This is a genomic window from Arthrobacter sp. PAMC25284 (assembly GCF_019443425.1).
GTDB classification, from domain to species: Bacteria; Actinomycetota; Actinomycetes; order Actinomycetales; family Micrococcaceae; genus Arthrobacter; species Arthrobacter oryzae_A.
The window spans coordinates 3,730,331-3,845,337 of sequence record NZ_CP080382.1; the positions used below are offsets into that span (position 1 = coordinate 3,730,331).

The 115,007-nt window shown below is 66.6% G+C and carries 104 protein-coding genes, 1 tRNA gene and 4 pseudogenes (2 of these 109 running past the window's edge); 71 read left to right on the forward strand and 38 right to left on the reverse strand.

The genetic code is table 11. The features are described 5' to 3' along the window. Both aroA and KY499_RS17260 read right to left on the reverse strand, forming a co-directional pair. On the reverse strand, positions 1–969 hold the 5' portion of the coding sequence (gene aroA, locus KY499_RS17255; RefSeq protein ID WP_219885928.1) for a 3-phosphoshikimate 1-carboxyvinyltransferase. 465 nt of this gene lie to the left of the window's left edge; 969 of the gene's 1,434 nt are visible here — the first part of the coding sequence; the start codon lies at positions 967–969; the stop codon falls past the left edge of the window. Positions 970–976: 7 nt separating this feature from the next. Next, positions 977–1,526 (reverse strand): annotated as a pseudogene (locus KY499_RS17260) (DoxX family protein). A 399-nt stretch (positions 1,527–1,925) separates the two neighbouring features. On the opposite strand from KY499_RS17260, the gene KY499_RS17265 reads away from it, so the two are divergent. After that, positions 1,926–2,696, forward strand: a complete 771-nt coding sequence (locus KY499_RS17265) for a sigma-70 family RNA polymerase sigma factor (RefSeq protein WP_123254991.1) — start codon at positions 1,926–1,928, stop codon at positions 2,694–2,696. Continuing rightward, positions 2,693–2,953, forward strand: coding sequence for a mycothiol system anti-sigma-R factor (rsrA, locus tag KY499_RS17270; RefSeq protein WP_123254975.1), 261 nt, complete (start codon positions 2,693–2,695; stop codon positions 2,951–2,953). Before KY499_RS17265 ends, rsrA begins: the two co-directional genes overlap by 4 nt. 92 nt (positions 2,954–3,045) lie before the next feature. Here the strand turns inward: rsrA and KY499_RS18850 are convergent, their stop codons facing one another. The 5 genes and pseudogenes from KY499_RS18850 to KY499_RS17290 all read right to left on the reverse strand — a co-directional run bounded on the left by KY499_RS18850 (position 3,046) and on the right by KY499_RS17290 (position 9,358). After that, on the reverse strand, positions 3,046–3,120 hold the full coding sequence (locus KY499_RS18850) for a 50S ribosomal protein bL37 (protein ID WP_104061284.1): 75 nt from the start codon (positions 3,118–3,120) through the stop codon (positions 3,046–3,048). Positions 3,121–3,204: 84 nt separating this feature from the next. Beyond that, a complete protein-coding gene (locus KY499_RS17275; protein ID WP_219885929.1) occupies positions 3,205–3,837 on the reverse strand; it encodes a PadR family transcriptional regulator in 633 nt (210 codons plus the stop codon). 8 nt (positions 3,838–3,845) lie between these two features. Beyond that, positions 3,846–4,664, reverse strand: a complete 819-nt coding sequence (locus KY499_RS17280) for a DUF4097 family beta strand repeat-containing protein (protein WP_123254973.1) — start codon at positions 4,662–4,664, stop codon at positions 3,846–3,848. A 107-nt stretch (positions 4,665–4,771) separates the two neighbouring features. Continuing rightward, entirely contained in the window at positions 4,772–5,371 is a 600-nt protein-coding gene (locus KY499_RS17285; protein WP_123254972.1) for a GDSL-type esterase/lipase family protein, read from the reverse strand. Positions 5,372–5,528: 157 nt separating this feature from the next. Further along, positions 5,529–9,358: pseudogene (locus KY499_RS17290) on the reverse strand (multifunctional oxoglutarate decarboxylase/oxoglutarate dehydrogenase thiamine pyrophosphate-binding subunit/dihydrolipoyllysine-residue succinyltransferase subunit). A gap of 303 nt (positions 9,359–9,661) precedes the next feature. On the opposite strand from KY499_RS17290, the gene KY499_RS17295 reads away from it, so the two are divergent. From KY499_RS17295 to KY499_RS17320, 6 genes are all read left to right on the forward strand, one after another. After that, entirely contained in the window at positions 9,662–11,113 is a 1,452-nt protein-coding gene (locus KY499_RS17295; RefSeq protein ID WP_123254990.1) for a GuaB1 family IMP dehydrogenase-related protein, read from the forward strand. Between the two features lie 353 nt (positions 11,114–11,466). Beyond that, positions 11,467–12,810: a hemolysin family protein gene (locus KY499_RS17300; protein ID WP_123254970.1), complete on the forward strand. Its 1,344-nt coding sequence runs from the start codon at positions 11,467–11,469 to the stop codon at positions 12,808–12,810. Then, positions 12,807–13,871 carry a hemolysin family protein gene (locus KY499_RS17305; protein ID WP_123254969.1) on the forward strand — a complete coding sequence of 355 codons (1,065 nt, stop codon included), beginning with the start codon at positions 12,807–12,809 and terminating at the stop codon, positions 13,869–13,871. The genes KY499_RS17300 and KY499_RS17305 overlap by 4 nt, the downstream gene beginning before the upstream one ends. A gap of 120 nt (positions 13,872–13,991) precedes the next feature. Further along, positions 13,992–14,933, forward strand: coding sequence for a metal ABC transporter solute-binding protein, Zn/Mn family (locus KY499_RS17310; RefSeq protein ID WP_123254968.1), 942 nt, complete (start codon positions 13,992–13,994; stop codon positions 14,931–14,933). Positions 14,934–15,035: 102 nt separating this feature from the next. After that, the gene (locus KY499_RS17315; RefSeq protein ID WP_183164468.1) at positions 15,036–15,851 is read left to right on the forward strand and encodes a metal ABC transporter ATP-binding protein; all 816 of its coding nucleotides are present in this window, start codon (positions 15,036–15,038) and stop codon (positions 15,849–15,851) included. After that, positions 15,852–16,742, forward strand: coding sequence for a metal ABC transporter permease (locus KY499_RS17320; protein ID WP_123254966.1), 891 nt, complete (start codon positions 15,852–15,854; stop codon positions 16,740–16,742). A 42-nt stretch (positions 16,743–16,784) separates the two neighbouring features. Here KY499_RS17320 and KY499_RS17325 read toward each other — a convergent pair whose 3' ends face one another. Beyond that, a complete protein-coding gene (locus KY499_RS17325; protein WP_123254989.1) occupies positions 16,785–17,237 on the reverse strand; it encodes a Fur family transcriptional regulator in 453 nt (150 codons plus the stop codon). 104 nt (positions 17,238–17,341) lie between these two features. Here KY499_RS17325 and KY499_RS17330 point away from each other — a divergent pair, with 104 nt between their 5' ends. Then, positions 17,342–17,998: an MBL fold metallo-hydrolase gene (locus tag KY499_RS17330; RefSeq protein WP_123254965.1), complete on the forward strand. Its 657-nt coding sequence runs from the start codon at positions 17,342–17,344 to the stop codon at positions 17,996–17,998. A 52-nt stretch (positions 17,999–18,050) separates the two neighbouring features. Here the strand turns inward: KY499_RS17330 and KY499_RS17335 are convergent, their stop codons facing one another. Continuing rightward, on the reverse strand, positions 18,051–19,145 hold the full coding sequence (locus tag KY499_RS17335) for a PLP-dependent cysteine synthase family protein (RefSeq protein WP_123254964.1): 1,095 nt from the start codon (positions 19,143–19,145) through the stop codon (positions 18,051–18,053). A gap of 56 nt (positions 19,146–19,201) precedes the next feature. Here KY499_RS17335 and KY499_RS17340 point away from each other — a divergent pair, with 56 nt between their 5' ends. Then, positions 19,202–20,038 (forward strand): sulfurtransferase, encoded by an 837-nt coding sequence (locus tag KY499_RS17340; protein WP_123254963.1) that lies wholly within the window; start codon positions 19,202–19,204, stop codon positions 20,036–20,038. Positions 20,039–20,105: 67 nt separating this feature from the next. Here the strand turns inward: KY499_RS17340 and KY499_RS17345 are convergent, their stop codons facing one another. Both KY499_RS17345 and KY499_RS17350 read right to left on the reverse strand, forming a co-directional pair. Then, positions 20,106–20,765 (reverse strand): response regulator transcription factor, encoded by a 660-nt coding sequence (locus tag KY499_RS17345; protein ID WP_123254962.1) that lies wholly within the window; start codon positions 20,763–20,765, stop codon positions 20,106–20,108. Further along, positions 20,762–22,099, reverse strand: a complete 1,338-nt coding sequence (locus KY499_RS17350) for a sensor histidine kinase (protein ID WP_219885930.1) — start codon at positions 22,097–22,099, stop codon at positions 20,762–20,764. The genes KY499_RS17345 and KY499_RS17350 overlap by 4 nt, the downstream gene beginning before the upstream one ends. A 176-nt stretch (positions 22,100–22,275) precedes the next feature. Between KY499_RS17350 and KY499_RS17355 the strand changes: the two genes are divergently transcribed. From KY499_RS17355 to KY499_RS17370, 4 genes are all read left to right on the forward strand, one after another. Continuing rightward, a complete protein-coding gene (locus tag KY499_RS17355; RefSeq protein WP_219885931.1) occupies positions 22,276–23,409 on the forward strand; it encodes an ABC transporter permease in 1,134 nt (377 codons plus the stop codon). Between the two features lie 74 nt (positions 23,410–23,483). Beyond that, positions 23,484–24,200 carry an ABC transporter ATP-binding protein gene (locus tag KY499_RS17360; protein WP_123254959.1) on the forward strand — a complete coding sequence of 239 codons (717 nt, stop codon included), beginning with the start codon at positions 23,484–23,486 and terminating at the stop codon, positions 24,198–24,200. 106 nt (positions 24,201–24,306) lie between these two features. Continuing rightward, positions 24,307–25,476 (forward strand): NAD(P)-dependent alcohol dehydrogenase, encoded by a 1,170-nt coding sequence (locus KY499_RS17365; protein ID WP_123254958.1) that lies wholly within the window; start codon positions 24,307–24,309, stop codon positions 25,474–25,476. Beyond that, positions 25,473–25,901: an HIT family protein gene (locus tag KY499_RS17370; RefSeq protein ID WP_219885932.1), complete on the forward strand. Its 429-nt coding sequence runs from the start codon at positions 25,473–25,475 to the stop codon at positions 25,899–25,901. The genes KY499_RS17365 and KY499_RS17370 overlap by 4 nt, the downstream gene beginning before the upstream one ends. A 52-nt stretch (positions 25,902–25,953) precedes the next feature. Here KY499_RS17370 and hrpA read toward each other — a convergent pair whose 3' ends face one another. Continuing rightward, the gene (gene hrpA, locus KY499_RS17375; protein WP_219885933.1) at positions 25,954–29,907 is read right to left on the reverse strand and encodes an ATP-dependent RNA helicase HrpA; all 3,954 of its coding nucleotides are present in this window, start codon (positions 29,905–29,907) and stop codon (positions 25,954–25,956) included. A 156-nt stretch (positions 29,908–30,063) separates the two neighbouring features. Next, the gene (locus KY499_RS17380) at positions 30,064–30,231 is read right to left on the reverse strand and encodes a hypothetical protein (RefSeq protein ID WP_183164467.1); all 168 of its coding nucleotides are present in this window, start codon (positions 30,229–30,231) and stop codon (positions 30,064–30,066) included. Positions 30,232–30,312: 81 nt separating this feature from the next. On the opposite strand from KY499_RS17380, the gene KY499_RS17385 reads away from it, so the two are divergent. Then, a complete protein-coding gene (locus KY499_RS17385) occupies positions 30,313–31,284 on the forward strand; it encodes a helix-turn-helix domain-containing protein (RefSeq protein ID WP_219885934.1) in 972 nt (323 codons plus the stop codon). Here the strand turns inward: KY499_RS17385 and KY499_RS17390 are convergent. Together KY499_RS17390 and KY499_RS17395 are read right to left on the reverse strand one after the other, a co-directional pair. Beyond that, complete coding sequence (locus tag KY499_RS17390) at positions 31,281–31,634, reverse strand: protealysin inhibitor emfourin (protein WP_375141102.1); 354 nt, start codon at positions 31,632–31,634, stop codon at positions 31,281–31,283. The two genes, KY499_RS17385 and KY499_RS17390, sit on opposite strands and share 4 nt — an antisense overlap. Positions 31,635–31,706: 72 nt before the next feature. Further along, positions 31,707–32,759: a M4 family metallopeptidase gene (locus KY499_RS17395; protein ID WP_123254954.1), complete on the reverse strand. Its 1,053-nt coding sequence runs from the start codon at positions 32,757–32,759 to the stop codon at positions 31,707–31,709. A gap of 669 nt (positions 32,760–33,428) precedes the next feature. On the opposite strand from KY499_RS17395, the gene KY499_RS17400 reads away from it, so the two are divergent. Then, positions 33,429–34,016, forward strand: coding sequence for a hypothetical protein (locus tag KY499_RS17400; RefSeq protein WP_219885935.1), 588 nt, complete (start codon positions 33,429–33,431; stop codon positions 34,014–34,016). Between the two features lie 251 nt (positions 34,017–34,267). Further along, the gene (locus KY499_RS17405; protein ID WP_123254953.1) at positions 34,268–35,518 is read left to right on the forward strand and encodes a sodium:proton antiporter; all 1,251 of its coding nucleotides are present in this window, start codon (positions 34,268–34,270) and stop codon (positions 35,516–35,518) included. Positions 35,519–35,776: 258 nt separating this feature from the next. Here KY499_RS17405 and KY499_RS17410 read toward each other — a convergent pair whose 3' ends face one another. From KY499_RS17410 to KY499_RS17430, 5 genes are all read right to left on the reverse strand, one after another. Next, on the reverse strand, positions 35,777–36,769 hold the full coding sequence (locus KY499_RS17410) for a Gfo/Idh/MocA family protein (RefSeq protein ID WP_258190853.1): 993 nt from the start codon (positions 36,767–36,769) through the stop codon (positions 35,777–35,779). A 198-nt stretch (positions 36,770–36,967) separates the two neighbouring features. Continuing rightward, positions 36,968–37,040, reverse strand: a tRNA-Arg gene (locus KY499_RS17415). Between the two features lie 100 nt (positions 37,041–37,140). After that, positions 37,141–38,676, reverse strand: coding sequence for an FAD-dependent oxidoreductase (locus KY499_RS17420; RefSeq protein WP_123254130.1), 1,536 nt, complete (start codon positions 38,674–38,676; stop codon positions 37,141–37,143). Next, on the reverse strand, positions 38,673–39,545 hold the full coding sequence (locus KY499_RS17425; RefSeq protein WP_123254129.1) for an FAD:protein FMN transferase: 873 nt from the start codon (positions 39,543–39,545) through the stop codon (positions 38,673–38,675). Before KY499_RS17425 ends, KY499_RS17420 begins: the two co-directional genes overlap by 4 nt. 36 nt (positions 39,546–39,581) lie before the next feature. Next, the gene (locus tag KY499_RS17430) at positions 39,582–40,040 is read right to left on the reverse strand and encodes a hypothetical protein (RefSeq protein ID WP_123254128.1); all 459 of its coding nucleotides are present in this window, start codon (positions 40,038–40,040) and stop codon (positions 39,582–39,584) included. Between the two features lie 206 nt (positions 40,041–40,246). On the opposite strand from KY499_RS17430, the gene argS reads away from it, so the two are divergent. The 10 genes from argS to KY499_RS17480 all read left to right on the forward strand — a co-directional run bounded on the left by argS (position 40,247) and on the right by KY499_RS17480 (position 53,281). Next, positions 40,247–41,911 carry an arginine--tRNA ligase gene (gene argS / locus KY499_RS17435; protein ID WP_219885936.1) on the forward strand — a complete coding sequence of 555 codons (1,665 nt, stop codon included), beginning with the start codon at positions 40,247–40,249 and terminating at the stop codon, positions 41,909–41,911. 35 nt (positions 41,912–41,946) lie between these two features. Further along, positions 41,947–43,506 carry a diaminopimelate decarboxylase gene (locus KY499_RS17440; RefSeq protein WP_219887061.1) on the forward strand — a complete coding sequence of 520 codons (1,560 nt, stop codon included), beginning with the start codon at positions 41,947–41,949 and terminating at the stop codon, positions 43,504–43,506. Then, the gene (locus KY499_RS17445) at positions 43,507–44,823 is read left to right on the forward strand and encodes a homoserine dehydrogenase (RefSeq protein ID WP_219885937.1); all 1,317 of its coding nucleotides are present in this window, start codon (positions 43,507–43,509) and stop codon (positions 44,821–44,823) included. Beyond that, positions 44,824–45,930 carry a threonine synthase gene (gene thrC / locus KY499_RS17450; protein ID WP_123254125.1) on the forward strand — a complete coding sequence of 369 codons (1,107 nt, stop codon included), beginning with the start codon at positions 44,824–44,826 and terminating at the stop codon, positions 45,928–45,930. 53 nt (positions 45,931–45,983) lie between these two features. Next, on the forward strand, positions 45,984–46,919 hold the full coding sequence (gene thrB / locus KY499_RS17455; RefSeq protein ID WP_123254141.1) for a homoserine kinase: 936 nt from the start codon (positions 45,984–45,986) through the stop codon (positions 46,917–46,919). Between the two features lie 372 nt (positions 46,920–47,291). Continuing rightward, a complete protein-coding gene (rho, locus tag KY499_RS17460; RefSeq protein WP_219885938.1) occupies positions 47,292–49,430 on the forward strand; it encodes a transcription termination factor Rho in 2,139 nt (712 codons plus the stop codon). Positions 49,431–49,616: 186 nt separating this feature from the next. After that, positions 49,617–50,690 carry a peptide chain release factor 1 gene (gene prfA / locus KY499_RS17465; protein ID WP_123254123.1) on the forward strand — a complete coding sequence of 358 codons (1,074 nt, stop codon included), beginning with the start codon at positions 49,617–49,619 and terminating at the stop codon, positions 50,688–50,690. 33 nt (positions 50,691–50,723) lie between these two features. Next, positions 50,724–51,587 (forward strand): peptide chain release factor N(5)-glutamine methyltransferase, encoded by an 864-nt coding sequence (gene prmC, locus KY499_RS17470; protein WP_123254122.1) that lies wholly within the window; start codon positions 50,724–50,726, stop codon positions 51,585–51,587. A gap of 57 nt (positions 51,588–51,644) precedes the next feature. Further along, on the forward strand, positions 51,645–52,523 hold the full coding sequence (locus KY499_RS17475) for an L-threonylcarbamoyladenylate synthase (protein ID WP_219885939.1): 879 nt from the start codon (positions 51,645–51,647) through the stop codon (positions 52,521–52,523). Next, entirely contained in the window at positions 52,520–53,281 is a 762-nt protein-coding gene (locus KY499_RS17480; protein WP_123254120.1) for a WecB/TagA/CpsF family glycosyltransferase, read from the forward strand. Before KY499_RS17475 ends, KY499_RS17480 begins: the two co-directional genes overlap by 4 nt. A gap of 10 nt (positions 53,282–53,291) precedes the next feature. Here the strand turns inward: KY499_RS17480 and KY499_RS17485 are convergent, their stop codons facing one another. Further along, the gene (locus tag KY499_RS17485) at positions 53,292–54,188 is read right to left on the reverse strand and encodes a glycosyltransferase (protein ID WP_123254119.1); all 897 of its coding nucleotides are present in this window, start codon (positions 54,186–54,188) and stop codon (positions 53,292–53,294) included. A gap of 297 nt (positions 54,189–54,485) precedes the next feature. Between KY499_RS17485 and KY499_RS17490 the strand changes: the two genes are divergently transcribed. The 14 genes from KY499_RS17490 to KY499_RS17555 all read left to right on the forward strand — a co-directional run bounded on the left by KY499_RS17490 (position 54,486) and on the right by KY499_RS17555 (position 68,016). Continuing rightward, positions 54,486–55,610, forward strand: coding sequence for an MraY family glycosyltransferase (locus tag KY499_RS17490; protein WP_123254118.1), 1,125 nt, complete (start codon positions 54,486–54,488; stop codon positions 55,608–55,610). 127 nt (positions 55,611–55,737) lie between these two features. Further along, entirely contained in the window at positions 55,738–56,223 is a 486-nt protein-coding gene (locus tag KY499_RS17495; RefSeq protein ID WP_123254117.1) for a hypothetical protein, read from the forward strand. A 22-nt stretch (positions 56,224–56,245) separates the two neighbouring features. Next, positions 56,246–56,542, forward strand: coding sequence for a hypothetical protein (locus tag KY499_RS17500; RefSeq protein ID WP_123254116.1), 297 nt, complete (start codon positions 56,246–56,248; stop codon positions 56,540–56,542). A gap of 91 nt (positions 56,543–56,633) precedes the next feature. Next, entirely contained in the window at positions 56,634–57,434 is an 801-nt protein-coding gene (gene atpB, locus KY499_RS17505; RefSeq protein ID WP_123254115.1) for a F0F1 ATP synthase subunit A, read from the forward strand. A gap of 78 nt (positions 57,435–57,512) precedes the next feature. Further along, on the forward strand, positions 57,513–57,716 hold the full coding sequence (gene atpE / locus KY499_RS17510) for an ATP synthase F0 subunit C (protein ID WP_009356484.1): 204 nt from the start codon (positions 57,513–57,515) through the stop codon (positions 57,714–57,716). Positions 57,717–57,773: 57 nt separating this feature from the next. Then, positions 57,774–58,322 carry a F0F1 ATP synthase subunit B gene (locus tag KY499_RS17515; protein ID WP_123254114.1) on the forward strand — a complete coding sequence of 183 codons (549 nt, stop codon included), beginning with the start codon at positions 57,774–57,776 and terminating at the stop codon, positions 58,320–58,322. Continuing rightward, complete coding sequence (locus KY499_RS17520) at positions 58,322–59,146, forward strand: F0F1 ATP synthase subunit delta (RefSeq protein ID WP_219885940.1); 825 nt, start codon at positions 58,322–58,324, stop codon at positions 59,144–59,146. The genes KY499_RS17515 and KY499_RS17520 overlap by 1 nt, the downstream gene beginning before the upstream one ends. Before the next feature lie 87 nt (positions 59,147–59,233). Continuing rightward, positions 59,234–60,871, forward strand: coding sequence for a F0F1 ATP synthase subunit alpha (gene atpA, locus KY499_RS17525; RefSeq protein ID WP_123254140.1), 1,638 nt, complete (start codon positions 59,234–59,236; stop codon positions 60,869–60,871). A 76-nt stretch (positions 60,872–60,947) separates the two neighbouring features. Further along, positions 60,948–61,841 (forward strand): F0F1 ATP synthase subunit gamma, encoded by an 894-nt coding sequence (locus KY499_RS17530; RefSeq protein WP_123254112.1) that lies wholly within the window; start codon positions 60,948–60,950, stop codon positions 61,839–61,841. Between the two features lie 80 nt (positions 61,842–61,921). Beyond that, on the forward strand, positions 61,922–63,376 hold the full coding sequence (gene atpD, locus KY499_RS17535; RefSeq protein WP_123254111.1) for a F0F1 ATP synthase subunit beta: 1,455 nt from the start codon (positions 61,922–61,924) through the stop codon (positions 63,374–63,376). A 1-nt stretch (position 63,377) separates the two neighbouring features. Next, the gene (locus KY499_RS17540) at positions 63,378–63,662 is read left to right on the forward strand and encodes a F0F1 ATP synthase subunit epsilon (RefSeq protein ID WP_123254110.1); all 285 of its coding nucleotides are present in this window, start codon (positions 63,378–63,380) and stop codon (positions 63,660–63,662) included. 10 nt (positions 63,663–63,672) lie between these two features. Further along, positions 63,673–64,104 (forward strand): DUF2550 domain-containing protein, encoded by a 432-nt coding sequence (locus tag KY499_RS17545; RefSeq protein ID WP_123254109.1) that lies wholly within the window; start codon positions 63,673–63,675, stop codon positions 64,102–64,104. Next, positions 64,104–65,471, forward strand: coding sequence for an alpha/beta hydrolase-fold protein (locus KY499_RS17550; RefSeq protein ID WP_308813062.1), 1,368 nt, complete (start codon positions 64,104–64,106; stop codon positions 65,469–65,471). The genes KY499_RS17545 and KY499_RS17550 overlap by 1 nt, the downstream gene beginning before the upstream one ends. A gap of 34 nt (positions 65,472–65,505) precedes the next feature. Further along, positions 65,506–68,016: a bifunctional lysylphosphatidylglycerol flippase/synthetase MprF gene (locus KY499_RS17555; RefSeq protein WP_219887062.1), complete on the forward strand. Its 2,511-nt coding sequence runs from the start codon at positions 65,506–65,508 to the stop codon at positions 68,014–68,016. A gap of 137 nt (positions 68,017–68,153) precedes the next feature. On the opposite strand, the gene KY499_RS17560 is transcribed toward KY499_RS17555, so the two are convergent. After that, the gene (locus tag KY499_RS17560; RefSeq protein ID WP_123254108.1) at positions 68,154–68,357 is read right to left on the reverse strand and encodes a cold-shock protein; all 204 of its coding nucleotides are present in this window, start codon (positions 68,355–68,357) and stop codon (positions 68,154–68,156) included. A 279-nt stretch (positions 68,358–68,636) separates the two neighbouring features. Next, the gene (gene nucS, locus KY499_RS17565; RefSeq protein WP_123254107.1) at positions 68,637–69,332 is read right to left on the reverse strand and encodes an endonuclease NucS; all 696 of its coding nucleotides are present in this window, start codon (positions 69,330–69,332) and stop codon (positions 68,637–68,639) included. A gap of 59 nt (positions 69,333–69,391) precedes the next feature. Between nucS and KY499_RS17570 the strand changes: the two genes are divergently transcribed. Both KY499_RS17570 and KY499_RS17575 read left to right on the forward strand, forming a co-directional pair. Then, positions 69,392–69,745: an ATP/GTP-binding protein gene (locus KY499_RS17570; protein ID WP_219885941.1), complete on the forward strand. Its 354-nt coding sequence runs from the start codon at positions 69,392–69,394 to the stop codon at positions 69,743–69,745. Between the two features lie 10 nt (positions 69,746–69,755). After that, complete coding sequence (locus KY499_RS17575) at positions 69,756–70,556, forward strand: alpha/beta hydrolase (RefSeq protein WP_123254105.1); 801 nt, start codon at positions 69,756–69,758, stop codon at positions 70,554–70,556. Positions 70,557–70,586: 30 nt separating this feature from the next. On the opposite strand, the gene KY499_RS17580 is transcribed toward KY499_RS17575, so the two are convergent. After that, a complete protein-coding gene (locus KY499_RS17580; RefSeq protein WP_123254137.1) occupies positions 70,587–71,756 on the reverse strand; it encodes an AI-2E family transporter in 1,170 nt (389 codons plus the stop codon). Positions 71,757–72,133: 377 nt separating this feature from the next. On the opposite strand from KY499_RS17580, the gene KY499_RS17585 reads away from it, so the two are divergent. The 8 genes from KY499_RS17585 (at position 72,134) to KY499_RS17620 (ending at position 81,892) form a co-directional block, all read left to right on the forward strand. After that, entirely contained in the window at positions 72,134–73,900 is a 1,767-nt protein-coding gene (locus tag KY499_RS17585; RefSeq protein ID WP_219885942.1) for a hypothetical protein, read from the forward strand. Between the two features lie 55 nt (positions 73,901–73,955). Continuing rightward, positions 73,956–74,957 (forward strand): tetratricopeptide repeat protein, encoded by a 1,002-nt coding sequence (locus KY499_RS17590; RefSeq protein WP_123254103.1) that lies wholly within the window; start codon positions 73,956–73,958, stop codon positions 74,955–74,957. Continuing rightward, on the forward strand, positions 74,957–76,057 hold the full coding sequence (locus KY499_RS17595; RefSeq protein ID WP_219885943.1) for an NADH:flavin oxidoreductase/NADH oxidase: 1,101 nt from the start codon (positions 74,957–74,959) through the stop codon (positions 76,055–76,057). The genes KY499_RS17590 and KY499_RS17595 overlap by 1 nt, the downstream gene beginning before the upstream one ends. 117 nt (positions 76,058–76,174) lie before the next feature. Further along, positions 76,175–76,981: an ABC transporter ATP-binding protein gene (locus tag KY499_RS17600; protein WP_219885944.1), complete on the forward strand. Its 807-nt coding sequence runs from the start codon at positions 76,175–76,177 to the stop codon at positions 76,979–76,981. Continuing rightward, positions 76,963–78,531 carry a transporter gene (locus KY499_RS17605; RefSeq protein WP_219885945.1) on the forward strand — a complete coding sequence of 523 codons (1,569 nt, stop codon included), beginning with the start codon at positions 76,963–76,965 and terminating at the stop codon, positions 78,529–78,531. Before KY499_RS17600 ends, KY499_RS17605 begins: the two co-directional genes overlap by 19 nt. Before the next feature lie 172 nt (positions 78,532–78,703). After that, positions 78,704–79,486, forward strand: coding sequence for a glucosamine-6-phosphate deaminase (locus tag KY499_RS17610; RefSeq protein ID WP_219885946.1), 783 nt, complete (start codon positions 78,704–78,706; stop codon positions 79,484–79,486). 51 nt (positions 79,487–79,537) lie between these two features. Next, positions 79,538–79,867 (forward strand): DUF3039 domain-containing protein, encoded by a 330-nt coding sequence (locus KY499_RS17615; RefSeq protein ID WP_123254098.1) that lies wholly within the window; start codon positions 79,538–79,540, stop codon positions 79,865–79,867. Between the two features lie 234 nt (positions 79,868–80,101). Further along, the gene (locus tag KY499_RS17620; RefSeq protein ID WP_123254097.1) at positions 80,102–81,892 is read left to right on the forward strand and encodes a DEAD/DEAH box helicase; all 1,791 of its coding nucleotides are present in this window, start codon (positions 80,102–80,104) and stop codon (positions 81,890–81,892) included. Positions 81,893–81,919: 27 nt separating this feature from the next. Here KY499_RS17620 and KY499_RS17625 read toward each other — a convergent pair whose 3' ends face one another. Further along, positions 81,920–82,954, reverse strand: a complete 1,035-nt coding sequence (locus tag KY499_RS17625; protein WP_219885947.1) for an Lrp/AsnC family transcriptional regulator — start codon at positions 82,952–82,954, stop codon at positions 81,920–81,922. A gap of 138 nt (positions 82,955–83,092) precedes the next feature. Here KY499_RS17625 and KY499_RS17630 point away from each other — a divergent pair, with 138 nt between their 5' ends. Both KY499_RS17630 and KY499_RS17635 read left to right on the forward strand, forming a co-directional pair. Next, positions 83,093–84,313 (forward strand): M20 family metallopeptidase, encoded by a 1,221-nt coding sequence (locus KY499_RS17630; RefSeq protein WP_123254095.1) that lies wholly within the window; start codon positions 83,093–83,095, stop codon positions 84,311–84,313. Positions 84,314–84,341: 28 nt separating this feature from the next. Beyond that, positions 84,342–85,637 carry an MFS transporter gene (locus KY499_RS17635; RefSeq protein ID WP_219885948.1) on the forward strand — a complete coding sequence of 432 codons (1,296 nt, stop codon included), beginning with the start codon at positions 84,342–84,344 and terminating at the stop codon, positions 85,635–85,637. A 118-nt stretch (positions 85,638–85,755) separates the two neighbouring features. On the opposite strand, the gene KY499_RS17640 is transcribed toward KY499_RS17635, so the two are convergent. From KY499_RS17640 to KY499_RS17650, 3 genes are all read right to left on the reverse strand, one after another. After that, positions 85,756–86,094, reverse strand: a complete 339-nt coding sequence (locus KY499_RS17640) for a hypothetical protein (RefSeq protein WP_219885949.1) — start codon at positions 86,092–86,094, stop codon at positions 85,756–85,758. Positions 86,095–86,217: 123 nt separating this feature from the next. Continuing rightward, positions 86,218–86,853, reverse strand: coding sequence for an isochorismatase family protein (locus tag KY499_RS17645; RefSeq protein ID WP_123254092.1), 636 nt, complete (start codon positions 86,851–86,853; stop codon positions 86,218–86,220). Beyond that, on the reverse strand, positions 86,853–88,181 hold the full coding sequence (locus KY499_RS17650; protein WP_258190854.1) for a nicotinate phosphoribosyltransferase: 1,329 nt from the start codon (positions 88,179–88,181) through the stop codon (positions 86,853–86,855). The genes KY499_RS17645 and KY499_RS17650 overlap by 1 nt, the downstream gene beginning before the upstream one ends. A 155-nt stretch (positions 88,182–88,336) precedes the next feature. On the opposite strand from KY499_RS17650, the gene clpS reads away from it, so the two are divergent. The 6 genes and pseudogenes from clpS (at position 88,337) to rdgB (ending at position 92,633) form a co-directional block, all read left to right on the forward strand. Continuing rightward, entirely contained in the window at positions 88,337–88,705 is a 369-nt protein-coding gene (clpS, locus tag KY499_RS17655; protein ID WP_123254091.1) for an ATP-dependent Clp protease adapter ClpS, read from the forward strand. Next, on the forward strand, positions 88,698–89,264 hold the full coding sequence (locus KY499_RS17660; RefSeq protein WP_123254090.1) for a DUF2017 domain-containing protein: 567 nt from the start codon (positions 88,698–88,700) through the stop codon (positions 89,262–89,264). Before clpS ends, KY499_RS17660 begins: the two co-directional genes overlap by 8 nt. Positions 89,265–89,361: 97 nt before the next feature. Further along, the gene (gene murI, locus KY499_RS17665) at positions 89,362–90,375 is read left to right on the forward strand and encodes a glutamate racemase (RefSeq protein WP_123254089.1); all 1,014 of its coding nucleotides are present in this window, start codon (positions 89,362–89,364) and stop codon (positions 90,373–90,375) included. Then, a complete protein-coding gene (locus tag KY499_RS17670; protein WP_123254088.1) occupies positions 90,372–91,169 on the forward strand; it encodes an MBL fold metallo-hydrolase in 798 nt (265 codons plus the stop codon). The genes murI and KY499_RS17670 overlap by 4 nt, the downstream gene beginning before the upstream one ends. A 60-nt stretch (positions 91,170–91,229) precedes the next feature. Then, entirely contained in the window at positions 91,230–91,988 is a 759-nt protein-coding gene (gene rph, locus KY499_RS17675; protein WP_123254087.1) for a ribonuclease PH, read from the forward strand. Further along, a pseudogene (rdgB, locus tag KY499_RS17680) lies at positions 91,985–92,633 on the forward strand (RdgB/HAM1 family non-canonical purine NTP pyrophosphatase). The gene rph and the pseudogene rdgB overlap by 4 nt, the downstream one beginning before the upstream one ends. 103 nt (positions 92,634–92,736) lie before the next feature. Here the strand turns inward: rdgB and KY499_RS17685 are convergent. After that, a complete protein-coding gene (locus tag KY499_RS17685) occupies positions 92,737–93,504 on the reverse strand; it encodes a VTT domain-containing protein (RefSeq protein WP_123254085.1) in 768 nt (255 codons plus the stop codon). 122 nt (positions 93,505–93,626) lie between these two features. On the opposite strand from KY499_RS17685, the gene KY499_RS17690 reads away from it, so the two are divergent. Beyond that, complete coding sequence (locus tag KY499_RS17690) at positions 93,627–94,652, forward strand: exonuclease domain-containing protein (protein ID WP_219885950.1); 1,026 nt, start codon at positions 93,627–93,629, stop codon at positions 94,650–94,652. A 57-nt stretch (positions 94,653–94,709) separates the two neighbouring features. Further along, positions 94,710–95,240 (forward strand): DUF4395 domain-containing protein, encoded by a 531-nt coding sequence (locus KY499_RS17695; RefSeq protein WP_219885951.1) that lies wholly within the window; start codon positions 94,710–94,712, stop codon positions 95,238–95,240. Positions 95,241–95,261: 21 nt separating this feature from the next. Here the strand turns inward: KY499_RS17695 and KY499_RS17700 are convergent, their stop codons facing one another. Then, entirely contained in the window at positions 95,262–96,455 is a 1,194-nt protein-coding gene (locus KY499_RS17700; protein WP_123254083.1) for an ADP-ribosylglycohydrolase family protein, read from the reverse strand. Between the two features lie 148 nt (positions 96,456–96,603). Here KY499_RS17700 and KY499_RS17705 point away from each other — a divergent pair, with 148 nt between their 5' ends. From KY499_RS17705 to KY499_RS17725, 5 genes are all read left to right on the forward strand, one after another. Further along, the gene (locus KY499_RS17705; protein ID WP_219885952.1) at positions 96,604–96,960 is read left to right on the forward strand and encodes a YidH family protein; all 357 of its coding nucleotides are present in this window, start codon (positions 96,604–96,606) and stop codon (positions 96,958–96,960) included. Between the two features lie 92 nt (positions 96,961–97,052). After that, positions 97,053–97,538, forward strand: a complete 486-nt coding sequence (locus KY499_RS18430; protein WP_258191123.1) for a hypothetical protein — start codon at positions 97,053–97,055, stop codon at positions 97,536–97,538. Beyond that, entirely contained in the window at positions 97,463–98,596 is a 1,134-nt protein-coding gene (locus KY499_RS17715; protein ID WP_258191124.1) for an exonuclease SbcCD subunit D, read from the forward strand. The genes KY499_RS18430 and KY499_RS17715 overlap by 76 nt, the downstream gene beginning before the upstream one ends. Further along, positions 98,593–101,667 carry an AAA family ATPase gene (locus KY499_RS17720; protein WP_219885954.1) on the forward strand — a complete coding sequence of 1,025 codons (3,075 nt, stop codon included), beginning with the start codon at positions 98,593–98,595 and terminating at the stop codon, positions 101,665–101,667. Before KY499_RS17715 ends, KY499_RS17720 begins: the two co-directional genes overlap by 4 nt. Positions 101,668–101,828: 161 nt before the next feature. After that, positions 101,829–103,172, forward strand: a complete 1,344-nt coding sequence (locus KY499_RS17725) for an MFS transporter (protein WP_123254079.1) — start codon at positions 101,829–101,831, stop codon at positions 103,170–103,172. A gap of 13 nt (positions 103,173–103,185) precedes the next feature. Here the strand turns inward: KY499_RS17725 and KY499_RS17730 are convergent, their stop codons facing one another. Continuing rightward, positions 103,186–103,902, reverse strand: coding sequence for an IclR family transcriptional regulator (locus KY499_RS17730; RefSeq protein WP_219885955.1), 717 nt, complete (start codon positions 103,900–103,902; stop codon positions 103,186–103,188). Between the two features lie 270 nt (positions 103,903–104,172). Here KY499_RS17730 and KY499_RS17735 point away from each other — a divergent pair, with 270 nt between their 5' ends. From KY499_RS17735 to KY499_RS17745, 3 genes and pseudogenes are all read left to right on the forward strand, one after another. Further along, positions 104,173–104,712 (forward strand): flavin reductase family protein, encoded by a 540-nt coding sequence (locus KY499_RS17735; RefSeq protein ID WP_123254077.1) that lies wholly within the window; start codon positions 104,173–104,175, stop codon positions 104,710–104,712. Between the two features lie 105 nt (positions 104,713–104,817). Continuing rightward, positions 104,818–106,272, forward strand: coding sequence for a 4-hydroxyphenylacetate 3-monooxygenase, oxygenase component (hpaB, locus tag KY499_RS17740; RefSeq protein WP_219887064.1), 1,455 nt, complete (start codon positions 104,818–104,820; stop codon positions 106,270–106,272). Positions 106,273–106,447: 175 nt separating this feature from the next. Next, positions 106,448–107,783: pseudogene (locus KY499_RS17745) on the forward strand (MFS transporter). A gap of 73 nt (positions 107,784–107,856) precedes the next feature. On the opposite strand, the gene KY499_RS17750 reads toward KY499_RS17745, so the two are convergent. From KY499_RS17750 to KY499_RS17775, 7 genes are all read right to left on the reverse strand, one after another. Then, positions 107,857–108,681, reverse strand: a complete 825-nt coding sequence (locus tag KY499_RS17750) for an alpha/beta fold hydrolase (RefSeq protein WP_123254075.1) — start codon at positions 108,679–108,681, stop codon at positions 107,857–107,859. A 4-nt stretch (positions 108,682–108,685) separates the two neighbouring features. After that, positions 108,686–109,015, reverse strand: coding sequence for a biotin/lipoyl-containing protein (locus KY499_RS17755; RefSeq protein WP_123254074.1), 330 nt, complete (start codon positions 109,013–109,015; stop codon positions 108,686–108,688). After that, on the reverse strand, positions 109,008–110,045 hold the full coding sequence (locus tag KY499_RS17760) for an alpha-ketoacid dehydrogenase subunit beta (protein ID WP_123254073.1): 1,038 nt from the start codon (positions 110,043–110,045) through the stop codon (positions 109,008–109,010). The genes KY499_RS17755 and KY499_RS17760 overlap by 8 nt, the downstream gene beginning before the upstream one ends. Next, positions 110,038–111,096 carry a thiamine pyrophosphate-dependent enzyme gene (locus tag KY499_RS17765; RefSeq protein ID WP_219885956.1) on the reverse strand — a complete coding sequence of 353 codons (1,059 nt, stop codon included), beginning with the start codon at positions 111,094–111,096 and terminating at the stop codon, positions 110,038–110,040. Before KY499_RS17765 ends, KY499_RS17760 begins: the two co-directional genes overlap by 8 nt. Before the next feature lie 159 nt (positions 111,097–111,255). Further along, on the reverse strand, positions 111,256–111,792 hold the full coding sequence (locus tag KY499_RS18435; protein ID WP_258190855.1) for a PhzF family phenazine biosynthesis protein: 537 nt from the start codon (positions 111,790–111,792) through the stop codon (positions 111,256–111,258). Continuing rightward, on the reverse strand, positions 111,737–112,114 hold the full coding sequence (locus KY499_RS18440; protein WP_258190856.1) for a PhzF family phenazine biosynthesis protein: 378 nt from the start codon (positions 112,112–112,114) through the stop codon (positions 111,737–111,739). Before KY499_RS18440 ends, KY499_RS18435 begins: the two co-directional genes overlap by 56 nt. A gap of 30 nt (positions 112,115–112,144) precedes the next feature. Beyond that, positions 112,145–113,506 (reverse strand): amino acid permease, encoded by a 1,362-nt coding sequence (locus KY499_RS17775; protein ID WP_258190857.1) that lies wholly within the window; start codon positions 113,504–113,506, stop codon positions 112,145–112,147. A 243-nt stretch (positions 113,507–113,749) separates the two neighbouring features. Here KY499_RS17775 and KY499_RS17780 point away from each other — a divergent pair, with 243 nt between their 5' ends. Both KY499_RS17780 and KY499_RS17785 read left to right on the forward strand, forming a co-directional pair. Next, complete coding sequence (locus KY499_RS17780) at positions 113,750–114,223, forward strand: Lrp/AsnC family transcriptional regulator (RefSeq protein ID WP_123254069.1); 474 nt, start codon at positions 113,750–113,752, stop codon at positions 114,221–114,223. A gap of 155 nt (positions 114,224–114,378) precedes the next feature. Continuing rightward, positions 114,379–115,007 carry the 5' portion of an NUDIX domain-containing protein gene (locus KY499_RS17785; RefSeq protein ID WP_219885958.1) on the forward strand. Its footprint extends 82 nt past the window's final position, so 629 of the gene's 711 nt are visible here — the first part of the coding sequence; it begins with the start codon at positions 114,379–114,381; its stop codon lies beyond the right edge, outside the window.

The following is a 115,007-nucleotide window of genomic DNA, read 5'->3' on the forward strand; positions in this document are numbered from 1 at the left end:
ACCGCCGGTCACCGTCAGGATGCCGTCCTGCAGGGTCACCGTGGCCCCCATGGTGGTCAGGATGCTGCGCCAGAGGTCGCCGACCTGAGTGGTCTCGGCCGGCCAGTCCGGGATGCGCACGGTGCCGCGGGTTGCCAGCGCGGCCGCCAGGAACGGGCCGGCGTTCGAGAGATCCTGCTCGATCCGGTGGTCAAAGGCCCTGATGCTGCCGGGTGCCACGATCCAATGGTCCGGGCGGGAGTCGTCTACGGACACACCGGCGCCGCGCAGCACGGCGACCGTCATGTTGATGTGGTCCAGGCTGGGGACCGGAGGGCCGGTATGTTCCAGATGCAGTCCATCGGTGAAGCGGGCGCCTGCGAGGAGCAGCGCGGAGACGAACTGTGAGGAGGCACTGGCATCAATGATGAGGTGTCCGCCGCGCACTTCACCCGTTCCGTGGACCGTGAACGGCAGCGCGGCGGCCGGACCTCCGTCCGGTGCCGTGACCCCGACACCCAGCCCGGCGAGGGCCTCGATGATGGTGCCCATCGGGCGCTTCCGGGCGTGGGGGTCGCCGTCGAACAGGGTGGTTCCGTGGCGCAGAGCGGCTACCGGCGGGACGAAGCGCATGACGGTCCCGGCCAGGCCGCAGTCGATGCCGGTGCCGGCGGCCGGCGCGTCCAGGCTGATCGGGCTGATTTCCAGATCGGGTCCGAAGGCGCCGTCGCCCGGGACCTCAGTGATGGCGGCCCCCAACTGGCGCAGTGCCTCGATCATGAGGGCCGAGTCGCGGGAGTGCAACGGAGCGCGCAGCCGGGACGGACCGTCGGCGAGGGCCGCCAATACCAGATATCGGTTGGTCAGGGATTTGGACCCCGGCACGGTGACGGTGGCGTCGACGGGCCGTTCCGCGAATGGTGCCCGCCACTGGGCGCCTCCGGTGGACGGGACGGGAACGGGTGCTGCTGTCGAGGTGGGGCCGGTCATTGCTGCTTTAGGCTCCGGTCGCGTGGTCGACGGCCTTGCGGACTGCCTTGTCGGCCTTGTTCAGCCGCTTGGCGGTGGTCTTTTTGGCATCCGCCGCGAGGTGTCCCGCGCTCTTTTTGGCGTCGGCGGCAAAGTGCTCAGCCCGCCAGGCCAGGCTGGGGCGTCCGGCTGTGTCGACAGAGGCCAGCAGCACGCCACCGGTCAGCGAGACATTTTTCAGCAGTTGTTTGCGGCGGGCGTCGCGGGCCCTGCACTGAGGAGATGTCCGCACTGCGCCATTCCACGTAGCTGTTGAGCACCGAGACGACGGCCAGGATGGTGGCGGCCAGTCGGGCGGACTTGCCGAGGGCAAAAAATACCCCGGCGCCAATCTGGGTGCCGCCGATCACGCGGGCCAGGACTTTCTCATCGGTCTGGAAGGGCAATGATTCCGCCGCCCGGCGTAACAGGGGAGACAGCTGCGTGGCAGTGTCATCCGCGTTCTTTAATTTGTCCATGCCGGCAAGGACGAAGCTGGAAGCGAGCATGGGGCGGGCGAGAAAACGGACAAAGGACATGAATTTCCTCCTGGATGGACGAGCCGCGGACGCTGCGCGCGAGAACCGGTTCCAGTCTCGCACTTTTGCGGAATATTTGCCCGTCGCACGTGGTTGTTGATGACAGGTTCGCACCGCTCTTTGGAGCGGGTTTTTGAGTCGCGTCGGCCCGTGATCACGGGCCTGTGGTCAGTTTCGCCGGCGTTCGGCGGCTAAGGAGGCAAAGGTTTGATACTGGTGAAGGACATTGGAGGACGGACGGGTCCGTCGGACGGCGTCGCGTCGGGGACTGCGACGGCATTGCTGGACGCCCCGGCGCTGGGCGCCGCGCCTGCCGATCCCTGGGGCCGGAGCGCTTCGGGTGCAGCGCCGGCCGGAGTCCGGGCGGGCCGCGGGGCGGTGACAGTAGACTTGAAGGTAATGAGCACCATGGAACCGGCCGGATCGGCCACGCACGAGGCCGCCGGCGACGACGCCCAGCCCGCCACCACCCCGGATGCCGACCCGGCTGCCACGCTTCGGGAGGCCGCCGCCGCACAGGAAACTGTGGTGGACGGGGAGCCGCTGGACGTGGCCTCAGAGACCGTCGAGCAGCGCCGGCTCCGGTTCGAACGCGATGCCATGCAGTACGTGGACCAGCTGTATTCCGCTGCGATGCGGATGGCACGGAACCCTTCGGACGCGGAAGATCTGGTCCAGGAGGCCTACACCAAGGCGTTCTCGGCGTTCCACCAGTACAAGCCGGGAACCAACCTGAAGGCCTGGCTGTACCGCATCCTCACGAACACCTACATCAACCTGTACCGCAAGCGTCAGCGCGAACCGCTCCAGTCCAACTCGGACACCATTGAGGACTGGCAACTGGCGCGCGCGGAGTCGCACACATCGTCGGGGCTTCGTTCCGCCGAGGCGGAAGCGCTCGACCACCTGCCGGACTCGGACGTCAAACGGGCACTGCAGGCGATCCCTGAGGAGTTCCGGCTGGCGGTCTACTTCGCCGACGTCGAGGGCTTCGCCTACAAGGAAATTTCCGAAATTATGAATACCCCCATCGGAACCGTGATGTCCCGGCTGCACCGAGGCCGGCGGATGCTGCGGGACATGCTTGCCGACTACGCCGCCGAGCGGGGTTTCAGCGCCGCGGGGTCAACCGCCGCGGCGAAAAGCATCACAGAGGAGAGCACGAAATGAGCGACTGCCAGGGACTGGGCGACTGCGACGATACCCGGATGCAACGCATCTACGAGTACCTGGATGGGGCGCTGACGCACGACGACATCGCCGACATCAAGAAGCACCTGGACACGTGTCCTGAATGTTTCGAACAGTATGACCTCGAATGCGTTATTCGCACGATCGTCAAGAGGTCCTGTATCGAGGCGGCGCCCGAGAACCTGAAGAACAACATCCTGAACAGGATCCACTCGATGCGGACCGTCGAAGCCTGACCGGTTGCGCAGCCCAGGTACACAGCAAATAACCCCGTACACCGTGAGGTGTCCGGGGTTATTTGCTTAATACTGACAATCCAAGCCGTAGCTTAGGCGTTGGGGCGCTTGCCGTGGTTCGCGCCGCCACGCTTACGGTCACGACGTTTACGTGCACGCTTGCTCATAGCTGGCCTCCTTAAATGTTGGTACTCAAAAGAGCTGCCCTCAAGTCTCCCACATCAGGGCATCCGCCGCGAAACGGCGGACAGTCAGCCCTGCAGTGAATTACGGATGGAAATCCGGGCCTGGTCCAGCACCGCCCTGACCGTTTCCAGCGTCATCGGCGTGATGGGGTGGCCCCCGGCGTGACGCCGCAGCTCCACGCGCATGTCGTCCCGGAATGCCTGCACCAGCTGCTCCGCCTCCTGCCGCAGCCGTTCGCCTTCAGGGGAGAAGCCGGGAGCGGCCGCAGAGCCGGACGCTGAGCCGGCCGCAGTGCCGGCCCGGGCTGCCGCCCGTGCGGCCTCGGCAGTCGCGGCGAGGTCCGCCCGGAGTCCGCGCATGTTGCCCCGGATGTCCTCACGGAGCGTCTCGGCGAGCCGGCGCACCGAGGCGGAGATATCGCTCTCCACGCCGGCGAGTTCGTCGCGGCGTTTGTTGAGTTCGACGAGCCCGGCCGGGGTGATGTTGTAGTTGGTCCGTCGGCCGTCCGCCCGGGTGGCTACCAGCCCCTCGTCCTCCAGCTTGCCAAGGCGGGGGTAGATGGTTCCTGCGCTGGGGGAGTAGGTGCCGCCGAACCGCTCGTTGAGGGCCCTGATCAGCTCATAGCCGTGCTTGGGGCCCTTTTCCAGCAGCGCCAGCAGGTAGAGACGCAGCGCGCCGTGGGCGAAGACCGGGGGCATCGGCGTGCCTAGCCGGCGTCCGGTGCGGGCTGGCGGTGAATGACCGAGGTGGTCCCGGAGACGGAGTTGGTGCGGAGCAGCATCAGCTGGGCGTCAGGCCCGGCAATGGTCTCGACGGCGCCACCGGGATGGGGGTATTTCTGCCCGTCGATGATGACGGTGCCGCTGCCGGAATTGGCGATGATGTCCACGCCGACGTCGTGCGGCACCCGGACAGTGACGTCGCCGGAGACCGAATTCGCGCCCACATCGCGGGTGAAACCGTGCAGGTCGAAGCTCAAGTCGCCGCTGACCGTATTGGAGCGGACATTGCTGATCTCGCCGGAGGCCGTCACTTCGCCCGAGACGCTCCGGGCCGTCAGGACGCCCCGATGATTGCGGGCGATCACGGCGCCACTGACGGTGTTGATGGACAGCTCACCGGACGTGTCATCCGCCAGAATGGACCCGGATACGGTGTTCAGCCGGGTGTGTCCGCCGGTCCCCGAGACCATGCCATCGCCGCTGACGGTTCCGGCCTCCACATCGACGCCGGCCGGCAGCTCCACGCGGAGAATAACGGAGTTGCTGCTGCCGGTGCTGACGGTGCGCATCAGGTTCTTGAACCAGCCCTGCGGACCGTGCAGCTGGTGCCGGATTTCGAGGCGGCCATCGACCTGCGAAACCGCGAGCGGATCGCCGTCAACCGTGGAGACCTCAATCCGGGTGTGGTCTGCCTTGCCCGTTGTAATGTCGAAGCGGCCGCGGATGATGCCAAGCCGGAGGGATCGGACACCCTCCAGCTCAATCGTCTCGGGACCGGTGACGGTCCAGTTGGCCTCTGTCATGATTTCCTCCCGGGTGTCGCGCAGGTGCGCGAAATTCGCGATATATCGCGACACCGGCCACGCTAGCCCGTGGTCACGCCGCGGGTCAAGCCGGGCGCGGGCGCGCGCTATTCCGGGGCATCCATGCCAAGCCACTGGAACCAGCCGCGGTGCAGCACCAGCCACGCCATCAGACCGTAGCCGGCCTGGCCCGGGGTGCCACCGTTCGCGGCCAGGTCCTGGCGCCACTGTTCGTGGTTCAGCAGCGGCGAAAACGTGTCCACGTAGAGGTGTTTCCGGCGCGTTGTGACATCGGCGAACGCAGTGTTGAGCTCGCCCAGCCGCCGGTTCTGCGCCGGATCCAGGGTGGGGGGCGGACCCACCACAAAAACCTCGATCTTGTTCTGTGAAGCGGTATCGAGGATATTGGCCAGGTTCAGCCGGCTGCGGGCGGTGGAGAGGCCGAAAGCGATGTCCCGGCCGGAGAGTCCAATCACGAGGCGATTCTCGTGATGGTCGCCGAAGCGGCGTCCGGCTTCCTCGAGCCAGCGGGCTGCGAGGCCCTCTGTTCCCTCCTCGGGGCACGGCAGGGAGTAGCTTTCGAGCGCCGTCCCGTCCTGTGGGGTCCGGGCCAGCACCCGCCCCAGCCAGCCCAGCGCGCGGGGATCACCGAGCCCGGCCAACAGCTCGTCCCCAACGGCTGCGATCCGCAGCTTCCGATCTTCCACGACTACCTCTTCACTCCACGTTGCCCCGTGACCCTGTCACATTGACCGGATCATCACACGCTGTCCTTCAAAAATTCTGTTCACGCAGTTCTGTTCATTAAACAGAACTGCCCGGCCGGAGTCGCACGTGTGGGTTTCCGGCCGGGCAGCTGTGACACTACTTCCGCGCAAATGCCTGCTTCAGCAGCGCGTCCTGCTCGGCTGCGTGGCGCTTCATCGACCCGGCGGCGGTGGCCGCCGAGGCGGGGCGGGAGATGCGCCGCACCGGCCGGTCGAGCTCCTCCGGCAGGTTGAGGCCGATAAACGGCCACGGACCCTGGTTGGCGGGTTCGTCCTGGACCCAGCACACCTCGGCGTTCGGGTACTTGGCCAACTCGGCCGCGATGTCCTCCGCGGGCAGCGGGTAGAGCTGCTCAACCCGGACGATCGCCGTCGTCTTGTCCTCGGTCTTCTGCCGGGTGGACAGCAGATCGTAGTACAGCCGGCCGGAGACCAGGAGGACGCGTTCGACGGCGTCCGCCTGCAGGTGCTCGTGGTCCGGGATGACCGGACGGAAGGCGCCCGTGGTGAAGTCCTCGACAGAGGACGCAGCGGCCTTGAGGCGCAGCAGCTGCTTCGGGGTGAAGATGATCAGCGGCTTGCGCGGCCGGCTGTACGCCTGGCGGCGCAGCAGGTGGAAGTGCGACGCCGCCGTGGTCGGGTTGGCCACGATCATGTTGTCTTCCGCGCACATCTGCAGGAAGCGCTCGATCCGGGCCGAGGAGTGGTCCGGGCCCTGGCCTTCGTAGCCGTGCGGCAGCATCAGCACGAGCGAGGACCGCTGGCCCCACTTCTGCTCAGCCGAGGAGATGAACTCGTCAATGATGGTCTGGGCGCCGTTGACGAAGTCACCGAACTGCGCCTCCCACAAAACGAGCGCGTCGGGGCGCTCGACGGAGTAGCCGTATTCGAAGCCCATCGCGGCGAATTCAGAGAGCAGCGAGTCATAGATCCACAGTTTGGCCTGGTCATCGGAGAGGTTCGCGAGCGGGAGCCACTCGTCGCCGTTGGCGCGGTCGTGGAAGACGGCGTGGCGCTGGACGAAGGTGCCGCGGCGGGAGTCCTGGCCTGCCAGCCGGACCGGTACGCCTTCCATGATGAGCGAGCCGAAGGCGGCGAGCTCGCCGAAGCCCCAGTCGATGCCGCCCTCACGGGACATCACTTCACGCTTCTCCAGCAATTGCTTGAGTTTGGCGTGGACGGTGAAGCCCTCCGGGATTTCGAGGTGGGCTTTACCGATGCGGGCCAATGTGTCGGCGGAAATCGCCGTCGAGGCAGGGGCATTGATGCCGAAATCGGACTGCTGGGCGATTGGGCGTTCGATGTCCGACACCGCGGCGGAGTCGGCCGTCACGATCGGAATCGGGGACGTCTGGGCCGCGTGGGTCTCCGCAAAAACACGTTCCAGCCGTTCCTGGTAGTCGCGCAGGAGCTGCTCGGCCTCTTCCTCGGTGATGTCACCTCGGCCGATCAGGGATTCCGTGTACAGCTTGCGGACCGAACGCTTGGCTTCGATCAGGTTGTACATCAGCGGCTGCGTCATCGAGGGGTCGTCGCCCTCGTTGTGGCCGCGGCGGCGGTAGCAGACCATGTCGATAACAACGTCCTTGTGGAACCGCTGGCGGAACTCGTAGGCGAGCTGGCCGATCCGGACCACGGCTTCCGGGTCATCGCCATTCACGTGGAACACCGGTGCCTGGATCATCTTGGCGACGTCCGTGGAGTACGTGGAGGAACGCGACGACGACGGGGCGGTGGTGAAGCCGACCTGGTTGTTGACCACGATGTGGATGGTGCCGCCGGTACGGTAGCCGCGCAGCTGGGAGAGGTTAAGCGTCTCCGCCACCACACCCTGGCCGGCGAAGGGCCGCGTCGCCGTGAACCATGATCGGCAGCACGGGGAAGTTCTCGCCCTGGTCGAGGCGGTCCTGCTTGGCGCGGACGATGCCCTCCAGGACGGAGTCCACGGCTTCCAGATGAGAGGGGTTGGCGGCGAGGTAGACCTTGGTCTCGTTACCGTTGTCGGAGGTGAACGTGCCCTCGGTGCCGAGGTGGTACTTCACGTCGCCGGAACCCTGCACTGAACGCGGGTCCTGGGTGCCTTCGAATTCGCGGAAGACCTGGGCGTAGGTCTTGCCGGCGATGTTCGTGAGGACGTTAAGCCGGCCGCGGTGGGCCATGCCGATCGCCACCTCGTCGAGCTGGTCGTCGGCTGCGTCCGAAATGATGGCGTCCAGCAGCGGGATCAGCGACTCGCCGCCTTCCAGGGAGAACCGTTTCTGGCCGACGAACTTGGTCTGCAGGAAGGTCTCGAAGGCCTCGGCGGAGTTGAGCTTGGAGACAATCCGCAGCTGCTCCTCGCGGCTCGGCTTGGAGTACGGGTGCTCCAGCTGGTCCTGAAACCACTTGCGCTCGTCCGGGTCCTGGATGTGCATGTACTCGATGCCGGTCGTGCGGCAGTAGGCGTCGCGGAGGACCCCGAGGATGCTCCGGAACTTCAGCATCGGTTTGCCGCCGAAGCCGCCGGTGGGCCATTCGCGGTCCAGGTCCCAGAGCGTCAGGCCATAGGTGAGGACATCGAGGTCAGGGTGTTTGCGCTGGACGTATTCCAGCGGGTCGGTGTCCGCCATGAGGTGGCCACGGACGCGGTAGGAGTGGATCAGTTGCTGGATCCGGGCGACTTTATTGATCTGGTCGGCCGGGTCCACCTGCAGGTCCGGGCTCCAGCGGACAGGCTCGTAGGGGATGCGCAGCGATTCGAAGATCTCATCGTAGAAATTCTGGCCACCCAGGAGGAGCTGGTGGACCAGTTTCAGGAACTCGCCGCTGCCGGCACCCTGGATGACCCGGTGGTCGTAGGTGGAAGTCAACGTGAGGACCTTGCTGATGGCGTTCTGCGCGAGGATCTTCTCGCTCGCGCCCTGGAACTCCGCGGGGTAGTCGAGGGCGCCGACGCCGATAATGGCGGCCTGGCCCTTGGACAGGCGTGGCACAGAGTGCACGGTGCCGATGCCGCCGGGGTTGGTCAGCGACACGGTGGTGCCGGAGTGGTCATCGGCGGTCAGCTTGCCGCTGCGGGCCCCGTTTGATCAGGTCCTCGTACGTGTGCCAGAACTCGGAGAAGTTGAGTGTCTCGGCCTTCTTGATGTTCGGCACCATCAGCAGGCGGGTGCCGTCCGGCTTGGGCATGTCGATGGCGATGCCGAAGTTCACGTGCGCCGGCTGGACGGCGACGGGCTTGCCGTCGATTTCGTCGTAGTAGACGTTCATGGACGGGAACTGGGAGAGGGCGCGGATGACGGCGTAGCCGATGAAGTGCGTAAAGGAGACCTTGCCGCCGCGGGCGCGGGCCAGGTTGGAGTTGATGACCACGCGGTTGTCGATCAGCAGCTTGGCCGGGATCGCCCGGACGCTGGTGGCCGTCGGGACCTCAAGGCTGGACACCATGTTGGTGGCGATGGCCTTGGCCGGGCCGCGCAGGATCGAAACGACGTCTTCTTCGGGAGCCGTGGGCGCCTTGATGTTCTTGGGCAGCTGGGCCGGAATCGGCGTGGTGGCCGTGCCCGGTTCGGTGTTCTTGGAGCCGTCGCGGGCGACGGTGGCAGGGGCCTTGGGTGCTGCTGTAATGGGTGCGGCCGCGGCGGGTGCAGCCGTTGCCGGAGCCGTTGCGGGCTGGGTGGGAGCCTGAGTCGGTGCTGCAGGGGCCGTCGCTGCCGCAGGACGGGTTACGGCGGGCAGTTCACGGGTTTCGGGGCGCGCGGCGTTTCCTGCCGTGCCTGTCGTTCCATTGGTCGAGGAACCGTCGCCGGCGTCGTAGGACTCGAACAAGGGCCACCACTTGGCGTCAACCGTGTTCTTGTCCTGCTGGTAACGCTCGTACAGTTCGTCAACGAGCCACTCGTTTCCGCCAAATTCCTCGGGTAGACGGTGGCTAGGCTGCTCTGGCACTTGAAATACGCCTCTTCCATGAGTTTGATTCCCGCTGATTCCACGGCGCGTCGGCACGACGGATGAACCAGTTTGTACGTCCAGTGGACCCAGACCCATGCCAGTCTAATGACGATCCTCGCGAAACCGCCAATAAGGGTGACGCAATTCATGATGTCGCCCGGAACCGGCTGCCGGAGGGCTCCGGATCGCGTGGGCAGAAGCCGTGCCGCTGACCCGCCCCTCGCCTAGAATCGCAGGAGCCGCGCCGATGCGACACCGGGGATGTCCGGTAAAAGCCAGCCCGCCGACAAAGGAGCCACCGTGCGTTTCCTGAATGAGCCCAGCACCGACCTCACCTATTCCGATGTCTTCCTGGTCCCGTCCCGTTCGGACGTCATCTCGCGGCTGGACGTGGACCTGGCCGCGGACGACGGTACGGGCTCGACGATTCCGCTGGTGGCGTCCAACATGACGGCAGTGACGGGCAAGCGGATGGCCGAAACCATGGCCCGCCGCGGCGGCCTGGCAGTCCTGCCCCAGGACGTGCCGATAGGGGTCATCCGGGACGTCACGGGGTGGCTCAAGACCCGGCATCCGGTGCTGGAAACTCCCGTCCGGCTGGCGCCCTCCGATACCGTCATCGATGCCCTGCACCTGATGGGCAAACGGCCGCACGGTGCCGTTGTGGTGGCGGACGACGCCGGAACGGTGACCGGCGTGATCCGCGCCGCCGACTGCGAAGGGCAGGACCGCTTCGCCTCGCTGGCTTCCGTGATCCGGCACCAGCCCCTCGTTCTGGCCGCCGGGACGCTCGATGGCGGATCGGGACAAGCGCTCCAGAACGCGTTCGCCGCGATGGACGCAGCCGGGACCGATTACGCCCCGGTCCAGCACGACGGCGCCCTGATTGGTGTCCTCACCCGGAAGGGGGCCCTGCGCTCCACCCTGTACCGACCCTCCCTGGACACCGACGGGAACCTCAAGGTGGCTGCCGCGGTAGGGATCAACGGCGACGTTGCCGGCCGGGCGGCCGAGCTGCTGGCCGCCGGCGTCAATGTGCTGGTCCTTGATACGGCGCACGGCCATCAGCAGAAGATGTTCGATGCGCTGGCCGCCGTCAAACGTCTCAGCCCCGGTGTGCCGGTCGTCGCCGGCAACGTGGTCACGGCGGAAGCCACCCGCGAGCTGATCAGCGCCGGTGCGGACATCGTGAAGGTCGGCGTCGGCCCCGGCGCGATGTGTACCACCCGGATGATGACGGCGGTTGGCCGTCCGCAGTTCTCGGCCGTCCTCGAATGCTCCGCCGCGGCGCGCGCCGCCGGAGGCCGGGTCTGGGCTGACGGCGGGGTCCGGTATCCGCGCGATGTGGCCCTGGCCCTGGCCGCCGGAGCCAGCCAGGTCATGATTGGTTCCTGGTTCGCCGGCACACACGAAAGTCCTGGCGACCTCCAGACTGATGCCGGTGGACGCCAGTACAAGGAAAGCTTCGGGATGGCCTCGGCCCGCGCGGTGCAGCACCGCAACCAGCGGGAGGGGGCCTTCGAGAAGGACCGGAAGGCGCTGTTCGAGGAGGGCATCTCCACGTCGCGGATGTACGTGGATGCGGCGAGGCCCGGCGTCGAGGACCTACTGGACATGATCACCGCGGGCGTGCGGAGCTCGATGAGCTACGCCGGCGCCGCAGACCTGGCCGAATTCCGCGAACGCGCCGTCGCCGGAATCCAGTCCGCGGCAGGCTACGAAGAGGGCCGGCCACTGGCGCAGAGCTGGTGACCCGGCGGCCGGACGCCCGCCGACGTCGTCCGTACCGTGCACGGCGCACGGCTCGAGCGCGACGGGGAGGCGGCCGCTCCCTGTAGACTGGAACTCTTATGGACAGTAAATCTAGGTGCCGGCCTGGGGGCTGTCAGCGGGTAACGGAAACCGTTCCCGCGCAGTCCACCCGCAGAGCCGGCAAACCCCGTTCACGCGCCCATCATTCTCCGGCGGCACATCACCCCGGAGCCTTCCAGGAAACAGCGTCAGCCTCCGCTGACCATCCTCCGCCGGGCAGCTTGCCCGCGCGCGGCCTCCCGTCCGGACCGCGGCACCACGGGCCTGCAGGCCCGCCGGAAGCAGGCCGCTAGATGGAATGGCTACTCCTCGCGGCCGGCCTGCTGCTCATCCTCGGCACCGGTTTCTTCGTTGCCGTGGAATTCTCTTTGGTGGCCCTTGACCAGTCCACGGTGCAGCGTGCCGTGGACAACGGCGATACGGCCGCCGAGCCACTGCTGAAGTGCCTCAAATCCCTGTCCACGCAGCTGTCGAGCTGTCAGTTGGGCATCACCATGACCACCCTGCTGACCGGCTACGTCATGGAGCCCTCCGTCGGCAAGTTGCTCGAGGGGCCTCTGGCCGCGGTCGGGGTCCCGTCCGCAGCCGCCGGCTCGGTGTCACTGGTCCTTGCCATGACGCTGGCGACGCTGCTTTCCATGCTGATCGGCGAACTGGTGCCGAAGAATATGGCCATTGCGCTGTCGTTTCCGGTCGGTAGGGCCCTGGCCCGCCCGCAACTGGTCTTCACCGCCGTCTTCAAGCCCGCCATAGTGGTCCTGAACGGCTTCTCCAACAAGGTCCTGAACGTCTTTGGGCTTGAGGCCAAGGAAGAGATCTCGGGAGCCCGCACCCCGGCCGAGCTGGCTTCGCTCGTGCGCCGGTCCGCCGCGATGGGCACCCTGGACGCCGGCACGGCAAACTTCATCTCGCGGACGCTGAAGTTCTCCGGCCGGACCGCTGCGGACGTTATGACGCCCCGGATCCGGGTGGAGACCATCGACGCCGACCAGCCGGTCTCGGACATCGTGGAGGCGGCCAAACGCACCGGCTACTCCCGGTTCCCGGTCATCGGGGAGTCCTCCGACGACATCCGCGGCGTGGTCCACATCAAAAAAGCCATTGCCGTGCCTGCGGACCGGCGCGCGAACCTGGAGGCGGGCGCCATCATGACCGATGTGCTCCGCGTGCCGGAAACGATCCACCTCGATGCGCTGCTCGCCGAATTGCGCGAGGGTACCGGCAATCTCCAGCTCGCCGTGGTCCTCGACGAATACGGCGGAACCGCAGGAATCGCCACACTCGAGGACCTCGTTGAGGAAATCGTTGGGGAAGTCGCCGACGAGCACGACAGGGTCCGGCCCGGACTGCTGCAGAGCGCCGCGGGCGACTGGTACTTCCCCGGGCTGCTGCGTCCCGATGAGCTCTCCGAGCAGGTTCCCGGCCTGACTGTCCCTGACGAGGCCAGCTATGAAACGGTGGGAGGCTACGTCATGAGCCAGCTTGGCAGGATTGCGGCCGAGGGGGACACCGTCGACGTCGGTGGCGGAACCCTCAGCGTGACCCGGATGGATGGCCGGCGGATCGACCGGATCTGCTTCCGCCCCGTCAGGAATACCGGCGGGGAAAAGTCCGACATCCAGGCAGGTGCCGCATGAGTGACTGGGCCGGAATTCTTTGGCTTGTCGTCCTGCTGATCGGCAACGCCTTCTTCGTGGCCGCCGAGTTCGCCGTGATGTCGGCCCGGCGCAGCCAGATCGAACCGCTGGCCGAGGCCGGCTCCAAACGCGCGCAGACCACCCTGCGCGCCATGGAAAACGTTTCGCTGATGCTCGCGTGCGCACAGTTGGGCATTACCGTGTGCTCGCTGCTGATCCTGCAGGTTGCCGAACCGGCGATCCACCACCTGCTGGCGGTGCCGTTGCACGCCGTCGGCGTTCCGGTGGAGATCGCGGACGTCGCGGCCTTCGCCATAGCCCTCCTGGCGGTCACCTTCCTGCACGTCACCTTCGGCGAAATGGTCCCCAAGAACATTTCGGTGTCCGTCGCGGATAAGGCGGCGCTGCTGCTGGCCCCGCCGCTGATGTTCATTGCCCGGATGGTCCGACCTGTCATCGTCGCCCTGAACTGGTCCGCGAACCACATCCTCCGGTTGATGCGGATCGAACCCAAGGACGAAGTCAACTCCTCGTTCACCCTCGAGGAGGTCCAGTCGATCGTGCAGGAATCCACCCGGCACGGCCTGGTGGACGACGACGCCGGACTGATCACCGGTGCGCTCGAATTCTCGGAGCACACCGCGGCCCGGGTCATGGTTCCGCTGGACAAGCTGGTCATGCTCAAAACGGCGACGACGCCCGCGGAATTCGAAAAAGCGGTCAGCCGGACAGGCTTTTCGCGGTTCCCGATGCTTGACGACGACGGGATGCTCTACGGATACCTCCACATCAAGGATGTGCTGTCCATCCCCGAGTCCGCCTATCACCAGCCGGTCGCGGACAGCCGGATCCGTTCGCTCGCCAATCTGGCCATGGACGACGAGGTAGAGAAGGCCATGTCTGTGATGCAGCGGACCGGTTCGCATCTGGCCCGGGTGATCGGCCCGGACGGTAATACGAGGGGCGTGCTCTTCCTGGAAGACGTCATCGAAGAGCTTGTCGGTGAGATCAGGGACGCTACCCAGGCCACCGGCTACCGCCGGCTGGGCCAGGACAAATAGTCACGGCCGTGTATCCCTAGATAGGAATGATTCCTATTTAGGGATACACTCGTGCTATTGCTCCTGATTCTCAATAACAGATCCGAGGTTCCCTTGCGTCGTCCTGCTCCCCGTGCCCTGATGACCGCCGTCGCCGGTATCACGCTCGTGCTGACCGCGTGCGGAACGCCCGCCGGCAGCGGCGGCGGAGAGACCGGCGACGGCACCGTCGATGTGGTCGCGTCGACCAGCGTCTACGGGGACATTGTCAGCATCATCGGCGGGGATAAGGTCCGCGTCACCGCACTTATCTCGCGGGTCAGCCAGGATCCGCACTCGTATGAGGCCACGACCCAGGACAAGCTGGCTGTCTCGAAGGCGGAACTGATCGTGGAGAACGGTGGCGGCTACGACGACTTCATCCACAAACTGGCCGACGACACCGGCCTGGACCACGGCAGCCTCATCAGCGCCGTGGATGTTTCCGGGCTTGCCCCGGCGGCCGCTGATGCCGGGTCCTCAGCTGCCCCGGATGGGGCCGGCCACAGCCACGGCTACGGTTCGTTCAACGAGCACGTCTGGTACAGCCTGCCGGCCATGGGCCGGCTTGCCGACGCAGTCGCCGCCAGACTCGCGGACCTGGAACCTGCCAACGCGGAGACTTTCCGGATCAACGCTGTGTCCTTCAAAGAGTCGCTCGGCCAGCTTGAAGCCCGGCTCGCCGCCCTCAAATCGACGTCCGATCAGGTCCCGATGGCAGTGACCGAGCCGGTCCCGCTGTACCTGCTGGAGGATGCGGGACTGGAAAACAAAATGCCCATGGCGTATCTGGCCGCCATCGAAGATGACGCCGATGTGCCGCCCGTTGTGCTCAAAGACGCCGTCGACCTGATGGGATCCGGCGCCGTCAGGCTGCTCGCGTACAACACGCAGACGGAAGGCCCGCAGACCCAGGCCGTGAAAAAAGCGGCCGAGGACGCGGGCGTCACGGTGCTGGACTTCCGCGAGACCCTGCCGGAGGGGCAGTCCTACGTGCAGTGGATGACCGCCAACGTGGACAGCATCAGCGCAGCCCTGGGCTGAACGGCCGGCGGCCGCCGCGGAGCCCCGGCTAGAGGCTGACCAGCCTAAGATGATCGGAAAAGCGGAAGCATCTGACGACGCAGGAAATCGAGGAAATTTCAGTTGACACCGGTAGTGAGCCTGCGGGGTGCCACCCTCTCCTTTGGGCAGCGGACCCTGTGGGAGGGCCTGGACCTGGATATCAACCCGGGCGAATTTTTCGCTGTGCTGGGTCCCAACGGCAGCGGCAAGACCACGTTCCTGAAAGTCCTGCTCGGCCTGGTGGAACTGAGCGCAGGCACGGCGGAACTCGGCGGGCGGCCGGTGGAACGCGGCAGCCGCCGGATCGGCTATGTCCCGCAGCAGAAGTCCTTCGACCCCGACACCCCGCTGCGCGCCCGGGATCTCGTGGGTCTCGGCGTCGACGGCCACCGCTGGGGCATCCGCACCGGCGTCGCAAAAACCAGCCGCCGGATCGATGAGCTCCTCGGGTTCGTCGGCGCCACGGACTACGCGAACGTCCCGGTCGGCCAGCTCTCCGGCGGCGAGCAGCAGCGGCTGCGCGTGGCGCAGGCCCTGGCGGCCGACCCGGCGGTACTGCTTTGCGATGAGCCTTTGCTGTCCCTGGACCTCCAGCACCAGCAGGCCGTCAGCGCGCTCATCAACAGGCAGTGTCACGAGCGGGACAGCGCCGTCGTCTTCGTGACCCATGAGATCAACCCGATCATGGACTATGTGGACCGCGTGCTGTACCTCGCCGACGGCCGGTTCCGCGTGGGCACCCCCGCCGAAGTCATGACCACCGAGGTCCTCTCCGAGCTGTACTGCAGCCATGTGGAGGTCATCCAGGCGAACGGCCGGCTGATCGTCGTGGGGCTGCCGGAAGCGGCTACCCACCATCATGAAGACTCCCACGCCGTAGCCGGGGAGGTGGGCTGAGTGGATCCGGATGCTTTGCTGAACGCTGTTTTCAACTTCGAGAACTATGGCGAACTGCTGGTCCTCGTCCAGAATTCCCTGTGGGCCGGAGCGGTCCTTGGGCTCCTCGGCGGACTGATGGGCACGTTCGTGATGAAACGGGACCTCGCGTTCGCTGTCCACGGGATCTCCGAACTCTCCTTCGCCGGGGCTGCTCTGGCGCTGCTGATCGGGGCGGACGTCATCCTGGGCTCGCTGGCCGGCTCGGTTACCGCGGCGCTGGTCCTCGGCGTGATGGGCATCAGGGCTCGGGACAAGAACTCGATCATCGGTGTCATCATGCCGTTCGGACTGGGCCTGGGCATTCTCTTCCTGTCCCTCTATGAGGGCCGCGCCGCCAATAAGTTTGGCCTGCTCACCGGCCAGATCGTGTCGGTGGGCACAGTCCAGCTTCAGGTGCTGGCCGGTGCCGCCGTTGTGGTGATGCTCGCGCTCGTTGCCATCTGGCGGCCGCTGACGTTTGCCAGCGTGGACCCGGATGTCGCGACGGCCCGCGGCGTGCCGGTCCGCGCCCTCGGTATCGGGTTTATGGTGCTGCTGGGTATCAGCGTGGCGCTGTCCATCCAGATCGTGGGCGCACTGCTGGTGCTGGCGTTGCTGATCACGCCGGCGGCTGCCGCACTGCGGGTGACGTCCTCGCCGCGGCTTGTGGTGACGCTCAGTGTGGTGTTCGCCATGACGGCGACGGTGGGCGGCATCATGCTGGCCCTTGGCGGGCGCCTCCCGATCAGCCCCTACGTGACCACGCTGTCGTTCCTGATCTACGTGGTGTGCCGGCTGGTGGGGAACTACCGGATGAAACAGGGCATCAACGGACGCGTACTGCGGACTTCCCCGGTTCCGGCCGCCTGAACGACGCCGGGGAGATGCAGCCGGCGGGTGGCGCCACCCTTTCTAGCTGCCGGACGCGATGGTGCACGCCGGGCACAGCCCGAAGATTTCCACCGTGTGTTCCACCTGGGTGAAGCCGTGTTCCGTGGCGATCCGCGCGGTCCAGGCTTCGACCGCGGGGGCTTCCACCTCGACAGCCTTGCCGCAGGTACGGCACAGGAGATGGTGGTGGTGTCCGGTCACGGCGCAGCGCCGGTATACGGCTTCGCCGTCGGCGTTCCGGAGCACATCCACGAGGCCGTCGTCGGCGAGTGACTGCAGGATCCGGTAGGTAGTCGCCAGGGACACGGCGGTGTCCCGGTCCTGGAGGATGCGGTGCAACTCCTGCGTGCTGACAAAGTCCGCCAGATCATCCAGGGCGGCGCTGACGGCGAGGCGCTGCTTGGTGACGCGTTGTTCCTTGCCGGCCGCCGGGGCCGCGGCGGATGTCCGGCCGGTGCTGGCGCCCTGGGTCATGGTGGAACTCGCCTCGCTGACGCTGGTGTTTCGGGTGGTGGAAAAGTTCAAGATTACCAGTCGGGTCCGTGGACACTGCGACGGGGGATGCCTAGGCTGGCCCGATGAAGCTCACGAAATTCACCCATGCCTGCGTCCGCCTCGAAAAGGACGGCCGGGTCCTGGTGCTGGATCCGGGGACCTTTTCCGAAACGGACCAGGCCTTGGCCGGGGCTGACGCCGTGCTGATCACCCACGAGCATCCTGACCACATAGACGTCGAGGCCGTGGTGTCGGCGCTGCTCGGGAGCAACGTCCTGCAGCTCTTCGCCCCGGAAGGGGTCGCGGCCCAACTGAGGGGAAAGTCCGACGGTGCCGCGGAGCGGATCCACACCGTGGCCCCGGGGGAGGACTTCGACGCGGCGGGATTCGCGGTGAAGAGCTTCGGCGGCCAGCACGCCCTGATCCACCCGCAGATTCCGGTGGTGGCCAATATCGGCTACCTCGTGGATTCCAATCTGTACCACCCCGGGGATTCCTTCATCATTCCCGACGGCGTCGAGGTCCGGACCCTGCTCGTGCCGATCCACGCGCCATGGAACAAGGTCGGTGACGTTGTGGACTTCGTGATCGGGATCCGCGCGCCGCGGGCCTTCCAGATCCACGACGCGCTGCTCAACGCCAGCGGACTGGGGCTCGTCGAGGGGCATGTCACCCGGTTCGGCGCCAAGTACGGGACCGATTTCCGGCACCTGGACAGCGGCGAGTCGGTGGAGCTGTAGCGATCCCGGACGGACCCGGGGCAGGAGCCTGCCGGCGGGATTCGGCCGGTTCCTAGGACGGCCAGGCCCCGGTCGCGAAGAAACGGGCGATGGCCGCCTCGTACGGTTCCGGATCGAGGTCCTGGCTGCGCAGCCAGTCCTGGTTGTAGTAGTTCCCGGCGTACCGTTCCCCGCCGTCGCACATGAGGGAGACGATGCTGCCGCGGCGGCCGTCGGCGATCATGCCGGCGATGAGCTGCCACACACCCCACAGATTGGTCCCGGTCGAGGGGCCTGCGTGCAGCCCGGCGTGCTCCTGCAAATGCCGCATCGCAGCCACCGACGCGGCATCGGGAACCTCGATCATGTGGTCAATGACCGCGGGGACGAAGCTGGGTTCGAGCCGGGGGCGGCCGATGCCCTCGATCCGGGACGGCAGTGCTGTTCCCGGCGTGGCAGAGGCGCCGCCATGACCGCCGCGGGCTGCCAGCCAGCCTGGGCGAAAAGCGGAGTTCTGCGGGTCCACGACGCACAACTGCGTGTTGTGGCTCTGGTAGCGGAGGTAGCGGCCGATCGTGGCGGAGGTGCCGCCGGTCCCGGCGCCGACAACGATCCAGTCCGGAACGGGATGTTCCTCCAGCGCCAGCTGGCCGAAGATCGACTCCGCGATGTTGTTGTTGCCCCGCCAGTCGGTGGCGCGCTCGGCGTAGGTGAACTGGTCCATATAGTGGCCGTTGGTGCTGCGGGCCAGCTCACCGGCGACATCGTAAACTTCCGAGGCATGGTCCACCAGCACACAGGACCCGCCGAACTGCTCGATCAGGGCGATCTTCTCGCGGCTCGTGGTGCGGGCCATCACGGCCATAAACGGCAGGCCCAGCAATTGGGCGAAATAGGCTTCCGAGACCGCGGTGCTTCCGCTCGAGGCTTCCACGATCGTGGTGCCTTCCCTGATCCAGCCGTTGACCAGGCCGAAGAGGAAAAGGGAACGGGCCAGCCGGTGTTTGAGGCTGCCCGTGCGGTGGGTGGACTCGTCCTTAAGGTACAGCCGGACGCCCCACTGTTCCGGAAGCGGGACCGAATACAAATGAGTGTCGGCGGACCGGTTATTCTCTGCATTGATTCTGCGGATGGCCTCGTCGGCCCACGCACGGTCCTGGTTACGCATACTAATCACCGCACCAGACTACCTGCGGCCCTGATCCGCGTGGATATAGTGGGCAGATGCAGACCCTGATGGATGTGGCCGAACTCAACGACCGGCGGCACTCCGGCCGGCGGACCGTCCTGCTGGACGTGCGCTGGGCGCTGGGAGACCCGCATGGCCGCGACCATTACCTCGGCGGACACCTGCCCGGGGCGGTCTTTGTTGATCTCGCGGGCGAACTCGCCGGCCCCGCGGATCCCCGGCGGGGCCGGCACCCGCTTCCGCCGCGTGACCGGTTCGAGGAATCGGTGCGCCGCTGGGGTGTCCGCGACAACGACGTGGTGGTGGTCTACGACGACAGCGGCAATACGGCCGCCGCACGGCTCTGGTGGATGCTGCGGCATGCCGGTTTCCAGACTGTGTACCTGCTCGACGGCGGCCTCGCCGCCTGGCGCGCGGCAGGCTACGGACTGGCCACGGGGCCGGAATCGCCGGCTCGCGGCGACGTCACGCTCTCCGACGGCGCGATGCCGATCATCGACGCCGGACAGGCTGCGGCCTGGGCAGGGGCGGGACTGCTGCTCGACGCCCGCGCGGTGGAGCGGTACCGCGGCGAAATCGAACCGGTCGATCCCCGGGCCGGCCACATTCCGGGCGCCGTCAGCGCCCCCACCGCCGCGAACCTCGGCAACGACGGTCGTTTTCTGCCCGCTGCGGAACTGCGGCAGCGTTTCGCCGCGCTGGGGATGAGCGATGATGTCCCCGCCGCCGTCTATTGCGGCTCCGGTGTCACCGCGGCCCACGAAATCGCGGCGCTGGAAATCGCAGGCTTTCCGGCTGCACTATATCCGGGCTCCTTCTCCGAATGGTCCAACAACCCGGCGAACCCGGTGGTGACCGGACCGGGGCAGTAGCCGCAGCGCCGGACCAGTCACGGTCCGGAACCCGCGCCGTGATCGGGTCCGGCCCCGGCACCGCAGCTTATCCCTGCTGCCCCGGGATCCGGATAAGCCGGCGCCGGGTCGCAGCGGCGATGGCCGCGGTGCGGTTCTCCACCCCGAGTTTTCCGTAGATGTGCACCAGATGGGTCTTGACGGTTGCCTCGGAAATGAAGATCTGTTTGGCGATGGCGCGGTTGGACAGCCCGGTCGCGAGCAATTCGAGCAATTGGGCTTCCCTCGGGGTGAGCGCGGTGGCGGGATTGCTGATCCGGTTCATCAGCAATGCCGCGATTTTTGGAGCCAGGGCAGTCTGGCCGGCGGCGGCCGCCAGCACGGCCTGCCGGATCTCTTCCGGTGCCGCATCCTTGAGCATGTAGCCGCTGGCCCCTGCCTCCACGGCGGCCAGGATGTCCGCATCCGAGTCGTACGTGGTCAGGATCAGGACCGGCGGGGCTGCCTCCAACAGCCTGATCCGTGAAGTCGCGGTGACTCCGTCCATGCCTGCGCCCATTTGCAGGTCCATCAGCACCACATCGACCGGGTCGTCCAGGGTTTGCAGCCGGTGCAGTTCCCTGAGCGCGGCGTCGCCGTCGGCGGCTTCGGCTGCGACGGCGATGCCCTCGAATCCGGTGAGCATGGCCCGCAGTCCTGCCCTGACGACGGGATGGTCATCAACGAGCAGAATACGGATGTCGTTCATTGTGTTGGCCTTCCGGGCGTGCCGCCCAATGGCAGGCGTATGGCCACCACCGTACCTTCCCCGGGAGCGGATTCGATGTCGAGTGAGCCGTGGAGGGCTGTGACCCGTTCCTGCAGTGACCGCAGCCCGAACCCACTCCCGTCCGTTGGGGCCTGCATTCGGGCGGCCAATCCGGCGGGGTTAAAGCCGATACCGTCATCAAAGATATCCAGGGTGACTTCACTGCCCAGAAAGGCGACGGTCACCACGGCATTGCCGGCGGCGGCGTGGTCCCTGACGTTGGCGAGGCTCGCCTGGGCGGCGCGCAGCAGGGTCACCCGGTACTGTTGCGGCAGCTCCGTAGGGTCGCCGTCGAGTTCGAACCGGCAGCGCAGCCCGGCGCCCCGGGCCGCGGAACTGGTTTCCGTGTTGATGCAGAGTCTGCGCAGGCTGTCCACGAGGGAGGACTCCTGCAGTTCCGGGGAGGAGAGGCCCCGGACAAAATTCCGGGCCTCAGCCAGGTTCTCCGAGGCGGTCTGCTGCACGAGTGCCAAGCGTGCGGTGGCGGTGGCGGTGTCGCCGTCGGCGATTGACTTTTCCGCCGCGCGGGCCACCAGGACAATGCTGGAGAGCCCCTGGGCGAGGGTGTCGTGGATTTCCCGGGCGAGCCGCTCGCGTTCGGCGACCACGCCCGCGTCGTGCTGGGTTGCGGCCAGTTCCGCCCGGGTGCTGCGGAGTACATCGGCGGCACGGCGCTGGTTCTCGGCCTCGCGGTAAAGGGCCCGGTATGCCAGACCCGTAACGACGGAAAAAGCCGCGCCAAACAGCGGGCCCAGCACCACGGCCAGATGGGGGAGCGGGAGTCCGCTGGCCGCCCACTGCGCCGCAACCACCGCAGCCGTCATCAGCGCGATTGCCGGCAGGGCGACCCGTCGCGGCAACAGGTGCACGTGCAGGAAGAAGAGCGGGAAGGCCAGCCAGGCGAAATCGGCGCTTCCGGCCAGCAGAACGAACCACAACACCGTGATGATTCCCAGCCACAGGACCCCGTAGCGGCGCGGATCGAAGTCCGTGCTGCCGGCGGCGAAGCGCTTTTCCATGATGGTGCCGAAGAGGTAGACGCCGGCCAGAACAGCCGCGGTCCCGGTCAGGGCATAGTGCAGGGGGTCCCCGCCGCCTGATATCAGCAGCCTCAGCACGGCCACGCCCAGCAGGGCGGCGAAGCCGACGTGCAGCGTCACTCTCAGCGCGCGCAGGACCGCGGCTAACGGAGCGGCATCCAGGCCGCTGAGCAGATCGATGGATCCCTGGACACCGGCCCCGTCCGGGGTGTGGCGTGATTCCGTGACAGGCATTGGATCAGCTTATGCCGGTCCTGTCAGGGCGGGATCAACCAAATGGTTGAGCCGGGGATCAGCCATTCGTCCGCCGCGTATCAACCAGCTGCGCGATGGCGCCGGGGGCCGGCCCGCAGGAGAGTGGAGGTAAGAGCCTTTTGGTTGCCGCGCCACCCACTGAAAGAAGAACCAACGTGTTTCTTGCTATCCGCGATATTCGCTTTGCCAAGGGCCGGTTTGCCCTGATGGGCGGCGTCGTTGCCCTGATCACCCTGCTGCTGGTTATGCTCTCGGGTTTGACGGCCGGCCTGGCCGACCAGTCGACGTCGGCGATCGCCAAACTCGGAGCCGGCAACACCGGCCCGGGCACCTCCGGGCCGGTGGACCGCATCGTCTTCGGCGCCCCCGGCACCAGTGAGCCCAAGGCTTCCTTCACTGAAAGTGAAGTCACCGCTGCGCAGATTGAGAGCTGGAAGAACCAGCCCGGGGTCGGCAACGCCGAGGCAGTGGGCATCAGCCAGACCCGGTTCCAGTCCGTCGCAGGCGGCAGCGGCGCGGCCGCAGGCACCACCAACGTCGCGGTCTTCGGCGTCTCACAGGACGGCCAGCTGGCACCGTCGCCGGTCACATCCGACACGGTGGTGATCGGCAAAACCGTCGCCGCGGCCCTGTCCCTGAACACCGGGGACCGGGCCAGCGTCGGGGGAACCGAACTGACCGTCAGCGCCGTGGTCGAGGACCAGTGGTACTCCCACACCAGTGTCGTCTGGACCGCGCTTCCCACCTGGTCCAGGCTGTCCCACCTGACCGACCCGGAGCAGCTCGGAACCGTCGGCACCATCACCTACAACGATGGCGCCACCGTTGACGAGGCTGCCGCCAACGCCGCAGCCCGGACCGTGAGCGATTCGCGAACCGGGTCCTTTCAGGCGCTGGGCTCCTTCAAGAGCGAGAACGGCTCTCTGGCCCTGATGCAGGCATTTCTCTACGGCATCTCCGCCCTGGTCATCGTGGCCTTCCTGACCGTATGGACCGTCCAGCGGACCCGCGACATTGCGGTGCTGAAGGCAATGGGGGCAGCCGGCAGCTATATCCTGCGCGACGCCATCACCCAGGCTGCGATCGTCCTGCTCGCCGGTGCCGGAATCGGCGGTGCACTCGGCATCCTCGGCGGCTTCTTCGCAGCCCAGGCAGCACCCTTTTTGGTCAACCCTGCAACAACACTCCTCCCTATCCTCGGGATCGTTGTCCTCGGCCTGGCCGGTGCGGCACTGGCGGTCCGCCGCGTCACCAAGGTCGACGCCCTGATCGCGCTCGGCGGGAACTGAGGCACTTCGCCGCCCGCCGGCCCTGTCCGCGCAACAGTCCCCAGCCCAGCAGTTTCGGAAAGGAAACACCCCCCATGTCTTTCACCCCCAGCACCGCCGTCCGCGGGCCCCTGAACCTCGTCAACGTCACCCTCGAGTACCCGGACGGGGAGGGAACCATCAAGGCATTGGACGCCGTGGACCTCACGGTGCAGGCCGGCCAGATGATTTCGCTCGTCGGACCGTCCGGCTCCGGAAAATCCAGTCTCCTCGCGGCCGCCGCCACCCTCATCCGGCCCACCCACGGACTGGTCATGATCGACGGCACCGACGCGACCGGCCTCGCCGACAAGGACCTCACCGCGCTGCGGCGGGAGAAAATCGGCATCATCTTCCAGCAGCCCAACCTGCTCGCGTCGCTCACCGCCGCCGAACAACTCATCATCGGCGACCACCTGCGCGGCAAGGCCGTCAAAGCCGCCCGGGCCAGGGCAGCTGAACTCCTCGACATTGTCGGACTCTCGTCCTGCGCGGACAAACGCCCGCACCAGCTCTCCGGCGGCCAGCGCCAACGGGTCAACATCGCCCGCGCATTGATGGGAGATCCCAGAATCCTGCTGGTCGACGAACCCACGGCGGCCCTGGACCACGAACGCAGCGACTCCATCGTCCGGCTCCTGCGCCGCGTCACCGACGACTTTATGGTCGCCACCGTGATGGTCACCCACGACACCGAATTCGTCCCGCTGACCGACGCCGTGGCGACTATGCGCGACGGGAAACTCACTGCCCCTGTGCTGACGGCGGCCTGAGACCCTGCCAGCCCGGCGGGACCCGGTTCCGGAGAAACCTACTGGCGGGTATCGCTGTGAGCGGACGAATTAGATAACGGAACGGCAACGGGCGTAACGTCAGAATATGACTCCAGGACGCCCCGTACCCCCGCCCCTCGCCACTGCCCTGCCCGAGCTGGGCGACGCCCAGCTGATCGACAACGTTCAGGCTGACGGCAGCACCCTCGTTGCAGCCTACGGCTCCACGTCCGCCGACAGCGGCCTGGTTCCGCTGACCGTTGCACGCCGCGCACCCAAGGCCGACGACGTCGAGATTTCCATCGACTTCGTCGGCCTGTGCCACTCGGATGTTCACGCCACCCGCGGTGAATGGGGCGGCGACAAGTACCCGCTCGTTCCGGGCCACGAAATCGTCGGCCGCGTCAGCCGCGTCGGCTCCGACGTCGATGACTTCGCGGTCGGTGACCGCGTCGGCGTCGGCTGCATGGTCGATTCCTGCCGCGAATGTGAGGCCTGCCTCGACGGCCTCGAGCAGTACTGCGAAAAGGGCATGATCGGCACCTACGGCGCTCATGATCCGCGCAACGCCGACGCCGTCACCCAGGGCGGCTACTCCACCTCCATCGTGGTGGACCGCAACTACGTTCTCACCATCCCGGAAGGTCTGGACCCGGCCGCCGCGGCGCCGCTGCTCTGCGCCGGTGTGACCACCTACTCGCCGCTGAACCACTTCGAGGTGGAAGCGGGCGACGTCGTCGGTGTCGTTGGACTCGGCGGCCTGGGCCACATGGCCGTGAAGATTGCCAAGGCCATGGGCGCCGAGGTCAAGGTCTTCACCACCTCGGAGAAGAAGTTCGCCGCCGCCCGTGAACTCGGTGCGGACGACGTCATCCTCTCCAAGGACCCGGCCGCGATGGCCGCAGCGGGCCGCAGCATCGACGTCATCATCGACACCGTCGCAGCCCCGCACGACCTCAACCCGTACTTCCGCACGCTCCGCCAGGACGGCGCGCTGTTCCAGCTGGGACTGCCGTCCGAGGCAATGCCGCCGGTCAACCCCGGTGCCCTCATCAGCCGCCGGATCGCGTACGCCGGTTCGCTGATCGGCGGCATCGCCGAGACCCAGGAAATGCTGGACTTCTGCGCCGAGCACGGTGTGGTTTCCGACATCGAAATGGTGTCCGCGGACCAGTTGAACAAGGCCTACGACCGGATGGTGGCCGGCGACGTCAAGTACCGGTTCGTCCTGGACGTGAGCACTCTCCACGCCCCGTCGGGAAGCGCCGACGCATGAGCACCATCTTCACCCGGATCATCAACGGTGAAATCCCCGGACGGTTCGTGTGGCGCGAGGACGATGTGGTGGCATTCCTGACAATGGGTCCGTTGGCCGACGGCCACACCCTGGTGGTGCCCACCGAGGAAGTCGACCGCTGGACCGACGCCCCGCCCGAGCTTCTGGCCCGGGTCATGGAGGTCGCACGCAAGATCGGCGCCGTCCAGGTGGACGTCTTCGACGCCGCCCGCGCGGGTCTGATCGTGGCCGGCTACGAAGTCAACCACCTGCACGTCCACGTGTGGCCCTCCAATTCGATGGCCGACTATGATTTCGGATCGGCGGACCAGAATCCCGACCCGGCACGGCTCGATGCTAATGCGGAAAAACTCCGCGACGGGCTGCGGTCGGCTGGCTACACGGAACAGGTCCCGCTGGCCTGATCCGCGGCACGTACTACGGCGCTGGCGTCGGCCTCCTGCCCCTTCGGGGGCTTCAGGCCGGCGCCAGCACTTTGTTAAGCGCCGCCCGGATCCGCTTTTCGGAGACCGAGTAGGCGGTGCCGAGCTCGACGGCAAACAGGCTCACGCGCAGTTCCTCGATCATCCAGCGGACACGGGTTAACTCGGTCCCGGCCCGGCGGCCGGGCAGCAGCGCCGAGACGGCATCGTCGTAATCGTCCTCGATCGCCTGGACCGCGGCCATGTGCTGGGCGTCGCGCTGGACGTTGCCGGGCAGCTTTTCGAGGCGTTTTTCGATGGCGGCGAGGTATCGGGGCAGCTGGCTGAGCTGGGCGTAGCCCGTGCGCGCCACGAAGCCCGGGAAGACCAGTTGTTCGAGCTGGCTGCGGACATCGTTCAGGGCGCTGATCAGGGCCAGGCTGGTGGTTCCCTTCAGCTGCTTCTCGATCCGGCGCGTGCTGGCGAGGATCCGCTCGACGACGGCGGTCACGGTGAAAACCGTGTCGATCAGTTCCGCCCGGACATTCTCGTAGAGCTCCTGGAACGAAGCCTCGTCCCAGGGCAGGGCAGCCGGCGTGAGCTTGTCAATGGCGGCGAGGGAACAATCCGCGATCAGGGCCGAAACGGAACCGTGGGGGTTCTGGCTGAACGTCAGTTTCTCCGTGTTGTTCAGGTGCTCAAGGACGTAGCGGTCCGGCGGCGGAACCTTCAGGGCAAGGAGCCGGATGACACCGGCGCGCATGGCCTGTTCCTGCTCGGAGCCGGTCTGGAACAGGCGCAGGGCCACGGAGCTGCCCTCGTCTACCAGCGCCGGGAAGCCGGTGACGGTATGTCCCGCGACGATGCCCTGGACCTGGCGCTGGACAGTCCCGAAGGACCAGCCGGTGAGGCCGGACTGCTCAGCGAAACCGCCGGGTCCAGCCGCCGGGCGGGATGCGGTGGCGCCGGCCAGGGAGCCGGCCGCGTCGCGGCTGTCTGCACCGCGGGCCGCTGACTTGCCGGACGTTTTGGACTTCGGCGCCGTCGTTGACGGGGTGGCACCGAGGGATTCCGCGATGGCCCGGCGGGTGGCAGGGGCCAGCCGTTCCTGCAGCCCCCCAAGGTCTTTGCCCTCATCGATCACCTTGCCCAGGGAGTCCACAACGCGGAAGCTGACCCGCAGGTGCGCCGGCACCGCGTCCCAGTTCCATGAACCCGGCGGAATGACCTGCCCGCGGATCCGGCGCAGGACAAGCTCCAGTGAGGGCTCGAGCTCGTCGGCGGCGGGATCGAAGCCTGCGTCGAGGGCTGCCACGGCCTGACGGGCGACGTCCGGGGCGGGAACGAAGTTCTTACGCACCTGCTTTGGCAGGGACTTGATCAGCGCAGTGATGAGTTCAACGCGTTGGCCCGGGATCAGCCAGCGGAACGCTGCGTCCTCGAGCTGGTTCAGGAACAGTACCGGGATCTCGGCGGTGACGCCGTCGGAGGGGTTGGGCGGCGAACCGGGCGCGACCGGATGGAACTCGTAGCTCAGCGGCAGTTCGAAGCCCTTGTGCAGCAGGGTCTTCGGATACGCCGCGTCATCCAGCCCGTCGGCGTCCTCGCTGATCAGCAGGGCCTGGTCGAAATCCAGCAGCGCCGGGTCCTGTTGCCGCGCTTCCTTCCACCACTTGTCGAAGTGCCGTTCGGAGACGACCTCCTTGCCGATCCGGGCGTCGTAGAACTCGAAGAGGGTTTCGTCGTCGACAAGGATATCGCGGCGGCGCATCCGTGCCTCCAGCTCCTCGACTTCGTGGAGCAGGGCACGATTGCGGTGGAAGAACTTGTGGTGCGTCTGCCAGTCGCCCTCCACGAGGGCATGGCGGATGAAAAGCTCCCGGCACAGCTCCGGTTCGACCTTGCCGTAGTTAATGCGGCGGCTGGGGATGATGGGCACGCCGTAGAGCGTGACCTTCTCATGCGCCATCACCGAGCCCATCTTCTTGGACCAGTGCGGCTCGCTGTAGCTGTGCTTGACCAGGTCCGGAGCGACCTGCTCGGCCCAGAATGGATCGAACTTCGCGGCTACGCGGGCCCACAGCCGGCTGGTCTCGACGAGCTCTGCGGCCATTACGAAGGTGGGGGACTTCCTGAACAGCGCCGAACCGGGGAAGATCGCGAAGCGGCTGCCGCGGGCACCGGCGTACTCGCGCTTGCGTTCGTCCAGGATGCCGATGTGGCTCAGCAATCCGGAGAGCAGGCTGATGTGGATGCCCTCGTGGAGGCCCACCGGGTCCGCAAGCCGGCCATTGTCCAGGCTGATGCCCAGCGGCCGGGCGAGCTGGCGGAGCTGGGCGAAGAGGTCCTGCCATTCCCGGACGCGCAGGTAATTGATGAACTCGGCGCGGCAAAGCCGGCGGAACGCGGAGGAAGAGAGCTCCTGCTGCTTCTCCTGCACGTAGTTCCAGAGGTTGAGGAAACCGGTGAAGTCCGAGTTCTCATCCCGGAACCGCGCGTGCTTCTCGGCGGCAAGCTGCTGCTTGTCTGTCGGGCGTTCCCTGGGGTCCTGGATCGTCAACGCCGCCGCGAGGATCATGACCTCCCGGACGCAGCCGCGCCGGCCGGACTCGACGATCATCCGGCCCAGCCGGGGGTCGACCGGCAGCTGGGCGAGTTGCTGCCCGACGGCGGTCAGGCCGCCGGATGCCGGCGGCCTGAGGGCCCCGAGCTCGCGCAGGAGGCTCACGCCGTCGTTGATGGCGCGGGAATCCGGCGGCTCCACAAACGGGAAGTTCTCCACGTCCTTGGGCCCGCGGGCCACCCCCATGGCGGTCATCTGCAGGATCACGGCAGCGAGGTTGGTGCGCAGGATTTCCGGGTCGGTAAACAGCGGGCGGGACTCGAAGTCCTCTTCGGAGTAGAGCCGGATCGCGATGCCGTCGGAGACACGGCCGCAGCGGCCGGACCGTTGGTTGGCGGACGCCTGCGAGACGCGTTCGATCGGGAGGCGCTGGACCTTGGTGCGGTGCGAGTAGCGGGAGATACGCGCGGTGCCGGTGTCAATGACGTACTTGATGCCGGGCACGGTCAGGGAGGTCTCGGCGACGTTGGTGGCCAGGATGATCCGGCGTTTATTGCCGGGGTGGAAGACCTTGTGCTGTTCCTGCAGGCTGAGCCGGGCAAAGAGCGGCAGTACTTCGGTGCCGCTGAGCCGGCGGTTGGACTGGATCCGTGCGTTCAGGGCCTCGGCAGCGTCGCGGATCTCGCGTTCGCCCGAGAAGAAGATCAGGATGTCCCCGGGAGCCTCCAGCGCCAGTTCGTCGACGGCGTCGCAGACGGCATCGAGCGGGTCCCGGTCCTCCTCAAGCTCATCGTCCGAGGCTGCAACAGGATCGTCGCCGGCGGCACCGCCGGCGGGCTGGGAGAGCGGGCGGTACCGGATCTCGACCGGGTAGGTGCGCCCGGAGACCTCGATGATGGGCGAGGGCTCGTCTTCGGAGCCGAAGTGCTTCGCGAAGCGCTGCGGATCGATGGTGGCCGAGGTAATGATGATCTTCAGGTCCGGGCGCTGCGGCAGGATCCGCTTGAGGTAGCCGAGGATGAAGTCGATGTTGAGGCTGCGCTCGTGCGCCTCGTCAATGATGATGGCGTTGTACTTGCGCAGGAGCTTGTCCCGCTGAATTTCCGCCAGCAGGATGCCGTCAGTCATGAGCTTGACCTTGGTGGAGCGGCTGACCTCGCCGGTGAAGCGGACCTGGAAGCCGACCTCCTGGCCGATCTCAACCCCGAGCTCCTCCGCAATGCGCTCGGCAACCGTCCGCGCGGCGAGCCGGCGGGGCTGGGTGTGGCCGATCAGGCCGTTTTCGCCCAGGCCCAGTTCGAGGCACATCTTGGGAATCTGGGTGGTCTTTCCAGAGCCGGTTTCGCCGGCAATGATGGTGACCTGGTTGGCGGCGATGGCTGCCATCAGATCGTCGCGGCGCTCGGAGACCGGCAGCTCGGCAGGGTAGGAAATATGCAGTGTCATGGCTGGAGACAGTCTACTGGGGGAAGCGGCCGGGGGTTGCCGGGGGCTCCCCGTGGCGGACGGCGTCCATCCGGTGCGGAGGGTGTGGGCGGTTGAGGCGGGTAGCGGGTACGGGGTGCTGGGGGTGTCCGGGTGGTGTCCGGTCTGGCGCCGGGCTTAGAGGATCCGGCGAAGGTAGGTGACGCTGGGCAGATCCAGCGCCGTCCAATCGTCGTCGGAGCGGACGGCGGGAGTATGGCCGCGCCCGTCGTCGCGAAGGCTCTTGATGGTGGCGGCAACGGTGCTGAGGATAAGGATGATGAGGGCTGTCCCGAGGAGTTCCATACCTCCATGGTTCTCCGACGGGGACCACAATAACAGTGGCAGTAACGACCAAAATGAACGAATTTCTGCCATAATTGATTCATGCTTAGTTCCGTGGCCGTCATCGTTTTACCGCCTCTTGCGGCGTTCGAATTTGGCGTAGCCGCCGAGGTGTTCGGCATCGACCGCTCGGCCCGGGAACCCGGTCTGCCGCGCTTCGATTTCCGCGTGTGCACGGTGGTTCCAGGCCCGGTCACCCTCAAGGGTGGCGTGTCCCTGCTGGTGGACCGGGGCCTTGAAGCAACCGCCGACGCAGACCTGGTCATCATGGCTCCCTTCGGGGACAACGACGGACAAGTCATCCCGGAACCGGTGCTGGACGCACTGCGGGCGGCCCACGCCCGGGGCGCCTGGGTGATGTCGATCTGTTCCGGAGCTTTCGCGCTGGCCCGGGCAGGACTGCTCGATGGCCGGCGCTGCACGACGCACTGGCATTTCTCCGGGCTGCTGGCAGAACAGTATCCGCAGGCGCTCGTGGACGAGAACGTGCTGTACGTCCAGGACGGCCGGGTCATTACGAGCGCTGGAACGGCTGCAGGGATCGATGCCTGCCTGCATCTGGTCCGGGTCGAGTTCGGCGCCAAAGTTGCTGCCGCGATCGCCCGCGACATGGTGGTTCCGCCACACCGCGACGGCGGCCAGGCCCAATACATCGACCGGCCGATCCCGGCGTGCGGGTCCGAGCCGATGGAGCGGCTGCTGGAATGGATGGTCCGCCACCTGCAGGAGGAACATTCCGTCAACGAGCTTGCCGCCCGGGTCCATATGTCCCCGCGCACCTTTGCCCGACGGTTCCGGGCCGAAACGGGGGCCACGCCCGCGGCATGGCTCAACTCGCAACGGGTCCTGCGGGCGCAGGAACTCCTGGAGACCACGGATTTCAGTATTGACGAGGTGGCCCGGGCGGCGGGCTTCGGCCACTCGGTCTTGCTGCGGCACCATTTCATCAAAGCGCTCGACACCAGCCCGCAGGGCTACCGCCGCGCCTTCCGGGGACAGCTGGCCACAGTCTAGCCGGACGGTGTCTGCCGGCCTTTCCGGGGCGCTGCCGCTTCTGCGGCTTCCCGGGCGAGCTCCACGAGGGTCCGCCACGGCCCGGTCAGGGAGTGCTCCGGCACCGTTGCCCGGTGGCGCCCGGCCCGGATGTTGTAGGTGAAACGGTCCGGCCCTCCGCCGCCCGGGAAGCCCCGGTCCGGCCGGGGAACGGTGTCCCACGGGCACGCCTCGACGACCGGCTGCCAGCGCTGCTCTTCGTCGGCAGACGCCGCCTCGGCGGTCCAGACCCGCTTGATGCCGGCAAAGCCGCCGCTGCGCTCGACGGTGATTTTCAGCCGGCTGGGATTCTCATTAGGCAGAAATTTCATCAGACTGCGATCGTCATGGGACTGCGGTCCTGATCAGGCTGTGGCACTGAAGGGCCGCGGCCCAGGGGAAAGTTAGAGCTTTACCTTCACAGTTTCCCATGCAGACCGCACCGCGTCATGCTCTTTCGAGCCCGTTCCGTAGCGCTCCTTGGCTGTACCGGCCGTCGCCCGGGCGAAAGTCCTGAAGGTGGCCTTGGGCGAGAGAGATCCGCCGGTCAGGGTTTCGTACCAGATCTGCGCGGGCGCGTCCCAGGCATTGCCGCCCAACGCAATGGCAACGAGACAGAACGCCCGGTTCGGAATGCCTGAGTTCAGGTGCACCCCGCCGTTGTCTGCGCTGGTCCGGATGTATGAATCCATCGAGTCGGGCTGCGGGTCCTTGCCGAGAATATCGTCGTCGTAGGCGGTTCCGGGCGCCTTCATGGAGCGCAGGGCAGAACCTTGGACCTGATCCGTGAAGAGGCCTTCCCCGATCAGCCAGCTCGCCTCGGCGCTGGACTGCTGTTTCGCGTACTGCTCCACCAGGGCGCCGAAAACGTCGGACATCGATTCGTTCAGGGCGCCGGCCTGGTACCGGTAGACGAGTCCGGCCGAATACTGCGTCACCCCGTGCGCCAGCTCGTGGCCGATCACGCTCAGTGACTTCGTGAAGCGGTCGAAGATCTGCCCGTCCCCGTCCCCGAAGACCATTTGCCGGCCGTCCCAGAAGGCGTTGTCATAGCGCTCGCCGTAGTGCACGGTGGCGATGAGCGGCAGCCCGCGGCCGTCGATGGAGTCGCGGCCGAAGGCATCCGTGTAAAGCCGGTGGGTGTGCCCCAACCCCTCGTAGGCTTCGTCTGCCGCAGGGTCGCCGGTCGGCGGCGCCCCCTCTTTTCGGACAATGGTGCCGGGGAGTTCCTCGATGGAACCGGCGTTGTAGATGGTTCGCTCCGGCGGACCGGGCTTGGCCCCGTGCAGGCCCGGGGGTGCCGGGGGAGTGGCGGGAGCCAGCTGCTCACGGGTTTCCTGGAAAGTGTGGGCGTGCCGGAGGGCTTTCCGGGCAGCCTCGGCGGCCCCGGTGAGCTGAGGTTCGCGCAGGGACGCCACGCGGCGGAGCAGGTACGGAGGAACGATGGAACAGAACATGCGAGACCTCTTTTCGCTTCTGCGGGTTCCGGGAAGCCGGGCAGCCCTGCGGACGGCGGCCGGATCCCGCTGCCGATGCGAACAGCCTACGTCCGGGCACCGACAATTTGCGTGACCCGGTCCCGGCGGGGTGAAGTTCCGATCCGAGGCCGTGAAGGCTCCCGGGCGGGAAGGATACGTGCCCGTTCCGCCACGTGTGGCGGTCCCGCCGGTCAGGCACCGATGGGCGGGTTCCAGTGTCAAAGGCGTGCATCATGTTGACGCGTCAAGGTAACCATCGCGTCAAGGTCAGCATCGTGCGGGCACCACTGACGACCGGGCGACCGCCCGTAGGCCGATCCTGCCACGCCTCAACAAAACCCCGGCGTTCTTCCAGCTAGAGTCACACCTATCTGGCCGTGATCGGGTGGTCCTGCCAAAGCAAGCAAGAAGGGAATCCATGTCGGCCGTAGGAAACGATGGAGATGGCGTCCCGGCTCTCCGTCAGCAACTCCGGGACGCTGTCGACCCGCCGGGCACGCAATTCGCGTTGATGGAAGGAATCCGGGACTCGTCCGGGGCAGAGTGCCCATGACGGACTCCGGACAAAGCCCCCCTCCCGGCGGCAGCTCCCCGGGAAGCGACCGGCTTCGTACAGCGGAAGAAGTGGCCGGCCGCCTGGATAAGCCCATGGGAATTTTGGGTGTCATTTTCCTTTTTGTGGTGCTCGGCCAGCTGATAGCGACAGAGCCCGTCATGGTGGGTGTTCTCGCCGTCATGGGCTGGGCGTTCTGGGCCGTGTTTGTTGCTGAATTCCTGCTGCGCGCGTACATTGCCGGCTCCAGCAAGGACTTCTGGAAGAAGAGCTGGTGGCAGGTTATTTTCCTCCTCGTACCTTTCCTTAGGTTCTTCCGTGCCCTGCAGGCCTTCAGACTCGTCCGCATCGCCAGGCTGGCCCGCTATGGCTCAATCCTCTCGGCAGGAGTCCGGGGCTCCCGCTCGGCCGGAAGGCTTTTGACCAGCAGGATCGGATGGCTCACCGCCGTAACAGCGGTCGTGATCCTGGCATCAAGCCAACTCCTCTACGCGACTGGCGAGCACGACTCGTACGCCGAATCCCTCTACGAGTCAGCCATGGCCGCCATCACGGGCAGCGGAATCACCGGCGACAGCATCTTCTCCCGCATCATCCAGGTCCTTCTGGCCATCTACTCGGTGGCCGTCTTCGCAACCCTGGCCGGGACCCTGGGCGCCTACTTCCTGAGACGGCAAGATTGAGCGTCGCCACGGGGCGCCAAGTGTGCAAGCGTCGCAGCAGCAATTTCCCGCGGCGAGTCTTTTAGAGGGATGCGTTTGCCTGCCACCTCGCGGTTAGCGGTGCCTGGCGATTCATTCGGTGGAATGATTGTCCCGTGTCCCGCGGCCGGATTCGGCGACCGGGTGTTGGGCCTTGGACTGCTGGACTGCCCGAACCCTGCATGAAAGTGCGCAGTTCGACCGGGATTGTTTGAGAACCAACGGAGGAAGCCATGTCAGAGCTCCTGATCATTTCGGTTGTTGTTTTCGGCTTTGCCATGGTGTCTGGGCGGCTGTCCCTGTCGCCGGTCACGGCACCGATGGTATTTACCGCGGTCGGAGTTCTGCTCGGTGCGGTCGGCGGGCCGTGGTTTCACCTTGATTTGGAGAGCGAGGCGGTCTCCTTGCTGGTGGAGGCCACCCTCGTGCTGGTCCTTTTCACGGATGCCGTGCGCATCGACCTGAGGATGCTGCGACGCCAGATCCTGCTCCCCGCACGTCTGTTGGGTATCGGGCTGCCGCTCACTATCGTGCTTGGGACCCTCGCTGCTGCCGCGCTGTTCGGGCGGCTCACGATCGTCGAGGCGGCGCTCATCGCCGCCATCCTTGCGCCGACCGACGCCGCGCTTGGCCAGGCCGTGGTGAGCGACAAACGGCTGCCGGTGCGCATCCGGCAGGGACTGAATGTGGAGAGCGGCCTCAACGACGGAATAATGGTTCCGATAGTGACGGTGTTCCTTGCGATCGCAGCGACGGAGACGGGTGCGACTGCGGGCAAGTGGGGCCTGTTTGCTGCGCAGCAGGTCGGATTCGGGATCCTCGCCGGGGCTCTGGCTGGGGTGCTCGGCGGGTGGCTGCTCCACCGCTTCGCCTCGGCCGGCTTTGTCGACGGAATCTACCGCCAGCTCGCGACGATCGCGATTGCTGTCGCTGCGTTCACGAGCGCAGGAGTGGTGGGGGGAAACGGGTTCATCGCTGCCTTCGTTGCCGGGCTTGCGTTCAGTCATGTCGCTCGCGAACAATGCAAAAACGTTCAAGACTTCACAGAGGACGAGGGTGAACTCCTGGGGTCCATGACGTTTCTGGTGTTTGGTGCGGTGTTGGCTGCCCCGGTGCTCGGGTCGTTGACCTGGCAGATCGCACTGTACGTTGTGCTTTCATTGACCGTAGTGCGGATGCTGCCGGTGCTGGTCGCGCTCGCCGGGTCCCGCACCCGCTTCGAGACCCGCCTGTTCATCGGGTGGTTCGGGCCGAGAGGGTTGGCGTCAATCCTGTTCGCACTCCTGGTCTTCGAGCAGTTGAGCGGGACCGTGGCCGACGCAGTGTTTTCCGTTGCGGTGTGGACGATTCTGGTGAGTGTGTTTGCTCACGGCATCACGGCGAGCCCGTGGACGTCACGACTCGCCCGTCGCCTGAATGAGGCACCAGCTTCCGCACCTGAAATGGTTGAGGTTGGCGAGATGCTGACCCGCCGCCGCCTGTGACGGGCTGGTGTCGCGTGCCGGCCGCGAACCCGTCGCTGTATCCACCACGAACAGGCGTCACCTGCAGGGGTCCCGGCCGTGTGCATGCGTTTGGGAAGACTTCTCAGCTGGGTCGACGCCGAAAAGTACTGGGACTGCCCCTGCACGGCTGACGCTTTCCGCCTCAAGGGGAAGTTCTCCAGGGCCCAACTGCTTGGGGATGTCGAGCGGCGAAACCTTCAGTTAACGCCTGGGCCAGCGCCAGGATGTGGTGTCGGTTCAGACGCCCCCATCGTGTTCCCGCGCTGCCTTGTCGAGAGCTTCCAACACCCGCGCGTTGTTGGCCGCGTCCGTGAGGTCGTAGCGGAGCGGCGTACCGTTCAGGACGCTGTCGGCGAAGTGTTCGCCCATCCGTACGAAGTGGTTTTCGCCCTTGACCTCGTGATAGATGGTGTCCTGCCCGAAGTGGTGCTCCTCCAGGACCGAGTCCTCCTCCAGGAGCCCAAAAGGATTGTTGAGGTAGAGCCGGCCACCGGTGCCGGTGAGCTCCAGAAAGTTGCGTCGCTCGAGGTTCACTCCGGTGTCAAGAAGCGCCGTGGCGCTGCCGGGAAAGCGCAGCATGCCCGCGATGCTGGTGTCGATTCGACCTCCGTCGTTGGCGTCGCGGTAGTTGCCAAAGGCGGCGACGTGAGCCGGCTCCTGCGCCGTGACCATCCGGCTGACGTTGACGCAGTAGGACCCCGCATCGAAAAGTGCGCCTCCGCCGAGCCCGGTGTACCAGCGGATGTTGTCGTCCCCGCCCGCGTCGAAGGAGTGACCGACGTGGACGAATGTCAGTTGGCCCACTGCATGGGCCGCGAGCAGCTCTTGCAGCTTTTCGAACCGCGGGTGGAAACGGTACATGAAGCCTTCCAGGACTTTGAGCCCGGTCTCGTCGGCCCTGCGCGCAATCTCCTCGCACTCGGCGGCGCTCATCGCCAAGGGTTTTTCACAGAGGACGTGCTTGCCTGCGTCCAGGGATTTTAGAATCCACTCGAGGTGCAGTGCGTTCGGCAACGCAATGTAGACAGCGTCGATGTCCGGGGAAGCGAGCAGCGCCTCATAAGAGCCAAACGACTGTGGGATGCCGTGCTTATCGGCGTACTCCCTGGCCTTTTCCTCGGTGCAACACAATATCCACACGTGGGTCTGCCATGAGCTACTCAATGGCCTCAGTGCGTGCTCCGTCGATACGTCCAGTATCGGGCCCGCAATGTAGTGCTCAAGAGCCATCCCGGAAACAGAAATATAGATCGTCCGGGGGTCTGGGGACGCCGGCTTCGTGTTTTGGATACGCGAATCAACCGACGTCGTGCCTGGCCGCCCCCAGTGCGGACAGGGGAGAGCCGGAGGGGATGCCCGGACCGTACGTCTGCCAAAGTGAGCAGCAAAAACCCCGCCACTTTGTTGAAGTGACGGGGTTTTCTTTTGTGCCCTCGATTGGAATCGAACCAACGACCTTCTGCTCCGGAGGCAGACGCTCTATCCCCTGAGCTACGAGGGCAGTCAGGGATCCTGCCTAAACCGGCGGGACGTCCTAGAGCTTAGCAGGAAGGTGGCCCCCAAGGGAAAATCGACGCGGGCGGGGTGTCGCGACGGGCCGGTCAGTAGCCCGCGAAAGAATCGACATGGATCCGGCGGGCGCCGGCACCGCGGGCAGCGGACCGCAGCGACCGCACACTCGCGGGCGAACCGGACACAAAGACATCCCGTGCGGAAATATCCGGCACAAGCTCACGGAGACGGGCCGCATCGAGCCTGGCGTCCCCGGCGTCCTGTGCGAACCCGGGCGCGGCAGACCCATCAGCGAGCCGGACGATAACGCGCGCTCCGGAGCGTTCGAGTTCGTCCGCGTAGGCCAGCTCGTCGGTGCTCCGGACCAGATACAGCAGGACAACGTCACGGTCCCGGGCTGCGCTGGTGCCCAGCTGGGCAAGGTAAGGAGTGATGCCGATGCCGGCGGCAATCAACAGCACCGGAGCCTGGCGGTTCCGGGGCAGGACAAAGTCGCCGCCCACGGCGGTTCCGGTCAGTTCCTCGCCGGGTTCCAGGGCCAGCAACGAGCGCTTCGCGGAGGACAGCGGTGCGGCGATGCCCACACCGATCCTCAGCTCGGGAGAGCCAGGAGCACTTGTCAGGCTGAAAATCCGCCGCAGCCCCTTTCCATCGGCCCGGGTGTGGGGCAGATGCAGTTCCAGGTACTGCCCGGCCGCATACCGGAGGGGACGGGTCGGGCGGAACCGGAACTCCGTCGTCGTCGGCGTCAGTGGGCGCGAGCCTTCGAAACGGAGCCGGATGCCACCACGCTGTCCGGCGGCAAACGCCAGCAGGTTCCCGACCAGGAGCGCGAGCTCGGGGGAGTTGGCCGCCAACCCCAGATTGAATGGGACGGCGAAGAGCAACGCGACGACGCCGGCGAGCGCGAGCTGCTGCCAGCGCCGCGGCGGCAGGGTGAGCGGCTCAGTAAGCATAAAGCCGACGAAGAACAGGACAGGACGTTGCGCGACGGCCTGCCACAGGGCCGTACCGGTGTCCAGACCTGCACGGAGCAGTTCGAATGTCACGATGCCCACGGTGAGGACCGTGAATACCGCGGCCATCTGCAGTTTCCGGACCCGGTAGAGGACCAGGAGCACCCCTGGCAGGACGAGCCACAGCATGGCCGGGGTCGCAGCCCACCAGGTTGCGATGTTGAGGCCGGTAAGGCCGGTCAGGAACGCGCCGGCAGCAGCAGGGTTGAAGATGTGCCGGCCGCGCCAGGCCAAGGCGTACTTCGAGGCTGACGCCAGCACGCAGGCCAGGGCCACACCCGCGAGGTCCGGCAGCCGCACGCCGTCGGTGAGCTGTGTGGGCCAGAAGAGGAAATACAGCAGCAGGCCCGTGATGAGCGAGGATTCCGCGTGCGGGCGAACATGGAAGACCGCAGCCAGTGCCCGGTTGGAGGCATAGGTCAGGCCGAGACAGAGAACCAGGTGGGCGAGCATCTCCGGCAGCCCGAACGTCAGCCAGCCGAGAAGGTCGAGCAGCAGGCTGTAAACGGCAAGGACCGCGAGAACCAGAAGAACCAGCCGGTACATGGTGAACCGGCCCAGGGCCGTGTCCAGCCGGGCGGCAGCCGGAGCTGCTGAACGTGTTGTCATGAGAAAAGTGTCCCCTCGAAATCGGCGGAGAATTCGGCGTGTCCGTCCGAATACACGGTGAGCCAGGCAAAATCGAACTCGCGCTGCAGCCTGGCACCTTCGACGAAAAAGAGCGCGGTTGCGAGCGCATCGGCGACCATCGCCGTCCCGGCCATCGCCCAGCTGGCGACGACGGACCGGACAGGTGATCCGGTGGTGCCGTCGAGGACATGATGGAGGCCTTCGCCCCAGACCCGACGGTTGGCGGCCGAGGCGCACAAGGCTCCCGGGCCGAGCATCACGGTGCCAATTCCCTGGCCGTGGTCGGCGGGATGCTCCAGGGCGATCCGCACGGGGTCCGGTCCCCGGTTCAGCAGGTCCCCGCTGGCGTCGATGAAATGCTCGCCGTGGCCGCAGGCGTTCAGCTCGGCGGACAGCAAATCAGCCAGTTGACCCTTGCCGGCAGCGCCGACGTCGATGGTGACGGGGGCGGCGGTGGTCACGACGGACCCCTGCCAGTGCAGGACGTCCTCCCACCGCGGCGCGGGCAGCGGCGGACCGGCCGCGCGCAGCGAGTACCGCGCATCGTAGCCAAGCTGCGCCAGGCTTCCGCCGACCAGCGGTGTCATGGCGCCGCCGGTGAGCCGGTAGAGGGTGCCATAGAGCCGGCCCAGGTCCGTCGCCCCGGCGGGGAGTTCATAACGCCCCGGGCAGCGCGCGATGGTGGCTACGAGCGAGTCGATCCGGAACCGGGACCAGGCGGCGTCATAGCCGGTCACGACGTCAAGCAGGCGTTGCCTAATGTCGGCGGACAGCGTGGACGGCGTCGAGATTTCCCAGCCGGTTCCGATTCCATCGAACGTGAACGACACCCAGCCTGGATGCGGCACGCCTGCTCCTCTGCCTCGCCGCCTGTCCCGGTCCGGCTACGAGGCCTGGGTCTTGATCTTGGCCACGGCCTCGTTGAAGCCGCCGCTGGTCAGCGAGGACCCGGCCACCTTCGAGACACTGATCGCGTCCAGTTTCTTCCCCACGATCTGGTCCTGGATCCCGCCGGCGAACTCGCCCTGGAATTTCTTGGTATTGGGGTTGGACGGGTGCGGCGTGATCTGGACACCGGACACCGTGCCGCCGGCCAAGGTCAGTTCAACGCCCACAGTCTCCGTGCCGTTCGGGGAGACATAGTTGCCATCAGCGCTGTAAGTGCCGTCCTTATACGCGGTGGAGCCTCCGCCGGCTGCGGCGGAACCGGGAACCCCGGTCGCTGAAGCTGCGGGAGCGGCCTCAGCTGCGGGGGTTTCTGCCGGGGCGCAACCGGCGGCGCTGCCTGCCAGGGACAAGCCGGCGAGGCCGGCGAGGACACTCTTGCGGATTACGGAATTCATAGTGTGACTCCATTCGTTGCGACGACCGGACAGGCGGGGGCTGCGGACAGCGACACCACTAACAACGTCGACACCAGCGTATCGGTTCACTCTGTTCGGCGGGGGAACCCGGGCGGGCTGGGACCGGACACCGCACGCGGCTGTTACGCCCACAACCGAATGTTGCCGAATTCCGCCACACTCCGGCCCACCGGTAGGCTGGAACTGTGACCCCAGAAGAACTCTCCCTCGCCATATCCGCCTGCCTGAAAGACGCCGTCGCCGGCGGCGACATCGCGCTGTCAGCCTCGGACATTCCGGACGAGGTGCGCGTCGAACGCCCGAAGAACAGGGATCACGGCGATTGGGCCACCAACATCGCCCTGCAGCTGGCCAAGGCAGCGGGCACCAACCCGCGGGAATTGGCCTCCGTGCTCAGCGCCCGGCTGAAGTCCATCGACGGCGTCTCCGCCGTTGACATCGCCGGCCCCGGGTTCCTCAACATCACCGTGGATGCGGCCGCCGCGGGCGCGCTGGCCCGGGCGATCGTGGACGCGGGCCCGGCCTACGGCACCAACTCGGCGCTCGCCGGACACGTGGTCAACATGGAATTTGTCTCAGCCAACCCCACCGGGCCGCTGCACATCGGCCACACCCGCTGGGCGGCGCTGGGCGACTCGGTTGCCCGGGTCCTGCGGGCGTCCGGGGCGGACGTCACCGCGGAGTACTACATCAACGACGCCGGATCGCAGATGAATGTCTTCGCGCATTCTGTCCTCGCCAGGCTGCACGGCCGGGATGTGCCGGAGGGCGGCTACCCCGGCGGATACATCGCAGACCTCGGCCACGAGGTCCTGACCCGCCACCCGGACATCCGTGAACTCACCGACGTCGCGGCGCTCCCGGTGATCCGCGGTGCGGCCTACAAGGCGCAACTGCAGGACATCAAGCAGACGCTGGCGGAGTTCGGCGTCGCCTTCGACGTGTTCTTCTCCGAACAGGAGCTCCACGACGCCGGTGCGATTGCTGACGCCGTCGCACGGCTGCGCGAGCAGGGACATGTCTACGACGACGGCGGTGCGGTCTGGCTGCGCACCACGGACTTCGGTGACGACAAAGACCGCGTGATGATCCGCGCCAACGGCGAGCCCACCTACTTCGCCGCCGATGCCGCGTACTACCTCTCCAAGAAAGACCGTGGCTACACGGAAAAGATCTACCTCCTCGGCGCCGATCACCACGGCTACATCCACCGGCTCAAGGCGATCGCTGCCGCCGCGGGCGATGATCCCGACGTCAACATCGAGGTCCTGATCGGGCAGCTGGTCTCCGTCAACGGCGCCAAACTGTCCAAGCGCGCGGGCAACATCATCGAGCTCAAGGACCTCATCTCCTGGCTGGGCAAGGACGCAGTTCGTTACTCGCTGGCCCGCTTTCCGGCCGATTCGCCGCTGACCCTGGACCCGGAACTGCTCAAGAAGCACAGCAACGAAAACCCGGTCTTCTATGTCCAGTACGCGCATGCCCGATCGCGCGGAACGGCCCGTAACGCCGTGGCAGCAGGCGTCGAGCGCCGTGTTGACGGCAGAGACCGCTTCGAGGCCGCGCTGCTGGACCACGCGACGGAGAATGAACTCCTGTCCTATCTCGGCAGCTACCCCTCGATCGTGGCCAAGGCCGCGGAACTGCGCGAACCGCACCGCGTTGCCCGGCACCTGGAAGTTATTGCCGGCGCCTACCACCGCTGGTACGACGCCTGCCGCGTGGCGCCCCAGGGCGAGGACGTGATCACTGATCTCCACCGCACGCGGCTGTGGCTCAATGACGCCACCAGCCAGGTGCTGGCCAACGGACTGGAACTGCTGGGCGTTTCGGCGCCGGAACGGATGTGACCGCCATGAACGCAACCCCCATGAACGCAACCCCCATGAACGCAACCCCCGGGCACCGGGCCGGGCCGGGTTCGCCGCTGGCACCGGAGTGGCTGCAGGTTCCCGCGGACCTGAATGCCCTCCAGGAACCGCTGTGGGCAGCCGGTGTCGCCCGGAACAACGACGGCGAACTCAGCATCGACGGGCTCTCCGTCAGCGAGCTCCAGCGCCAGTTCGGCACACCGTTATTCGTGATGAGCGAGACGGACTTCCGGGCCAGGGCCCGGGCGTTCAGCGACGCCTTCAACGAGGCCTTCGCGGACATCTGCGGCGGCGTGGACGTCTACTACGCCGGTAAATCGTTCCTGTGCACCTCCGTTGTCCGGTGGGTGGAGGAAGAAGGGCTCCGGCTCGACACCGCCTCCGGCGGGGAACTCGCCGTCGCGGCCCGCGCGGGTATTCCCGGCGCCGACGTCGCGCTGCACGGCAACAACAAATCCGACGCCGAGATCAACCGGGCCCTGGACATGGGACTGGGCCGGATCGTGGTGGACAGCCTGGCCGAGCTGGACCGGGTTGCCGCGATCGCCGCCCACCGGGGTGACACCGCCAAAGTGATGCTCCGGCTGACCCCCGGGGTCCACGCCCACACCCACGAGTTCATCGCCACCGCGCACGAGGACCAAAAGTTTGGTCTCTCAATGGCCGGCGACTCCACCGAGAAGGCCGGGTTGTCCGCGGCCGAGGAAGCCGTGGCCGCAGCCGCCGGCTACGGCAGCATCGAACTGCTGGGCCTGCACTGCCATATCGGCTCCCAGATATTCGAACCCGACGGATTCGCCCTCGCCGCCGTGAAGCTGCTGGAGTTCCTGGCCGCCATGCAGACCAAGTACTCAATTGTGCTGCCGGAGCTGGACCTCGGAGGCGGCTACGGGATTGCCTACACGCCGGTGGACACGCCGCGGCCCGCAGCGGACATCGCGCAGGCGATGGCCGCCGTCGTCCGGTCCAAGTGCGCGGAGCTGGACATTGTCCCGCCCCGGATTTCAATCGAACCGGGCCGCGCCATCGTCGGCAGCAGCACGTTTACGCTCTATGAAGTCGGCACGCTTAAGACCATCCGCGTTGATGCCCCCGTCGCAGACGACGCTGCAGTCGACGCTGCAGACAGCGCCAAAGAGGGTGCTGAAGACGGCACCGCAGGCGCCGTCAGCACCGCACGCGGCGCCGCGGCCGGGAAGAACGTTACGCACCCCCGCCGGTATGTGTCGGTGGACGGCGGGATGAGCGACAACCCCCGGCCGGTGCTGTACGACGCGGATTATTCGGCGATTCTGGCATCACGGACTTCGGACGCGGCTCCGCAGCTGTCCCGCGTGGTGGGCAAACATTGCGAGAGCGGCGACATAGTTGTTAGAGATGTATATCTGCCCGAGGACGTGGCAGCCGGTGATCTGCTCGCTGTACCGGGGACCGGCGCCTACTGCTGGGCCCTGTCAAGCAACTACAACTATCTGGCCCGGCCGGGCGTTGTCGCTGTGCGCGACGGATCTGCCCGGCTCATTGTCCGCGGGGAAACCGAAGAAGATCTGCTCAACCGCGACATGGGAGTCTGAATGACTGAATTGCGAACCCTGAAAGTAGCCCTGCTCGGCTGCGGCAACGTCGGGGCCCAGGTTGCACGAATTCTCCTCGAAGACGCCGAGGCGTTGGCCTCCCGGACGGGGGCACGTCTGGAGCTGACCGGCATTGCCGTCCGGAACCTCGACACCAAGCGCGACGTCGAACTGCCGCAGGAGCTGTTCACCACCGACGCCGAATCGCTGGTCAAGGATGCCGACCTCGTGGTGGAGCTGATGGGCGGGATCGAACCGGCCCGCAGCCTGATCCTCAGCGCCCTGCGGAGCGGTGCTTGCGTCGTCACCGGCAATAAGGCGCTGATTGCGCAGGACGGCGCGACACTGCACGAGGAAGCGGACCGCGCCGGCGTGCAGCTCTCCTACGAGGCAGCCGTTGCCGGGGCCATCCCCATCCTGCGGCCTATCCGGGACAGCCTCTCCGGCGACCGGATCACGCGCGTGCTCGGGATCGTCAACGGCACCACGAACTTCATCCTGGACCAGATGGACTCCACGGGAGCGCAGTTCGCCGACGCACTGGCCGAAGCACAGCGCCTGGGTTACGCCGAAGCCGACCCCACCGCCGACGTCGAAGGCCATGATGCCGCCTCCAAGGCCGCCATCCTTGCCGCTCTTTCCTTCCACACCCGGTTCGCCCTGGATGATGTCTATTGCGAGGGCATCAGTTCGGTCAGCGCTGCCGACATCGCCGCAGCGAAAGACGCCGGGTTCGTCATCAAGCTGCTCGCCATTGCCGAGAAACTCACCGACGAGCAGGGCGCCACGGGCGTCTCCGTCCGGGTCCACCCGACGCTGCTCCCGCGGGACCACCCGCTGGCAGCTGTCCGTGGTGCGTTTAATGCGGTCTTCATCGAAGCCGAGAACGCCGGCGAACTGATGTTCTACGGCCAGGGTGCCGGCGGGACCCCGACAGCCTCGGCCGTGCTGGGCGACCTCGTGTCCGCCGCCCGCCGGATTGTCCTGGGTGGCCCGGCCGGTACGGAAACCACCACCGGCCACGTCGCCGCGCTGCCCATCGACGCTGCTGTCACGAGCTACTACATCGGACTCGACGTCGCGGACCAGCCCGGCGTCCTGGCCCGCATTGCCCAACTCTTTGCAGAGCACGGCGTTTCCATCGAGATCATGCGGCAGACCATCCACCGGGCCGAGGACTCCTCTGTGGAGTCCGCGGAGCTGCGGATTGTGACGCACCGTGCAACCGAGGCTGCCCTGGCAGCAACCGTCGAGGCCGTCAAGCGCCTGGACGTCATCAATACCGTCACATCCGTACTGCGGGTAGAAGGGGTCTAAGTGGCTCACCAATGGCGCGGAGTCATCCGCGAATATGCTGAACGTCTGCCGGTCACCGAGGCTACGAAGGTCATCACCCTCGGCGAGGGCGGCACGCCGCTGGTCCACGCGCAGAAGCTCTCCGAGCTGACGGGTTCGTCGGTGTACCTCAAGGTCGAGGGCATGAACCCGACCGGTTCCTTTAAGGACCGCGGGATGACCATGGCCATGACGGCGGCGGTCGCCGCCGGCGCCAAGGCTGTTGTCTGTGCCTCCACCGGCAACACCTCCGCGTCGGCCGCGGCCTACGCGACGGCGGCCGGGCTGCAGTGCGCAGTCCTCGTCCCCGAGGGGAAGATCTCCATGGGCAAACTGTCCCAGGCGATCGCCCACGGCGCCACGCTGCTGCAGGTCGACGGCAACTTCGACGACTGCCTGGACATCGCCCGCAAGCTCGGCGAGTCCTACCCGGTATTCCTGGTCAACTCCGTCAACCCGGCCCGGATCGAGGGCCAGAAGACCGGTGCTTTCGAAATCGTCGATTCCCTCGGCGACGCGCCGGACTACCATGTGCTTCCGGTCGGCAACGCGGGCAACATCAGCGCGTACTGGAAGGGCTACAAGGAGTACGCGGCACCGTTTGAATCCGCCACGGCCGGCACACTTCCCGCCGTCGCCACGAAAACTCCGATCATGTGGGGCTTCCAGGCCGCCGGTGCGGCCCCGTTCGTTGCCGGGCATCCCATCACCGACCCTGACACCATCGCGACGGCCATCCGGATCGGCAACCCCGCCTCCTGGGAGACCGCCGTGGGTGCCCGCGACGAATCCGGCGGAGTGATTGAAGCCGTGACGGATGAGGAGATCCTGTCCGCGCACCGCTGGTTGTCCGCCCGCGAAGGCGTTTTTGTGGAGCCCGGCTCCGCCGCCGGCGTCGCAGGCCTGATCAAGAAGCACGCCGCAGGGGAGGTGCCCGCCGGGAAGACCATCGTGATCACCGTGACCGGTCACGGACTGAAGGACCCGCAGTGGGCCCTCCGGACCGAAGACGGCAGCGACGTGCAGCCGGTCAAGGTTTCCAACGACGTCGTTACCGTCGCCGCAGAACTGGGACTGGAAGCAAAATAGCCTTGGAAACCACCCTTACCGTCCCCGCCGAGCCGGCTGCCGTCAATCCTGCGGTGCCGGCCGCGCAGGTGGTCACCGTCCGTGTCCCCGCCACGAGCGCCAACCTGGGACCGGGCTACGACAGCCTCGGGCTGGCCCTGTCACTTCACGACACCCTCACGGTGGAAACCCTGGCCAGCGGGGAACTGGAGTTCGAGCTCAGCGGTGAAGGGGCGGATTCGCTGCCGCGCGACGCCACGCATCTGGTCGCCAAAGCCATCACAGAAGCCCTGCACCGCCTCGGATACCGGCACGAAGGGCTGCGGATCACGGCGGACAACGTCAACCCGCACGGCCGCGGCCTCGGCTCCTCGGCGTCGGCCGTCGTGGCGGCAGTGTCCGCAGCCAACGCCCTCGTGCCCGAAGCGGCACGCCGCGGCAAGGACTGGATTCTCCAGCTCACGAGCGAAATGGAAGGCCACCCGGACAACGTTGCCCCGGCCATTTTCGGTGGACTGGCGCTGTCGTGGCAGAACAGTGACCAGTACAGCAGCACTTGCGCAACGGTCGCACCGACGGTCATTCCGGTCGTGGCCGTTCCCGATTACGAACTGTCGACCGAGGCCGCGCGGGCGCTGCTGCCGGCCTCGGTGGGTCACCACGCCGCGGCGATGAATTCCGGCCGGGCCGCGCTGCTGATCCATGCGTTGACCCGGGACCCGGAGTTCCTCCTGCCTGGCACCGAGGACTACTTGCACCAGAGCTACCGGGCCCAGGCGATGCGGCCCAGCGCGGACCTGATTGCCGCACTGCGGCGGGCCGGGCACGCCGCCGTCGTCTCCGGAGCGGGACCCACGGTCCTGGTGCTGGCCGACGGCGAGCAGGACGCCCAGGCGGTACTGGACTTCATCGCAGCCCACACCGCACGCAACACGCCGGAGGTGGGCTGGCGGGTGATGAAACTGGCTGTGGACATCGAAGGTGCTAAAGTGGAAGTGCACCGGCGGTAATCGCGCAACTGTTCACCTTCGCAATTGTTCATCAGCGCAACTGTTCATAAGACCGTGATGTTGGCCCTGTAGCCTTTCTCATCTTTTGACGCGTCTCGTCTTCACTGCGTCTCGTCTTCACTGCGCAATATTTTCCGGTGCCACCTGCTTTCGGTCTGACGCAGGACTTTGCAGAGCTGCTCTGCACTCCCTCCATGTCAGCCCGCCGTTCCACGTGATTTGGAACGTGCAAGGTGACGCAATATCCGGTCCTGCTGGCCAATATCCGTCCGGCATGACCGACAATCGCGTCTGCAGATCTGAACTGCAGCGCAGATCAAATCATCGCGTCCAGCTCCCAGTCTGGACGCCGTCGAGGGGGAAGGATCCTTCGTGACCGAAACCACTGAGCTGTCTTCAGCTGTGGACACATCTTCTGCTGCCGGATCGTCAACGGAAGCACCCGTAAAGAGCAGTGGCCTCGCCGGCCTCAAGCTCGCCCAGCTCCAGGCGCTTGCCAGCCAGCTGGGTATTTCCGGCGGTTCCCGCATGCGCAAGGGCGATCTGGTTTCGGCCATTTCAGCCCACCGCGCGGGCACTCCGGTCAGCAAGGCTCCGGCCCGTAGCGCTGCGAAGACGGCCGAGAACGGTGCCGCTCCGGCTGCTGCGGCGCCGGCCGCCGCCGAGGCTGAAGCCCCGGTAACGGAAAACCCGCGCACCCGGACACGCGGACGCAGCCGCCGCGCCGGCAGCGACGGCATCATTACGGCAGCCGCCGCCGAAGTGCCGGCCGCTGCCCAGGAGTCAGCGCCTGCCGTCGAAGCCGCCCCCGAGGCCGCACCCGCAGAGACCAGCGAACGCCGCCAGCCGCGGACCCGCAACCGCCGGCGCGGCGAAGCTGCCACCCAGTCCGGCCAGGGTTCCGAGACCACGGAAGCACCGGCCGAACAGCCCGCAGGCGAACAGCGCACTGAACAGCGCGGCGAACAGCGCACTGAACTGCGCACTGAACAGCGCACTGAACAGACCACCGAGCAGCGCGGCGAACAGCGCCAGCAGGAAAAGCGGTCCGAACAGGGCAGCGACGACGGCCAGCGCCGCGAAAACACCCGGACCCGCGGTGGCCGCGACAGCGCCGACACCCGCGATAACTCCCGCGACAATGACGACAACGACGGCGGCAGCCGCCGGAACCGCCGGAACCGCCGCGACCGCAACGACCGCTCCGGCGGCCAGGACAACCGGGACAACGCCCGTAACGATCGCAGTGACCGCAACAGCAGCTTCCGCGACCGCAACGACCGCCGTCGCGGACGCGTCCAGGGACCGGACTTCGACGACGTCGAGGTCACCGATGACGACGTGCTGCTGCCCGTCGCCGGCATCCTGGACGTGCTGGAAAACTACGCGTTCATCCGCACCTCCGGCTACTTGCCGGGCCCGAATGACGTTTATGTCTCCCTCGCCCAGGTCAAGAAATACAACCTGCGCAAGGGCGACGCCGTCGTCGGTGCCATCCGCGCACCACGCGAAGGCGAGGCCCAGCAGGGGAATCAGCAGCAGACCGCACGCCAGAAGTTCAACGCACTGGTCCGTGTCACCTCGGTCAACGGCAAAACCCCTGAGGAGCTCAAGGACCGGGTCGAATTCGCGAAACTCGTTCCGCTGTACCCCTCCGAGCGCCTGCGCCTCGAGACGGACCCCAAGAAGATCGGCCCCCGCGTCATCGACCTGGTTGCCCCGATCGGCAAGGGCCAGCGCGGCCTGATCGTTTCGCCGCCCAAGGCCGGCAAGACGCTCATCCTGCAGTCCATCGCGAACGCCATCACCACCAACAACCCTGAGGTTCACCTCATGATGGTGCTCGTTGACGAACGTCCCGAAGAAGTCACGGACATGCAGCGCACCGTCAAGGGCGAGGTCATTGCCTCAACCTTCGACCGTCCCGCCGACGACCACACCACGGTGGCCGAACTGTCCATCGAGCGCGCCAAGCGTCTCGTGGAAATGGGTATGGACGTTGTGGTGCTCCTGGACTCCATGACCCGTCTGGGACGCGCGTACAACCTGGCCGCACCCGCTTCGGGCCGTATCCTCTCCGGTGGCGTCGACTCCGCGGCCCTGTACCCGCCGAAGCGGTTCTTCGGTGCTGCCCGCAACATCGAAAACGGCGGCTCGCTGACCATTCTGGCGACGGCTCTTGTCGAGACCGGCTCCAAGATGGACGAGGTCATTTTCGAAGAGTTCAAGGGCACCGGCAACATGGAACTGCGCCTGTCACGCCAGCTCGCGGACAAGCGCATCTTCCCGGCTGTGGACGTCAACGCGTCCGGTACCCGCCGTGAGGAAAACCTGCTGTCGCCCGAGGAAGTCAAGATCATGTGGAAGCTGCGCCGCGTCCTGTCCGGACTCGAAACGCAGCAGAGCCTTGAACTGCTGACAAACAAGATCCGGGAGACCCAGAGCAACGTCGAGTTCCTGATGCAGGTGCAGAAGACGACGCTGGGTGCGAAGTCCGATAACGACAAATAGCGTCGCGTAACCGCTCGAAAATTGGCGGCCCCGCCCCTACGCCGGGTGGCAGACGATCTGCGATCGTCAGCCACCCGGCTTCGGCAGGCCCGAAGCCACTCCCAGGCCGCCAATTTTTCGAGCGGTTGTTGGTTTAATCGAACGTGCCGCCGTAACTAGACTTGTAAAAGTCGAAAGAGGTTTGAAATGTTTGAGTCCGTACAGGGCCTGCTGGATGAGCACAACGCGATCCAGGCCCAGCTTGGGGATCCTGCTGTTTACGCCGACCAGCGGCTGGCCCGGAAACTGGGGCGCCGTTCAGCTGAACTGAACGGCATCGTCGAGGCGTACCACAAGTGGCATGCCATCCAGGACGACCTCTCAGCGGCCAGGGAAATGGCGGCAGAGGACCCGGAGTTCGCCGCCGAAGTGCCCGAGCTTGAGGCGGCCCTCGAGACCACGGCGGCGCGGCTGCGCCGGTTGCTCATTCCCCGCGACCCCGACGATGCGCGCAATGTGATCCTTGAGGTCAAGGGCGGCGAAGGCGGCGACGAAGCGGCCCTGTTCGCCGGCGACCTGCTGCGGATGTACAGCCGCTATGCTGAATCCCGCGGCTGGAAGACCGAACTGATTTCCGCCACCGAATCGGACCTGGGCGGCTACAAGGACGTACAAATGGCGGTCAAGGGCAGCTCCAACGACCCGGCCGAGGGCGTTTACGCCCGGCTCAAGTTCGAAGGCGGCGTGCACCGCGTGCAGCGCGTGCCCGTGACCGAGTCGCAGGGCCGTATCCACACGTCGGCCGCCGGCGTGCTGGTGCTGCCCGAAGTGGACGAGCCCGAAGAGCTGGACATCAACCAGAACGACCTCAAGATCGACGTCTACCGCTCCTCGGGCCCCGGCGGGCAGTCCGTCAACACCACGGACTCCGCAGTCCGCATCACCCACCTTCCCACCGGGATCGTGGTGGCGATGCAGAACGAGAAATCGCAGCTGCAGAACCGCGAAGCCGGAATGCGCGTGCTCCGCGCCCGCATCCTGGCGCACCAGCAGCAGATTATCGACGCCGAAAACTCCGCCCAGCGCAAGTCGCAGATCCGCACCATGGACCGTTCCGAGCGCATCCGCACGTACAACTACCCGGAAAACCGGATCGCGGACCACCGCACCGGTTATAAGGCCTACAACCTGGACCAGGTCATGAACGGTGACCTGGAGCCGGTGATCCAGTCCGCGATCGAGATGGACGAACAGGCCCGCCTGGACGCCATCGGCGACTAGCCGCGGGTTCCTGCGTTTTATGACAGTGCAATCATGACGGTGCCGGCAGCAGGTCTCGCCGAGGCGGTCCGGGACGCGGCGGCGCTCCTTGCGGCCGCCGGTGTGCCGAGCCCGCGGGTTGACGCCGAGCTTCTGGCCGAGCACCTGCTCGGCGTTGGTCTCGGGCGGCTCCGTGCCCTGATGCTCGGCGATGCCCCCGTGCCGGAAGGCTACGCGGAGCTCGTCGCCGAACGGGCGCGGCGGATCCCGCTGCAGCACATTACCGGCGTCGCGCATTTCCGTTATCTGGAACTCGCCGTGGGCCCCGGCGTCTTCATTCCCCGGCCCGAAACCGAGTCCGTGGTGCAGCTGGTGATCGACCGGCTGCAGGGCATGGCGCATCCCAAGGTGGTGGATCTGGGCACCGGATCCGGAGCGATCGCCGGCTCGATCGCGCACGAGGTGCCAGGCGCAGAGGTCCATGCCGTTGAGTTCAGCGAGTTTGCCCACGCCTGGGCGGCAAAGAACCTGCTGCCGCTCGGCGTCGCACTGGTCCGCGGCGACCTCCGCGATGCGTTGCCGGACCACAATGGCAGCTTTGACGTTGTGGTTTCCAATCCGCCGTACATCCCGGCGGAAGCCATTCCGAACGAACCCGAAGTAGCGCTGCATGATCCGCCGGAGGCTCTGTACGGTGGGGGAGCGGACGGCATGGAACTTCCGACGGCGGCCGCCGCCACCGCGGCCCGGCTGCTGGTCCCCGGCGGCTTCTTCGTGATGGAACACGCCGAGGTGCAGGCCGGCTGGATTGCCACGATGCTGAAACGCACGGGGCACTGGACCGACGTGACGACGCACCGGGACCTCAACTGCAAGGACCGCGCCACGAGCGCGGTGCTCGCTGCGCCGGCGCCCTGACCGGCCCGCACGTCACAAGCGTCGGTGCACCTCACGAAGTGATGAAAGAATAGTCACGTGACGACTAGCTACGATTGCTCGGCCGCAGATCAGCGGGCCGCAGGACTTGAACATGCCCAGCGGGCCATCCGGGAGAACAAGTGCGTGGTGCTTCCCACGGACACGGTGTACGGGATCGGAGCCGACGCGTTTTCGCCCCTCGCCGTGACCTTGCTGCTGGCAGCCAAAGGCCGTGGCCGGAAGATGCCGCCGCCGGTGCTGATTCCGCGGCTCAACGCCCTTGACGGCCTGGCCACCGATGTTCCGGCGGACGCACGGCTGCTGGCCGAGGCCTTTTGGCCGGGCGGCCTGACCCTCATCCTGCATTCCCAGCCCTCGCTGGACTGGGACCTCGGCGACACCAAAGGCACCGTCGCGCTGCGAATCCCCGCCGACGAGCTCGCGCAGGACCTTTTGACGCTCACCGGGCCGCTGGCGGTTTCTTCAGCCAACCGCACGGGCCAGGCCGCCGCGCAGACTGCCGCCGAGGCGGAAGGCCAGTTGGCGGAATCCGTGGAAGTCTACCTCGAGGCCGGACTCCGGCCCGCCGACGGCGCCGAAGCGCTGCCGTCCACCATCGTCGATGCCACCGCCGTGCCGCTGCGCGTGGTCCGGCCGGGGTCGATCAGCCTCGAGCGCCTGCGTGCCGTGGTTCCGGGACTGGTTGACGTCGACGGCAACGGTCCCGACGCCGACGCAGACGCCGTCGGCACGGGTACTGCCGCTGCCCCCGATATCGAAAGCGATGCCAACGCCGGCGCTGACGTCGACAGCGATGCCGACGCCGTCAGCACGGGTGCTGCCGCTGCCCTCGATATCGAAAGCGATGCCGACGCCGGCGCTGACAACGCGGGTGGTGACGGCCCGGACATTCACGCAGGACCCGGCACGGCATGATGCCGGCCCGCCAGCGCGTCCCCGTGCTCGATGTCGACGCGACGCCCCTGACGGTTCCCGAACTGACCGATGTCCTCAACAGCTTCATTGCCGAGGGCGGCACCAGGACCGTGGTGGGGCACAACCTGCACAGCGTTACCCTGCTGCACTCGGATCCGGACTTCCGGTCCTTTTACGAGCAAAGCGATGTTGTCCTGATCGACGGTGCGCCGGTCCTCTGGTTCTGGGCCACGGCGCCGAACAAGGCGACCGGGCGTGCACCCGCCATGGACTACCGGCTGGGTTCGACCGACTGGATCCCGGCACTTGCCGACGTCCGGGGGCTGGAACGCATCGCGGTACTCGGCGCGGGCAGTGCCGCCAACGCCGGAGCCGCCGCCCGGCTCCGGGAGATCGTACCCGGGGCGCAGGTGCACGGAATGCCCGGCGACGACTGGAACCACGAGGTCGAAGAACGGGCTGCGGCCTGGCTCGCAGGACTGCGGCCCCAGCTGGTGCTGCTGGGTCTGGGGATGCCGCTGCAGGAAAAAGTGCTGCTCCGCCGGCTTACCGCACTTCCCCCGGCGGTCTACTGCACCGTGGGCGGCGCGATTGATCAGCTCGCCGGAGTCCAGAAACTGGCGCCGCGCTGGATCGGGCGGCTGGGCCTGGAATGGGCATGGCGGCTCCTTCTGCACCCGCGCCGCGTCGGCTACCGCGTTTTCGGCGAACCGTGGGTCCTGCTCGGGCTGCTGCTGCGCCGTCGCTTCCGCCGCTAGGTTCCGCCAGCTAGAACTTCTGGTCCTTCAGCGGCCCGAAACCCTTGCCCCGGAGCCCGGTGGAAAAGGCCTGGAACCAGCTGGCCAGGCCGCGGAAATCGCCACGGCGCAGGAAATATCCGAGGTAACCGCCGACGTCGGCCACGAAGGACTTAACGCGGAAGTGGCGCCGGATCATGTAGCCGCGGTTCCGGTAGTAGAAGTACCGCTTGAACGCGGAGTCCGGAACAATCACGTGCCACCGGGCCCCGAAGACGTGCTTGGTTTCGGAAAAAGCGTGCGGGTGCGTGATGGCGGCCGTGGTGACAGTCCCGAATCGGATCCCGGCCTTCCGGAGCCTGAGCGTAAAGTCGACCTCGTCGCCGCGGATGAAGAGCCGCATGTCCGGCAGCCCGACCTTAAAGAATACATCGGAGCGGATGAGGGCGCCGTTGAAGAAGTGGCCGTCGTTGGGCAGGAAACCGACCTTCTCCAGCGCGGCCCGCTCGTGCGTGACTTTGCCGTCCAGCCGGAAAAAGAAGGAGAGCCGGTCCGGATGTCCGGGCGCCACAACGAGCGGCACGACTGCGTCCAGGCCGCGGGCTTCAGCCTCGCGGAGCAGCGTGGCGAGGCATTCGGGGTCGGCCGGTTCGGCGTCGTCGTCCATCATCCAGATCCAGTCAGCGCCGCTGGCCACGGCCTTCAGGATCGCCAGCGAAAAACCTCCCGCGCCGCCCAGATTTGCCTCGGACCGGACGTAGTCCACATTGGGGTGCCGGTCGGCGACGTCCTTGGCCGGCACGGTGCCGCTGTCCACGAGGCAAATCGAACGGACTTTTGCGCTCTGGTTGTTGATGGCGTCCAGCAGGACCGCCAGCTCCCTGGGACGGTCAAACGTCACGGCAGCAACTGCAACCGGCAGGGTCATCACGGGGGTCCTTTCAGCACGGCCGGCGGCGCGTTTCCCGCCGACAATGGGCCGTGTGACGCGAAGACAGGTGGCCGTTGGCATTAGTATCTTGACTAGAGTCCACTGTAATACAGCCCTGTCAGGCACTATGCACTGCCTGCCCTGTGCACGGCGACGGAGAAGTTTCATTTATCGAGCGACAGTTCCACAGTCCTTCGCATCACCTCGAAATCCCCACCTGAAGCGCAGCCTGAGGCTGGCCCGGGTGCGGCGGGGTGCTGCCTGCGCTGACGCCGCCGGGACGGTGTTGTCCGCATGATCATGTATTTGCTCATGATGCTGACCGCGGCAATCGTCAGCTACGGGGCGACGTGGGGTGCCCGCTTCGCAGGCAACAGGCTGGGGCTGTTCCAGCCGATCCGCAGCCGCGACATGCATTCGACCCCTGTCTCCAGGCTTGGCGGACTGGGAATCTTCTCCGGAGTCCTCGTCGCGCTGGTCGTTGCCAGTAACTCCTTCTTCGTCAAGGACATCTTCCGCAACAATGATGCCCCGTGGGGGATCCTTGCGGGGGCCGGCGTGATCGTCCTCGTGGGTGTCGCCGATGACTTGGTGGACCTGCGATGGTGGGTCAAACTGATCGGCCAGAGCGTGGCAGCCCTCGTGGTGGCCGTATGGGGTGTGCGGATGACCATCATCCCGTTCGTCACAGAGTCCATCCCGCTCGAGTCCGAGATGCTGCAGATCATCGTGACGGCCGGGCTGATCGTGACCACCATGAACGCATTCAACTTCATCGACGGACTCGATGGGCTGGCCGCCGGCGTGGCCATCATTGGGGGAGTGGCGTTCTTCCTCACCGCCTACTGGGTGCACCGGAACGCTCCGCTGACGGATTTCTCCGACCTGGCGACACTACTGACCGCGGTGCTGGTGGGAAGCTGCGTCGGCTTCCTGCCGCACAACTGGTTCCCGTCCAAGATCTTTATGGGCGATTCCGGGGCCATGCTGATTGGCCTGCTGATGGCATCCGCCGCCGTTGTCTCCACCGGCCAGATCACGTCCGGTCTCTACGACCGCGCCAATGGTATTCCCACGATCATCCCCATCCTTTTGCCCTTCGCAGTGCTCTTCCTGCCGTTGCTCGACCTGGGCCTGTCCGTGATCCGCCGGACGGCCCGCGGACGTTCGCCGTGGTCCGCAGACCGCGGCCACCTGCACCACAAACTCCTGGACATCGGTTACTCGCACCGGGGAGCCGTGGTGCTGATGTACCTCTGGACCTGCATCCTGGCGTTCGGCGGCCTGGCATTCGCGATCTTCCCATGGCCGGTGATCCTCGCCATCGACCTGGCGGCGACGGCGGTGATGGCGGTCGTCACGGCGTGGCCGTACCTGCGCCAGCGCAGGCCCGGGCGGACGGCGGGAATGCCGGAGTGATTGCCGGACCGGACGGTTTCCTTCCGCCCGACACACTTTTCCGTATAGTTTCTATCTGCTGTAGAATTCAGGGGCGGTCTTCAGCCCGCCTTGTCGACCAGCACCCACCCGCGACGATTGGGATCTTATGACCTCCAACGCCGATCCCGGACCCGCGTCCGGCGCCGGACCCGTTGGTGTTTCAGGTCCCACGACGTCATTGTGGCTGCGGTTGCTGGCTTTGAGTTCGGCCGCATCCGGCTGCGCCCTCGTGCTGACCGGCATTGCGGCTTTTGTCATCAACGGCGGCGCCGGCCTGTGGTCGTCCGTCCTCGGCGGAGTCCTCGTGATGGTGTTCTTCGCCATCAGCCTGGCGGTCGGGCATATCGTTGGCCGCAACAACCCCTCCGGTGCGATCGGCGTCTTCGTCGCGACCTATTTCATTAAGGTCGTCGGGTTCGCCGTCGTACTTCTCGTCATCGGGGCTCCGGACTGGCTGCAGCCGCGCTGGTTCGTCATCGGTGCCGTCGTGACCGTAGTGTCATGGCAGGCCGCCGAGATCTATGGCTTCAGCAAAGCCCGCCTTCAGATTTACAACGACCCCCAACCCCCGGAAGACGGCAGCAATGCGTAGCCGCAAAACAGGACGAAAGACCATGCCCGACAACGCCAAAACGACGACTGGCGCCCCCGGTGTATCCGCGGACAGCAACGACGGCGGATACAACGCCGGGATCGCCGTCTTCAGCTATATTGTTGGCGGAATCGTGGTCTGGAGTTTGATAGGGTGGGGTCTGGATAATCTGTGGGGAACCCGCTGGATTGTGCTCGCAGGCGCTCTGCTTGGAGCTGCCGGAGGGTTCTATCTTTCTCATATGCACGGCCTCACCTCAGCTGTATTACGGGGTGGGGATGACTCTGCACGTGGCCCGTCCAAGGACGAGGAACAGTAATGCCGAATAATTTCACACGGGGAGTGCCAGACAGCAATGTCGCCGCTGCCCGACCAACGCCCAATGACGGACACTGCAGAGAGGAAACGCGTTGATCGCGCTTGCGCTCCCGGCCCAAGAATCAGGACCCTTCACGCCTCCTGGAATCGAAGAAATGCACCTGCCGGCTATCCTGCCCTGGGGTGCGGCCGAAGGATTCTCCAAGCAGATGCTGCTGGTAATCCTCTCGGTTGTCATAATCGCCACATTCTTTATCCTGGCTGCGCGTAAGCGCCAGCTCGTTCCCGGCAAGCTGCAGTTCGCAGGCGAAATGGCCTACGGCTTTGTACGGAACAGCATTGCCAAGGACATTATCGGCGGCAAAGACTTTATGAAGTACGTCCCGCTGCTGTTCAGCCTCTTCTTCTTCATCCTGGTGAACAACATCTACGGGGCCATCCCGGTAATCCAGCTCCCGAGCTTCTCCCATGTGGGCGGCGCCTACGTGCTGGCAGGGATTGTCTACTTCACCTGGATTGCCATTGGCATCAAGAAGAACGGCCTCAAATACTTCAAGCTGGCCACCGTGCCCTCCGGAGTTCCGTTCTACATCCTCCCGATCGTTGTTCCGATTGAGATCATCTCGAACTTCCTGGTCCGCCCGGTCACGCACAGCCTCCGTCTGTTCGCCACCATGCTGGCAGGCCACCTGATCGTGATGCTTGCCGGTTCCGGCATCGAGTACCTGATCATGCAGGAAAACATTTTCCTGAAGGGCACCTCGGTGCTCGTCCTGGTCGGCGCCATCGCGATGTACATGCTGGAAGCGCTGATCATGGCGCTGCAGGCGTACGTTTTCACCCTGCTGACCGCCATCTACATTGAAGGCGCTCTGCACGCGGACAGCCACTAGGCTCCCACAATCTTCCCCTAGCGGGGATGAAGTACACCAAACAACCTGCCACAAAGATGGCATCTTGAAAGGAAAAAAATGGAAGGCAATCTCAACCTCGTAGGTTACGGTCTGTCCGCAATCGGCGGTGGTATCGGTGTTGGTCTCGTGTTCGCCGCTTACATCAACGGCGTTGCACGTCAGCCGGAAGCACAGCGTGTGCTGCAGCCGATCGCATTCCTCGGCCTCGCGCTGACTGAAGCTCTCGCCATCCTCGGCCTGGTCTTCGCTTTCGTTCTCTAGTCTGAGCTTCAGAACCAAGCGAACATCCAGAACCGAGTAGATAAGGACGGGTGAATTATGAATCAAGCGATCATCTCAGCCGCCGTTGAGGGCCAGAGCCCGCTCGTTCCCAACGTCTGGGAAATGGGCGTAGTCCTCGTCGGCTTCGCTGTCCTCATGTACATCGTGGTCAAGTACATTGTCCCGATGTTCGAGAAGACTTTTGCGGAGCGCGCCGAGGCCATCGAAGGCGGCATTGCCAAGGCTGAAAAGGCCCAGGCAGAAGCATCCGCCGCCCTCGAAGAGTACAAGCAGCAGCTCACCGATGCACGCGCCGAGGCCAACCGGATCCGCGAGGAAGCCCGCGCCGAAGGCGCTCAGATCCTCGCGGACCTGAAGGAAAAAGCCGGTGCAGAGTCTGCCCGTATTACGGCCCAGGCCCATGCGGCGATCGAGTCCGAGCGAAAGGCGGCCGTTGTGTCGCTGCGCGCGGAGGTCGGCACGCTTGCTACGACGCTTGCAGGACGCATCGTTGGCGAGGCATTGACCGACGACGCACGTTCGGCCCGTGTTGTGGACCGCTTCCTTGCAGATCTGGAGAACCAGAACGCAGGTGCAGCTAAGTAATGGCAGGTGTATCGAGCGAATCGCTGACCGCGGCGCTGGCTGCGCTGGAAGCCAAGCTTCCCACCGCATCGCTGCAGTTGGCTAAGGAACTCTTCGGAATCCTGGGAACAGTGGACAGCTCGGCTGGCTTGCGCCGTGCCCTGACTGACCCGTCCCGCAACGGTGACGAAAAGTCAGCGCTGGTCAAGCAGCTTATCGGCGGGAAAGTTTCCGCCGAAGCTGTGGAAATCACGAGCGGATTGGCCGGCTCACGCTGGGCATCGGCCCGGGATATCGGCGATGCACTCGAGACTCTTGCCGCTTCGGTGGTAATTGCCGTTGCCGAGAACAAATCGGCCGCCTCTGCCTCGGGGCTTAGCGGACTGGAAGCGCTGGAGAACGATTTGTTCGCCTTCAACCAGACCGTCGAGTCAAGCCACGAGATCCAGCGTGCCTTGTCCGAGCCGCAAGCGAGCCCGGCGGCCAAAATCGCCCTCGCCGAAAAACTCGTACCCGGTGCCAGCGCCGAAGCGAAAGTCCTGATCGGACAGGCTGTTTCTCAGCCCCGTGGGCTGAGGGTCACCAGGCTGGTCGGTCGTTTCGCCGAGCTTGCAGCCCAGCGCCAGCAGCGCTGGATTGCGACGGTCAGCGTTACCCGTCCGCTGACGGCGACGCAAACCAGCCGACTGCAGGCAGCGCTTGACGAGCTGTACGGGCGCGAGCTCAAGATTAACTCGACCGTTGACCCGGCCCTTATCGGTGGAATCCGGGTCCAGGTTGGCGACGAAGTGGTTGACGCTTCGGTCCTCGCCCGTCTGGGCCAGCTCCAGCGTCAGCTTGCCTAACCAGCCGGACAAGCACAACTTAACGAAACGAAACCCCGGTCATCGTGAGCAACGATGATCACGAAAACAGGAGAGCAGGGACTGCAGATGGCCGAATTGACCATCAACGCCGACGACGTCCGTAATGCGTTGAACGAGTTCGCGGCGTCCTACGAACCCGGAAACGCCGAGCGCGTAGAGGTTGGCCGTGTAACGACCGCAGGTGACGGCATCGCCCGTGTTGAGGGCCTACCCTCGGTCATGGCGAACGAGCTGCTTCGCTTTGAAGACGGCACCCTGGGCCTGGCCCAGAACCTCGACGTCCGCGAGATCGGTGTCATCATCCTCGGTGACTTCACCGGCATCGAAGAAGGCCAGGAAGTCCACCGCACCGGACAGGTTCTCTCTGTCCCGGTGGGCGACGCCTTCCTTGGCCGTGTTGTTGACCCGCTGGGCCAGCCCATCGATGACCTCGGCGAGATCAAGGCCGAGACCACCCGGGCACTGGAACTTCAGGCGCCCGGCGTGACCCAGCGCAAATCGGTTCACGAGCCGATGCAGACCGGTCTGAAGGCTATTGACGCCATGATCCCGATCGGCCGCGGCCAGCGCCAGCTGATCATCGGTGACCGCCAGACCGGCAAGTCGGCAATCGCCATCGACACGATCATCAACCAGAAGGCCAACTGGGCTTCCGGGGACACCACGAAGCAGGTGCGCTGCATCTACGTGGCCATCGGCCAGAAGGCATCCACGATCGCTGCCGTCCGCCAGACCCTGGAGGACAACGGCGCCCTGGAGTACACCACCATCGTGGCTTCCCCGGCGTCAGACCCCGCAGGCTTCAAGTACTTGGCACCGTACGCCGGTTCGGCCATCGGCCAGCACTGGATGTACGGCGGCAAGCACGTCCTCATCGTCTTCGATGACCTCTCCAAGCAGGCTGAGGCCTACCGTGCAGTATCGCTGCTGCTCCGCCGCCCGCCGGGACGCGAAGCCTACCCGGGCGACGTTTTCTACTTGCACTCCCGTCTACTCGAACGTTGTGCCAAGCTCTCCGACGAGCTCGGTGCCGGTTCGATGACCGGTCTGCCGCTCATCGAGACCAAGGCAAACGATGTTTCCGCCTACATCCCGACGAACGTGATCTCCATTACCGATGGCCAGATCTTCCTGCAGTCGGACCTCTTCAACGCCAACCAGCGTCCGGCCGTCGACGTGGGTGTCTCCGTCTCCCGCGTGGGTGGTGCTGCCCAGGTCAAGTCCATGAAGAAGGTCTCCGGTACTTTGAAGCTGGAACTGGCCCAGTACCGCGATATGCAGGCGTTCGCGATGTTCGCGTCGGACCTCGACGCCGCATCGCGCCAGCAGCTCACCCGTGGCGCCCGCCTGATGGAACTGCTCAAGCAGGGCCAGTACTCGCCGTTCCCGGTTGAGGACCAGGTCGTCTCCATCTGGGCCGGCACCAACGGCCACCTCGACGACGTTCCGGTTGAGGACATCAACCGCTTCGAAACAGAGTTCCTGGAGCACCTCAAGCACAAGTCCTCCATCCTGACCACGCTGGCACAGACCAACGTGATGAGCGATGACACCGCTGAAGCACTGAAGACCGCGATCGTGGACTTCAAAAAGGGCTTCTTCGGCGAGGGCGACAGCTACCTGGTAGGTGCGGGGCACGAAGAGCACGCCGCCATCGACGAGGCTCAGGTCGACCAGGAAAAAATCGTCAAGCAGAAGCGCTAGTTTCGCTGGCAGGGCCTGCCGGAACCCGCAAGGGTTCCGGCAGGCCCGGCCACCGGGATCTTAGGAAAGGATAAGTATGGGAGCCCAGATCCGGGTCTACCGCCAGAAGATCACCTCGACGACGTCGATGCGCAAGATCTTCAAGGCGATGGAACTGATCGCTACCTCGCGCATCGGCAAGGCCCGGGCACGCGTAGCAGCTTCACTGCCTTACGCAAACGCCATCACGCGTGCCGTTTCTGCTGTTGCAAGCCAGAGCGAAATTGACCACCCGTTGGTCACCGAGCCGGAGCAGATCCGCCGGGCAGCCGTCCTGGTCATCACCTCGGACCGTGGCCTCGCAGGGTCATACTCTGCGAGCGTCCTCAAGCAGGCCGAAGGCCTTGCTGAGCTGCTCCATGAGGAAGGCAAGGAAGTCAAGACGTTCCTGATGGGCCGCAAGGCGCAGGCGTATTTTGATTTCCGGAACCGTCCCTACGGGCGTGTCTGGACGGGCAACACGGATGCACCGGAGTTCGCGACCGCGCAGGAAGTCAGCTCCGCACTGCTGGCCGACTTCGCAACAGCCTACGAAGAGGGCGGCGTCGACGAGATCCATGTCGTGTACACCCGCTTCAAGTCCATGGTGACCCAGGAGCCGACGGTCGTCCGCCTGCTCCCGCTCGAAGTTGTGGAAGAGCAGGCAGCATCCGAATCGGATCTCCTGCCGCTCTACGAGTTCGAGCCGGAAACGGAGCAGGTACTCGATGCCCTGCTGCCGCGCTACATCGAATCACGTATCTTCGCCGCCATGTTGCAGGCTGCAGCTTCCGAGCTCGCTGCCCGCCAGCGGGCAATGAAGTCCGCCGGTGACAACGCCACGGACCTCATCAAGAAGTACACGCGTCTGCGCAACACTGCCCGCCAGGCTGAAATTACGCAGGAGCTTTCCGAAATCGTTGCCGGTGCCGACGCCTTGAACGCGTCCTGACCAGCACGAGTCCGGCCCAGCTGTACCTGCACCAAAGATAAACTTAACCCCCACGCCATCTACTGAGTGAAGTGAGAGAGATGACTGCCACTGCTACCGAACACGTAGCCGCAACGTCCGGTGCTACCGGCCGTATTGCCCGTGTTATTGGCCCGGTTGTCGACGTCGAATTCCCGGCTGACGCAATCCCCTCGATTTACAACGCTCTCACCACGGAGATTACTCTCAACGGTGAGACCAAGACCATCACGTTCGAGGTTGCCCTGCACCTGGGCGACAACGTCATTCGCGCCATTTCCCTGCAGGCGACCGACGGCCTTGTCCGCGGTACCGCTGTAGTGGATTCGGGTGCCCCGATCTCCGTGCCTGTCGGCGACGTGGTCAAGGGACACATCTTCAACGTCCTCGGTCAGCCGCTGGACGTTACGGAGGCGGAACTCGACATCACCGAGCGCTGGCCCATTCACCGCAAGGCTCCCGCCTTCGCGACGCTTGAGGGTTCCACCGAGATGATGGAAACCGGCATCAAGGTCATTGACCTTCTCACCCCGTACATCAAGGGTGGCAAGATCGGTCTGTTCGGTGGTGCCGGTGTCGGCAAGACCGTGTTGATCCAGGAAATGATCACCCGTGTTGCCCGTAACTTCGGTGGCACCTCGGTGTTCGCCGGTGTCGGCGAGCGTACGCGTGAAGGTAACGACCTCTGGGTTGAAATGGAAGAGGCAGGCGTCCTCAAGGACACCGCCCTTGTCTTCGGCCAGATGGACGAGCCGCCGGGAACGCGTCTTCGCGTGGCGCTGTCCGCACTGACCATGGCGGAATACTTCCGCGATGTCCAGAACCAGGACGTGCTGCTCTTCATTGACAACATCTTCCGCTTCACCCAGGCAGGTTCCGAGGTTTCCACCCTCCTCGGCCGTATGCCCTCGGCTGTGGGCTACCAGCCCAACCTGGCAGATGAGATGGGTCTCCTCCAGGAGCGCATCACGTCTACCAAGGGCCACTCCATCACCTCGATGCAGGCCATCTACGTCCCCGCAGATGACTACACCGACCCGGCTCCGGCCACGACCTTCGCACACCTCGACGCGACCACGGAACTGTCCCGTGAAATCGCTTCCCGTGGTCTGTACCCGGCCGTTGACCCGCTGACGTCGACGTCCCGCATCCTGGATCCGCAGTACATCGGACAGGACCACTACAACACGGCCGTCCGCGTCAAGCAGATCCTGCAGAAGAACAAGGAACTTCAGGACATCATCGCCATCCTCGGCGTTGACGAACTCTCTGAAGAAGACAAGATTGTTGTCTCGCGTGCACGCCGCATCCAGCAGTTCCTCTCGCAGAACACCTACACCGCCAAGCAGTTCACCGGCGTCGAGGGCTCTACCGTCTCCATCAAGGACACGGTCGAAGGCTTCACCGCTATCTGCGACGGCGAGCTGGACCACATCGCAGAGCAGGCGTTCTTCAACGTCGGCGGCCTGGATGACGTCGAGCGCCAGTGGGCCAAGATCCAGGAACAGACCAAGTAATATGGCTGAGCTTGAGGTTGAGATTGTCGCAGCGGACCATTTTGTCTGGTCCGGAGCGGCCAAGATGGTCAAGGCCCGCACCAGCGATGGTGAAATCGGAATCCTGCCCGGCCACTCGCCCCTGCTGGCGATTCTGGCCGAAGGTGAACTGGCAATTGAGCCGGTATCCGGTGACCGCATTGCCGTAGCTGTCGACGGCGGATTCTTCTCCGTCGACAACGACCGGGTGGTCATTGTTGCTGACAACGCCCAACTGGGTGACGCAGCGACTGCTGGGATCCGCTAGCACTACCTTGATGAACGATCTCGGTTTGCCGTTCATCATTCTGGCCGCCCTCTTCGGGCTGCTGGTCTTAGCACTGTGCCTATCGGGGGTGCGCCGCCTTACCTTGCGGCGTGCCCTCGGCACAGTGGACGCCTCCATTTGCACAGCGGGAAACCGTTGGCAGATGGGGGTTTGTCGTTATCAGGACAACGAACTCGAATGGTTCCGGCTTGTCTCGCTCAGCTTCCGGCCCAAGCACACCTTCCTGCGAAGCTCGCTGGAACTGCAGGGCAGGCGCGAACCCAGCGAAGATGAGCTCGTCAGAGTCCAGCCGGAAGCCGTAATTGTGGAGCTCCGGTACGAGGGGCAGGACATCCGGCTGGCCATGCGCTTTGACGCCTACACCGGCCTGTCTTCCTGGCTGGAGGCCGGCCCTGTGGTGGGTGTCGGCACCTGGCGCTAGTGACCTTGGATTTCCTTCAGGACATCAGACTCGTCGACGGACCAGTGATGTGGTTTGCCTGGGCTGCCGGTGCCAGCGGCCTGGCCTTCCTCGCCTGGCGCGCCGTCCGGCACCGCAAACCCACCGCTTCCGCCGCCCTGCTCGGAACAACGGCCGTCCTTGCCGCAGCACTCGTGGCCGGAATCCACTGGCTCCTGATCTATGGCTGGTCCGTCTTCCCCGACGAGTTGCCCCCGGATATCCTGGGCTGGTCTCTACCCGCGGCGGCCGCCCTCTTCCTGTGGCTGCACCGGCTCGGTGGCCTGTGGCTCCGTTCCGGACGATCGGCCGGCCCGCAGCCGGCCCGACGCCGGACCACGGCGCGGCCCTGGCGTGCCACGGCCGGAGCAACGGCGGCACTGCTCGGAGTGGTACTGCTCTCCCAGGCCCAGATCAACCTTTACTTCGGGCTGAACCAGACCGTCGGCGACGTGACCGGAACAGCGGTGGAACGGATCCCCTGGCTGGAAGCGGAACTCACCCGCGGCGCGTCTCCTGCAGTCGACCTGGCACAGTGGGACGATCCTGGCGGAATGCCGGCCGGGGTGCTGCGGAAGGCCACGATCCCCGGGACGGCATCAGGCTTCACCAGCCGCGATGCCTACATCTATCTGCCACCGGCCTATCAGAGCGTGCCGCGGCCAAAGCTTCCCGTGCTTGTGCTGTTTGCCGGGCAGCCGGGGAGCCCACAGGATTGGCTCGTCGGCGGCGCCCTCCGGGCGCGGATGGACCGTTTTGCGGACGGTCACCGGGGCATCGCTCCGGTGACGGTGGTAGTCGATCCCAACGGGACGCAGTCGGCGAACACGCTCTGCCTCGACAGCCGCATTGCGCAGGCGGATACTTTCCTATCGGTGGACGTTCCGGGATGGATCAAGACCAACCTCGACGTCGATCCGGATCCGCGGTTGTGGACCGCCGGCGGATTCTCCTTCGGCGCCACCTGCGCAGTCCAAATGGTTACACGCCATCCTGGCGTTTATCACGACGCCGTGGCGGTCGCGAGCGAGAAGGAACCCGCCCTGGCGAAGGAACGCGACAAAACAGTCCAGGCCTCCTTCGGGGGTGACACAGCGGCCTTTGACCGGCAGACCCCCCTCTGGCTCATGCAGCACCGGAGCTACACCGGACAGGCCATCGTCTTTTACGCCGGCGGGCGTGACCGGGAGTTCATGGACAACATGAGCGTACTCGCGGACGCAGCCACAGCGTCCGGATTCATTGTGAAGTCGAATGTGATCGCCAACGCCGGCCATTCCTGGCAGACTGCCTCCGCAGGCCTGGCTGACGCCCTGGAGTTCCTCGCCCCGCGCTGGGGGATCACATGAGCCGGGGCATCACGTGACGGGACCGGCCGCGCCCTTGCCCGGGGACCTCCGCCCCGCGGATCCGTCCCTGGTCGGCGGCGTCCTCCGCCGGACACTGACACACTTCCGGGCGGTACCGTTCACGCTCGCCGTCCTCGGTGTGTTCCTCGCCGTCAGCGCCGTGACCGGCAGCTTCCTCGCCGGGCCGCCGGCATCGCTGCTGGGCTTCGCCTCGGTCAGCGCTCCCGGGTTGAAGGCCGGGCACTGGTGGTCGATGTTCACGTCGCTGTTCTTTGCGACGAACCTGCCCGCCTACCTTGCGGCGTCATTGATGATCCTGCTGCTGCTTGGACTCGCCGAACGGTATTTGGGCACGCTGCGTACGGCCGTGTTTTTCTTCGCCGGTCAGTTCGCCGCCGTGACGGTGTTTCTACTCGTCACACAGTTGTTCCGGTTTGCCGGCGATGTCTGGCTTGGCCGGATGGCGGACGCCCGGCTGATCGGCCCCTATGCCGCCGTCCTCGCCGTGGTCCTCGCGGCCAGCGGTCTGCTGCCGGCCCTGTGGCAACGGCGGCTGCGCACCGCCGCCGTCTCCGGTGCGCTGCTGCTGGTGCTCTACTCAGGGCACGCCGAGACCGTCGTCGGACTGGTAGGCACACTGGTGGGTCTGACGGCAGGCTGGTGGATCCAGGGCGACCAGGGTGGGCCTCACCGGCACCGCTCAACCGGCGGCGAAACCCGGAACCTGCTGGCCCTGACGGTGGCGATCTTCGCCGTCGGGCCGCTCGTCACGGCCACAGTCCGCAGCCCCACGGGGCCGCTGGCCCTGCTGCGGGACGTCGTGGTGAACCCGGTTCCCACACTGGCGCAGCTGGAGGCGAACTGTGGCGGCACGGTCGACGTCGGGTGCCTGGCTGGCGGCCAGGCCGGGTTCGCCGGTCCGCTGGGCCTCGTGCTGGCTGTGGTGCCCGTGGTTCTGTTACTGATGTGTGCCGATGGCCTGCGCAAGGGCCGCAGGCTTGCGCTCTGGATCACCATCGCCGTTCAGCTCGCCGTGGCCGCCCTCGCCGCCGTGTATCTTCTGCTGATTGCGCAGATCCCGCACCAGCCGGGTAAACCGGCGGGCGCAGTGCTGAGTTCCGGCATTGTCCACATCCTCCCCCTCGTGGCCGTGCCCCTGCTGCTGGCGGTACTCTTGTGGGCCAGCCGGCGGCAGTTCCGGGTTGAGACGGAACCGGGGTCCCGGCGCAGCCTGGGCCTGGCGGTCGGCGGAACATGGCTGGTACTGGTCAGCAGCTACAGTGCGGTATGGTTCGGGACCGGCGGAATGGTCCGCGACGGCGGACTTCGGGGACTGGCCGCGGAACTCGTGCGGCAGTACCTGCCGCTGCCGTTCTCGGGCGTCTTCAACCGCGTTTTCCAAGGCCGCAGTGCCGTGGAGGCGTTTCTCTTCGGCGCCTCCGGCCCCGTCTTCTGGACAGTCTGCCTCGCGGCGGTCTGGATCGCGCTGAGACGCCGGGCACCCCGACGGGATGCCGGCGCGGGGGACCGGGATGTTGCCCGTCGCCTGATCCGTCAGGGCGGAGACTCGCTGTCCTGGATGGCCTTGTGGGAGCCGAACAAGTACTGGTTCACGCCGGACCGAAGCGGAGGGATCGCCTACCAGCAGCACGGCAATGTGGCGCTGACCCTGGCGGGTCCGTTCGGACCGGCGGACCGGCATGCCGAGACTGCGGCGGGATTTCTGCGCTACTGCGCCGATCAGGCCCTGATCCCGGGTCTCTACTCCTGCACCGATGAGCTGTGGCCCCTTGTCAGGAACAACGGCTTCCGGCGGGTCGCCGTCGCGCAGGAGACCCGGCTCGCCGTGCGGGAACTCGAATTCAAGGGCAAGGACTGGCAAAACGTCCGCACCGCACTGAACCGCGCGGCGAAAACCGGCGTTCGGGCTGTCTGGGGCCGGTACGGTGACTTCCCCGCTCAGCTGCGGGCCCAGCTCAGGGAGGTCTCGGAGGACTGGGCGGCGCAAAAGGAAGTGCCGGAGATGGGTTTCACGCTCGGCGGCATCGACGAACTCGACGACGACGATGTGCTGTGCTGCCTGGCGGTGGACGGCGAAGGACGGGTCCAGGGGGTCACCAGCTGGCTTCCCGTTTTTGCGGACGGCAAGCTGGTGCGCTGGACGCTGGACTTCATGCGCCGCAGCCACGACGCCTTTCCCGGAGTGATGGAGTTCCTGATCGCGTCGGCCATCCTGGAGCACCGGAATACGGTGGAGGTCATTTCCCTCTCCGGCTCACCGTTGGCCAAAGACGCTGACACTGCAGGTGCTCCCGAAGGACTCGCGGGAATTCTGGATGTGGTCGGGCGCGCCCTCGAGCCCGTCTATGGATTCCGGTCTCTCGCCTCATTCAAATCGCGCTTCAAGCCCGAATACCGCACCCTTTACCTGTACTACCAGGAGCCGCTGCACCTGCCGGCGATCGGACGGGCCCTGAGCCTTGCGTATCTTCCGGGCCTTTCGCTCCGGCAAAGCGCGCGGCTGCTGCGGACCCTTGTGCGGTAACCGCCGGCCGGCGCAATGATCGTGAGGTAACCGCGGCGCGGCGCAATGAAGGGATATCCGCACAGAAAATAATCCCCGGCATAAGTGCCGGGGATTATCCCTTCGGAGAGTGCCTCGGGCAGCTATCCGGCCAAGAACTAGACCAGCGTCACGCCGGTGGCCTGGGGGCCCTTGGAGCCCTGGCCGATCTCGAACTGAACGCGCTGGTTCTCGTCGAGGGTCTTGAATCCGCCGGTCTGGATTTCGGAGTAGTGAACGAAGACATCGCCATCGGCGTCATCCGGGGTGATGAAGCCGAAGCCCTTTTCTGCGTTAAACCACTTGACGGTTCCCTGTGCCATTTAATTCTCCTCATCTGGAACTTGAATAAGTCCGGCACGGTTCTTACCGGACTTGGTCACTCTGCGAGAAGAACCGTGGCTGTCGCCCGAACAGGACGGTTTAGCGGCAGGAGCTTCACGCTCGCAACATGTCTTGCGAGCATGAAAAAACACCTACACAAAGACTTGTCTTAGAATTACATGGCACTTTCATCAGGTCAACGGATCCGCGCAAGATGTGCTTAAATTTCGTGCAAGGAAATCAGTATCTGTCGACGCCGCGCCGGTCCTTTAGTCGGCTCAGAAGAGCCGGGACTCGCTGTCGTCGACGCCGCGCATGGCGTCGTAGTCCAGGGTGATGCAGTCGATGCCGCGGTCATTGGCCAGAACCTTGGCCTGCGGCTTGATCTGCTGTGCGGCGAAGATTCCGCGCACCGGCGCCAGCAGGGGATCGCGGTTCAGCAGTTCGAGGTAGCGCGTGAGCTGCTCGACGCCGTCAATGTCACCACGGCGTTTAAGCTCGATCGCGACGGTGGCGCCGTTCGAGTCCCGGGCAAGGATATCGACGGGACCGATGGCGGTGAAGTATTCGCGGCGGATAAGGGAGAATCCCGTGCCGAGGAGCTCGATCTGTTCGGCCAGGAGGCGCTGCAGATCCGCTTCGACGCCGTCCTTGATCAGACCCGGATCCTGCCCGAGCTCATGCGAGGTGTCGTGCAGTTGCTCATGGATATTGATGATCAGCCGGTCATCGGTTTTCGCGGACTGCACTGTCCACTGCTCGATCACGCCGACCTCGACGTCGATCTCGTCAGGGCTGGAGACCCGCAGTGAGGCGGGGGGACTCATCCAGTTCAACGGTTTATAGGATCCGCCATCGGAATGGACCAGGACGGACCCGTCGGCTTTGACCAGCAAAAGCCGGGTGGCCAGCGGGAGATGGGCTTTGAGCCGGCCAACATAATCAACGGAGCACCGGGCTATCACTAAACGCACCCGGCCAACTCTACCGTCTGCCGGGACGGAGGCGAGCCGGGCTGGGGCAGAATGGAACCATGCCCCGTTCGAACAGACCCCGCCGCACCGCCGCCGGGAAGGCCGGCTTCGCACGGGCCGCCAAACCAGGATCCAAACACGGCCCGGCACCGGAGCTGGATCTGGAACGCGCCCGGACCGGCGTTGCCCGGCGGGAGAGCGCGCCCGACGGCGAGTGGATGGTCCGCCTCATCACGGCCGGGCGCGCCGAGAAAACCTACATTTGCCCCGGCTGTTCGACGGCGGTCCCGCCCGGAAGTGCCCACCTTGTGGTTTGGTCCGAGGACCATCTGTTCGGGGCCGCCGCCGGCCTGGCAGAGCGCAGGCACTGGCACTCCAATTGCTGGACGTCACGGAGCTACCGGTATCGCTAAGCTGGACAGCATGACTTTTGACCCGGCGTCGTACGTATTCAGCCAGCCTTCGGCACCCACCGCCATCCGCGCGTCGACCGTTCTGCCGGCCCGCCGCGAGAACGTGGAACTCCACACCGCGGACGGCCATGTGCTCGTGGGGGAGTTGTCCGTGCCGGAGTCCGGCGAGATCAAGGCCACGCTGATCACCCTGCACCCGCTGCCCACGCACGGCGGTTTTATGGACTCCCATGTGTACCGGAAGGCGTCCTACCGCCTGCCGGCCCTCGCCGGAATTGCCGTGCTGCGCTTTAACACCCGGGGAACCGAATCGCCGCGGGGCACCAGCAGCGGGGCCTTTGCGGAGGGCGTCGACGAGCGGATGGACGTTGAGGCGGCCGTTCACTTCGCGGTGCAGCGCGGCCTGCCCAACCGCTGGCTCGTGGGCTGGTCATTCGGCACCGAGCTGGCGCTGATGTACGGGGCTTCGGAGCCGGTGGCGGGCGAGATCGAGGGCGCCATCCTGCTTTCGCCGCCGCTGCACCGCGCCACCGAGGAGCACCTCGGGGAATGGGCTGCGTCGGGCAAACCGCTGAAGGTGCTGGTTCCCGAGTTTGACGACTTCCTGCAGCCCGCCGAAGCCGCCGAGCGGTTCGGCGCCGTGCCGCAGGCCCGGCTGGTGGCCGTCGACGGCGCCAAGCACCTCTGGGTTGGGGAAAAGTACGCCGGCCGGGTGCTCAACGAGATCGTGGACGAGGTTATTCCCGGCGGAACCGGCGGCGCTGCGCTGCCGCACGAGTGGACGGGACCGGTGGCCGCGGCGCACGCCTGAGCCGGACGGACCTGCCGGCGGTCCGGTCCGTCAGTGGACATCCTGGCGTGCGATGAAGAGCTCCTTGAGCAGGAGCATGATCGCGGCGGCAGTGGGGATGGCGATCAGTGCCCCCAGCACCCCGAGGAGGCTGCCGCCGGCGATGACTGAGATGACGGCGACGGCGCCGGGCACCGCGACAGCTTTTTGCATGATCCGGGGCGAGATGAAATAGGCCTCGAATTGCAGATAGGCGAAATAGAAGGCGGCGTAGGAGACCGCAGTCTGCCAGCCGGCCGTCAACGCAATGACCGTCACAAGGACTCCGGCAATCAGGCCGCCGACGAGCGGAATGAAGGCCAGGAGCGCCACCAGGAAGGCCAGCAGTACGGCAAAGGGCACACCGACGCTCGACATCACGATAAACGCGAACGTCGCATTAAGCACGGCGACGAGGGCCTGGCCGATCACGTAGTTGCCCACCGACCCGGTAATCTCCTCGGCCAGGGCCTCGACCCGGTCACGCCGGGAGCGGGGAGCAAGCCGATAACCCCAGATCTTCATGGCCGGCAGCGCGGTGAGGAAGTACAGGCTGAGTACAAGCACGATCAGCGCGCCGAACAGTCCGTTCGCCACGGTGGTGCCGAACCCGACGACGCCGCCGAAAATGCCACCCATGGCCTCGGGGTCGTTAACGAATTTCTCGAGCTCCTGCTGGATGCGGTCCCGGACACCAAACTGGCTGTCAACGGACCGGAAGAAATCAGAGTCGATGAAGTCCTGGACCCACCGCGGCGCCTGGCCGACGATCTGGGTCACCTGCTGCACGATCGTGGGGATCAGTGTGGCGAAGAAACCCACCACAGCCAGGGTCAGCGCGGAGACGGACACAAGAACGCCGGCGGCGCGCGGTAAGTTTTTCCGTTCCAGCCAGCGCACTACGGGATCGAGGCCCAGGGCGATGAACAGGGCAGTGACGATCCAGAGGAGCAGTTGTGTGGTGTTGGAACCGATCCAGTAGACCCCCAGTGCTGCTCCAACGCCGACCGTGCCCATGAACCCGGTGTAGAGGGGATGCTGCGCCGACGTCCGCAGGCCGCGGTCGCTGACGAGGTCCCCGTCAGTGCCGTCACCGGCAAGCTCCAGCACAGGCGGCATTTCAAAGCGCAGCCGCGGCTGGGGCCCGGGGAGGGGCCCGACCAGCCGCCGCACCATGGACATCAGCACTCCGGCCGTGGCCGCCCGGGGCAGCGAGATCTCGTCCTGCCCGCCGGCTTCCTGGCCGCTGGCTTCCTGCCCGCCGGTGGCCGCGGGAGCGGGACTCTGGGCCTGGTCACCGGTTTCCTGCACGCCGGATGTCCGGGCACCGTCCGGTCCCTGAATTGACGCATCCGTATGTTCAGTCACTGCGTAGAAGCCCTTAGTTCTGTGCGGCGCCAAGCAGGCGTCCCGGGTCGAATGATCACCGCAAAGACTATCAGCAGGCTTGCCAGCAGGCGGGGAAGAGTCCGGCAGCAGTGGCGCCGCCGTCCGGGGGATGCGGCCCGATCTGACTCGCTGGTAACAAAACGGCTACTATTGAAGCAAAATGTCCGCTGATGATGGGTTATATTTTGCGTTTCAAGACTGCAGCTGCACTAGTGCTGCTCGGCCTCCTGACACTGCTGGCCGGGATCGGTCAGAAGACTTTTTGGGCCCCGGCCGAGAATATTACGGCCACGGCCCCTGCGGATGCCACGGCCGCTCCGCTGACCGTCTTTGACGAGAAATTGCGCACGGCGCACGGCGGCCCGGTGAAGATCAACGTCAAGGGCGAGGGCAGCTTCCTGCTTGCGGCCGGCCGGCCGGACGACGTCGCAGCCTGGGTCGGCCCGACCGCCCACAACACGGTCACCGGACTCTCCACGGACGGCACGGCGCTCGAAGTGTCCCATACGGACGGTGAGGCAACCGCGCCGTCCCCGGCGGGCTCGGACCTCTGGGTCACGAGCGAGAACGCCAGCGGGGAACTCAGCTACACCTGGACCCCGCCTGCCGACGGCGAATGGTCACTCCTGCTCGCGACGGACGGGACCAAACCGGCACCGTCATCGATCACGATGACCTTCCCCAATGACACCTCCACTCCGTGGGCCGTGCCGTTTATGGTCCTGGGCATCCTGCTGATGGCCGGCGGTGCGTTACTGATCCTCAAGCCCCGGTCTGGTGGCACGGGCCCGGACAGCAACCGGCGCGGCAGCCGGCCCGCCGCGGGCCGGAACCAGCCAACGCCGACGGCGGAGAGCAAGTCCACCGGCTCCGGCAACGGCACCGCCCAGCAGCGCCGTGTTGCACTGCGGGTCCGGCGCCCCGGCCTGGCCGTCGCCTTGCTGACGGCCGCCGCCGTCGCCGGCACCGGAACCATCGCGCAGGCCAGCCAGACCCCGGCGCCCGGCCCGTCGACGTCCCCGGAAACTTCGGCTGGCGACGGTGAGGCCGCCGGCGTCCCCGTGCTGCTTGATTCCCAGTTCCGCCGCGTCCTGGAGCAGGTCGCCGGCGCGGTTGACGCCGGAGATGCGGCCAAGGACGCCGGCAAGCTCGAACCGCGGGTAACGGACACCGAGATGCAGATCCGGACCCAGAACTACAAGATCCGCTCCCAGGTTGGCGCCTACGAGGCCCGGATGCCCGTCCGGGCCACCAAGCTGCTGACCACCGTTGTCACCAATGACCGCAGCTGGCCGCGGACAGTCCTGGCCGTGACGCAGGGCGAAGGGAACGTCGTTCCGCAGTTGCTGACCCTGACCCAGGCTTCGGCCCGGGAGAACTACAAGCTCGTCAACAGCACCCCGCTGCAGCCGGGCGCAACGTTCCCCGCGATTTCGCGTGGCGGCACGGACTCCCTGGCGCCGGCGGACAAATCAGGGCTGCTCTACAGCGGCGAGGAGGCCCTGGCCGGACTGGGCGACCGCCTGAGCTCCGCCGACTCGGCCTTCAAGGACAAGCTCGTGGAAGGCGAATCGTCTCCGTACATCGCCGACACACTGGCCTACCAGGCGGACGTGGTGGCTTCCGGCGTGAACGGTACCTTCTCCTTCACCCACAAAGTCGACCCCGCCAGCACGGCGGTGTTCCGCACGTCCGACGGCGGTGCCCTGGTGCTGGGCCGGCTGGATTTTACCTTTGAAGGAACCCCCAAAGCCGAAGGCGACAAGCTGACCATTGGCGACGATGCGGCTGCGCTGGCCGGCAGCAAGGAAACCAGCACGGGCATGGTGCTGAACTTTGCCGAGGTGGCCGCCGTGTATGTCCCGCCGGCGGGGTCCACGGATCCGATGCGGCTCGTGGCCGCCACCCGCGGCCTGGTGGGGGCGAGCTTCAAGTAACACGCACGGAAACGGCGGTGGCCATGGCGGGCGCCGGAGTGGATAGAGTGGAGCTATGACTTCGCCAGCTTCCCGCCCGGTCCCGCCAGCTGCCGCCAATCCGCTGAACCTGCGGGGCGCCGTCGACCTTTCTTCGCTGAAACAGCGGCCGGCGCCCCCCGGGCCGCCGGCCGATGGGACCTCCCCGGCAACGGCAGGTCCTCCGGCCGACGGCGGGACCGGGCAGCACGGCAGACCGCTCCGGGTCGACGTCACGGAAGCGAACTTCCAGGAACTCGTCGAGCTCTCCGCCCAGGTGCCCGTGGTCATCGCCCTGTGGGCTGCGTATTCACCGGGCTCCGGCCAGATCGTCGACGTTCTGGAACGGATCGTGGAAACCTACGATGGCCGGATGGTCCTTGGCGTGGCGGACATCGAGGCATTCCCGCAACTCGCGCAGGCGTTCCAGGTCCAGACGGTGCCCACTGCGGTCGCCCTCGTCAAGGGCCAGCCTGTGCCGCTCTTCCAGGGCGGTGCCGATGAGCAGCAGGTGCGCAACCTGTTTGACGAATTGCTGAAGGTCGCGGCCGCCAACGGCGTGACGGGACGGATCGGTGCCGGCGGCCCCGCCGCGGCCGAGCCGGAGCCCGAGCCGCTGCCGCCCCTGCATCAGGCCGCGTTCGATGCGATTGAGGCCGGCGATTACGACACCGCCGCTGCAGCGTTCCGGCAGGCGCTCCTGGAGATGCCGGCCGACGCCGAAGCCAAGGCTGGCCTGGTCCAGGTGGAACTGATGGGACGGCTCCAGCCGCTTTCCGGTCCCGACGCCGATGCGCTCCGGCAGCTTGCCGCCCAGGAGCCGGACAACCTCGATGCGCAGTTGACGGTGGCCGATCTCGACGTCGCCGGCGGCCACATCGAGGACGGGCTGGGCCGCATTGTCGCCTTTATCGGCCGGAACTTCGGACCCGAACGGGAAACCGCCCGGATTCGGCTGCTGGAACTTTTCGAAGTTGTGGGCACGGCCGACGAGCGCGTCGCCAAAGCACGGCAGCAGCTGGCGCGGGTGCTGTTTTAATGTCGTCGGCGTTGTTCACGCCGCTGGATCTCCGGTCGCTGCGACTGGAGCACCGCGGCTGGGTATCGCCGATGTGCCAGTACAGTTGCGGCCCGGAAACCGGAGAAGGGGTCCCTACCGACTGGCACCTTATGCATTTGGGCTCCTTCGCCGTCGGGGGAGCGGCCCTCATCCTCACCGAGGCGGCCGCCGTCAACGCAGCAGGCCGGATCAGCCCCCGCGACGCCGGAATCTACAACGAGGACCAGGCCGCGGGCTGGGAGCGCATCATTGCTTTCGTCCACCGCCACGGTGCCGCCGGCGCAAAGATTGGCACCCAACTGGCGCACGCCGGCCGCAAGGCCTCCACGTACTGGCCGTTTTCCGGGAAACAGGGCACCGTTCCGGCCGCCGACGGCGGCTGGAACAGCGTCGGACCCGGTACCGGTGCTTTTGACGGCTTTGCCGCGCCGTCGGCCCTGACCACGGAGGAAATCGACGGCGTGATCGCCGACTTCGCCGCAGCGGCGGTCCGGGCCGTCGACGCCGGTTTTGATACCGTCGAAATCCATGGCGCCCACGGCTATCTCCTGCACCAGTTCCAAAGTCCGCTGGTCAACGACCGGACGGACGATTGGGGCGGCGATGAAACCGCCCGGAACCGCCTGACGCTCGCCGTCGTGGATGCCGTCCGGAGCGTCATTCCCGAGTCCATGCCGCTGCTCCTGCGGATCTCCGCCTCTGACTGGGCCGAGGGCGGGATCGACGCCGCAGCGTCGGTCCGGCTGGCCCGTACGGCCGCCGGCCGCGGCGTGGACCTCGTAGACGTCTCGAGCGGCGGGGCCGTGGCCCACCAGAAAATTCCGGCGGGCCCCGGGTACCAGACCGGGTTTGCCGCGCGGATCCGCCGTGAAACCGGTATCCGGACCGGCACCGTTGGTCTTCTGACATCCGCCGGCCAGGCCGAACACGCGGTCGCCACCGGACAAGCTGACGGGGTGTTCATCGCCCGGGCCGCCCTGCGCAACCCGCACTGGTGGCTGCGGGCGGCCTACGAGCTTGGCGGCGATCTGGCGTGGCCGCCCCAGTACGAGCGTGCGGCGCCCCGGCATTCGTTCTAGCGCCGGTGCCTGACGGTGCCCGCCGCAGCAGTGACCGTGGCCGGCAGGTAGGGGCGGCCGGGGAGCACCGTAGGGGATACTCTGCTGTTCACGGCCTGCGGCGGCTAATCTGACCTCATGACTTTCCCCCGGTCGGTTCCGCCCGGCCCGGATCCCCGGATTCCGGCGCCCGTCCCGGCGCTCTCGCTGCGCGGGCTGGCCAAGCGCTTTGGTTCCAAAATCGCCGTCGACGGCATCTGCCTGGAGGTTCCAGCCGGGTCCTTTTATGGCATGGTCGGGCCCAACGGCGCCGGAAAGACCACTACATTATCGATGGCGACCGGACTGCTCCGTCCGGAATTCGGCACCGCACTGGTGCACGGAGTCGACGTCTGGCAGCATCCGCTGGCCGCCAAGAAGCTGATGGGTGTGATGGCCGACGGGGTCCGGCTCTTCGACCGCCTGAGCGGCGAACAACTGGTCAGCTATGCAGGCCTGCTGCGCGGCATGGACAAAGATGTTGTGGCATCGCGGGTCAAGGAGCTGCTCGCAGCCCTGGACCTGAGCGGGGATGCGGGAACCCTGGTCGTGGACTATTCCGCGGGAATGACCAAAAAAATCGCCCTCGCTTCGGCCCTGATCCACGCACCGCGGCTGCTGGTGCTTGACGAGCCCTTCGAATCAGTGGATCCGGTGTCCGCCGCCAATATCCACGGAATCCTCGACCGCTACGTGGCATCAGGCGGCACCGTGATTGTGTCAAGCCACGTGATGGACATGGTCCAGCGGATGTGCGACCACGTCGCTGTCGTCGCCGCCGGACGGGTGCTTGCCGCCGGCACCGTGGACGAGGTGCGGTCCGGAGCGTCGCTGGAGGACCGCTTTGTCCAGCTCGTCGGCGGCCGCGGCCACACGGAAGGCCTGGAATGGTTGAGCACCTTCTGAGGCTGAAGATCACCCTGTTGCGCAACAGTGTCCGGCGCAGCCCCCGGCAGCTCGTCGGTTTGGCCATCGGGGCGCTGTTCTCGCTGGCTCTTGTGGGTCTCGGCGTGGCCGGGCTGCTGGCCTTGCGAATGGACCTGGAACTGGCCCGGACCGTGGTGGTGCTGGCCGGCGCCACGGCCCTCCTCGGCTGGGCTGTTGTTCCTGTCGTGATGACCGCCGGGGACCTGATGCTCGATCCTGCCCGCTTCTCGACCTTCGCGGTCCCGATGCCGCAACTGCTGACCGGACTCGCCCTGGGCGGCCTCATCGGCATCCCGGGTGCCGCCACGTCAGTGCTGGCGCTCGCCACGGTGGGCACCTGGTCCCGCAGCGCCCCCGCCGCGGCAGGGGCGCTGCTGGGCGCGGTCCTGGGGGTGCTGAGCTGCGTCGTCCTGTCCAAGGTGGTCACCACGGCCACTGCCCGGCTGGTCGGATCCCGGCGGTTCCGGGACATCAGCGCGGTCGTATTCCTGATTCCGCTCGTGCTCACCGGACCCATCGTGGCCGGCGTGGCAGACGGCATTGCCCGTTCCGGAGAGTTCCTGCCGCAGCTGGCCCGCACCCTGTCCTGGACTCCGGCCGGCGCTGCCTGGTCGCTTGGCGGGGAGCTCGCCGCCGGGAGCTACGGCGCGGCCGCGCTGAAACTGCTGATCGCCCTGGCCACGCTCGCCGGGCTGGCACTGTGCTGGAAAACCTTGCTGCAACGCGCCCTGGTGTCGCCGCCCAATGCCGGCCAGGCCCGGAAGAAGAACGGGGGCCTGGGCCTGTTCGTGCTGTTTCCGGCAACGCCGACGGGGGCCGTCGCAGCCCGCTCGCTGAGCTATTGGGTGCGGGATCCGCGCTACACCGGCGCGCTCATCGTCGTTCCGCTGATGCCGGTCCTGCTCTTCTTCCAATCGAGCCAGACCGGAACCTACGCACCCCTGCTGATGGTCGGGCCGCTGACCGCCTTCCTGCTCGCGTGGGCCATTTCCTCCGACGTCTCCTATGACAGCACCGCGTTCGCGCTGCACGTGGCCACCGGCGTCCGCGGGGTCCATGACCGCCTCGGCCGCGCCCTGGCCTGCCTGGCCTTCGCCCTGCCGGCGGTGCTGGTGTTCAGCATCGGCCCGTTCGTCCTCCTCGGTGACTGGGATGGACTGCCCGGAATGCTCGGATTGTCCCTGGGCGTGCTGTTCAGCGGGATGGGACTGTCCTCGGCTGTCTCGGCCCGCTACACGGTCAATGTGCCGTTACCGGGCGACAGCCCCTTCAAGGAGCCGCCGGGCAACGTGGCGCAAACCCTGGCCGTACAGTTCGGCGGCATGGGGGTGCTCGTGGTGCTCGTCTCACCGGAAATCGCCCTGCTCGCGGCGCAGTGGAGCACCGGCAGTCCGGTGCCAGGCTGGATCAACCTGTTCGTGGGGCCGGTCCTGGGACTCGCGCTCTTCGGCGCGGGTGTGCGGCTCGGCGGAAGATGGCTGGACGCGCGCGGACCGGAACTGCTGGCCCAACTGGCCGTCCACCGCTGACGGCGGTCCGCGATGGCTTACGGGTCCGGCCCGCAGGCCCGGCCGCATGGCCCTGACCGGGGCACACAGGTCTGGGATACCCTGCCACTAGGACACACACGCACCCGGGCAGTTCATCGCCGCAACCAGCACCCGGCACAACCAGCACCCGGCACTAACAGAGGCAGGGACCATGGAAGTCGTCATTCTTCCGGACAGCAAACAGATCGCCGCGCTCGCGGCGGACACCGTCGAGGCCCTGCTGAGGCGCAGACCCGACGCCGTCCTGGGGCTCGGGACCGGCCCTTCGGTGCGGCCGCTTTTTGACGAACTGACGAGGCGGCATGTGGAGGACGGACTCGACTTCGGCCAGGTCACGGTCTTTGTCCCGGACGAATACCTCGGCCTGCCTGCGGGGCATCCGGAGTCGTCCCGGCACTCCCTGGCCCGGGACTTTACCGGGTCTGTGGGTATCAGCCCCGCAAACGTCCGTGCCCCGGACGGAACCGCGGCGAACATCCCCGCGGCCTGCCGGGACTATGACGAGGCCATCCGGGCGGCCGGGGGAGTGGACCTGCAAATCCTTGGCGTCGGTACGGACGGGCATCTGGGCTTCAACGAACCTGGCTCCTCGCTGGCCTCTCGGACCCGGATCAAGTCCCTCGTGGAGCAGACACGCAGGGACAGCGCACGCCTGTTCGGCGGGCTGTCCGAGGTGCCCCAGCATGTCCTCACCCAAGGGCTGGGCACCATCCTTGATGCCCGCCATGTGATCCTGCTGGCCACGGGGGCGCAAAAGGCCCAGACCGTCCGGGACCTGGCGGAAGGACCGGTCACCGCCATCTGCCCGGCCTCGGTCCTGCAACTGCACCGGCACGCCACGGTCCTGCTGGACGAGGCGGCGGCGTCGTCCCTGCGGCTGGCCGATTACTACCGGCACAGCTATGAGATGAAACTCCCGTGGCAGGGCCTTTAAGCCGCCGGGAAGGGCGGTGCCGTCGTCACCATGTCTGCGTCAGCGGCTAAGATGGTGTCCATGACTAGCATGACCGATCCCCTCGACAACGACCCGATGCGCGAGCTCTCCGGAGCCGGGACGTCCACGGCCACGATCGAGCGCGAGGAACTGCGGCAGGAAGTGGAACCCGGCGACCGGGAGCGCTTCTCGCACTACGTGCGCAAGGAAAAGATCATGGAATCCGCACTGACCGGTGAGCCTGTCATCGCACTGTGCGGCAAAGTGTGGACACCCGGCCGCGATCCGCAGAAGTTCCCCGTCTGCCCGGAATGCAAGGAAGTCTATGAAGGCCTCCGCCCCGGCAAAGACGGCGGCGGCAAGGACTCCGGCGACAAATAGCGGGTCAGGCGCCGTCAGGCGCCCCGGCAATCCGCCTGCCTTCAGCCCGGCCTGACCCGTCCGCGGCTTGCCTGCCTGCAGGACTACCTTCACGGGATGCGTGAGCAGCTGCGCCCCGTCAACAGCGGCTGCCCCGTTTTCCGCTGTCCGGTTCATCCGAAAAAGATTGGTGTTTTTGTGCTTACTTGGGTTTCTCCTCCGGCTACAGCCGTGCGCGGAACGGACGGCACCTAAGTGACAGAGACGCTCTTTGGCGGACCCACACTGCCGCCCGCCTACCCGGAGCGGGCCGCCTGGGGCACCGCCCAGAAGCTCCGCGCCTGGCAGCAGGAAGCCCTGGACCTCTATTTCACCAGCCAGCCCAAGGACTTCCTGGCCGTGGCGACACCCGGCGCAGGAAAAACCACGTTCGCGCTGCGGGTAGCCTCCATGCTGATCGAATCGGGCGTCGTCAAGCGCGTCACGATCGTGGCGCCGACGGACCACCTCAAACGCCAGTGGGCCGACGCGGCCGCCAAGGTGGGCATCGCCATCGACCCGAACTTCAAAAACGCCGACGGGCAGCACGGCCGCGGCTTTGTGGGCGTCGCCGTCACGTACGCCCAGGTGGCCAGCAAGCCGATGCTGCACCGGGCCAAGACTGAAGCCGCCCGGACGCTGGTCATCCTCGACGAGATTCACCACGGCGGCGAGGCGCTGTCCTGGGGCGACGGGCTCCGCGAGGCGTTCGATCCCGCGGCCCGCCGGCTTTCCCTCACCGGTACGCCATTCCGGTCCGACACCTCTCCCATCCCCTTCGTGGAGTACGCCGAGGACCGGGACGGCATCCGGCGCTCCAAGGCCGATTACACCTATGGCTACGGCAAGGCGCTGCGGGACCATGTGGTGCGCCCGGTGATGTTTATGGCCTACTCCGGTCAGATGCGCTGGCGGACCAGCGGCGGCGAGGAAATGGCCGCGTCGCTGGGCGAAACCGCCGTGACCAAGGACATCATTTCGCAGGCCTGGCGGACCGCGCTGAACCCCACGGGCGAATGGATTCCGGCCGTCCTGGCCGGGGCGGACAAGCGGCTCAGCGAGGTCCGCCGGACCGTCCCCGACGCCGGCGGCCTCGTGATCGCCACCGACCACGACGACGCCCGGGCCTACGCCGGGCAGTTGAAGCGGATCACCGGTGAATCGCCCACCGTCATCCTCTCCGACGACGCTAAAGCCTCCAGCAAGATCGAGGAGTTCACCGCGAGCGACAAACGGTGGATGGTGGCCGTCCGGATGGTTTCTGAAGGCGTCGACGTCCCCCGGCTTTCGGTCGGCGTGTACGCGACCTCCACGTCCACACCGCTGTTCTTCGCCCAGGCGGTGGGACGCTTCGTGCGTGCCCGGAAACGCGGCGAGACGGCGTCGGTCTTCCTGCCCTCGGTACCGCAACTGACGGCCCTGGCCAACTCCATGGAAGCCGAGCGCGACCACGCCCTGGACCGCCCGGAGAAGGAGGACGGCGACGGACTCTTCAACCCGGAAGACTCACTGATGGACGAGGCCAACCGCGAGGAGAAGGCTTCGGACTCCTTGATGAAGGGAAAGTTTGAGGCCCTGGACTCGCAGGCCTCCTTTGACCGGGTGCTCTTTGACGGCGGCGAATTCGGAACCGGCGGCGAGGTGGGGTCCGACGACGAACTGGACTTCCTCGGGATCCCCGGATTGCTCGACGCCGAGCAGGTCGGGACGCTGTTGCGCCAGCGCCAGCATGAGCAGCTGAACCGCAAGAACCAGCGCGCGGCTCCGCAGGCTGCCGCCAGTCCTGCTGCCGGCGCAGCCGTACCGGATCACCGGATGCTGATGGACCTGCGGAACGAACTGGCCAAGAACGTGGCGGCCTGGTCCGCGCGGACCGGCACCCCCCATGGTGTGGTGCACACCAAGCTCCGGACGGTCTGCGGCGGCCCGCCCGTGGCCCAGGCCAATGAGGAGCAATTACAGACCCGCCTGCGGAAGCTGCAGGACTGGTTTATCGGCCGCAAGTAGCTGCCGGCGGCGTGCCGGGGGAGGACATCACCCGGCCGGGATCAGTCCAGCGTACGGCGCAACGACCGTTCCGGTTGCCGTCGAGTCGGGGTTCAGCATCCAGCCGACCTGTTTTGCCGTGGTCAGCATAACGACGCTTTCGACCAGCTCGATGCCCGGAATGCGTTGCTGGATGGCCTGCTCCATCTCCAGCACATCGGCCAACGAACGCAGCCACATGCTAACGACGAAGTTTGTGCGCCCGGTGGTCGACGCCGTGAACCGGACGTTCCGGACCCCCCGGAGCTCCGCGGCGGCAGCCTCATGGCGTCCCGGCGGGACGTTCGCGGCCCACTGGCAAGTGACCGGGTGGCCGGAATACGCCTGCGCGATCTCGCACCGGAAAGACAGCAGTTTGCTCGCCAGCACTCGGCCCAGTTGCCGCTGCACTGTGGCAGGATTCCGCCCAAGCACCCTGGCAATTTCGGCGGCTGAGGCGCGGCCGTCGCGCGCTAGCAGCGGGAAGAGCGCCAGATGGCTTTCCGGGAGCGGCGCCGTGGCGGTATCGGTGGCCAGGGGACCGGCCGATTCGGGCCCGGCCAGGGCCCGCAGGGCCCGCTGTTCGGTCCGGTTCAGGACGTTGAGCCGCCAGGCATGGCCACTGGTATAGATCCGGGTGCACAAAACGGTCCGGTACTTGGTCACTCCGGGGATGGCCTTGAGGCGCGGCACCAGTTGACCGCTGAACTCGGCCAGGTCCCGGGTGATCACTGTCAGCATCAGGTCATGGTTACCGGCCGCTTCCGCCACGGTGATGACATCCGGGAGGGCAGCAAGGGCCGCAGTGACATCCGGCCGCCGACGCATCTCACAGTCCACGTCCACGAGTGCAAGGCACACGTTTCGGGGGTCGCCCATGAGGTGCGCAGTCGTCCAGGCCGAACCCGAGGAGCGCAGGCGCTCCCAGCGGGAGGCCAGCGTGGTCGCGTGGACTCCGAGGACGGCGGCGGCATCGGACCAGCTGATCCGCGGCGAGATCTGCAACGCATTGATCAGCCGGAGATCCTCCTCGTTCAGTTCCATCCGCAACTACTTTCGTATAGATGCATGAATCCTGATGGTTTCACCGGATAAATGAGTATTTTCAGGGGTTTGAAGGGAAGTGATCGGGCTCACCGCAAAATGGTATCAGCCCCAATTTACGCCCCTTCAGGAGAACACATGACACTCGCCGCCGACGCCCGCGAACTGCAGGATGACATCATCCGGCTCCGCCATGACCTCCACCGTGAACCCGAGATCGGCCTGCAGTTGCCACGCACCCAGGAAAAAGTTCTCCGGGCGCTGGACGGTCTCCCGTACGAAATCAACCTCGGCGAAGACTCGACGTCAATCACGGCTGTGCTGCGCGGTGGCGCTGGCACCGCCGGCGCGGAAAAGCCCGTGGTACTGCTCCGCGCCGACATGGACGCGCTGCCCGTGCAGGAATCCACCGGCGTCGAGTTCACCTCCCGGTTTGACGGCGCCATGCATGCCTGCGGCCACGATCTCCATACGTCCATGCTCGCCGGGGCCGCCACGCTGCTGGCCGAACGGCGCGGTCAGTTGGCAGGGGACGTCGTCCTGATGTTCCAGCCAGGCGAGGAAGGATTCGACGGTGCGGCCTGCATGATCCGCGAAGGTGTCCTGGACGCGGCCGGGCGCCGGGCGGACACTGCCTACGGGATGCACGTGTTCTCTGCCCTGGAGCCCCACGGCCAGTTCTCCACCAAACCGGGGGTGATGCTCAGCGCCTCCGACGGGCTGTTCGTCACCGTGATAGGTGCCGGCGGGCACGGTTCGGCGCCGCACACGGCCAAGGACCCGGTCACGGCGGCCGCAGAGATGGTCACCGCCCTGCAGGTCATGGTGACCCGCCAGTTCAACATGTTCGACCCTGTGGTCCTCACCGTCGGCCTGCTGCAGGCGGGGACCAAACGGAACATCATTCCCGAAACCGCCCGCATCGAAGCGACGGTCCGTACCTTCTCCGAACACTCACGCCAAAAGATGATGGATGCGGTTCCCCGGCTGCTCCGCGGCATCGCCGCAGCCCACGGGCTGGAGGTGGACGTGCGCTACCAGGAGGAATACCCTCTCACCGTCACCAATGAGGATGAGACGGCGACAGCGGAAGGCGTCATCGCCGGCATGTTCGGCGACTCCAGGCTCACCCGGATGGCGACGCCCCTGAGCGGCTCCGAAGACTTCTCGCGCGTGCTGGCAGAAGTACCCGGCACTTTCATCGGCCTGAGCGCCGTGCCGGCGGGCGCCGACCACACGTCGTCGCCGTTCAACCACTCGGCCTACGCGACGTTCGACGACGGCGTACTCGCCGACGGAGCCGCGTTGTATGCCACCCTGGCCATCTCCCGGATCGCGGCCCTCGCCGCCGCGAACTGACCGACCCGCGCACCCTTTGGAGCAGGACATGACAACTACCACCAGCCCCGCGGCCGCGGCCGCGCCCGCCCGGACATCGCACTGGCGCACGCTCATCGGCACCGGCATCGGAAACGCCGTGGAATGGTACGACTGGGCCATCTATGCCACGTTTGCGCCGTTCTTTGCCGGCCAGCTCTTCAGCAGCACCGACCCGACCTCGGCCATGCTTTCGACTCTGGCGATCTTCGCCGTCGGCTTCGTGGCGCGGCCCTTCGGCGGCTTTCTCTTCGGCCTCATCGGAGACAGGATCGGCCGGAAGGCATCCATGACGCTGGCCGTGGGCCTGGCCGCCTTCGGCAGCCTCCTGATCGGTATCGCCCCAACGTTCCAGGCCGTGGGTTTCTGGGCATCGCTGATGCTTCTTGTAGCCCGGCTGATCCAGGGGCTCGCGCACGGCGGCGAGCTGCCGTCGTCGCAGACCTACCTGTCCGAAATGGCGCCGAAGGAGAAACGCGGTTTCTGGGCCACCCTCATCTACACATCCGGCACCATGGGCATCCTGGCCGGAACCGCGTTGGCCGCCGTCCTCAATGGGCTGCTCAGCACGGACGACATGGCTGCCTGGGGCTGGCGCGTCCCGTTCCTGATCGGCGCAGGACTTGGTCTCTACGCGCTCATCATGCGGGCGGGAATGAAGGAGACCGAAGCCTTTATGCGCGAGAGCACCGACGAGAAGCGCGAACCCATGTGGCCCCAAATCGTCCGTCACCGCAAGCAGGCTGCACAGGTAATCGGGCTGACCATGGGCCTGACCGTCACGTATTACATTTGGGGGGTCGTCGCTCCGTCGTACGCGGCGACTGCGCTCAAGATGGATCGCGGCGACGCACTCTGGGCCAGTGTGGGGGCGATGGTCGTGTTCATCGGAGTCTTGCCGCTGTGGGGAAAATTGTCCGACCGCATTGGCCGCAAACCCGTCCTGCTGATTGGCGCCGTCGGCTCAGCCGTGTTCCATTTCCCCATGACCTGGCTGCTGAAGGATTCGCCCTGGCAGCTGACAGTCTCGATGACCGTGATGCTGGTGTTCATCGCTGCCAGTGCGGCCATTGTCCCGGCTGTCTACGCCGAGCTGTTCCCCACGACGATCCGCACCGTCGGAGTCGGGGTGCCGTACGCGATCTGCGTCGCGGTGTTCGGCGGCACGGCCCCGTACCTCCAGGCCTGGTTCGCCAGTATTAGTCAGGCCTCCATGTTCAACACCTACGCCGTGGTGCTGCTGGCCATCAGCGCCGTCTGCGTGTTCACCATACCGGAGACGAAAGGCAAGGACCTGACACACTAGCCCGGCTGCCCGGGGCAGCCACACCTCTCCGGTGTGCCGGCTGTACCCGGAGCACGAAGAGCTCCGGCCGGGATTCCCGGCCGGAGCTCTTGTGGGTGTGGCCCGGTCCTGCCGGGCGTTACTGGCTGCAGACCGCGGTGTAGGTCTGGCCGGCCGCGGCGTACCTCGCCTGGAGCTCCGCCAGCGTTGCGGCATCGGGGTTGTCCCTGGTGGACTCGTCCAGGTACGCGAGAATGTCCTGCAGCGGAGCCTTCAGCTCATCGGAGGACGACGCCGCGATCGGTCGGATCTGGTTGGCGAACCGGATCGTGCCGTATTTGTCCGAGCTGGCGGGCTGGCCCGCGGCAACGGAGTTGATCCGGGCGCAGGTTTCCTCGCTGCTCAGCTGCGGGGCCGAGCAGCCGGCGGCGCCGATCAGGGCCGCGGCAGCGATCAGGACGGTCAGGGTCTTCTTCATGGTGTACTCCGGAGTCGTGCGTGTCTGCCGAACATGGCGGGATTTCGAGTCTAACGGCGGGATGGTGCTTTTTCGGCCAAGCGGATCACATTCCGGCAGGCCGGGGTCCGCAACGGCAGCCGCTCAGCCGACTTCGACGCCGCCCAGTTCCATCTCCGCCACCGCGTCCTCGAGGTCCTCCGCGAGTCCTGCCGTCAAACCGCGCAGCACTGTGACGGTGTAGCCGGCCTGGACTGCGTCCAGCGCGGTCGCCCGGACACAGTAGTCCGTGGCGAGCCCGACGATCATGACCTCTTCAACGTCGTGGCTTTGCAGCCAGTCGTCCAGCCCGACCGCGTCAGCGTCGACGGCGTAATCGGCGGCATCGGTCAGCGGCATGGCGCCGGGCTTGCGGTCACCGGTGGGGACGGCCTCGTCGGGGGCGAGCAGCCCGTCAAAACCGGAGTAAGCCGCCGTGTACTGGCCCTTGCGGAAGTAAGCCTGGATGTATTCCGTGTCGAGGTCAGGGTGGAGTTCCGCGCCCTTCGTTCCGGCCACACAGTGCCGGGGCCAGCTGTCCACGTAGTCGGGTTCGTCGGAAAAATGCGCCCCCGGATCAATGTGCCAGTCCTGGGTGGCAACGATGTGGTCGAACTGGCTGTGGTGGGCCTCGACGTACTCGCTGATGTCGCCGGCCAGCGCGGCTCCGCCCTCGACCGGCAGCGCACCGCCTTCGCAGAAGTCGTTCTGCACGTCAACAATGATCAGGGCGCGGGACATTAGTCCTCCTCGTAGATGGTGGGGATGGCGGCTTCGCCGCGCTGCAGCCGGTTCACGACCGCGGGAAGCTCGCGCATCGTGTCCGCGTGGCGGCGGCGGGCACGCTGCACGCCTTCGGCGCCGGTCCAGCCGGGCAGGAGTTCACCGTTCTTGATGAACTGTTGCAGCAACTGGCGGTCGTTGCCGTCATCCTCCGAGGGACGGCCGATCCCGACGATTTCGTGGGTCGCGGTGCCGCGTTCGTTGAGCCGACGCAAGGCGTATTTACGGCCGCCCTTGCTGGTTTTGTTCTTGGCGGCCTTGGCCACCGGGGTGAAGACACCGGCGTCGTCGGTTCGGCTGACCAGTTTGTAGACCATGCTGGCCGTCGGCGCGCCGGAACCGGTCACGAGGGACGTGCCGACGCCGTAGGAATCCACGGGGGCGGACTGCAGGGCCGCGATGGCGTACTCGTCAAGGTCCGAGGTCACCACGATCCTGGTGCGGTCGTTGCCAAGTTCGTCCAGGAACCGGCGGACCCATTGCGCCTGCGCCACCAGGTCGCCCGAATCGAGCCGGACCGCGCCGAGCCGGCTGCCGGCAAGGTCGACGGCGGTGCGGACGGCCGCTTCGACGTCGTACGTGTCCACCAGCAGGGTGGTTTCCGGGCCGAACGCAGCGATCTGGGCGCTGAAAGCCTCACGCTCAGTGTCATGGAGCAGGGTGAAGGAATGGGCTGCGGTGCCGACGGTCTTCAGCCCGTACCGCCGCCCCGCCTCAAGGTTGGAGGTGCTGTCGAAGCCGGCAATGACGGCGGCGCGGGCCGCGGCGGTGGCGGATTCCTCGTGCGTCCGGCGGGAACCCATTTCAATACACGGCCGGTTGCCCGCGGCCGTGATCATCCGCGATGCCGCGGAGGCGATGGCGCTGTCGTGGTTCAGGACCGAGAGCACATAGGTTTCCAGGATGCAGGCCTCGGCGAACGTGGACTCTACGATCAGGACGGGGGAGTTGGGGAAGTACGCCTCACCTTCCGGGTACCCCCACACGTCGCCGGAGAAGCTGTACCCGGCGAGGTATTCGAGGGTCTCGTCATTAACAACCCCCGTACGGCGCAGGTAATCCAGCTCCGGTTGGCCGAAACGGAAGTTCGCGATCCCCTCCAGCAGGCGGCCGGTGCCGGCGACGATCCCGTAGCGGCGGCCGTCCGGCAGGCGCCGGGCAAACGCCTCGAACACCGATTTCCGGTGGGCTGCGCCGGACTGCAGGGCGGCCTGCAGCATCGTCAGTTCGTAATGGTCGGTGTGCAGGGACGTGCGGGGATGGTCCCAGCCGGCTGAGGTACTCACAAATTCACTCTAGTCCCCACCGGCTCCCGCGTCTCGCTTCGCTTCGCCGCGGGGCCCTCGCCGGCGTGGGCCCACCCACCGGCTCCCGCGTCTCGCTTCGCTTCGCCGCGGGGCCCTCGCCGGCGTGGGCCCCACCATCCCCATAGAATGGACAGATGACCCTCAGCGTTGCGCTCGGCCCCGACACGCGGGAGAGCTCCCAGACCGGAACATTGACGTCCTCGGACGTCTTGACCGCCCCGGACATCCCTTGGAACCTCGTGATCTGGAACGATCCGGTGAACCTGATGAGCTATGTGAGCTATGTGTTCCGCAGCTACTTCGGTTATTCAGAGGCCAAAGCCACCAAACTCATGTTGGAGGTCCACAAGAAGGGCCGCTCCATCGTCGCGCACGGCAGCAAGGAGCAGGTGGAGCAGCACGCCGTTGCCATGCATGGCTTCGGACTCTGGGCCACCGTGGAAAAAGCAACAGGCGGCGGCGACGGCACCGGAAACGGCAAAGGCAAGGGAAAACGTGGCTAGAGCATTTAAATACGGGCTCAAAGGCATCACCGGCTACCTCGAGCCGGCCGAGCGGGAGCTTCTGCGCAGCCTCTTCGGTGACGTCATCTCGATGCTCGAACCCGAGGAACGGGCCGGCGAGGACCCGCTGGCCGCGCTGGTGGGGCTCGACGCCGAGGCCCGGGAACCCTCCGACCGTGCCCTGCGCCGGCTCCTGCCGAACGTGATGAAGGATGACGACGAGGCGTCCCTGGAGTTCCGCCGGCTCACCGAGCGCTCCCTGCGCGAGAGCAAGATCGGCGCGCTGAAGGCGGCCGCGCTGGGGCTGGACAAGGACGTTCTGGTGCTCACCCCGGCCAATGCCCGGCACTGGTCCACGGCCCTGAACGATGTCCGGCTGGTCCTCGCCGAACGCCTGGACATCCGCGACGACGCCGACGCCGGGCACGTGCACCTCATGCAGGACTGGTCCCAGGCTGAGGATGTCGAAAGCTACCTCGCCCTCGTCTACAATTTCGCCACCTGGCTGCAGGAGTCCCTCGTCCAGGCCTTGGTCCAATCCCTTGAGACACGCCGCTGAGCCGGCCGTGACAGGCCCGGAAGTGACACAGCAGACACGAGTCCCGCGCCACAATGTGGCGACCGGACCGGCGGCAACGCCCTATCCTCGAATAACCATGACATCACCATCGAATCTGGACCCGACGGCAGCTGCGGCGAACTCCCCGGCGAGCAGTCCTGAGAGCACACGGATCGGATCCCGGCCCATCGGCGTCTTCGACTCCGGGGTCGGCGGGCTCACCGTGGCGCGGTCCATCATCGACCAGCTCCCCAACGAGTCCATCCTCTATGTCGGGGACACCGCCCACGGCCCGTACGGACCGCTGCCCATCGCCGAGGTCCGGGCCAACGCGCTCGGCGTAATGGACGAGCTGGTGGATTCCGGCGTGAAACTGCTGACCATTGCCTGCAACTCCGCGTCCGCCGCCGTCCTCCGTGACGCCCGTGAACGTTACACGGCCCGCTACGGCATCCCCGTGATCGAGGTTATCCAGCCGGCCGTCCGGCGCGCCGTCGCTGCCACCCGCAGCGGCCACATCGGCGTGATCGGGACCTCGGCCACGGTCGGATCCCGGGCCTATGAGGACACCTTCGCGGCCGCCCCGGACCTGGAGATCACCTCGGTTGCCTGCCCGGCGTTCGTTCCGTACGTGGAGGCCGGAATTACCACCGGACCCGAGCTCCTGGCCGTCGCGCGTGAGTACCTTGCGCCGCTCAAGGCCGCCGGCGTGGACACTGTTGTGCTGGGCTGCACGCATTACCCGCTGCTGACCGGCGTGATTTCCTATGTCATGGGTGAGGACGTCACCCTGGTCTCGAGTGCCGAAGAAACGGCCAAGGACGTCTACCGGGCGCTCGCCTCCCGGGGCCTGGAACGGATGGATGCTGCGGTTCCGGAGCACAACTTCATCGCCACGGGAGACGCGGCCCAGTTCGAGTCCCTGGCCCGCCGGTTCCTTGGGCCCGAAGTCCTCAGCGTCCGCCACGTGGACCATGTGGCCGCGCAGTACCCCACGGGCAGCCTGGCGAGGATCACCCCCGAGATGATCGCCGCAGCCCAGTCCGCGGCGGGCCGTCCGCGGCTGTCCAACTTCGTGGCACCGTCCGCGGTGCGGGGGACCGTCCTGTGAAGCTGACCATTGTCGGGTGCACCGGATCCTTCCCCGGGCCGGGATCGCCGGCGTCGTGCTACCTGTTGACGGCGAACGACGGCGAGCGGGACTGGAAGATCGTCCTTGACATTGGCAGCGGCGCGCTCGGGGCCATCCAGCGGTATACGGATCTTGAGGACATTGACGCGATCTTCCTGTCCCACCTCCACCCGGATCACTGCATGGACCTGTGCGGACTGCATGTCGCCGTGCGCTGGCGGCCGGGCGGCTGGGGCCGGGGCCGGATTCCGGTGTGGGGGCCGGCGGCGACGGCCGACCGGATGGCCACGGCCTACGGGCTGGAGCTCGATCCCGGCATGCACGAGGAATTTGACTTCAGCAACTGGTCGGAGCGCAAACCGGTGGCCGTGGGCCCCTTCACGGTGACCCCCTACGCGGTCAACCACCCGATCGAGGAATGCTATGCGCTCCGGGTGGAGGCCACGGAACCCGGCAAGGACGGCGCTCCGGTGACGCGGGTGCTGAGCTATTCGGGTGACACGGATTCCTGCCGTGCACTGGAGGAATCGGCCCGTGACGCGGACCTGTTCCTCTGTGAGGCGGCGTTCGAGGAAGGCCGCGACGACGCAATCAAGGACGTTCACCTGACCGGAAAACGGGCCGGGGAAGCTGCCGTGGCCGCGGGCGCCCGGCGCCTGCTGCTGACGCACATCCCGGTGTGGACCTCCCCCGCGACTGTTATGACCGAGGCCAAGGCCGTCTTCGGGAAGGACGTCGCCGTGGCCGTCGCCGGAGTGCACTACTCCGTCTGAACCGTCTGACCCGTCAGACCTGTCGTCCGTGCCGGAGCCGGATGTCGATAAGCTGGAGGCATGACTTCCGAAGCTCTTACTGTCCCCGTCATCCGCGCTGATGGCCGCACCCCTGATCAGCTGCGCCCGATCAGTATCACCCGCGGCTGGTCCAATCAGGCCGAAGGCTCGGCCCTGATCGAGTTCGGCAATACCCGCGTCCTGTGCACCGCGTCCCTGACCCAGGGTGTCCCGCGGTGGCTCAAGGGCGAGGGCCGCGGCTGGGTGACGGCCGAGTACGCGATGCTGCCGCGGGCCACGAACACCCGGTCCGACCGCGAGTCCGTCAAGGGCAAAGTCGGCGGCCGGACGCATGAGATCTCCCGGCTGATCGGCCGCTCCCTGCGCTCCATCATCGACACCAAGGCCCTCGGTGAAATCACGATCGTGCTGGACTGCGACGTCCTGCAGGCCGACGGCGGCACCCGCACCGCGGCGATCACCGGCGCGTACGTCGCGCTGGCCGACGCCATCCGCTACGCCCGTGAGAACAAGATGCTGGCCCGCAATGCCCAGCCCCTGACCGACACCATCGCAGCCGTCTCGGTCGGCATCATCGACGGCGTGCCGATGCTGGACCTGCCCTACGTCGAAGACGTCCGGGCCGAAACAGACATGAACGTCGTGGTGACGGGGTCCGGAAAATTCGTTGAGGTCCAGGGCACCGCCGAGGGCGCACCCTTCGACCGGGATGAGCTGAACAAGCTGCTGGACCTGGCGCTGATGGGCACGGAGCAGCTCGCCGCCATCCAGCGCGAAACGCTGGCGGAAGCCCCGTGACAGGTTCTCCCTCGCCGCGGCTCGTCCTCGCCACGCACAATAAAGGCAAACTCCGGGAGCTCCGCGAACTGCTGCGCGGCCAGGTGCCCGGACTCGACGTCGACACCCAGGTCGTGGACGCCGCTGCGGTCGGCGCCCCGGACGTGGCCGAAACCGGCGTGACGTTTGCCGAGAACTCGCTGCTCAAGGGCCCGGGCGGTTGCGGAGGCGACCGGGCTCGTGGCGATCGCCGACGACTCCGGGCTCGCGGTCGACGTGCTCGGCGGCGCACCGGGAATCTTTTCGGCCCGCTGGGCCGGACGGCACGGGGACGACGACGCCAACCTGCGGCTGCTGCTGGCACAGCTGGCCGACGTGCCCGACGAACACCGGAATGCCGCGTTCGTCTGCGCTGCTGCCCTCGCCGTGCCCGGTGCTTCACCGGACGGCGGACGGGAAGTGGTGGAATACGGGCAACTGGAGGGCACGCTGCTGCGCGAACCCCGCGGCGCCGGCGGCTTCGGCTACGACCCCGTGCTCCAGCCGCGCGGACTGGACCGCAGCTGCGCCGAGCTGAGCCCGGCGGAGAAGAACGGCATCAGCCACCGCGGCCAGGCCTTCCGGGCGCTGCTGCCGGCGATCGTTGAGGCACTGGCAGCCAGCTAGGCGCCCGCGTGGCCTGGCATCGAACGTGCGGCCAACTAGCGGTTAACGAGCGAAGGCGCCCCATCCTGTGGGGCGCCTTCGCTCGATTGTGCGGCCTGACCGCCTAGGGTGTCCGGCGTTCCTCTTCGGGTTCGTGCTCTTCGATGAACTCCTCCACGACGTCCGTGCCGTACTTTTCGGCCTGGCGCTTGGCGATGAAGCCGCGAATCACTTCGATGCCGATCGGGATGACGGAGACCAGGACGATCACGATGAAGATGATGTCCAGATTCTCGCGGACCCACGGCACTGTGTCGCCCAGCAGGTACCCCAGCAGGGTCACGCCGCCGCCCCACAGGACGGCGCCGATGACGTTGAAGAGGAAGAACCTGGGCTTGCTCATCTGGGCCACCCCGACGATCACGGGGACAAACGTCCGGATGATCGGCACGAAACGGGCCAGGATCAGGGCCTTGCCGCCGTGCTTTTCGAAGAAGGCGTGGGCCTTCTCGACGTTCTCGCGCTTGAACAGCTTCGAATCGGGTTTGTTGAAGATCGCCGGGCCCACCTTGGAACCGATCAGGTAGCCCGTCTGGTTGCCGACGATCGCGGACACCATGATCAGCGCGGCGAAGGCCCAGATATTGAATTTGATGGTTTCCGTGGCCACAAGGAGCCCGGCCGTAAACAGCAAAGAGTCGCCCGGCAGGAAGAAGCCGATCAGCAGCCCGGTTTCGGCGAAGATGATGCCGCAGACCAGCAGCACGACCCACGGCGCGAGGGCGGGGTCGGCCAGGAACACTTGCGGGTTGAGCCATTCCGGGAGGAGGGAGGACATACGGGGTTGCACCGGTCCGGCGCCCCCGAGGGCAGAGACGGCAAAATCACTCATTGCTATAAGGTTCACCCGTTAAGGGTACTGGAACGCCGCCGTCGGGCGATCGGGTCCGGTCCGGATGCTCAGCGGCGGCTCAGGATGCGGCCGGGTGCGCCAATGGACGGTAAAGTTGACGCGTGGGTTTGGACTTTACGGCGATCGACTTTGAGACCGCGAACGGCTTCCGCGGTTCACCGTGCGCTGTTGGCCTGACCAAGGTCCGTGGCGGCGTGGTCGTGGAGGAAGCCTCATGGCTCATGCGGCCGCCGGAAAACCACGACTCCTTCGACCACCACAACGTCCGGATCCACGGCATCCGGCCGGACCGCGTGGCGGGACTTCCCCGGTTCGGTGACCTGTTTCCGGAGATCGGCGCCTTCATCGGCGGGGATGTGCTGGCCGCGCACAATGCCGCCTTCGATCTCGGCGTGATCCGCTCCGGCCTGGAGGTATCGGGACTTGCCGGACCAGCCTACGACTATGTCTGCACGGTCATGCTGTCCCGTCGCTGCTACTCGCTGGTCTCGAACTCCCTGCCCTACGCGGCCGAGGAAGCCGGCGTGCCCCTGCTCAACCACCACGACGCGGCCGAGGATGCGCGCGCGTGTGCCGGCATCCTGATCGACATAGCCGCCCGTCACGGGGCAGGCAGCATCGCCGAACTGTACCTGTCCCTGGGGCTGAACGTGTCCCGGCAGCCGGCCTTCGATCCGCGGTGCGATCCACTCTCCAAGGCCACACAATCGGCGCTGGCCGCGCTCTCCGGCGGACCCGGCGGCGCTGCCGCGCCCGCAGCCCGGGCGTACCTCCCCGGCTGGCCGGAAGAGGGAGCCAACCCGGCGCCCAACGCCGACGCCGCCCCGGACCACCCGTTATTCGGACAGACGGTCGTTTTCACCGGCGAACTGGCAATTCCCCGGACCGAGGCGAAGATCCGTTCCGCCGAACTCGGCGCCCGGACCGAAAGCCGGGTCACCTCGCGCACGACGGTCCTGGTGGTGGGGGACGGGTTTGTCGCCGCGGACCTCCGTTCAGGGCGGCTCACCGGCAAGGCCCGCCGGGTCCTGGGATTGCACGACCGCGGGCAGCCGATCGAGGTGTTGTCGGAGGGCGAATTCCTGCAGATGGTCGGCGGCCACCTGGCGCCGGCTGTCCTGGCCTGACGTCATAAGGCGCAACAAACATTTACCGGGCGGCCCGCCGGCTCCTAGCCTTGACTGATGAGCGAACTGATGGATGCACAGACCCCGGCCTCACGGGGCGGCATCAACTGGGCCGCGGTCTTTGCTTTCCCCAACCCGGTCAATGAATATGCCGCACGGATCACTGCCGCCCTGGTGGTGGCACTGTCCGCCGTGACGCTGCTGACGGGCTCCGGCTGGGGGCTGGCGGTAATTGCAGCGGGTTTCTGGCTGCGCGTCCTGTTCGGCCCGCGGTTCTCACCGCTCGCCCTGCTCTCCGTCAAGGTTCTGACGCCCTGGCTGGGACGCACCCGCCTCGTTCCGGGTCCGCCCAAGCGTTTCGCCCAAGGTATCGGCGCGGCGGTGTCGACGGCGGCTGCGGTGCTGTTCGCGCTCGGCGCCGCACCGGCAGCCTGGATCCTGCTCGCCGTACTGATTGTCGCGGCTTCGCTTGAGGCCTTCGTCGGCTTTTGCCTGGGATGCACCATCTTCGGTTTCCTGCAGCGCCGCGGCCTCATTCCCGAGGACATCTGCGAAGCGTGCAATAACATCTCGCTGCGACGCGCCTAGCTGCGCACGGCCGGAGGACGCTTAGGCTCCGGTAACGGCCGTCAGCTTCCCGGCAAGACCGCGAATGACGTCCACGGCGTCCAACGCTTCAAGCCACTGCGCCGGCAGGCCTTCCTCGCCGTAGAACGCCCCCAGGATGCTCCCTGCAATTGACGCGGTGGTGTCGCTGCCGCCGCTGTGGTTGACCGCGACGGCCAGGGCCGAGCGGACATGCGCCTCGGCCGCGCCCGGTGCCGTGGTGGGCTCCGCCGCTCCAGTGGTGGGTTCCGCCGGTGCCGTGGCGAGCACAGCGTAGACGGCGATGGCGAGCGCCTGCTCGGCGGTGCGGCCCTCGCCCAGTTCGCGAACCATATCCTCCGGGCCGAGCAGGGTGGGCCCTGTTTCGGGCATAGTATCCCGCTCATCTGCCGGTCCGCTCAGCCGCAGGGCCGCCTCCAACTGCCCGATCAGGGCGGCATCCGGCGCCTCGCCTCGTTGCAGGGGTTCCTCCCGCAGGTGCCGCAGCGCAAATTCCGCCGCCTCCCGCAGTGCCAGCCCGGCTGTGACGGCGTGGATGAGCAGGCTGAAGATCCCCGCACCCTGCCGCGCCGCAGGGTGGCCGTGGGTCAGCGCCGCGGCGTCGGCGCTGAGCTTGTAGACCGTCGCCGGTTCGATATGCGGGATCAGGCCGAACGGGGCCGACCGTGCCACAGTGCTGCTGCCGTTCAGGTCCTGATTGACGGGCCGGAGGACGGTGCCCATTTCGCCGGTTGCCAGGCCGCTCAGGCAGGCCTCGTCCGGCGAGCGGCGGTGCTTGAGGGCCGCATGCGAGTCAATCCAGCGTGGCGGCTGGACCGGCGCCGAGGGCGGGACCGCGACGCCCTGGGTGGCGAGCCAGCGCAGGTATGCGAGCCACACGCAGGCGTTGATGTCCGCCGCCACACCGTCGTTTGCCCATTCCAGCGCCTCAAGGAGACCATCTGCGGTGTACAGCGTCAGTTGGGTGTCGTCCGCGACGTGACTGCCGCCGTCGAGCGGGCTGAAGTCCCGCAGCCCGCTGGGACCGAACCTGGCCAGGATGGCGTCAATATCGTCAAATTCGACGGCGGACCCCAACGCGTCACCAATCGCACCGCCGAGCAGGCAGCCGTGAATCCGGGAGGCAAAGGACGGGGCTGCCGATTCCCGGGACGGTGCCGGTGGCTGTGCAGGGGACGTGCCAGGCTCAAAGCTCATGTCGTCCAATTTACCCCGTGGGTGGACCGCGGATGGTGCTGCGGCCGTCGGGGTGGCTGCGTCGGGTATGGTGCTGTTGAGAACGCCGGGATTGGGGCGCCGGGGCTGGGACGCCGGCCGTGGCAGCCGGCCCGAGCAGAGGACAAGGATGCGCGAACCCGCATGGCGCAGGACGGGCAGCACACCGGATTACAGGTTCTCCCTCGCCAATGAACGGACTTTCCTGGCCTGGCTCAGGACGTCCCTGGCTCTGATCGCCGGGGCCCTTGCGATAGACCAGCTGGCCCCGGATATCGCGCCGGCGCCGGTCCGGATCACCGTGTGCGTCATCCTGGCCGTCCTCGGCGCCGCCCTTGCCACGCTCGCCTACCGGCGCTGGGGACAGATGGAAGCCGCCATGCGGCACGAACGGGAACTGCCGTTCTCCGGAGTCATGTTGCTGACGACCTTGGGCGTCGCGGCCGCTGCACTGGTTTTCGCGGTCCTGATCCTGCTGGCACCGTGACTCCGGGGGCCGTGAATCCCGGGCCGGCCCGGGATCCCGGGCTGCAGCCGGAACGGACGTCGCTGGCCTGGCGCCGCACACTGCTGGCCCTGGTGGTCGTGGACCTGCTGATCTGGCGCAGCTGGGTGCTCGCAGGCAACCGGACGCCCGATCCCGGCGCCGTCGACTATCTCGGAATCTGTGCCCTCACCGCGGCCCTGGCAACCGTCGTCCTGTGCCTCTGCGTGCTCGAACGCGGCCGGGAACTCCACCGGTCCACGGCGGCCCCCGCGGGCAGTAATCCTGCGCTGGGCATCAAGTGCCGCCGTCGCGCTGGCCGCCAGCGCCGTCGCCGCCGTGGCGCTGGGCGGCTGAACCCCCGGCTCGGGCGGCCGGACCCGCCGCTGAAGCCCCGCGAACGGCCCCGCCGTCCGTTCTTGTCGGTGGCAGCCGATACCGTAGGAGCATGCGGTTATTGCACACTTCGGACTGGCACCTGGGCCGGTCGTTCCACGGCGTCGGGATGCTCGACGCCCAGCGCGCCTTTGTGGACCAGCTCGTCTCGTTCGTCCGGGACGAATCGGTCGACGTCGTCCTGATCGCCGGAGATGTCTATGACCGCGCCCTGCCCGGAGTGGACGTTGTGAGCCTGCTCGACGATGCCCTGGTGCGCCTCACCGGGACCGGAGCCCAGGTGGTGCTGACCAGCGGCAACCACGATTCGGCCATTCGGCTGGGATTCGCCTCACGCCTGCTGGAGCGCGGGGGAGTACATCTGCGCACCCGGCTCGCCGAGCTGGAACAGCCCGTCGTGTTCCCGCTCGGCAATGACCCTGGCGCCGCCGACGATCCTGCCGGTCCCGTCCTTGCCATCTATGGCATCCCCTGGCTGGAACCCCGTCTGGTTGCCGAGCAGCTGGACGCCGGGACGGCGAGCCACTTTGAGGTCACCCGCGCCGCCACGGAACGGATCCGGGCGGACCTGCTCAACCGGTCCGCGACCCGGACCGTCCATTCGGTCGTCCTGGCGCACACCTTCGCCAGCGGCGGGATCAGCTCAGACAGTGAGCGGGACTTGAGTATCGGCGGTGTCGGGGCCGTGCCGCTGGATCTCTTCGACGGCTTCGGTTACACGGCACTGGGCCATCTGCACGGCCGCCAGGAGCTCTCAGACACCGTGCGCTACTCCGGCTCGCCACTCGCGTACTCCTTCTCCGAAGCGAAACACAACAAGGGCAGCTGGCTCGTCGAAGTGGACGCCTCCGGCGTCACCGGTGTCAGCGCGGTGCTCTGGGACGCGCCGCGGGCCCTGGCGGTGCTGCGGGGGAAGCTGGAGCACCTGCTGTCTGCAGAGGAGTTCGCCTGGGCCGAAAACGCCTACTGCCAGGTCACCGTGACCGATGCCCAGCGGCCCGCGCAGGCCATGGAACGGCTGCGCCGCCGGTTCCCGGACACCCTGGTCCTCGGCTTCGACCCGGAAGGAGCCGCCACAACGGCGAAGGCCAGCTACAGCAGCAGGCTCGCCGAGGCCAACGACGATCTCTCGGTCTGCTGTGGATTCCTCGACCACGTCCGCGGTCGCGGCGCGGACGACGCCGAATCCGCCGTCCTCGCCGAAGCCCTGGAAGCCGTTCGACTCGACGGAGTATCGCTGTGAGAATCCACCGGCTCGAAATCTCGGCGTTCGGCCCCTTCGCCGGGACTGAACAAATCGACTTCGACCGGCTTAGCGCCCATGGACTGTTCCTGCTGAACGGGCCCACCGGCGCCGGAAAGACCAGCGTTCTGGACGCCATCTGCTTCGCCCTCTATGGGTCCGTCCCCGGAGCCCGGCAGGACGGCAAGCGGCTGCGCAGCGATCATGCGGAGACCGGTGCCGAGCCCCGCGTCACCTGCGAATTCTCCGCCCGTGGCCGGCATTTCGAAGTGTCCCGAGCCCCGGCCTGGGACAAGCCAAGCTCCCGGGGAAAGAACGGCTTTACGGTCCAGCAGGCAAACACGCTGCTGCGCGAACGCGTTGACGGAGTCTGGGTCGAGAAGTCCGGCCGGAACGATGAGGCCGGAGCAGAGATCACCGACGTCCTGGGCATGAACCGGGACCAGTTCACGCGCGTAGTGATGTTGCCGCAGGGCGATTTCGCGGCGTTCCTCCGCTCGAAGGCTGCCGACCGGCTCGACCTGCTGCAGAGCCTCTTCGGCACCCAGCGCTTTGAGGCGGTGGAAGCGGAGCTCAGCCGGAAGGCCCAGCTCGCCCGCGCCGAGTTAGCCAGCCTCAACAGCCAGTTGGAGCTCCTGCTGGCCCGCGCCGAGGCTGAAACAGCGGCCCTGGAACTCGACACCGCAGAAGCCCCGGATGGGACCGACGCCGACGGACGGCTGGCGTGGCTGAAAACCCAGACTGCCGCGGCTGCTGCGGATCGCAAAGAAGCGGCAGTCGCGGCAGAGTTGCTGCGGGCAGGGCACGCGGCCACACTTGACGCCGCCACGTCGCGGGCCGCACGCCAGGCCAGGCTCGACGCTGCGTTGGCGCGCCGGTCGGCGGCGGAGGCCAGCGCTTCCGCCCTCACCCTGAAGGCCGACCAACTGGGGCTGCACCGCAAAGCCGAAGTGCTCAGCGGTCAGCTGCAGGCCGTGGTCCAGGCCGAGGCGGCCGAGGAACTCGCGGCTGCCGCCATGGCAGGCGCCGCCCGGGAACTGGACGCCGCGGCCGCGGCGGACCCGGAACTTGTTGCGCTCCGGACCGCCGGAACGGAAGATGCCACCGGCAGCGGGGCGCCCACTGGGGCCCGCGCCACCGCCGCGCTGCGGACTGTCCTCGGCGACCTGCGGTCCGTCCGCGCGGTGCTCAACGCGGGGCTCCCGAACGAAGAGAAGCTGTCCGGGCTGAAAGCCCGCGACGCCCGGCTGAGCCAGGCCCTGGGGGGGTTGCGCGGGGCCAGGGACGCGGCCCAGGGAACTTCGGATGCTCTCCGCGCCGAATCGGAGACGCTGCTGGCGGGACTGCGTCCGCTTGAGGAACTCGCCGCCGAAGTCCAGTTGCGCGTCAAGGAAGCCGAGTCAGCCGAAGAACTCGTCATCATGGTGGGGCGCTACGCCGCCGCCGAAACGGCCTGCCTCGCTGTCACGGAACGCCGTGGCCGGGCCCGGGACGGGCACCAGGAGCGGCGGCAGCACTGGCTTGACCTCCGCGAGGAACGGCTCGCGAACGCCGCGGCCGAGCTCGCGTCCCAGCTCCGGGCCGGTGTCCCGTGTGCGGTGTGTGGCAGCACTGATCACCCGCTTCCCGCCCCCGCGGCGGCCTCCGCACTGGCCGTCGCCGAAGCCGAGCAGGCGGCAGAGCACGCGTGCGCCGAAGCCGAGGCAGCTCTCGCTGCCGTTGAGCGGGACCTCGCCGACGCGCAGCGGGAGGTTGCCGTGCTGGCGGCCCAGGGCGGTACCACCGCGGCGGAAGACGCCCGGCTGGACGCTGTCCTCGCCAGGGACCGGGCCGCGGAGGCAGTCCGTGCTGCCGATGACCTTGCCGCCAGCCGCGCCCGGCAGTCCGCGCTGGAGGAGGAGATCGCCGCGGCGGGACGTGCCGCGGCCGCGGCCGTCTCCGATATTGCCCAGACGGAGTCAACGATTGTGGCGGTCCGGGAGCAGGCTGTCTCCCTTGAGTTGGCGTTGAATGAGTTGCGTGCCGGACACCCGACCCTGGGGGAGCGCATCGCGGCCCTCGACGGGGCTACCGCAGTGCTGGAGCGGACGGACACCGCACGGGCGCGGCTTGAGACGGCCCAAACCCGGACTGCGGAGGCCCTGACATCCCTGGAACAGGCTCTGCCGGCCGCCGGCTTCGACTCGGCCGGCTCGGCCCGGGCCGTGCTGCTTCCGGCGGACGTCGCAGCAGCACTGGAAGCGGAGATCCGGGCCGGGCAGGACGAAGCTGCCCGGATCGGAGAGCTGTTCGCCAGCGAAGACGTGACACTCGCCGCGCAGGAGCGTGAGACCGATGGACCCGTCGCCGGGGATGTCGTCCCGGCGCTCCGGCTCGAGTACGAAGCCGCCGAACGTTTTGCCCGGGACACGGCGCTCGCCTCCGGACTCGCCGGGAAGTCTGTTCAGACCCTTGGCCGGATCGCGGCCGACTACGCTGCGCTGGCTGAAGCCGGCCGGGCGCCTCGCGACCGTGCGGCGCTGCTCGCCGCTGTGGCCGACGCGGCCCGGGGCGCGGGGGACAACACCTACCGGATGAGCCTGAACACCTACGTGCTGGCCGCGAGGCTTGAACAAGTGGCGCTCGCGGCCTCCGAACGATTGACCGGGATGAGCGACGGACGCTACACGCTGCAGCACACGGACGCGAAGGCCGCACGCGGGGCCAAATCGGGGCTAGGCCTGGAGGTCGTGGACGAGTGGACCGGGCAGCGCCGCGACACCGCCACGCTGTCCGGCGGCGAGTCGTTCATGGCGTCCCTCGCCCTTGCCCTCGGCCTGGCCGACGTGGTCCAGCAGGAATCAGGCGGCGTGGATATCGAGACGCTCTTTGTCGACGAGGGGTTCGGAAGCCTCGACGAGCAGGCCCTGGAACAGGTCATGGATGCGCTGGAGGGGCTCCGGGACGGCGGTCGCGTTGTGGGGCTCGTGAGCCACGTCGGTGAAATGAAGCAGCGCATCGGGACCCAGCTTCAGGTGCTCAAGGGGCGCAACGGCTCCACCCTGCACATCGCTGACGACGCGAACGGCTGAGCTGCGCGGCTGGCGGCCGCGGCAGCCGCTGATTGCCGGCGCCGCAATCCCGCGGGCGGCCATGCCAGCCGGCCGCGGCAGCGTCCGCTACCATGGGAGAGTTACCGGGTTGCGCGCATCGGGAGGAGGGACGATGCGCATCATTGAGCGAACCCGGAAACATGAACACTTCAACGCTTTCTTCGGCGGCAGTCACTGACGCGCCCACCCTCCCACCCGCAGGTTCCAGCAGCGGCGGCCGTTTTGCCCGGCTCCCGCAGCTTGCCGGCCGCAGCTTCCTGCCGATCGGCCTCTTCGCCCGGCTCCCGCTGGCCATGCTCACCATTGGCGCCCTGACCCTGGTCACGGCCGTTACCGGTTCCTACGCCATCGGCGGCGCCGCGGCCGGCGCGGTGGGCATCGGCTCCGCCATCGGCTCACCGGTCCTGGGCTATCTCGCAGACCGGCTGGGCCAGCGCGGAGTCCTGTTGGTTGCCGCCGTCTTCAACACGATCGCCATCGTCGGACTGATCCTGGCCGCCTATGGCATCCCCGGCGGACCGGACCTGTCCGCCGCCGTTCCGGTGCTGGCCGCGGCGTTCATCGCCGGTGCCAGTTCGCCGCAGGTCGGCCCGTTGGCCCGCGTGCGCTGGATGGCGCTGACTTCCCGTGGCGGCGCGACGAACAGCGGCGCGGCCAACAACGACCTCGATACCGCACTGTCCTACGAGAGCACGGCCGACGAACTGACGTTCGTGCTGGGCCCGGCCCTCGTCGGCATCCTCGCCAGCCTCGTCACGCCCTGGCTTCCGCTCGCGCTGGCGGCCGCCCTGACGCTGACCCTGGTCCCGGCTTTCGCTGTCCACCCCACCCACGCGGTCGTGCCGCCGGCTCCGGCACGGTCCAAGCCCGGCTCCGAGCGGGCAGCGGCGGACGCGGGTGGACCGGTGCGCAGCCGGATCGCGTCGACCGCCGCCGTGGCACTCCCCGTTCTGGCCATGGTCTGCATGGGGTCCTTCTTTGGCGGCACCCAAGCGGCGTTGAGTTCGTTCTCGGCCGGAGTCGCCACATCGGAGGTGGCCGGCCTGCTGTACTCCGTCATGGGACTCAGTTCCGCGGCAGCGGCGCTCTCGGTAGCCTATTGGTCCCGGCGGTTCACCGTCCAGGCCCGCTGGGTGGCGTGCGCCGCCCTGATGATCGGGCTAGCCTCGCTTCTGCTGCTCCCCACGACGGCATTGTCCATGATCGTGGTGCTGCTGTTCCTGGGCCTGCCCGTCGGTCCACTCATGGTCACCGTCTTCGCAATCGGCGGCGCCGTCGCCCCGGCCGCGAAGCTCGGTACCGTCATGACCGCCCTGGCCAGCGGCATCGTCGCCGGCCAGGCCCTCGGTTCCTCCGTGGCGGGCCGGCTGGCCGAGGACCACGGCTCCACCGCGGCCTTTCTTGTTTCGGTCTGCGCCGCGGCCGGGTTGTTCCTGCTCGGGGCCGCGGCCGCCGCGGTCATCCGGCGGCGGAACCCGGCCTGACGGTCCTGGCGCCTCAGCCCAACTGGGTCTCGATGCGCGCGGCACTCGCCGCCAGGGCAGCCGCCACCTCGTCCGGGTCCTGGTCCGCACGGATGTAGACGACGGCGAGCGCTGCGGGCCGCCCGCCGGGAATCCTGACCGGTACGGCGAGCGAGGAAACCCCGGCAATGACCTCGTCGTGGCTGGCGGCGTAGCCGCGGCGGCGGGCTTCGGCAGCTTCCGTCCGGTACTCGGTCCCCGGTGCGAGGATGCCCCATTCGGACTCCGAGAGCGCGGACTGGATGGCAATTCCCGGAGCGCCCCGGTTGATCGGGTGCCGTGATCCCGGGTGCTGCACCACCACGGCCCCGGCGTGGCGGGGATCGACGGTGACCAGGGTGACGCAGTCCTCGTGATCCCACACCGCCACAAACGCGCTCATCATCAGCGAGTTGGCCAACTGGGTGAGTTCCGGAAGTGCCGCCGTCTGCAGGCTCCGGGAGACGCCCCTGGCCAGAACGGCGAGGCCGGGTCCGGGCTGGACCCTGCCGGCGTCGTCGCGGACCAGGAGGGAATGGTCCTCCAATGTGCGCAGGATGCGGTAGGCCACCGAACGATGGACGCCCATGGCGTCAGCCAGCTCGGCAATCGTGAGGGGGCGCTGGACCTCGGCGAGGATCTCGAGGGCGCGGATGCCGCGGGAGAGCGTCTGGGACGGAGATGCCTGGGCGCTGCCGGCGTTCGTGGTCATGGCTTCCATCCTAGGTGTGCACTGCCGGTGTACCGGGACGGTCCCCGGTCAACCCTTGTTTTTCGGAATACCACGGGTTATCGTTCTATATATGAAGTTGATGTTCGATTATAGAACACACTTTATACTTGAAGTGCAGAGCAGACAAGAAGTGGCCCCTGGGACATAAAGACCTTGAGCGGAGATTATCCAGGGAGCATCGTTAATGAACCGCCGCACCCACCGGACCGGATCGAGGTCCGGAAGCGCCAGACAAAATGCAAGGGATCGATGATGATTGCCAAGCCCCGCGCCGCAGGGCATCTCGATGCCCCGGACCGAATGTCCGGCCCCCGCACCAGCCATTTCCGCGGCAGTCTCGGCAGGTTCGCCACCGGCGTCGCGATTGTCACGTTTGACGGGGCAGCCAGACGCCACGGCATCACCGTCAACTCCTTCACCTCGGTGTCCATGGAGCCGCCGCTGGTGCTCGTGAGCATTGCCCGCTCCGCGAAGGCACACGATGAGCTGGCCGGCCGGCCGTTCAGCGTCAACATCCTCGGCGCGGAGCAGCGCCGGCTCGCGATGCACTTCGCCGGGAGCCCGGGACCCGAACCGCTGTGGGTCGAAGGCGAGACGGCGCCGCGGCTCTCCAACGTTCTCGCCTACTTCGAGTGCACCCCGTGGGCGGCGTACGACGGCGGCGACCACACGCTGTATCTCGGCGAGGTCGTGGACTTCAACTACCGCAGCGGGGATGCGCTCGCCTACGCCAACAGCGCCTTCACGACCATTCCGGAAAGCCAACTGGGTGTGGAAGACCTGCTCTAGGCAAAGCGCAACATCTTGGCCACGGCGCAGCACTTTTGTACAGCGCAGCACTTTTGTACAGCGCAGCACTTTCGACACAGCTCAACGAGGACTGGAGAGATGATCATGGGTATCCGCACCGGCCGGCAGTACCTGGACAAACTCAACGCCATGACGCCGCATGTCACGATCAACGGCGAGGTGGTGAGCGAAAAGATTGCCGAGCACCCCGCCTTCCGGAACGTGGCGCGTTCGTACGCGAAGCTCTTCGACATGCAGCATGATCCGGCCTACCAGGGGGCGCTGACGTACACCTCGCCCAGCACCGGCGATCTGGTCAACGCGTCCTTCCTCGTACCCAGAACAGCCGGGGACCTCGAGCGCCGGCGCCGGGCCATCTCCACCTGGGCGGAATCCTCCCACGGCTTCCTGGGCCGCTCGGGCGACTGCATGAACTCCGCACTCACCGCCCTCGGCTCCGCGCAGACATGGTTTACCCAGGCCGGCCCAAAGTACGCCGACAACATCCGCAACTACTACGAATGGGCCCGCGAAAACGACATTCTGGCCACCCACACCCTGATCCCGCCCCAGGTCAACCGGTCGGTTTCGGGCTCGGAGCAACTCGGCGGGCAGCTCTCGGCCCGGATCGTGGAGGAGCGTGAGGACGGGATCGTCGTCCACGGTGCCCGGATGCTCGCCACCATCGCCCCGATCGCTGACGAACTGCTCGTCTTTCCTTCCACGGTCCTCCGCGGGACCCCCGAGGATGCGCCCTACTCCTATGCCTTCGCCATTCCCAATGATGCCCCGGGCCTGCGCTACCTCTGCCGCAGCTCGCTGTATAACGGCGGCAGTACCCACGACGAACCGCTCGCGTCCCGCTATGAGGAAATGGACGCCGTCGCCGTCTTCGACCACGTCTTTGTGCCCAACGCGCGGATCTTTATGCTCGGCAACCCCCAGTTGTGCAATGCGTTCTACACAGAAACCGGCGCCGGTGCACTCATGACGCACCAGGTCGTTACCCGGACCATCGCCAAGAGCGAGTTCTTCCTCGGCCTGGCCTCCGAACTCGCCGAGTCCATCGGCATCGACGGTTTCCAGCACATTCAGGAGGATATCGCCGAGCTCATCGTCGACGTCGAGATCGGCAAGGCCCTGATCCGGGCCTCCGAGGCCGATGCTGCCCTGAACGAGGCCGGCGTTCTGCTGCCGAAGTGGACCACGCTGAACGCGGCCCGCAACTGGTACCCCAAGATTGCCCAGCGCTTCCCGCAGATCATCCGCAAGTTCTCGGCCTCGGGCCTCATGGCACTGCCGGGGGAAGCCGATGTCCACAGCGAGGCGCGGGCGGACATCGACCTGTACCTCCAGGGAAAGACCCTCACCGGTCCGGAACGGGTCAGGCTGTTCAAGCTCGCGTTCGACGCCTCTATTTCCGGCTTCGCCGGGCGTCAGTCCCTCTATGAGTACTTCTTCTTCGGCGATCCGGTACGGATGGCCGCGGCCATGGTCAACAGCTACGACCGCGAACCGGCCCGGGCGCGCGTCCGCGATCTGCTTAGCCGTGCGGACTGAGACGCGGGGATCGAGGGCACCGCCCCGATTTCTGTGGGTGGCCGCACATTCCCACGGCAAACACGTGCGCCGGATCACATTTCCTAGTAGTCTAATTTCAACCAACTGACCGTTCGATCAGTTAATCACCTGCACCCATCCCGGCAGCACCTCTGCCACCAACAACGGAGTTCCAATGACCGCAACTTCATCCGTCGATCTCGAGGCGGGTCCCAGCAGCAAGCGCGAGGAACGCAAAGTCCTCGCAGGGACCCTGGTGGGAACCACTATCGAGTGGTACGACTTCTTTATTTTTGCCCAGCTGACCGCAACGCTGCTGTCTCCGCTGTTCCTGGCCCCGCTCAACGCCTCCAATCCGGGCCTGGCTCAGATTCTTTCCTTCGCCCTCATCGGCATCAGCTTCCTGTTCCGCCCGCTTGGCGCCATCGTCGCCGGCCACCTCGGCGACCGCCTCGGTCGCAAGGCGATGCTGGTCTTCACCCTCATCATGATGGGTGCCGCCACGGCCCTGATCGGCATGCTCCCGACGTACAACGAGATCGGCGTCTGGGCGCCTATCCTGCTGATCACGCTGCGTGTGGTCCAGGGCTTCTCGGCCGGCGGCGAATGGGGCGGCGCGGCACTGATGGCTGTGGAGCACGCTCCCAAGTCCAAGCGCGGCCTGTTCGGCGCCTACCCGCAGATCGGCGTCCCGGTGGGCATGATCCTCGCCACCGGCCTGCTGTACTTCCTCAACACCAGCATGTCCAAGGAAGACTTCGCAGCCTGGGGCTGGCGCGTCCCGTTCCTGCTCTCGATCCTCCTGATCGTGGTCGGCTACCTCATCCGCCGCGCCGTGGCCGAAAGCCCGGTCTTCAAGGAAATGACCGAACGCAAGGCCCAGAGCAAGGCCCCCCTGAGCGAGCTCATCCGGAATCACAAGAAGCCGGTGCTGTTCTCGACCATGATTTTCATCGGCAATAACGCCGCCGGCTACCTGCTGATCGCGTTCTTCATCTCCTACGCCACCAAGTCGCTGAAGATGCCCCTCCCGGAGGTCCTGCTCGCCACCACCCTGGCTTCCTTCGGCTGGCTGATCTTCACGCTGGTCGGCGGCTGGCTCTCGGACAAGATCGGCCGGGTCAAGACGTTCCTTACCGGCTACGCGATTGTCTTCGTCTGGATGATCCCACTCTTTGCCCTCATCGAGACCAAGAACATCATGCTGTACGGTGTGGGGCCTCTTCGTCCTGACGATCGGCCTGGGTCTTTCCTACGGCCCGATGTCCGCGATGTACGCTGAAATGTTCCCCGCCCAGGTGCGTTACTCGGGTATCTCGATCGGCTACGCCTTCGGAGCCATCCTGGGCGGTGCCTTCGCCGCGATGATTGCCGAAGCCCTCCTGCAGACCACCAAGTGGAGCGGCTCGGTCGGCATCTACATCATGGTCCTGTGCGTCATTTCCGCCGTCGGCGTTGTGCTGGCCAAGGAAACGAAGGGCAACCCGCTCGGCGTCAGCAGCCACCACTAGAACAACAACAACGCGGGGTCACTTCTCGCCCATCCGGTAGTCCCGGACCGGCGAGGAGTGACCCCGCATTGTTTTAAGACAGGAAGGCGATGGCGCCTTGCTTGAAGGCCCGGCTCGTGACGGCGTTGGTGTGGCTGCGTCCGGGCAGGATGAGCTGCTCAACCAGGGTGCCCGCCTTGGCCGCGATCGCGGCCAGCTCCGGCATGGAGGCGGCCCGCTCGTCGCTCTCGCCGGCCACCAGGAGCATTGGCATGTGCGGGACAGCCTCGGCCGGATCATAGGGTTCGGCCTTGATGGCTTCCACGAGGGAGAGCAGCGCGAAGATATTGTTGCTGGGGAGCAGCTGGGCCATCTTCAGTAGCCCGGCGGTCGATTCGTCGGTGATCGGCGTGCCGTCGGCGAGGTGCCGCTGGGCGGCCACCAGGTCGAACCGCGCCAGCGGGTCCGAAACGTTGGGTCCGCCGAGGACCAGCCGGTGCACCAGTTCCGGCTGTGTGGCACCGAACTCCCAGGCCAGCCGGGAGCCCAGCGAGTAGCCGATCACGTCCAGCCCGCTGGAGGGGTCTCCGTCGCGCAGTGGCGTGGCGCCGGCGTCGACCGACATCTGCAGCAGGTCCGCCCGGATCCGGCTCGGCGAATACGAATCCAGATCCTCGGGGCTGGCGCTGCGGCCGTGGCCGGGAAGGTCCACGGTTACCACCCGGCGGCCGGCGTCCAGCAGCGCCGAGATCCAGCCGGTGTCCTCCCAATTGAGCTTGCTGGAGGAGGAAAAGCCGTGCAGCAGCAGGACCGGACGCAGCCCGGCATCGTTCGCGGGCTCGTGGATCCCCACATACAACTGGGGATCGGTTCCCTCCACGGTGTGGACGTGCTGTTCGCCCGTGTGCCTGCCGCTCATCGTCTCAGTCCTCATCAGGTACGGCGCTCAGGCGGACCCGGCGCCGGGGTGGTTCTTCCGTTGGTACCGTGCCGACGATGCCGGCGGTGTTGTCCGGCACCTCAAACACAACCAGGGGCTCGCCGACGTTGATTTTGTCACCGGGCCCACCATGGATACGCACCACCTTACCCGCCTGGGGGCTGGGCAATTCAAGGGCCGACTTCGCGGTTTCCACCTCGACGAGCGGCTGGTTCCGCTCCACGTGGTCACCGGCGGCCACGAGCCATTCGAGCACCGTGGCCTCGATCAGCCCCTCGCCGAGGTCGGGCAGGGGAAACGAAATTTCAGCCACGCCGGTACTCCAATACTCGCTGGATCCCGAAGAGGATCCGGTCAATGTTCGGGATGTATTCGTCCTCCAGGTCCCCGGAGGGGTAGGGCACGTCGAAGCCGGTGACCCGTTCCACCGGCGCCTTGAGGGTGTCAAAGCAGCTTTGGGTGATCAACTGCGCTACTTCGGCGCCAAGCCCGGACGTCAGCGGCGCTTCATGAACGACGACGGCGCGCCGCGTCTTCCCCACGGAGGCGGCCAGTGCGGCAGCATCAATTGGTTTGAGCCAGCGCAGGTCCAGGACCTCGACGTCGATCCCGTCCTCGGCGGCAAGCTCCGCCACCTGCAGGCAGCGGGCCACCATGGCACCCCAGGCCACGAGCGTGACGTGCCGGCCCGTGCGCATGACTTTGGCGCCGGTGGGGGAATCCGCGGCGGCGCCACTCTGGGCGAGGTCGACCGCACCTTTCTGCCAGTAGCGGGACTTCGGCTCCATAAAGACCACCGGGTCCGGCCGCGTGGCGGCGTACTTGAGCAGGTGGTAAGCCTCGTGCGGGGTCGACGGCGAGACGACCTTGAGGCCGGGGACGTGGGCGAAGAGCGCCTCCAGGCTTTCGCCGTGGTGTTCGGGGGCGCGGATGCCGCCGAAGCTGGGCACCCGGAGCGTGACGGGCATCGGCAGGGCGCCGCGGCTGCGGTAGTTCAGCCGGGCGATCTGGCAGATGATCTGGTTGATCGCAGGGTAGGCGAAGCCGTCGAACTGGACCTCGGGGATCGGGTGGAACCCGGCCATGGCCAGGCCCGCTGCCATACCCAGGATGCCGGATTCGGCCAGTGGCGTGTCGAAGACGCGGCGCTCGCCGTGTTTGGCCTGCAGCCCGTCCGTGATCCGGAAGACGCCGCCGAGCTTGCCGCAGTCCTCGCCGAAAACCAGTGTCCGGGGATTCTCGGTGAGGAGTTCGTCGAGGGCCAGGTTGAGGGCCTGCTGCATCGACAGGGTCACGGTGGCCGGATTCACCCCTGCCTCGCTTTCAAGGATCGCATTAGACATGTTCGGACTCCTCGCGCCAGCTGGCGGACTGGGCCTGCAGGGCAGGGGTGGTTTCCTGGAAGACCAGGTCGAACATTTCAGCGCCGGGCCGCGGGCGGAGGGCCTGGAGGCCGGTCCGGATCTGTTCCTCTTCGGCCCGGGCCGCGGCGTCGGCGGCGTCGAAGAAGGCCGCATCGGCGAGTCCGTCGGCGAGCAGGCGCTCACGGAGGCGATCCAGCGGATCCTGGCCGGCGCCGTCGCGCTCTTCCGTCAGCGTGCGGTAGCGGCCGGGATCATCGGCGGTTGAATGCGGGCCGCGCCGGTAGGTCATGGCCTCAATAACCACGGGGCCATGGCCGGCCCGGGCATGGGCGACGGCGCGGCGGGTTGCCATCACGACGGCGGCGACGTCGTTGCCGTCGATCTGCAGCGCCGGAATGCCGTAGCCGGCGGCACGTGCGGCGACGGAACCGCCCGCCACCTGGCGTTCGGTCGGGACGGAGATGGCCCAGCCGTTGTTCTGGATGAAGAACACCACGGGCGCCTTCAGGATGGCGGCGAAGTTCATCGCTTCGTGGACGTCGCCCTGCGAGGAGGCGCCGTCGCCGAAGTAGCTCAGGGCCACACCGGGTATGCGATCGGCGGTTCCGTCCTCGCACTCCAGCGTCTGGCCGTGGGCCCAGCCGACGGCGTGCAGGACGGATCCGGCGACGACAGCCTGGATCGGCGCGAGCCGGGACTCCACGGGGTTGTAGAGGCCGCCATGCCATGTGGCCTTGTGGGTGGCCATGTAGGCGATCATGTCCACACCCAGGGTGCGGGCAACGCCCATTTCCCGGTAAGTCGGGAAGGCGAAGTCCCGGGTGGTGTCCATGGCGTAGCCGCTGCCGACCTGGGCTGCTTCCTGGCCGTGCTCGGGCGCGTAGCCGGGAATCAGGCCCTGCCGCTGCCAGGCGACGGCCGAGGTGTCGAGGTGGCGGACAGCCGCCATCAGGGTATAGAGCTCGCGGAGCTCATCGGGTGTCAGCGGCGGTGCATCAGTACCGGGCGCCAAGGGGAAAAGGGTCTCCATGCCTGTGACCCTAGTCACCCCAACGCCGCCGTGCAATCAGCTCAGTGATGGCTGGCCAAGCTGTACAAATATGCGGGAATTGAGCCGCCCAGTCCTGGCAATTTGTAAGATTCCCGATCCGCCACACCGGTTCGGCCGCCGGAGCGGCGCCGGGCGGACTCAGCTGATTTCGACGGCGTCACCGCTGACGATAATCCCGCCGAGCAGCGGAACCTCGACGGTGAGCACGCTCGGGCGGCCGACGTGGCTGCCCTGGTGCACGACCACGCGGGCGGGCAGTTCCACGAGTGAGAGCAGGCGGAGGTATCCGCCGAACGACGCGGCGGCCGAACCCGTCGCCGGGTCCTCGGTGATGGTGCCCACCGGGAAGAGGTTGCGTGAGTCGAACTCGCCCGGTCCCGTCGCGCAGAGCGTTGTGACGGTGCCGGCCCAGTGCTGATCATCCATCAGCGCGCGCAGCGGAGCCGGGTCGAAGACAAAGGAATCGAAGGTCGTCCGGTCGGCGAAGACGAGGATCGGGTGCCAGTTACCGGCGAACGCGACCATCGGCGGGTAGCCGGGGTCCAGATCGTCCCGGACCACGCCGAGCAGCCCGAGCAATCTCTCCAGGATGCCGTCGGGAAACCCGGCCAGCTGCGGCTCAACGCTCGTGAACCGTGCCGTCACCGCGGTGCCCTGGCCTGCGGTCTCGATCACGACCGGCCCCCACCGCTGTGTCGAAGGTGAAGGATCCGGTTCCGTCGCGCCCTGACAGCGCCACGGCCAGGGCGATGGTGGCGTGGCCGCAAAATGGAACCTCGGCAATCGGCGAGAAGAAGCGCACCCGGTGCCGCCGGGGGTTTCCCTCAAGCGCCACTCCGGTGACGAATACCGTTTCGGCGTAGCCGACGTCGGCGGCGATGGCCTGCATAAGGGCGTCGTCCAGACGGGTCGCGTCGAGCACTACCCCCGCAGGGTTTCCACCGCCGGGGGTAGTGCTGAAGGCGGCGTAACGCAGTACGTCCGTGGCCTGTTCCATTCGGACATGGTCGCACATGGCCCGGGAGGGTCAGCCGGCGGAGTCGGCCGGTTCCTTGTCCCGGGCATCCTGCTCCGGGCGGCGCGCGCTGACCCGGGCGCCGATCCAGCAGGCCACGGCGATGCCGGCGACGAGCGCGAAGGTGCTGACCAGCTGGCGGCTGCTGTCCGGGTTGCTGAAGCCGACGGCGAAGATCGCAGCCAGGATCACAAGCCCGGCGATGGTCAGTGCCGGGAAGCCCTTCATCCGCAGCGGCAGGACGGTGCCGTCCCGGTCCGCGCGGCGCCGCAGGATCAGCTGGGATACGAGGGCGGAGCCCCACACCACCAGGCAGGTGGAACCGACCAGCTGGAACAGGGCCGGCAGGATCCGCTCCGGGAACAAGAGCTCCAGCACGGCGGCAACGAAGCCGAAGGCCACGGAGATGCCCACGGCTACGGCCGGCACCCGGGCCGTGTTCAGCCTCGACAGGATGCGGGGTGCCTCGCCGCGCTTGGACAGCGAGTACGCCATCCGGGACGCGCCGTAGAGATTGGCGTTCAGAGCCGAGAGGAGGGCGACGACGGCGACCAGCGTGATCGCTGACCCGGCGCCGGGGATGCGGGCCACGTCCAGGACGCCGGCGAACGGCGACGCGAGTGCTTCGGATGTCGCGGGCAGGATGGCGGCGATGACGAATACGGAGCCGATGTAGAAGACCAGGATGCGCCAGAGGACCGTGCGGACCGCCTGACCGACGCTGCGCGCGGGATTCTCAGTCTCGGCGGCTGCCACGCTGACGATCTCGGTACCGCCGAAGGCGAAGATCACCACAAACAGGGCGGTGGCAATCCCGCCAAATCCTGCGGGTGCGAAGTCGGTGGTGATGTTGGCCAGTCCGGGCGAGGCGACCCCGGGGAGCCAGCCAAGCAGCAGTGCGGCGCCGATGCCGACGAACAGCAGGATCGCGGCGACCTTGAGGATCGCAAACCAGAACTCGAACTCACCGAAGTTCTTCACGCCGGCGAGGTTGATGGCCGTGAACAGTGCCATAAACACCAGTGACAGTGCCCAGACCGGGAGGACCGGCCAGACGGTGACGAGCAATGCGGCGGCGCCGAGGGCTTCGGCGGCGATGACCACTACCAGTTGCAGCCACCACAGCCACCCAACGGTCGCTCCGGCGGTCCGGCCCATGGCCTTCGCGGCGTAGACGGAAAACGCGCCGCTGTTGGGATTGGCGGCGGCCATTTCCCCCAGCGCCCACATGACCAGAATGATCAGTGTTCCGGCGACCAGGTAGGAGATCAGCACGGCGGGGCCGGCCGCCTGGATGCCGGCCCCGGAGCCGAGGAACAGGCCGGCGCCGATGGCGCTGCCGAGTCCCATCATGGTGAGTTGGCGCGGTTTCATGCTCTGGCCCTGGCTCCGTGTTGGATCAGGGCGCTGCGCGGTGGACGTCATTATCATGCTGGCGAACCTTCGTGTGGTCGTTGTCGGGGGGTCCTTGTGGGACTTAACAAATTTACCGCCTCCGGCACGCCGCAGCCGCCGCATCCGGCCCGGGGCCGTGAGAGCATGGTGGCAGTTTGCCAGACTAAACAGCGCATTGGCTGACGGTTTGTCCGGTCATGACCGCAGGGAAAAGGAAGAACGATGACGGTTGATCCGCTGGACGCGAAAATTGTCCGGTTCTTCACGGATACGCCGCGGGCCTCTGTCCTGGAGGCCTCACGCGTGCTCAAAGTGGCCCGCGCCACCGTCCAGTCGCGGCTGGACCGAATGCAGGACAGCGCTGTCATCGGTTCCTGGGTGCCGCAACCGGATCCGGCACACTTTGGCTTTCCGGTGGTGGCGTTCTGTTCGCTGACCATCAACCAGGACCTCGGGCACGACGCCGTCGTCGCTGCCCTGTCCCGGATCCCTGAACTGATTGAAATTCACACGGTCTCCGGCAGTTCGGACCTCATGGCGAGGGTCGCGGCCCGGTCCAACCCGGATCTTCAACGGGTGCTCGACGCCATGATTGCCACCCGGACCGTGCTGCGCTCCTCCTCCGTCATAGTCCTCAACACCCACTTCCAGGGACGCACCTTGCCGCTGCTCGAGGCCGCCGCACGGGGGGAGTGAGCCGAAACACGCACGGGACGCATTTTGTCCGTCGCGTCCATGGTCGTAGAATGAGTTCTAGTCAATATGACTATAACTAATCCGGCGGTCGGACCGGAGCCAGCCGGGCCGTTCCGCCAGGACCCGCCCGGATCCCTGAAAGCGGGGTGAACACCGTGTACATCACAGCAGCCAACGTCTCCGAACGCCAGACGGCACCGCCGACGCTGGCCATTTCCACCGTGATCTTCGCCCTCCGGCCCAGCGAACGGACCGGCCGTCCCACGCTCTGGATTCCCCTGGTGTGCAGGATCCGGGAACCGTTCAAGGATCTCTGGGCGCTCCCCGGCGGACCGCTGACGCACTCGGATTCGCTGCAGGACGCCGCTTCCCGGAACCTGCGTGAGACCACCGGGCTCGCCCCGAACTACCTTGAGCAGCTCTACGCCTTCGGCGGGCTGCACCGCTCACCCACCCAGCGCGTCGTTTCGATTGTGTACTGGGCCCTCGTCCAGCCCACCGAGGCCGCGCTCGCGGATGAATCCGAAAACGTCCGCTGGTTCCGCGCCGACAGGCTGGGGGAGTTGGCCTTCGACCACAACGCAATCATTGAGTATGCCCTCTGGCGGCTGCGCAACAAGATGGCGTACGGCTCGATTGCCTACCACCTGCTCGGTGAATATTTCACCCTGGCCCAGGTCCGCGAAGTCTACGAAGCAGTCCTGGACCGCGAGCTGGATCCGGCCAACTTCAGACGCCAGATCAAGGCCGCCCCGGAAATCGAAGAAACCGATCAGTACCTGCA

Bases quoted from the DNA above. Each gene is read 5' to 3' on its own strand.
- KY499_RS17705 (WP_219885952.1), top strand. From the start codon at position 96,604: ATGCGCGAACCCGCATGGCGCAGGACGGGCAGCACACCGGATTACAGG.
- KY499_RS17625 (WP_219885947.1), bottom strand. From the start codon at position 82,954: ATGGAACTGAACGAGGAGGATCTCCGGCTGATCAATGCGTTGCAGATC.
- KY499_RS17765 (WP_219885956.1), bottom strand. From the start codon at position 111,096: ATGGAGACCCTTTTCCCCTTGGCGCCCGGTACTGATGCACCGCCGCTG.
- atpE (WP_009356484.1), top strand. From the start codon at position 57,513: ATGGAAGGCAATCTCAACCTCGTAGGTTACGGTCTGTCCGCAATCGGC.
- KY499_RS17520 (WP_219885940.1), top strand. From the start codon at position 58,322: ATGGCAGGTGTATCGAGCGAATCGCTGACCGCGGCGCTGGCTGCGCTG.
- KY499_RS17780 (WP_123254069.1), top strand. From the start codon at position 113,750: ATGACGGTTGATCCGCTGGACGCGAAAATTGTCCGGTTCTTCACGGAT.
- KY499_RS17730 (WP_219885955.1), bottom strand. From the start codon at position 103,902: ATGACCACGAACGCCGGCAGCGCCCAGGCATCTCCGTCCCAGACGCTC.
- hrpA (WP_219885933.1), bottom strand. From the start codon at position 29,907: ATGACACTGCATATTTCCTACCCTGCCGAGCTGCCGGTCTCCGAGCGC.
- KY499_RS17540 (WP_123254110.1), top strand. From the start codon at position 63,378: ATGGCTGAGCTTGAGGTTGAGATTGTCGCAGCGGACCATTTTGTCTGG.
- KY499_RS17595 (WP_219885943.1), top strand. From the start codon at position 74,957: ATGTCGTCGGCGTTGTTCACGCCGCTGGATCTCCGGTCGCTGCGACTG.
- KY499_RS17330 (WP_123254965.1), top strand. From the start codon at position 17,342: ATGAAGCTCACGAAATTCACCCATGCCTGCGTCCGCCTCGAAAAGGAC.
- KY499_RS17365 (WP_123254958.1), top strand. From the start codon at position 24,307: ATGACTCCAGGACGCCCCGTACCCCCGCCCCTCGCCACTGCCCTGCCC.
- KY499_RS17615 (WP_123254098.1), top strand. From the start codon at position 79,538: ATGGTGTCCATGACTAGCATGACCGATCCCCTCGACAACGACCCGATG.
- KY499_RS17280 (WP_123254973.1), bottom strand. From the start codon at position 4,664: ATGACAGAGGCCAACTGGACCGTCACCGGTCCCGAGACGATTGAGCTG.
- KY499_RS17600 (WP_219885944.1), top strand. From the start codon at position 76,175: ATGACTTTCCCCCGGTCGGTTCCGCCCGGCCCGGATCCCCGGATTCCG.
- KY499_RS17420 (WP_123254130.1), bottom strand. From the start codon at position 38,676: ATGACAACACGTTCAGCAGCTCCGGCTGCCGCCCGGCTGGACACGGCC.
- KY499_RS17500 (WP_123254116.1), top strand. From the start codon at position 56,246: ATGCCCGACAACGCCAAAACGACGACTGGCGCCCCCGGTGTATCCGCG.
- KY499_RS17335 (WP_123254964.1), bottom strand. From the start codon at position 19,145: ATGCGTAACCAGGACCGTGCGTGGGCCGACGAGGCCATCCGCAGAATC.
- atpD (WP_123254111.1), top strand. From the start codon at position 61,922: ATGACTGCCACTGCTACCGAACACGTAGCCGCAACGTCCGGTGCTACC.
- KY499_RS17305 (WP_123254969.1), top strand. From the start codon at position 12,807: ATGAGTGACTGGGCCGGAATTCTTTGGCTTGTCGTCCTGCTGATCGGC.
- KY499_RS17265 (WP_123254991.1), top strand. From the start codon at position 1,926: ATGAGCACCATGGAACCGGCCGGATCGGCCACGCACGAGGCCGCCGGC.
- KY499_RS17610 (WP_219885946.1), top strand. From the start codon at position 78,704: ATGGAAGTCGTCATTCTTCCGGACAGCAAACAGATCGCCGCGCTCGCG.
- KY499_RS17430 (WP_123254128.1), bottom strand. From the start codon at position 40,040: ATGAATTCCGTAATCCGCAAGAGTGTCCTCGCCGGCCTCGCCGGCTTG.
- KY499_RS17580 (WP_123254137.1), bottom strand. From the start codon at position 71,756: ATGTCCATGGTGCGGCGGCTGGTCGGGCCCCTCCCCGGGCCCCAGCCG.
- KY499_RS17605 (WP_219885945.1), top strand. From the start codon at position 76,963: ATGGTTGAGCACCTTCTGAGGCTGAAGATCACCCTGTTGCGCAACAGT.
- KY499_RS17405 (WP_123254953.1), top strand. From the start codon at position 34,268: ATGTCAGAGCTCCTGATCATTTCGGTTGTTGTTTTCGGCTTTGCCATG.
- KY499_RS17630 (WP_123254095.1), top strand. From the start codon at position 83,093: ATGACACTCGCCGCCGACGCCCGCGAACTGCAGGATGACATCATCCGG.
- KY499_RS17530 (WP_123254112.1), top strand. From the start codon at position 60,948: ATGGGAGCCCAGATCCGGGTCTACCGCCAGAAGATCACCTCGACGACG.
- rph (WP_123254087.1), top strand. From the start codon at position 91,230: ATGACTTCCGAAGCTCTTACTGTCCCCGTCATCCGCGCTGATGGCCGC.
- KY499_RS17325 (WP_123254989.1), bottom strand. From the start codon at position 17,237: ATGACCCAGGGCGCCAGCACCGGCCGGACATCCGCCGCGGCCCCGGCG.
- KY499_RS17410 (WP_258190853.1), bottom strand. From the start codon at position 36,769: ATGGCTCTTGAGCACTACATTGCGGGCCCGATACTGGACGTATCGACG.
- murI (WP_123254089.1), top strand. From the start codon at position 89,362: ATGACATCACCATCGAATCTGGACCCGACGGCAGCTGCGGCGAACTCC.
- hpaB (WP_219887064.1), top strand. From the start codon at position 104,818: ATGGGTATCCGCACCGGCCGGCAGTACCTGGACAAACTCAACGCCATG.
- KY499_RS17645 (WP_123254092.1), bottom strand. From the start codon at position 86,853: ATGTCCCGCGCCCTGATCATTGTTGACGTGCAGAACGACTTCTGCGAA.
- KY499_RS17400 (WP_219885935.1), top strand. From the start codon at position 33,429: ATGGGAATTTTGGGTGTCATTTTCCTTTTTGTGGTGCTCGGCCAGCTG.
- KY499_RS17635 (WP_219885948.1), top strand. From the start codon at position 84,342: ATGACAACTACCACCAGCCCCGCGGCCGCGGCCGCGCCCGCCCGGACA.
- prfA (WP_123254123.1), top strand. From the start codon at position 49,617: ATGTTTGAGTCCGTACAGGGCCTGCTGGATGAGCACAACGCGATCCAG.
- rsrA (WP_123254975.1), top strand. From the start codon at position 2,693: ATGAGCGACTGCCAGGGACTGGGCGACTGCGACGATACCCGGATGCAA.
- KY499_RS17640 (WP_219885949.1), bottom strand. From the start codon at position 86,094: ATGAAGAAGACCCTGACCGTCCTGATCGCTGCCGCGGCCCTGATCGGC.
- KY499_RS17545 (WP_123254109.1), top strand. From the start codon at position 63,673: ATGAACGATCTCGGTTTGCCGTTCATCATTCTGGCCGCCCTCTTCGGG.
- KY499_RS17480 (WP_123254120.1), top strand. From the start codon at position 52,520: ATGATGCCGGCCCGCCAGCGCGTCCCCGTGCTCGATGTCGACGCGACG.
- KY499_RS17700 (WP_123254083.1), bottom strand. From the start codon at position 96,455: ATGAGCTTTGAGCCTGGCACGTCCCCTGCACAGCCACCGGCACCGTCC.
- KY499_RS17590 (WP_123254103.1), top strand. From the start codon at position 73,956: ATGACTTCGCCAGCTTCCCGCCCGGTCCCGCCAGCTGCCGCCAATCCG.
- KY499_RS17570 (WP_219885941.1), top strand. From the start codon at position 69,392: ATGCCCCGTTCGAACAGACCCCGCCGCACCGCCGCCGGGAAGGCCGGC.
- KY499_RS17345 (WP_123254962.1), bottom strand. From the start codon at position 20,765: ATGAACGACATCCGTATTCTGCTCGTTGATGACCATCCCGTCGTCAGG.
- KY499_RS17490 (WP_123254118.1), top strand. From the start codon at position 54,486: ATGATCATGTATTTGCTCATGATGCTGACCGCGGCAATCGTCAGCTAC.
- KY499_RS17775 (WP_258190857.1), bottom strand. From the start codon at position 113,506: ATGAAACCGCGCCAACTCACCATGATGGGACTCGGCAGCGCCATCGGC.
- KY499_RS17350 (WP_219885930.1), bottom strand. From the start codon at position 22,099: ATGCCTGTCACGGAATCACGCCACACCCCGGACGGGGCCGGTGTCCAG.
- KY499_RS17445 (WP_219885937.1), top strand. From the start codon at position 43,507: ATGACTGAATTGCGAACCCTGAAAGTAGCCCTGCTCGGCTGCGGCAAC.
- KY499_RS17275 (WP_219885929.1), bottom strand. From the start codon at position 3,837: ATGCCCCCGGTCTTCGCCCACGGCGCGCTGCGTCTCTACCTGCTGGCG.
- KY499_RS17750 (WP_123254075.1), bottom strand. From the start codon at position 108,681: ATGAGCGGCAGGCACACGGGCGAACAGCACGTCCACACCGTGGAGGGA.
- KY499_RS17585 (WP_219885942.1), top strand. From the start codon at position 72,134: ATGATGGGTTATATTTTGCGTTTCAAGACTGCAGCTGCACTAGTGCTG.
- KY499_RS17560 (WP_123254108.1), bottom strand. From the start codon at position 68,357: ATGGCACAGGGAACCGTCAAGTGGTTTAACGCAGAAAAGGGCTTCGGC.
- KY499_RS17515 (WP_123254114.1), top strand. From the start codon at position 57,774: ATGAATCAAGCGATCATCTCAGCCGCCGTTGAGGGCCAGAGCCCGCTC.
- prmC (WP_123254122.1), top strand. From the start codon at position 50,724: ATGACGGTGCCGGCAGCAGGTCTCGCCGAGGCGGTCCGGGACGCGGCG.
- KY499_RS17385 (WP_219885934.1), top strand. From the start codon at position 30,313: ATGCTTAGTTCCGTGGCCGTCATCGTTTTACCGCCTCTTGCGGCGTTC.
- KY499_RS17390 (WP_375141102.1), bottom strand. From the start codon at position 31,634: ATGAAATTTCTGCCTAATGAGAATCCCAGCCGGCTGAAAATCACCGTC.
- KY499_RS17685 (WP_123254085.1), bottom strand. From the start codon at position 93,504: ATGAGTGATTTTGCCGTCTCTGCCCTCGGGGGCGCCGGACCGGTGCAA.
- KY499_RS17760 (WP_123254073.1), bottom strand. From the start codon at position 110,045: ATGTCTAATGCGATCCTTGAAAGCGAGGCAGGGGTGAATCCGGCCACC.
- KY499_RS17495 (WP_123254117.1), top strand. From the start codon at position 55,738: ATGACCTCCAACGCCGATCCCGGACCCGCGTCCGGCGCCGGACCCGTT.
- KY499_RS17735 (WP_123254077.1), top strand. From the start codon at position 104,173: ATGATGATTGCCAAGCCCCGCGCCGCAGGGCATCTCGATGCCCCGGAC.
- KY499_RS17380 (WP_183164467.1), bottom strand. From the start codon at position 30,231: ATGGAACTCCTCGGGACAGCCCTCATCATCCTTATCCTCAGCACCGTT.
- KY499_RS17440 (WP_219887061.1), top strand. From the start codon at position 41,947: ATGAACGCAACCCCCGGGCACCGGGCCGGGCCGGGTTCGCCGCTGGCA.
- atpA (WP_123254140.1), top strand. From the start codon at position 59,234: ATGGCCGAATTGACCATCAACGCCGACGACGTCCGTAATGCGTTGAAC.
- clpS (WP_123254091.1), top strand. From the start codon at position 88,337: ATGACCCTCAGCGTTGCGCTCGGCCCCGACACGCGGGAGAGCTCCCAG.
- KY499_RS17370 (WP_219885932.1), top strand. From the start codon at position 25,473: ATGAGCACCATCTTCACCCGGATCATCAACGGTGAAATCCCCGGACGG.
- KY499_RS17715 (WP_258191124.1), top strand. From the start codon at position 97,463: ATGCTCGACGCCCAGCGCGCCTTTGTGGACCAGCTCGTCTCGTTCGTC.
- KY499_RS17395 (WP_123254954.1), bottom strand. From the start codon at position 32,759: ATGTTCTGTTCCATCGTTCCTCCGTACCTGCTCCGCCGCGTGGCGTCC.
- KY499_RS17310 (WP_123254968.1), top strand. From the start codon at position 13,992: ATGACCGCCGTCGCCGGTATCACGCTCGTGCTGACCGCGTGCGGAACG.
- KY499_RS17725 (WP_123254079.1), top strand. From the start codon at position 101,829: ATGAACACTTCAACGCTTTCTTCGGCGGCAGTCACTGACGCGCCCACC.
- KY499_RS17575 (WP_123254105.1), top strand. From the start codon at position 69,756: ATGACTTTTGACCCGGCGTCGTACGTATTCAGCCAGCCTTCGGCACCC.
- KY499_RS17340 (WP_123254963.1), top strand. From the start codon at position 19,202: ATGCAGACCCTGATGGATGTGGCCGAACTCAACGACCGGCGGCACTCC.
- KY499_RS17695 (WP_219885951.1), top strand. From the start codon at position 94,710: ATGAGCGAACTGATGGATGCACAGACCCCGGCCTCACGGGGCGGCATC.
- KY499_RS18440 (WP_258190856.1), bottom strand. From the start codon at position 112,114: ATGGAACAGGCCACGGACGTACTGCGTTACGCCGCCTTCAGCACTACC.
- KY499_RS17300 (WP_123254970.1), top strand. From the start codon at position 11,467: ATGGAATGGCTACTCCTCGCGGCCGGCCTGCTGCTCATCCTCGGCACC.
- KY499_RS17485 (WP_123254119.1), bottom strand. From the start codon at position 54,188: ATGACCCTGCCGGTTGCAGTTGCTGCCGTGACGTTTGACCGTCCCAGG.
- KY499_RS17360 (WP_123254959.1), top strand. From the start codon at position 23,484: ATGTCTTTCACCCCCAGCACCGCCGTCCGCGGGCCCCTGAACCTCGTC.